This window comes from Agromyces selenitireducens (genome assembly GCF_052748465.2).
On sequence record NZ_CM188259.1, the window covers coordinates 3,388,013 to 3,498,085 of the forward strand.

General features: G+C 72.3%; 115 protein-coding genes (2 of these 115 only partly in view). 49 read left to right on the forward strand and 66 right to left on the reverse strand.

Annotated features, from left to right (window positions below):
• The 5 genes from ACULK4_RS15900 to ACULK4_RS15920 form a co-directional block, all read right to left on the reverse strand.
• Positions 1–201, reverse strand: partial view of a SixA phosphatase family protein gene (locus tag ACULK4_RS15900; RefSeq protein ID WP_445963361.1) — the start only. 282 nt of this gene lie to the left of the window's left edge; the window shows 201 of its 483 coding nt (coding positions 1–201); it begins with the start codon at positions 199–201; its stop codon lies off the left edge, out of view.
• Positions 202–249: 48 nt separating this feature from the next.
• Positions 250–1,266: an arginase family protein gene (locus ACULK4_RS15905; protein WP_445963362.1), complete on the reverse strand. Its 1,017-nt coding sequence runs from the start codon at positions 1,264–1,266 to the stop codon at positions 250–252.
• 79 nt (positions 1,267–1,345) lie between these two features.
• On the reverse strand, positions 1,346–1,606 hold the full coding sequence (locus ACULK4_RS15910) for an SHOCT domain-containing protein (RefSeq protein ID WP_445963363.1): 261 nt from the start codon (positions 1,604–1,606) through the stop codon (positions 1,346–1,348).
• A 96-nt stretch (positions 1,607–1,702) separates the two neighbouring features.
• Positions 1,703–2,695 (reverse strand): NAD-dependent epimerase/dehydratase family protein, encoded by a 993-nt coding sequence (locus ACULK4_RS15915; protein WP_445963364.1) that lies wholly within the window; start codon positions 2,693–2,695, stop codon positions 1,703–1,705.
• Between the two features lie 42 nt (positions 2,696–2,737).
• A complete protein-coding gene (locus ACULK4_RS15920) occupies positions 2,738–5,605 on the reverse strand; it encodes a cation-translocating P-type ATPase (RefSeq protein ID WP_445963365.1) in 2,868 nt (955 codons plus the stop codon).
• Positions 5,606–5,748: 143 nt separating this feature from the next.
• Here ACULK4_RS15920 and ACULK4_RS15925 point away from each other — a divergent pair, with 143 nt between their 5' ends.
• Both ACULK4_RS15925 and ACULK4_RS15930 read left to right on the forward strand, forming a co-directional pair.
• Entirely contained in the window at positions 5,749–7,935 is a 2,187-nt protein-coding gene (locus ACULK4_RS15925; RefSeq protein ID WP_445963366.1) for a heavy metal translocating P-type ATPase, read from the forward strand.
• Positions 7,936–7,973: 38 nt separating this feature from the next.
• Entirely contained in the window at positions 7,974–8,345 is a 372-nt protein-coding gene (locus ACULK4_RS15930; protein ID WP_445963367.1) for a nuclear transport factor 2 family protein, read from the forward strand.
• A 40-nt stretch (positions 8,346–8,385) separates the two neighbouring features.
• Here the strand turns inward: ACULK4_RS15930 and ACULK4_RS15935 are convergent, their stop codons facing one another.
• The 4 genes from ACULK4_RS15935 to ACULK4_RS15950 form a co-directional block, all read right to left on the reverse strand.
• Entirely contained in the window at positions 8,386–8,910 is a 525-nt protein-coding gene (locus tag ACULK4_RS15935; RefSeq protein WP_445963368.1) for an HAD family hydrolase, read from the reverse strand.
• Complete coding sequence (locus ACULK4_RS15940) at positions 8,907–9,674, reverse strand: GntR family transcriptional regulator (protein WP_445963369.1); 768 nt, start codon at positions 9,672–9,674, stop codon at positions 8,907–8,909. The genes ACULK4_RS15935 and ACULK4_RS15940 overlap by 4 nt, the downstream gene beginning before the upstream one ends.
• Before the next feature lie 129 nt (positions 9,675–9,803).
• The gene (locus tag ACULK4_RS15945) at positions 9,804–10,235 is read right to left on the reverse strand and encodes a hypothetical protein (protein ID WP_445963370.1); all 432 of its coding nucleotides are present in this window, start codon (positions 10,233–10,235) and stop codon (positions 9,804–9,806) included.
• A 22-nt stretch (positions 10,236–10,257) separates the two neighbouring features.
• Positions 10,258–13,716: an efflux RND transporter permease subunit gene (locus tag ACULK4_RS15950; RefSeq protein WP_445963371.1), complete on the reverse strand. Its 3,459-nt coding sequence runs from the start codon at positions 13,714–13,716 to the stop codon at positions 10,258–10,260.
• A 137-nt stretch (positions 13,717–13,853) separates the two neighbouring features.
• On the opposite strand from ACULK4_RS15950, the gene ACULK4_RS15955 reads away from it, so the two are divergent.
• Both ACULK4_RS15955 and ACULK4_RS15960 read left to right on the forward strand, forming a co-directional pair.
• Positions 13,854–14,891 carry a hypothetical protein gene (locus tag ACULK4_RS15955; protein WP_445963372.1) on the forward strand — a complete coding sequence of 346 codons (1,038 nt, stop codon included), beginning with the start codon at positions 13,854–13,856 and terminating at the stop codon, positions 14,889–14,891.
• Between the two features lie 89 nt (positions 14,892–14,980).
• Positions 14,981–16,165, forward strand: coding sequence for a chaplin family protein (locus ACULK4_RS15960; RefSeq protein WP_445963373.1), 1,185 nt, complete (start codon positions 14,981–14,983; stop codon positions 16,163–16,165).
• A gap of 69 nt (positions 16,166–16,234) precedes the next feature.
• Here ACULK4_RS15960 and ACULK4_RS15965 read toward each other — a convergent pair whose 3' ends face one another.
• Positions 16,235–17,953, reverse strand: a complete 1,719-nt coding sequence (locus ACULK4_RS15965; RefSeq protein ID WP_445963374.1) for a choice-of-anchor I family protein — start codon at positions 17,951–17,953, stop codon at positions 16,235–16,237.
• Positions 17,954–18,134: 181 nt separating this feature from the next.
• Positions 18,135–19,577: a MocR-like transcription factor YczR gene (yczR, locus tag ACULK4_RS15970; protein WP_445963375.1), complete on the reverse strand. Its 1,443-nt coding sequence runs from the start codon at positions 19,575–19,577 to the stop codon at positions 18,135–18,137.
• 65 nt (positions 19,578–19,642) lie between these two features.
• On the opposite strand from yczR, the gene yczE reads away from it, so the two are divergent.
• Positions 19,643–20,359, forward strand: coding sequence for a membrane protein YczE (gene yczE / locus ACULK4_RS15975; RefSeq protein ID WP_445963376.1), 717 nt, complete (start codon positions 19,643–19,645; stop codon positions 20,357–20,359).
• A gap of 138 nt (positions 20,360–20,497) precedes the next feature.
• Entirely contained in the window at positions 20,498–21,199 is a 702-nt protein-coding gene (locus ACULK4_RS15980; protein ID WP_445963377.1) for a DUF4386 family protein, read from the forward strand.
• Positions 21,200–21,366: 167 nt separating this feature from the next.
• Here the strand turns inward: ACULK4_RS15980 and ACULK4_RS15985 are convergent, their stop codons facing one another.
• Positions 21,367–22,125 carry a MerR family transcriptional regulator gene (locus ACULK4_RS15985; protein WP_445964132.1) on the reverse strand — a complete coding sequence of 253 codons (759 nt, stop codon included), beginning with the start codon at positions 22,123–22,125 and terminating at the stop codon, positions 21,367–21,369.
• Between the two features lie 232 nt (positions 22,126–22,357).
• Here ACULK4_RS15985 and ACULK4_RS15990 point away from each other — a divergent pair, with 232 nt between their 5' ends.
• The 3 genes from ACULK4_RS15990 to ACULK4_RS16000 all read left to right on the forward strand — a co-directional run bounded on the left by ACULK4_RS15990 (position 22,358) and on the right by ACULK4_RS16000 (position 24,580).
• Positions 22,358–23,287 (forward strand): DUF4097 family beta strand repeat-containing protein, encoded by a 930-nt coding sequence (locus ACULK4_RS15990; RefSeq protein WP_445963378.1) that lies wholly within the window; start codon positions 22,358–22,360, stop codon positions 23,285–23,287.
• Positions 23,284–23,895, forward strand: coding sequence for a PadR family transcriptional regulator (locus tag ACULK4_RS15995; RefSeq protein WP_445963379.1), 612 nt, complete (start codon positions 23,284–23,286; stop codon positions 23,893–23,895). The genes ACULK4_RS15990 and ACULK4_RS15995 overlap by 4 nt, the downstream gene beginning before the upstream one ends.
• A 172-nt stretch (positions 23,896–24,067) precedes the next feature.
• Entirely contained in the window at positions 24,068–24,580 is a 513-nt protein-coding gene (locus tag ACULK4_RS16000; RefSeq protein ID WP_445963380.1) for a GNAT family N-acetyltransferase, read from the forward strand.
• Here the strand turns inward: ACULK4_RS16000 and ACULK4_RS16005 are convergent.
• Positions 24,577–25,746: an NAD(P)-binding domain-containing protein gene (locus tag ACULK4_RS16005; RefSeq protein ID WP_445963381.1), complete on the reverse strand. Its 1,170-nt coding sequence runs from the start codon at positions 25,744–25,746 to the stop codon at positions 24,577–24,579. The genes ACULK4_RS16000 and ACULK4_RS16005 overlap by 4 nt on opposite strands.
• 177 nt (positions 25,747–25,923) lie before the next feature.
• Here ACULK4_RS16005 and ACULK4_RS16010 point away from each other — a divergent pair, with 177 nt between their 5' ends.
• Both ACULK4_RS16010 and ACULK4_RS16015 read left to right on the forward strand, forming a co-directional pair.
• Positions 25,924–26,130 (forward strand): DUF3073 domain-containing protein, encoded by a 207-nt coding sequence (locus ACULK4_RS16010; RefSeq protein ID WP_445963382.1) that lies wholly within the window; start codon positions 25,924–25,926, stop codon positions 26,128–26,130.
• Positions 26,131–26,280: 150 nt separating this feature from the next.
• On the forward strand, positions 26,281–26,610 hold the full coding sequence (locus ACULK4_RS16015; RefSeq protein ID WP_445963383.1) for a hypothetical protein: 330 nt from the start codon (positions 26,281–26,283) through the stop codon (positions 26,608–26,610).
• Here ACULK4_RS16015 and ACULK4_RS16020 read toward each other — a convergent pair.
• The 4 genes from ACULK4_RS16020 to purM all read right to left on the reverse strand — a co-directional run bounded on the left by ACULK4_RS16020 (position 26,562) and on the right by purM (position 30,016).
• The gene (locus ACULK4_RS16020) at positions 26,562–27,341 is read right to left on the reverse strand and encodes a hypothetical protein (RefSeq protein ID WP_445963384.1); all 780 of its coding nucleotides are present in this window, start codon (positions 27,339–27,341) and stop codon (positions 26,562–26,564) included. The two genes, ACULK4_RS16015 and ACULK4_RS16020, sit on opposite strands and share 49 nt — an antisense overlap.
• A gap of 79 nt (positions 27,342–27,420) precedes the next feature.
• Positions 27,421–28,080 carry a hypothetical protein gene (locus ACULK4_RS16025; protein WP_445963385.1) on the reverse strand — a complete coding sequence of 220 codons (660 nt, stop codon included), beginning with the start codon at positions 28,078–28,080 and terminating at the stop codon, positions 27,421–27,423.
• Positions 28,081–28,136: 56 nt separating this feature from the next.
• Positions 28,137–28,901 carry an LLM class flavin-dependent oxidoreductase gene (locus ACULK4_RS16030; RefSeq protein ID WP_445963386.1) on the reverse strand — a complete coding sequence of 255 codons (765 nt, stop codon included), beginning with the start codon at positions 28,899–28,901 and terminating at the stop codon, positions 28,137–28,139.
• Positions 28,902–28,903: 2 nt separating this feature from the next.
• Entirely contained in the window at positions 28,904–30,016 is a 1,113-nt protein-coding gene (purM, locus tag ACULK4_RS16035) for a phosphoribosylformylglycinamidine cyclo-ligase (RefSeq protein ID WP_445963387.1), read from the reverse strand.
• 69 nt (positions 30,017–30,085) lie between these two features.
• Here purM and ACULK4_RS16040 point away from each other — a divergent pair, with 69 nt between their 5' ends.
• Positions 30,086–30,703, forward strand: coding sequence for a zinc-binding alcohol dehydrogenase (locus tag ACULK4_RS16040; RefSeq protein ID WP_445963388.1), 618 nt, complete (start codon positions 30,086–30,088; stop codon positions 30,701–30,703).
• A gap of 42 nt (positions 30,704–30,745) precedes the next feature.
• The gene (locus tag ACULK4_RS16045) at positions 30,746–31,180 is read left to right on the forward strand and encodes a hotdog fold thioesterase (protein WP_445963389.1); all 435 of its coding nucleotides are present in this window, start codon (positions 30,746–30,748) and stop codon (positions 31,178–31,180) included.
• A gap of 20 nt (positions 31,181–31,200) precedes the next feature.
• Here ACULK4_RS16045 and ACULK4_RS16050 read toward each other — a convergent pair whose 3' ends face one another.
• Positions 31,201–31,794 (reverse strand): TetR/AcrR family transcriptional regulator, encoded by a 594-nt coding sequence (locus ACULK4_RS16050; protein ID WP_445963390.1) that lies wholly within the window; start codon positions 31,792–31,794, stop codon positions 31,201–31,203.
• A 71-nt stretch (positions 31,795–31,865) separates the two neighbouring features.
• On the opposite strand from ACULK4_RS16050, the gene ACULK4_RS16055 reads away from it, so the two are divergent.
• Positions 31,866–33,275 carry an MFS transporter gene (locus ACULK4_RS16055; RefSeq protein WP_445963391.1) on the forward strand — a complete coding sequence of 470 codons (1,410 nt, stop codon included), beginning with the start codon at positions 31,866–31,868 and terminating at the stop codon, positions 33,273–33,275.
• 39 nt (positions 33,276–33,314) lie between these two features.
• Positions 33,315–34,046: a glutamine amidotransferase gene (locus ACULK4_RS16060; RefSeq protein ID WP_445963392.1), complete on the forward strand. Its 732-nt coding sequence runs from the start codon at positions 33,315–33,317 to the stop codon at positions 34,044–34,046.
• Between the two features lie 16 nt (positions 34,047–34,062).
• Here ACULK4_RS16060 and ACULK4_RS16065 read toward each other — a convergent pair whose 3' ends face one another.
• The 8 genes from ACULK4_RS16065 to ACULK4_RS16100 form a co-directional block, all read right to left on the reverse strand.
• Positions 34,063–34,857, reverse strand: a complete 795-nt coding sequence (locus ACULK4_RS16065; RefSeq protein WP_445963393.1) for a hypothetical protein — start codon at positions 34,855–34,857, stop codon at positions 34,063–34,065.
• A complete protein-coding gene (locus ACULK4_RS16070; RefSeq protein ID WP_445963394.1) occupies positions 34,854–37,103 on the reverse strand; it encodes a glycoside hydrolase family 31 protein in 2,250 nt (749 codons plus the stop codon). Before ACULK4_RS16070 ends, ACULK4_RS16065 begins: the two co-directional genes overlap by 4 nt.
• Positions 37,100–38,236 carry a glycoside hydrolase family 15 protein gene (locus ACULK4_RS16075; RefSeq protein ID WP_445963395.1) on the reverse strand — a complete coding sequence of 379 codons (1,137 nt, stop codon included), beginning with the start codon at positions 38,234–38,236 and terminating at the stop codon, positions 37,100–37,102. Before ACULK4_RS16075 ends, ACULK4_RS16070 begins: the two co-directional genes overlap by 4 nt.
• A gap of 82 nt (positions 38,237–38,318) precedes the next feature.
• Positions 38,319–39,569, reverse strand: coding sequence for an ABC transporter substrate-binding protein (locus tag ACULK4_RS16080; protein ID WP_445963396.1), 1,251 nt, complete (start codon positions 39,567–39,569; stop codon positions 38,319–38,321).
• 75 nt (positions 39,570–39,644) lie between these two features.
• Positions 39,645–40,529, reverse strand: coding sequence for a carbohydrate ABC transporter permease (locus ACULK4_RS16085; RefSeq protein ID WP_445963397.1), 885 nt, complete (start codon positions 40,527–40,529; stop codon positions 39,645–39,647).
• Positions 40,522–41,490: a carbohydrate ABC transporter permease gene (locus tag ACULK4_RS16090; RefSeq protein ID WP_445963398.1), complete on the reverse strand. Its 969-nt coding sequence runs from the start codon at positions 41,488–41,490 to the stop codon at positions 40,522–40,524. Before ACULK4_RS16090 ends, ACULK4_RS16085 begins: the two co-directional genes overlap by 8 nt.
• Positions 41,487–42,692 carry an ROK family protein gene (locus ACULK4_RS16095; protein WP_445963399.1) on the reverse strand — a complete coding sequence of 402 codons (1,206 nt, stop codon included), beginning with the start codon at positions 42,690–42,692 and terminating at the stop codon, positions 41,487–41,489. The genes ACULK4_RS16090 and ACULK4_RS16095 overlap by 4 nt, the downstream gene beginning before the upstream one ends.
• Positions 42,693–42,834: 142 nt before the next feature.
• The gene (locus tag ACULK4_RS16100; protein ID WP_445963400.1) at positions 42,835–43,797 is read right to left on the reverse strand and encodes a trypsin-like serine peptidase; all 963 of its coding nucleotides are present in this window, start codon (positions 43,795–43,797) and stop codon (positions 42,835–42,837) included.
• 364 nt (positions 43,798–44,161) lie between these two features.
• On the opposite strand from ACULK4_RS16100, the gene purF reads away from it, so the two are divergent.
• Positions 44,162–45,619, forward strand: a complete 1,458-nt coding sequence (purF, locus tag ACULK4_RS16105) for an amidophosphoribosyltransferase (protein ID WP_445963401.1) — start codon at positions 44,162–44,164, stop codon at positions 45,617–45,619.
• A 65-nt stretch (positions 45,620–45,684) separates the two neighbouring features.
• Positions 45,685–46,113, forward strand: coding sequence for a hypothetical protein (locus ACULK4_RS16110; protein ID WP_445963402.1), 429 nt, complete (start codon positions 45,685–45,687; stop codon positions 46,111–46,113).
• On the opposite strand, the gene ACULK4_RS16115 is transcribed toward ACULK4_RS16110, so the two are convergent.
• Entirely contained in the window at positions 46,086–46,562 is a 477-nt protein-coding gene (locus ACULK4_RS16115; protein WP_445963403.1) for a hypothetical protein, read from the reverse strand. The genes ACULK4_RS16110 and ACULK4_RS16115 overlap by 28 nt on opposite strands.
• 43 nt (positions 46,563–46,605) lie before the next feature.
• Entirely contained in the window at positions 46,606–47,010 is a 405-nt protein-coding gene (locus tag ACULK4_RS16120; protein ID WP_445963404.1) for a sterol carrier family protein, read from the reverse strand.
• Positions 47,011–47,073: 63 nt separating this feature from the next.
• Between ACULK4_RS16120 and purD the strand changes: the two genes are divergently transcribed.
• Both purD and ACULK4_RS16130 read left to right on the forward strand, forming a co-directional pair.
• Positions 47,074–48,384, forward strand: coding sequence for a phosphoribosylamine--glycine ligase (gene purD, locus ACULK4_RS16125; RefSeq protein WP_445963405.1), 1,311 nt, complete (start codon positions 47,074–47,076; stop codon positions 48,382–48,384).
• A gap of 55 nt (positions 48,385–48,439) precedes the next feature.
• Positions 48,440–49,384 carry a phosphoribosylaminoimidazolesuccinocarboxamide synthase gene (locus tag ACULK4_RS16130; RefSeq protein ID WP_445963406.1) on the forward strand — a complete coding sequence of 315 codons (945 nt, stop codon included), beginning with the start codon at positions 48,440–48,442 and terminating at the stop codon, positions 49,382–49,384.
• Positions 49,385–49,410: 26 nt separating this feature from the next.
• On the opposite strand, the gene ACULK4_RS16135 is transcribed toward ACULK4_RS16130, so the two are convergent.
• Positions 49,411–49,935 (reverse strand): DUF1269 domain-containing protein, encoded by a 525-nt coding sequence (locus ACULK4_RS16135; RefSeq protein ID WP_445963407.1) that lies wholly within the window; start codon positions 49,933–49,935, stop codon positions 49,411–49,413.
• Positions 49,936–50,133: 198 nt separating this feature from the next.
• On the opposite strand from ACULK4_RS16135, the gene ACULK4_RS16140 reads away from it, so the two are divergent.
• Complete coding sequence (locus ACULK4_RS16140; protein WP_445964133.1) at positions 50,134–50,976, forward strand: VOC family protein; 843 nt, start codon at positions 50,134–50,136, stop codon at positions 50,974–50,976.
• Between the two features lie 35 nt (positions 50,977–51,011).
• Here ACULK4_RS16140 and ACULK4_RS16145 read toward each other — a convergent pair whose 3' ends face one another.
• Together ACULK4_RS16145 and ACULK4_RS16150 are read right to left on the reverse strand one after the other, a co-directional pair.
• Complete coding sequence (locus ACULK4_RS16145; RefSeq protein WP_445963408.1) at positions 51,012–51,650, reverse strand: TetR/AcrR family transcriptional regulator; 639 nt, start codon at positions 51,648–51,650, stop codon at positions 51,012–51,014.
• Between the two features lie 222 nt (positions 51,651–51,872).
• The gene (locus ACULK4_RS16150; RefSeq protein ID WP_445963409.1) at positions 51,873–52,169 is read right to left on the reverse strand and encodes a DUF1905 domain-containing protein; all 297 of its coding nucleotides are present in this window, start codon (positions 52,167–52,169) and stop codon (positions 51,873–51,875) included.
• Positions 52,170–52,272: 103 nt separating this feature from the next.
• Here ACULK4_RS16150 and kynA point away from each other — a divergent pair, with 103 nt between their 5' ends.
• Genes kynA through ACULK4_RS16165 form a run of 3 tightly spaced genes read left to right on the forward strand, consistent with a single transcriptional unit; the run spans position 52,273 to position 55,468 of the window.
• Positions 52,273–53,157 carry a tryptophan 2,3-dioxygenase gene (kynA, locus tag ACULK4_RS16155; RefSeq protein WP_445963410.1) on the forward strand — a complete coding sequence of 295 codons (885 nt, stop codon included), beginning with the start codon at positions 52,273–52,275 and terminating at the stop codon, positions 53,155–53,157.
• Positions 53,158–53,162: 5 nt separating this feature from the next.
• Positions 53,163–54,212 carry an amidohydrolase family protein gene (locus ACULK4_RS16160; RefSeq protein ID WP_445963411.1) on the forward strand — a complete coding sequence of 350 codons (1,050 nt, stop codon included), beginning with the start codon at positions 53,163–53,165 and terminating at the stop codon, positions 54,210–54,212.
• Between the two features lie 32 nt (positions 54,213–54,244).
• Positions 54,245–55,468 carry a kynureninase gene (locus tag ACULK4_RS16165; protein WP_445963412.1) on the forward strand — a complete coding sequence of 408 codons (1,224 nt, stop codon included), beginning with the start codon at positions 54,245–54,247 and terminating at the stop codon, positions 55,466–55,468.
• Here the strand turns inward: ACULK4_RS16165 and ACULK4_RS16170 are convergent.
• The gene (locus ACULK4_RS16170) at positions 55,465–55,884 is read right to left on the reverse strand and encodes a DUF1304 family protein (protein WP_445963413.1); all 420 of its coding nucleotides are present in this window, start codon (positions 55,882–55,884) and stop codon (positions 55,465–55,467) included. The two genes, ACULK4_RS16165 and ACULK4_RS16170, sit on opposite strands and share 4 nt — an antisense overlap.
• Before the next feature lie 176 nt (positions 55,885–56,060).
• Between ACULK4_RS16170 and ACULK4_RS16175 the strand changes: the two genes are divergently transcribed.
• The 3 genes from ACULK4_RS16175 (at position 56,061) to ACULK4_RS16185 (ending at position 57,170) form a co-directional block, all read left to right on the forward strand.
• Positions 56,061–56,522, forward strand: a complete 462-nt coding sequence (locus ACULK4_RS16175) for a hypothetical protein (RefSeq protein WP_445963414.1) — start codon at positions 56,061–56,063, stop codon at positions 56,520–56,522.
• A complete protein-coding gene (locus tag ACULK4_RS16180; protein WP_445963415.1) occupies positions 56,519–56,701 on the forward strand; it encodes a hypothetical protein in 183 nt (60 codons plus the stop codon). The genes ACULK4_RS16175 and ACULK4_RS16180 overlap by 4 nt, the downstream gene beginning before the upstream one ends.
• A 112-nt stretch (positions 56,702–56,813) precedes the next feature.
• A complete protein-coding gene (locus ACULK4_RS16185; RefSeq protein WP_445963416.1) occupies positions 56,814–57,170 on the forward strand; it encodes a hypothetical protein in 357 nt (118 codons plus the stop codon).
• Between the two features lie 70 nt (positions 57,171–57,240).
• Here ACULK4_RS16185 and ACULK4_RS16190 read toward each other — a convergent pair whose 3' ends face one another.
• Positions 57,241–58,521: a wax ester/triacylglycerol synthase domain-containing protein gene (locus tag ACULK4_RS16190; RefSeq protein WP_445963417.1), complete on the reverse strand. Its 1,281-nt coding sequence runs from the start codon at positions 58,519–58,521 to the stop codon at positions 57,241–57,243.
• A 90-nt stretch (positions 58,522–58,611) separates the two neighbouring features.
• On the opposite strand from ACULK4_RS16190, the gene purS reads away from it, so the two are divergent.
• The 3 genes from purS to ACULK4_RS16205 are packed head-to-tail and all read left to right on the forward strand — an operon-like array spanning position 58,612 to position 60,139.
• Positions 58,612–58,947 carry a phosphoribosylformylglycinamidine synthase subunit PurS gene (gene purS, locus ACULK4_RS16195; protein WP_445963418.1) on the forward strand — a complete coding sequence of 112 codons (336 nt, stop codon included), beginning with the start codon at positions 58,612–58,614 and terminating at the stop codon, positions 58,945–58,947.
• 38 nt (positions 58,948–58,985) lie between these two features.
• A complete protein-coding gene (gene purQ / locus ACULK4_RS16200) occupies positions 58,986–59,684 on the forward strand; it encodes a phosphoribosylformylglycinamidine synthase subunit PurQ (protein ID WP_445963419.1) in 699 nt (232 codons plus the stop codon).
• Positions 59,685–59,722: 38 nt separating this feature from the next.
• Positions 59,723–60,139, forward strand: a complete 417-nt coding sequence (locus ACULK4_RS16205; RefSeq protein ID WP_445963420.1) for an MmcQ/YjbR family DNA-binding protein — start codon at positions 59,723–59,725, stop codon at positions 60,137–60,139.
• A 74-nt stretch (positions 60,140–60,213) separates the two neighbouring features.
• On the opposite strand, the gene ACULK4_RS16210 is transcribed toward ACULK4_RS16205, so the two are convergent.
• The 4 genes from ACULK4_RS16210 to ACULK4_RS16225 form a co-directional block, all read right to left on the reverse strand.
• Positions 60,214–61,362 (reverse strand): M14 family zinc carboxypeptidase, encoded by a 1,149-nt coding sequence (locus ACULK4_RS16210; RefSeq protein ID WP_445963421.1) that lies wholly within the window; start codon positions 61,360–61,362, stop codon positions 60,214–60,216.
• Between the two features lie 229 nt (positions 61,363–61,591).
• Positions 61,592–63,109 (reverse strand): catalase, encoded by a 1,518-nt coding sequence (locus ACULK4_RS16215; RefSeq protein WP_445963422.1) that lies wholly within the window; start codon positions 63,107–63,109, stop codon positions 61,592–61,594.
• 124 nt (positions 63,110–63,233) lie between these two features.
• Positions 63,234–63,674, reverse strand: coding sequence for a Fur family transcriptional regulator (locus ACULK4_RS16220; RefSeq protein WP_445963423.1), 441 nt, complete (start codon positions 63,672–63,674; stop codon positions 63,234–63,236).
• A 78-nt stretch (positions 63,675–63,752) separates the two neighbouring features.
• Positions 63,753–64,985 carry a mechanosensitive ion channel family protein gene (locus ACULK4_RS16225; protein WP_445963424.1) on the reverse strand — a complete coding sequence of 411 codons (1,233 nt, stop codon included), beginning with the start codon at positions 64,983–64,985 and terminating at the stop codon, positions 63,753–63,755.
• Positions 64,986–65,038: 53 nt separating this feature from the next.
• On the opposite strand from ACULK4_RS16225, the gene ACULK4_RS16230 reads away from it, so the two are divergent.
• On the forward strand, positions 65,039–66,412 hold the full coding sequence (locus ACULK4_RS16230) for a DUF2254 domain-containing protein (RefSeq protein ID WP_445963425.1): 1,374 nt from the start codon (positions 65,039–65,041) through the stop codon (positions 66,410–66,412).
• A 60-nt stretch (positions 66,413–66,472) separates the two neighbouring features.
• Here the strand turns inward: ACULK4_RS16230 and ACULK4_RS16235 are convergent, their stop codons facing one another.
• The 3 genes from ACULK4_RS16235 to ACULK4_RS16245 all read right to left on the reverse strand — a co-directional run bounded on the left by ACULK4_RS16235 (position 66,473) and on the right by ACULK4_RS16245 (position 68,263).
• Complete coding sequence (locus ACULK4_RS16235; RefSeq protein ID WP_445963426.1) at positions 66,473–66,838, reverse strand: DUF1801 domain-containing protein; 366 nt, start codon at positions 66,836–66,838, stop codon at positions 66,473–66,475.
• A 59-nt stretch (positions 66,839–66,897) separates the two neighbouring features.
• On the reverse strand, positions 66,898–67,632 hold the full coding sequence (locus ACULK4_RS16240) for a flavodoxin family protein (RefSeq protein ID WP_445963427.1): 735 nt from the start codon (positions 67,630–67,632) through the stop codon (positions 66,898–66,900).
• Between the two features lie 97 nt (positions 67,633–67,729).
• Positions 67,730–68,263, reverse strand: coding sequence for an adenine phosphoribosyltransferase (locus tag ACULK4_RS16245; protein WP_445963428.1), 534 nt, complete (start codon positions 68,261–68,263; stop codon positions 67,730–67,732).
• Between the two features lie 88 nt (positions 68,264–68,351).
• Between ACULK4_RS16245 and ACULK4_RS16250 the strand changes: the two genes are divergently transcribed.
• The 4 genes from ACULK4_RS16250 (at position 68,352) to ACULK4_RS16265 (ending at position 71,130) form a co-directional block, all read left to right on the forward strand.
• Complete coding sequence (locus ACULK4_RS16250) at positions 68,352–68,879, forward strand: hypothetical protein (protein ID WP_445963429.1); 528 nt, start codon at positions 68,352–68,354, stop codon at positions 68,877–68,879.
• 111 nt (positions 68,880–68,990) lie between these two features.
• Positions 68,991–69,521 carry a DUF3817 domain-containing protein gene (locus ACULK4_RS16255; RefSeq protein ID WP_445963430.1) on the forward strand — a complete coding sequence of 177 codons (531 nt, stop codon included), beginning with the start codon at positions 68,991–68,993 and terminating at the stop codon, positions 69,519–69,521.
• Positions 69,522–69,686: 165 nt separating this feature from the next.
• Complete coding sequence (locus ACULK4_RS16260; protein ID WP_445963431.1) at positions 69,687–70,265, forward strand: RNA polymerase sigma factor; 579 nt, start codon at positions 69,687–69,689, stop codon at positions 70,263–70,265.
• A complete protein-coding gene (locus ACULK4_RS16265) occupies positions 70,255–71,130 on the forward strand; it encodes a hypothetical protein (protein WP_445963432.1) in 876 nt (291 codons plus the stop codon). The genes ACULK4_RS16260 and ACULK4_RS16265 overlap by 11 nt, the downstream gene beginning before the upstream one ends.
• An 83-nt stretch (positions 71,131–71,213) precedes the next feature.
• On the opposite strand, the gene ACULK4_RS16270 is transcribed toward ACULK4_RS16265, so the two are convergent.
• Positions 71,214–74,393 carry a carbohydrate binding domain-containing protein gene (locus ACULK4_RS16270; RefSeq protein ID WP_445963433.1) on the reverse strand — a complete coding sequence of 1,060 codons (3,180 nt, stop codon included), beginning with the start codon at positions 74,391–74,393 and terminating at the stop codon, positions 71,214–71,216.
• A 139-nt stretch (positions 74,394–74,532) separates the two neighbouring features.
• On the opposite strand from ACULK4_RS16270, the gene ACULK4_RS16275 reads away from it, so the two are divergent.
• Both ACULK4_RS16275 and purL read left to right on the forward strand, forming a co-directional pair.
• Complete coding sequence (locus tag ACULK4_RS16275; RefSeq protein WP_445963434.1) at positions 74,533–75,348, forward strand: shikimate 5-dehydrogenase; 816 nt, start codon at positions 74,533–74,535, stop codon at positions 75,346–75,348.
• Between the two features lie 391 nt (positions 75,349–75,739).
• Positions 75,740–77,998: a phosphoribosylformylglycinamidine synthase subunit PurL gene (gene purL / locus ACULK4_RS16280; protein WP_445964134.1), complete on the forward strand. Its 2,259-nt coding sequence runs from the start codon at positions 75,740–75,742 to the stop codon at positions 77,996–77,998.
• Between the two features lie 69 nt (positions 77,999–78,067).
• Here purL and erm read toward each other — a convergent pair whose 3' ends face one another.
• Positions 78,068–78,868: a 23S ribosomal RNA methyltransferase Erm gene (erm, locus tag ACULK4_RS16285; RefSeq protein WP_445963435.1), complete on the reverse strand. Its 801-nt coding sequence runs from the start codon at positions 78,866–78,868 to the stop codon at positions 78,068–78,070.
• 208 nt (positions 78,869–79,076) lie between these two features.
• Here erm and ACULK4_RS16290 point away from each other — a divergent pair, with 208 nt between their 5' ends.
• The 3 genes from ACULK4_RS16290 (at position 79,077) to ACULK4_RS16300 (ending at position 81,590) form a co-directional block, all read left to right on the forward strand.
• On the forward strand, positions 79,077–80,063 hold the full coding sequence (locus ACULK4_RS16290) for an NUDIX domain-containing protein (RefSeq protein ID WP_445963436.1): 987 nt from the start codon (positions 79,077–79,079) through the stop codon (positions 80,061–80,063).
• A gap of 95 nt (positions 80,064–80,158) precedes the next feature.
• Positions 80,159–81,004: a peroxiredoxin-like family protein gene (locus ACULK4_RS16295; protein ID WP_445963437.1), complete on the forward strand. Its 846-nt coding sequence runs from the start codon at positions 80,159–80,161 to the stop codon at positions 81,002–81,004.
• Positions 80,979–81,590: a TetR/AcrR family transcriptional regulator gene (locus ACULK4_RS16300; protein ID WP_445963438.1), complete on the forward strand. Its 612-nt coding sequence runs from the start codon at positions 80,979–80,981 to the stop codon at positions 81,588–81,590. The genes ACULK4_RS16295 and ACULK4_RS16300 overlap by 26 nt, the downstream gene beginning before the upstream one ends.
• Here the strand turns inward: ACULK4_RS16300 and ACULK4_RS16305 are convergent.
• Together ACULK4_RS16305 and ACULK4_RS16310 are read right to left on the reverse strand one after the other, a co-directional pair.
• Entirely contained in the window at positions 81,562–82,353 is a 792-nt protein-coding gene (locus tag ACULK4_RS16305) for an alpha/beta fold hydrolase (RefSeq protein ID WP_445963439.1), read from the reverse strand. The two genes, ACULK4_RS16300 and ACULK4_RS16305, sit on opposite strands and share 29 nt — an antisense overlap.
• Before the next feature lies 1 nt (position 82,354).
• A complete protein-coding gene (locus tag ACULK4_RS16310; protein ID WP_445963440.1) occupies positions 82,355–82,921 on the reverse strand; it encodes a hypothetical protein in 567 nt (188 codons plus the stop codon).
• A 124-nt stretch (positions 82,922–83,045) separates the two neighbouring features.
• On the opposite strand from ACULK4_RS16310, the gene ACULK4_RS16315 reads away from it, so the two are divergent.
• Positions 83,046–83,432, forward strand: a complete 387-nt coding sequence (locus tag ACULK4_RS16315) for an SHOCT domain-containing protein (RefSeq protein WP_445963441.1) — start codon at positions 83,046–83,048, stop codon at positions 83,430–83,432.
• Between the two features lie 115 nt (positions 83,433–83,547).
• Here ACULK4_RS16315 and ACULK4_RS16320 read toward each other — a convergent pair whose 3' ends face one another.
• The 13 genes from ACULK4_RS16320 to ACULK4_RS16380 form a co-directional block, all read right to left on the reverse strand.
• Positions 83,548–83,967, reverse strand: a complete 420-nt coding sequence (locus ACULK4_RS16320) for a pilus assembly protein CpaE (RefSeq protein ID WP_445963442.1) — start codon at positions 83,965–83,967, stop codon at positions 83,548–83,550.
• Entirely contained in the window at positions 83,964–84,197 is a 234-nt protein-coding gene (locus ACULK4_RS16325) for a hypothetical protein (RefSeq protein WP_445963443.1), read from the reverse strand. The genes ACULK4_RS16320 and ACULK4_RS16325 overlap by 4 nt, the downstream gene beginning before the upstream one ends.
• Positions 84,194–85,162 carry an SDR family NAD(P)-dependent oxidoreductase gene (locus ACULK4_RS16330; protein WP_445963444.1) on the reverse strand — a complete coding sequence of 323 codons (969 nt, stop codon included), beginning with the start codon at positions 85,160–85,162 and terminating at the stop codon, positions 84,194–84,196. The genes ACULK4_RS16325 and ACULK4_RS16330 overlap by 4 nt, the downstream gene beginning before the upstream one ends.
• Positions 85,159–85,539, reverse strand: a complete 381-nt coding sequence (locus tag ACULK4_RS16335; protein ID WP_445963445.1) for a chorismate mutase — start codon at positions 85,537–85,539, stop codon at positions 85,159–85,161. Before ACULK4_RS16335 ends, ACULK4_RS16330 begins: the two co-directional genes overlap by 4 nt.
• A gap of 9 nt (positions 85,540–85,548) precedes the next feature.
• Complete coding sequence (locus ACULK4_RS16340; RefSeq protein ID WP_445963446.1) at positions 85,549–87,834, reverse strand: heavy metal translocating P-type ATPase; 2,286 nt, start codon at positions 87,832–87,834, stop codon at positions 85,549–85,551.
• Positions 87,834–88,820 (reverse strand): DUF8832 domain-containing protein, encoded by a 987-nt coding sequence (locus tag ACULK4_RS16345; protein ID WP_445963447.1) that lies wholly within the window; start codon positions 88,818–88,820, stop codon positions 87,834–87,836. Before ACULK4_RS16345 ends, ACULK4_RS16340 begins: the two co-directional genes overlap by 1 nt.
• Positions 88,821–88,825: 5 nt before the next feature.
• Complete coding sequence (locus ACULK4_RS16350; RefSeq protein ID WP_445963448.1) at positions 88,826–89,035, reverse strand: heavy-metal-associated domain-containing protein; 210 nt, start codon at positions 89,033–89,035, stop codon at positions 88,826–88,828.
• A gap of 175 nt (positions 89,036–89,210) precedes the next feature.
• Positions 89,211–89,978, reverse strand: a complete 768-nt coding sequence (locus tag ACULK4_RS16355) for a hypothetical protein (RefSeq protein WP_445963449.1) — start codon at positions 89,976–89,978, stop codon at positions 89,211–89,213.
• Positions 89,975–90,880 carry an ABC transporter ATP-binding protein gene (locus ACULK4_RS16360; RefSeq protein WP_445963450.1) on the reverse strand — a complete coding sequence of 302 codons (906 nt, stop codon included), beginning with the start codon at positions 90,878–90,880 and terminating at the stop codon, positions 89,975–89,977. Before ACULK4_RS16360 ends, ACULK4_RS16355 begins: the two co-directional genes overlap by 4 nt.
• Positions 90,877–91,236, reverse strand: coding sequence for a GntR family transcriptional regulator (locus ACULK4_RS16365; protein WP_445963451.1), 360 nt, complete (start codon positions 91,234–91,236; stop codon positions 90,877–90,879). Before ACULK4_RS16365 ends, ACULK4_RS16360 begins: the two co-directional genes overlap by 4 nt.
• 107 nt (positions 91,237–91,343) lie before the next feature.
• Positions 91,344–92,363: a DMT family transporter gene (locus ACULK4_RS16370; protein ID WP_445963452.1), complete on the reverse strand. Its 1,020-nt coding sequence runs from the start codon at positions 92,361–92,363 to the stop codon at positions 91,344–91,346.
• Positions 92,364–92,615: 252 nt separating this feature from the next.
• The gene (locus ACULK4_RS16375) at positions 92,616–94,229 is read right to left on the reverse strand and encodes a monocarboxylic acid transporter (protein WP_445963453.1); all 1,614 of its coding nucleotides are present in this window, start codon (positions 94,227–94,229) and stop codon (positions 92,616–92,618) included.
• On the reverse strand, positions 94,229–94,606 hold the full coding sequence (locus tag ACULK4_RS16380) for a DUF485 domain-containing protein (RefSeq protein WP_445963454.1): 378 nt from the start codon (positions 94,604–94,606) through the stop codon (positions 94,229–94,231). The genes ACULK4_RS16375 and ACULK4_RS16380 overlap by 1 nt, the downstream gene beginning before the upstream one ends.
• Positions 94,607–94,787: 181 nt before the next feature.
• On the opposite strand from ACULK4_RS16380, the gene ACULK4_RS16385 reads away from it, so the two are divergent.
• From ACULK4_RS16385 to ACULK4_RS16400, 4 genes are read left to right on the forward strand one after another with little or no spacing between them, the layout of a single operon-like run.
• Positions 94,788–96,014: a sensor histidine kinase gene (locus ACULK4_RS16385; protein WP_445963455.1), complete on the forward strand. Its 1,227-nt coding sequence runs from the start codon at positions 94,788–94,790 to the stop codon at positions 96,012–96,014.
• On the forward strand, positions 96,011–96,754 hold the full coding sequence (locus tag ACULK4_RS16390) for a LytR/AlgR family response regulator transcription factor (RefSeq protein ID WP_445963456.1): 744 nt from the start codon (positions 96,011–96,013) through the stop codon (positions 96,752–96,754). Before ACULK4_RS16385 ends, ACULK4_RS16390 begins: the two co-directional genes overlap by 4 nt.
• Positions 96,751–97,140, forward strand: a complete 390-nt coding sequence (locus tag ACULK4_RS16395) for a hypothetical protein (RefSeq protein ID WP_445963457.1) — start codon at positions 96,751–96,753, stop codon at positions 97,138–97,140. The genes ACULK4_RS16390 and ACULK4_RS16395 overlap by 4 nt, the downstream gene beginning before the upstream one ends.
• Positions 97,137–98,603, forward strand: a complete 1,467-nt coding sequence (locus tag ACULK4_RS16400) for a sodium/solute symporter (protein ID WP_445963458.1) — start codon at positions 97,137–97,139, stop codon at positions 98,601–98,603. Before ACULK4_RS16395 ends, ACULK4_RS16400 begins: the two co-directional genes overlap by 4 nt.
• A 7-nt stretch (positions 98,604–98,610) precedes the next feature.
• Here ACULK4_RS16400 and ACULK4_RS16405 read toward each other — a convergent pair whose 3' ends face one another.
• Positions 98,611–99,165 carry a hypothetical protein gene (locus ACULK4_RS16405; RefSeq protein WP_445963459.1) on the reverse strand — a complete coding sequence of 185 codons (555 nt, stop codon included), beginning with the start codon at positions 99,163–99,165 and terminating at the stop codon, positions 98,611–98,613.
• A gap of 43 nt (positions 99,166–99,208) precedes the next feature.
• Positions 99,209–99,847 (reverse strand): GNAT family N-acetyltransferase, encoded by a 639-nt coding sequence (locus tag ACULK4_RS16410; RefSeq protein WP_445963460.1) that lies wholly within the window; start codon positions 99,845–99,847, stop codon positions 99,209–99,211.
• A 164-nt stretch (positions 99,848–100,011) separates the two neighbouring features.
• Here ACULK4_RS16410 and ACULK4_RS16415 point away from each other — a divergent pair, with 164 nt between their 5' ends.
• Positions 100,012–100,233, forward strand: coding sequence for a hypothetical protein (locus ACULK4_RS16415; protein ID WP_445963461.1), 222 nt, complete (start codon positions 100,012–100,014; stop codon positions 100,231–100,233).
• A gap of 153 nt (positions 100,234–100,386) precedes the next feature.
• Positions 100,387–101,190: a DUF8692 domain-containing protein gene (locus ACULK4_RS16420; protein WP_445963462.1), complete on the forward strand. Its 804-nt coding sequence runs from the start codon at positions 100,387–100,389 to the stop codon at positions 101,188–101,190.
• On the opposite strand, the gene ACULK4_RS16425 is transcribed toward ACULK4_RS16420, so the two are convergent.
• From ACULK4_RS16425 to ACULK4_RS16435, 3 genes are read right to left on the reverse strand one after another with little or no spacing between them, the layout of a single operon-like run.
• Positions 101,187–102,473, reverse strand: coding sequence for an adenylosuccinate synthase (locus tag ACULK4_RS16425; RefSeq protein WP_445963463.1), 1,287 nt, complete (start codon positions 102,471–102,473; stop codon positions 101,187–101,189). The two genes, ACULK4_RS16420 and ACULK4_RS16425, sit on opposite strands and share 4 nt — an antisense overlap.
• 1 nt (position 102,474) lies before the next feature.
• Complete coding sequence (locus ACULK4_RS16430; RefSeq protein ID WP_445963464.1) at positions 102,475–103,023, reverse strand: DUF3151 family protein; 549 nt, start codon at positions 103,021–103,023, stop codon at positions 102,475–102,477.
• A gap of 29 nt (positions 103,024–103,052) precedes the next feature.
• Positions 103,053–103,931 carry an NAD(P)H-hydrate epimerase gene (locus tag ACULK4_RS16435; RefSeq protein WP_445963465.1) on the reverse strand — a complete coding sequence of 293 codons (879 nt, stop codon included), beginning with the start codon at positions 103,929–103,931 and terminating at the stop codon, positions 103,053–103,055.
• 195 nt (positions 103,932–104,126) lie between these two features.
• Here ACULK4_RS16435 and argG point away from each other — a divergent pair, with 195 nt between their 5' ends.
• Positions 104,127–105,554: an argininosuccinate synthase gene (gene argG / locus ACULK4_RS16440; protein ID WP_445963466.1), complete on the forward strand. Its 1,428-nt coding sequence runs from the start codon at positions 104,127–104,129 to the stop codon at positions 105,552–105,554.
• Between the two features lie 117 nt (positions 105,555–105,671).
• Here the strand turns inward: argG and ACULK4_RS16445 are convergent, their stop codons facing one another.
• A complete protein-coding gene (locus ACULK4_RS16445) occupies positions 105,672–106,076 on the reverse strand; it encodes a VOC family protein (protein ID WP_445963467.1) in 405 nt (134 codons plus the stop codon).
• Between the two features lie 47 nt (positions 106,077–106,123).
• Here ACULK4_RS16445 and ACULK4_RS16450 point away from each other — a divergent pair, with 47 nt between their 5' ends.
• Both ACULK4_RS16450 and cls read left to right on the forward strand, forming a co-directional pair.
• On the forward strand, positions 106,124–106,864 hold the full coding sequence (locus ACULK4_RS16450) for a TetR/AcrR family transcriptional regulator (RefSeq protein WP_445963468.1): 741 nt from the start codon (positions 106,124–106,126) through the stop codon (positions 106,862–106,864).
• Between the two features lie 132 nt (positions 106,865–106,996).
• On the forward strand, positions 106,997–108,472 hold the full coding sequence (gene cls / locus ACULK4_RS16455; RefSeq protein ID WP_445963469.1) for a cardiolipin synthase: 1,476 nt from the start codon (positions 106,997–106,999) through the stop codon (positions 108,470–108,472).
• A gap of 46 nt (positions 108,473–108,518) precedes the next feature.
• Here cls and ACULK4_RS16460 read toward each other — a convergent pair whose 3' ends face one another.
• From ACULK4_RS16460 to ACULK4_RS16470, 3 genes are all read right to left on the reverse strand, one after another.
• Positions 108,519–108,887 (reverse strand): DUF4440 domain-containing protein, encoded by a 369-nt coding sequence (locus ACULK4_RS16460; protein WP_445963470.1) that lies wholly within the window; start codon positions 108,885–108,887, stop codon positions 108,519–108,521.
• A 32-nt stretch (positions 108,888–108,919) separates the two neighbouring features.
• Entirely contained in the window at positions 108,920–109,939 is a 1,020-nt protein-coding gene (locus ACULK4_RS16465; protein WP_445963471.1) for a magnesium and cobalt transport protein CorA, read from the reverse strand.
• Between the two features lie 69 nt (positions 109,940–110,008).
• Positions 110,009–110,073, reverse strand: partial view of a TetR/AcrR family transcriptional regulator gene (locus ACULK4_RS16470; RefSeq protein ID WP_445963472.1) — the end only. It continues 571 nt past the right edge of the window; the window shows 65 of its 636 coding nt (coding positions 572–636); its start codon lies off the right edge, out of view; it ends in the stop codon at positions 110,009–110,011.

Here is a 110,073-nt window from a genome sequence, read left to right on the forward strand (position 1 = left end):
CGCGATCGCCTCGGCCGTCGTGCGCGCCCGCACCGCGGTGCTCGACACGATGGCGTCGGGGACCATGCCGCGCTCCCGCAGGCGACGGCCCATCTCCGGGGCGTCGCGACGGCCGCGCGCGTTGAGCGGGCGGTCGTGGTCGGCGAGCGACGGATCGCCCCACGCCGACTTCGCGTGGCGGACGAGCACGAGCGTCTTCATGCGCCGAGTCTGCCATCGCGCGCCGCGCGCGTCACGGCGCAGGGCACGTCATCCTCGGCCGGGGTCGATCGGGTTGGGGTCGATCGGGGTGGGCTCGGCGGGGCCCGGCATCAGCCGGCACGCGACGCCCGCCGCGAACTCGAGCACGCAGAGCGCCGCGAGGCGCACGGTGCGGCCGTCCGGGGCATCCGTCGTCGCATCGATCTCGACGAGGTCGGCGCTGCGCACGCGCGCGTCGAGCGCTGCCGCCCGCACGAGCGCGCGCAACTCCCAGGCCGCGAGGCCGCCGGGCACCGAGGCCGGGCACGCGGGCGCGACCGAGCGGTCGCACGCGTCGACGTCGACGTCGAGGTGGACGGGCCCGCCGGCGGCCCCCGCGATCTCGAGCGCCTCGGCCATCGCGATCGACGGGTGGTACCGGTGATGCAGCTCGTCGCGGTGCATGACCGTGATGCCGAGGTCGGCGGCCCGCCGCGCGTACGCCGCCGAGTTCGCGAAGTCCTGGATCCCGATCTGGACGATCCGCGTCGGGTCGACGCCGGCCTCGATCAGCCGGCGAACGGGCGAGCCGTTCGAGATCCCGTCACGGAGGTCGTAGTGCGCGTCGATGGTCACGAGCCCGGCGGTGCCGAGATCGTCGCCCCACGCGCCGAGGGCGGTCGCGAACGTGATCGAGTTGTCGCCGCCGAGCGCGATGAGCGCCTCGGATCGCATGAGCGCGTCGCGGACCCGGGTGCGGGTCCGCTCCTCGCCATCGTCGCCGTCGGGCTCGTGGACGTCCCCCGCATCCACCACGGCCAGGTCGACGAGGTCGACCACGCCGGAGGGACGGTCGGCGCCGAGGTCCCGCGAGCGGTCGGGCGCGAGTGCCGGACTGTAGCGACGCAGTGCGCCGCGGATCGCCGCGGGCGTCGTGTGCGCGTTCGTCGGCGAGAGCGAGGTGCGGAACGCCGGCACGCCGAGAACGGCCAGGGCCGCGCGCGCGTCGGCCCGCATGGCGTCCAACGCGGGCCAGTCGCCCGCGCGCGGCCAGAGCGGATCGTGCGACAACGCCGTCTCGGTCATGCGACCGACGGTAGCAACGAAGGATGCCGCGCGCCGAGCGCTCGTCGGGACTCGTCGTCCGCGATCCCGGACGCCCGGATCAGCCGTCCTGCCGCCCCGAACCGTCTTCGAGTGCCCTCACGATCTCCCGGAACTGGTCGGGCGAGAGTTCGCCCCGGGCCAGGCGCTCCTCGGCGATCGCGCGGGCGTTGCTCGGCGGAGCGCCGGTGCCGTGCCCCTGCGCGGGCGGCGCCGACGACGGCCCGCTCGACGTCGCCTTCACGAGCAGCACGACGACCGCTGCGACGGCACCCAGTATGAGCAGCACGAGGAGGACGACCCAGATCCATCCCCATCCCATGCCATAGCCGTGGTCCCACCACATTCCGCATCACCCCCGGACGTCCGGCGGGACGCGTCCCGCCGGCTCGATGGTACGCCGACGTCCGCGTCGCCTTCAGGGTCGAAGGACCCGCACGAGCTCCCGTTCGCGGGCCGGGTCGAGCCCGGCGCGGCGTTCCCGATCGAGGCCGGCCTCCCGCTCCCACGCGAGCACGTCGGCGAGGAGGTCGCGCGTCGGCCGCACTCCGAGTCCTGCGCGCACGGCCGCCGCGTTCGAGCGGTCGAGGAAGGCGTTCCACGTCGGATCGGCGATCCACAGCGGCAGCGAGCCCGGCCCGGCCCACTCGACGACCCCGAGCTCGGCGAGTCGGTCGACGGACACCGCGACGACCTCGCCGACGTGCCCGCCGACTTGGCGCGACATGGTGAGCCAGTCCGCGAAGGCCACCCGCTCGCCGACCACGTCGAACGTGCCATCGAGCCCGCCCTCGAGAGCGTCGAGCACGAACCGCACGAGGTCTCGCACGTCGATCGCCTGCACCGCGGCATCCGGGATGTCGGGCACGAGCATGGGCTCGTCGCTGCGCGCGGCACGCGCGACCCAGTAGCCCACCCGGTCCGACGGATCGCCGGGGCCGGCGATGAGGCCGGGACGGACGACGAGGAGACGCTCCGGTGCTGCCTCACGCCACGCCGCCTCGCACGCGACCTTTCCCTCGCCGTAGGTCTCGGGAGTGGAGTCGTCCGCGGCGAGCGCCGGCAGCACCTCCGCCGACTCGTCGGCGCCCGGCTCATCGTGTCGGGCGTACACGCTGCACGACGAGACGAACACGACGTGCCGAGCGCGGGCGGCGAGGGCTGCGGCCGCACGGCGGGCGTGTCCGGGCTGCCGCGTGAGATCGATCACCGCGTCCCAGTCGCTTCCGGCGACGTCGGCGTAGGCGGCCGTGCCCGGTTCGTCCCGGTCGGCGACCACGAGGTCGGAGCCCGGTGTCACTGCACCCGCCTCGCCGCGGGCGAGGCAGGTCACCCGGTGGCCGCGCGCGAGCGCCTCTGCGGCGAGCGCCCGCCCCAGCCATTGGGTTCCTCCGAGGATGAGCACGTCCATGCCGTCATCCCAGCACGTCGGCGCCCGCACCTGCGTGCGTGTTCACGCAGCGCGAACCGGCGCGGACGCGGCATCCGCCCGGCGCCGCCGCCGCGCGACGACCCGGATGCCGAGCTTGCGCAGCTCTTCGACCCACAGCACGGTCGACGCCATCGCGACGCAGAGCGCCCAGTGCGCGGCATCCAGCGACTGGGTGCCGAAGGCCACCTGCAGGGGCGGCCACGACACGACCGCGACCTGCAGCAGCACGGCGACCGCGACCGCACCCCACAACCAGCGGTTGGCGAACAGGGACCGGAAGGCGCTCGAGGTCGCCGAGCGCGCGTTGAACGCGGTGAACAGGCCGCAGAGGACGAGGGTCGTGAACCCTGCGGTGCGCGCGACCTCGAACGTGTCGGTGCCGCCCGGAATCAGGCCGCCGGGGAGGAACGCGTCCATCGTGAGCAGCGTCGCGATCGCGATCACGAGTCCCGTCGTCGCGATGCCGATCCACATGCCGAGGTCGATGGCCCGGTCGTGGATGCCGCGCGGCGGTCGCGCCATGACGTCGTCGACCTCGGGGTCCACGCCCATCGCGAGGGCCGGGCCCGAGTCGGTGACGAGGTTGATCCAGAGGATCTGCGTCGCGAGCAGGGGCAGCACGACCGCCTCGTCCGACGCGCCCGCGAAGCCGAGCGCACCCGCGAACACCACGCCGAGGAACACCGTGAGGACCTCGCCCATGTTCGAGAAGAGGAGGTAGCGCAGGAACTTCCGGATGTTGTCGAAGATCACCCGGCCCTCGCGCACCGCGTGCACGATCGTCGCGAAGTCGTCGTCGGCGAGCACCATGTCCGACGCCTCCTTCGCGACCTCGGTGCCCGTGACGCCCATGGCGATGCCGATGTCGGCCGACTTCAGCGCGGGCGCGTCGTTGACGCCGTCGCCCGTCATCGCGACGATGCTCCCCTCGGCCTGCAGCGCGTCGACGATCCGGAGCTTGTGCTGCGGCGCCACGCGGGCGAACACCGACACCGTGCGCACGGCGGACCGGAGCTGGTGCTCGTCCATGCCCTCGATCCGGGCGCCCGGCAACGCGATGCCCTCCTCGTCGATGATCCCGAGGTCGCGGGCGATGCGGGCCGCGGTCGCCGGGTGGTCGCCCGTGATCATGACGACGCGGATGCCGGCGGCGTGCGCCTCCGCGATCGCCGGTCGCGCAGCGGCGCGAGGCGGGTCGATGATGCCGACGACGCCCGCGTAGACGAGGTCCTCCTCGGCGGACTCGTCGAAGTCCGCGGCATCCGCTGCCCCGTCGCCCCCGGCGAGCTCGGGTGCCGGGCGGTATGCGACGGCGAGCGTGCGGAACGCCTCCTCGGACAGCGCCTCGATCTCGGCGAGCGCGCGTGCCCGCCGCACCGGGTCGAGCGGGACGACGTCGCCGCCGACCTGCATGCGGGTGCAGTGCTGCAGCAGCACGTCCGGCGCGCCCTTGCTGAGCACGACGAGGTCGCCGCGCTCGTGCCGGTGCGCCGTCGACATCATCTTGCGCTCGGAGCTGAACGGCACCTCGCCCACGCGCCCGTACCGGGCCGCCTCCTCGGCGGTGCCGGCGATCTTGCGAGCGGCGACGAGGAACGCCGCCTCGGTCGGATCGCCCTCGATCTCCCAGACGCCCCGGCGTTCGGCGAGCTGGGCGTCGTTGACGAGCGATCCCGCGCCGAGCACGAGCTGCGCCTCGGTCCGCAGCGGCCCGTCGGCGAGCTCGCGCCCCTTCGACGTCGCGCCGCCGACGGGCGCGTAGCCGACGCCGCCGACGTCGACGACGCCCGACGCGGTCACGACGCGCTGGATCGTCATCTGGTTGGTCGTGAGCGTGCCCGTCTTGTCGGTGCAGATGACGGATGCCGAACCGAGCGTCTCGACGCTCGAGAGCTGCTTGACCACGGCGTTGCGCCGCGCCATCCGCTGCACCCCGAGCGCGAGCACGAGCGACATGATCGCCGGGAGCCCCTCGGGCACGGCCGCGACGGCGAGCGATACTCCGAGCAGCAGCACGGTCACAAAGTCCTCGGGCGTGTCGATGCCCTGGGCGATCGTCACGGTGAGCATCACGACGATCGCGATCGCGACCACGATGCGCCCCAGCATCCGCCCCAGGTGGCCGACCTCCAGCTGCAGCGGGGTCGGCTCCTCGGCGGTCTCGTCGAGCATGGTGGCGATGGCGCCCATCTCGGTGGACATGCCGGTCGCGGTGACGATCGCACGACCGGTCCCACGACTCACGGCGGTGCCGGCGAACACCATGTCGCGGCGGTCGCCGATCGGCACGTCCCGGTCGAGTGCGGCCGGGTCCTTGCCGACGGGCTCGCTCTCGCCCGTGAGCGACGCCTCGGCCACGCGCAGGGCGTTCGCGCGGACCACACGGGCGTCGGCGCCGACCCGGTCGCCCTCGGCGAGCACGAGCACGTCGCCCGGCACGAGCAGGTCGCTCGTGACGGTGCGGAGCTCGCCGTCGCGGAGTACCGTCGAGTGGGCGCGGGTCATCACCGCGAGCGCCGCCACGGCCTGTTCGGCGCGGAACTCCTGCACCAGGCCGAGCACGGCGTTCAGGGCGATGATCGCGAGGATCACGATCGCGTCGATCGGCCAGCCGTCAGCACCCTCCACGGCCCAGGCCACGACCGAGACGACGACCGCGGCGAGGAGGAGCGCGATGAGCGGATCGGCCAGCTGGGCGAGCACCCGTCGCCAGAGCGGCATGCGGCGTGCGGGGCGCAGCTCGTTGGGGCCGTGGAGCGCCAGTCGTGCCGCGGCCTCGGCGGAGGACAGCCCGCGCTCCGGGTCGACGTCGAGGCGCTCGGCGACCTCGGCGACCTCGATGCGTGCGGGGTCCGGTGCGTCGGTCGCCTTGCCCGGGGTCGTCGCCATGCGCCCATCCTGTTCGCGGGCTCGCGCGGGACGCAACGGGCCGAAGTCCCGCCGATGCGCCGGCCGGGAATGGAATCGGCGCGGAGGTGTTGTGCTGAATACCCCCTAGGGGTATAGTTTCCGGCAGAGCAGGGAAGGTCATCATGGACACGAACCCGGGTACACCGGCCCACGACCGGCACGGCGGCGTCGACGCCGCCGCCCTCGACGAGGGGCACGACGCCCACGCCGGCCACGACGCGCACACCGGCCACGAGATGCACGCTGCACAGGCCGAGCACGGTGCGCACGGCGGGCACGACACGCACGCCGGTCACGGCGGTCACGGCGACCACGTCGCCCAGTTCCGCCGCCTGTTCTGGATCATGCTCGTCATCGCGATCCCCACGATCGCGTTCAGCGGCATGTTCGCCGGGCTGATCGGATACGACCTGCCCGACAACCCGATCGTCATGTGGATCCCGCCGGTGCTCGGCTCGGTCATGTACTTCTGGGGCGGCTCGCCGTTCCTCACCGGCGCATGGTCGGAGCTCAAGGCCCGCAAGCCCGGGATGATGCTCCTCATCGGGCTCGCGATCACGGTCGCGTACGTCGCGTCGCTCGGTGCGAGCTTCGGGATCTTCCCGCACCACCTCGACTTCTGGTGGGAGCTCGCGCTCCTCATCGTGATCATGCTCCTCGGTCACTGGATCGAGATGCGCTCGATCGCGGCGACCTCCTCCGCGCTCGACGCCCTCGCGGCGTTGCTGCCCGATGAGGCCGAGCGGGTGGTCTCGACCGGCTCGACCGGCACTCCCGAGATCGAGACCGTCTCACCGTCCGACCTCGTCATCGGCGACATCGTGATCGTGCGCCCCGGCGGTCGTGTACCGGCCGACGGCGACGTGGTCGACGGCACCGCCGCGATGGACGAGTCGATGATCACCGGCGAGTCCCGCACGGTGAGCCGCGGCCCCGGCGACCGGGTCGTCGCGGGCACGGTCGCGACCGACACGGCGATCCGGGTGCGCGTCGCCGCCGTCGGCGACGACACCGCCCTCGCCGGCATCCAGCGGCTCGTCGCCGAGGCGCAGGCCTCGAGCTCGCGCGCGCAGCGCCTCGCCGACCGCGCCGCGGGCTGGCTGTTCTGGTTCGCGCTCGGCGCCGCGGCGATCACCGCGGTCGCCTGGTGGTACGTCGGCCTCCCCGACGACGGCGTCATCCACACCGTGACCGTGCTCGTGATCGCCTGCCCGCACGCCCTCGGCCTCGCGATCCCCCTCGTCGTGTCGATCGCGACCGAGCGCGCGGCCCGCGGCGGCGTGCTCGTGACCGACCGCCTCGCGCTCGAGACGATGCGCACGGTCGACGCGGTCCTCTTCGACAAGACCGGCACGCTGACCCGGGGCGAGCCCGCGGTGACGGATGCCGCGGCCGCACCCGGCCACGCCCTGGACGAGGTGCTCGCGTTCGCGGCATCCGCGGAACACGACTCGGAGCACCCGCTCGCGAAGGCCGTCGTCGCCGAGGCCGGCCGCCGCTCGCTCGCACCGCAGGCGGCATCGGGCTTCGAGGCGTCGGCCGCGGTCGGCGTCACCGCGCGCGTCGGCGGTCGCCTCGTGCACGTCGGCGGACCGGGCATGCTCGCCCGCGAGGGCCTCGAGCCGCTCCCCGAGTCGCACGCCTGGGCCGACCGCGGCGCGACCGTGCTCCACGTGGTCGTCGACGGCGAGGTCGCGGGAGCGCTCGCCCTGGCCGACGAGATCCGGCCCGAGTCGCGCGAGGCGGTCGACGCGCTGCACGCGCTCGGCATCCAGGTCGTGATGATCACTGGCGACGCCGAGACGGTCGCGCACACGGTGGCCGGGCAGCTCGGCATCGACCGCGTCTTCGCGGGCGTCCGCCCCGAGGACAAGGCCGCGAAGGTGCAGGAGCTCCAGCGCGAGGGCCTCTCGGTCGCGATGGTCGGCGACGGCGTGAACGACGCCCCGGCACTCGCGCAGTCCGACGTGGGCATCGCGATCGGCGCGGGCACGGATGTCGCGATCGCCTCGGCCGGCGTCATCCTCGCCTCGAGCGACCCGCGCTCCGTGCTCTCGGTGATCGAGCTGTCGCGTGCGTCGTACCGCAAGATGCAGCAGAACCTCTGGTGGGCGGCCGGCTACAACCTGATGGCGGTGCCGCTCGCGGCGGGCGTGCTCGCGCCCATCGGGTTCGTGCTGCCGATGTCGGTCGGCGCCCTCCTGATGTCGCTGTCGACGGTCATCGTCGCGGCGAACGCGCAGCTGCTGCGCCGCCTCGACCTCCGCCCGGAGGCGTCGGCGGAGGCCGTGCTCGAGCGGGCCCGTTGAGCATCGCGAGGCGGACGCGGCGGGCATAGGCTCGGGGCATGGAAGACGAGTCCATCGCCGTGCTCGTGACCGGAGCGGAGCGCCGACTGCTCGAGCCCGAGACCCGACGCGACCCCAGCGCCCTCGAAGACCTGCTCCACGAGTCGTTCCGAGAGATCGGCCGCAGCGGACGGCTGTGGACGCGCGACGAACTCATCGACGTGATGACCGGGCCCGACGCCGTCGACCTGCAGTCGGCCGTCGTCACCGGCGAGCACGTCGAGCTCGTGGCATCCGACCTCGCGCTGCTCACCTACACACTCGACGCGGACGGCATGCGGAGCCGGCGGAGCTCGCTCTGGCGGATCGCCGGCGACCGCCCGCGCATGCTGTTCCACCAGGGCACGCCGCTCGGGCCGCACGTCGGCTGACGACCGGCGGGCGAGGTACGCCGACGGGGGGCCGAGGGAGTTAGCGCGACGGCGCCGCCGGCACGGCGAGCGCCAGCAGGTCGTTGACCGTCGAGAGCACCGCGTCGTGGGGGCCCGACTCGAGCTCGGGGCGGCGGGCGGGTCCCGTGAGGACGCCCACCACCCAGCCCGCGCCGGCCGCGCGGCCCGCCTCGAGCAGCGCCAGCGTGTCGCCGGCGACGAGCACCTGCCGGACGTCGAGCGTCCCCGTGAGCTCCATGGCGTGGTGGACGGCGTACGGGGCTGGCGGGAGCGCCGCGATCTCGTCCGCGCACACGAGCGCATCGACGACGCCGATGCCGCCGGGCGTCGCCGCGACGGTCCAGCCGAGGGTGGCGAGCATCGGCTCGGCGGTCGAGCGAGGCGGATCGCACACCAGCGCGACCCGCACGCCGCGTCGGCGCAGCTCTGCGAGCGTCGCCTCCGCCCCGCGCAGCGGCTCCGGCGTGCGCGGGACCGCCGCGGCATCCGTCGACGCCCGCCGGATCGTCGTGCCCTCGAAGCCGAGGACGGCCAGCGTGATCATCGGCGCCTCCCCTCGGCGGTCGGGTGCGAGCGGCGGAGGGGCGTGCGCCGGTCGACCTCGTTCTCGATCGTGAACGTCGCGAGCTCGGGCCGATAGCGGTCGTCGGCGTACGACAGCGGGCGACGTGCCGCGTCGAACGTGATGCGGCGCTCGCGCAGCAGCGGGCTGCCCGCACCGACCTCGAGCGCCTCGGCGTCGAGCGGGTTCGCGGCGACCGCGTCGATGGTGTGCCGCGCGCGCCGCAGGTCGACGCCCTTCGCGACGAGGTGCGCGTGCAGCGATCCGCGGTCGCAGTCCATGTCGGCGAGGAGTGCACCGATGTCGGGAGCGAACGAGGTGCGCTCGACCATGGTCGGCACGTCGTCGAGCGTGCGCACGCGCACGACCTGCACGACCGCGGCTCCCTCGTCGAGTCCGAGGAACCCGGCGACCGCCGACGGGGCCGGCCGGCGCGCCGCTTCGAGGGTGCGCTGGCCCGGCGTCTTGCCGATCGAGCGCGCCCACTCCGTGAACGACGAGAACGTCGAGAACGGCTGCGACGGCACGACCCGCCCCACCACCGGCGCGCGGCCCCGACCACCGACGACGTAGCCCTCCTCGCGCAGCGCGAGCAGCGCCCGGCGCACGGTCCCGCGCGACGTGCCGAACTCGCGGCACAGCGCGGCCTCGCTCGGCAGACGCATGCCCGCGATCCACTCGCCCCGCCCGATGCGCTCCCGCAGGGCGTCGTGGACGCGCTCGTGCAGCGGTGCTTCAGTGGACATGCATCGAACGTACGGACTCGGCGCACCTCCGGGGGTGGGCGCGACGCGACCTTCCGGTGAAGGTTCGGTGAACCGCGGGCGACCCGGCTGTGCGGTGACGGATGCCGCGTGCGCGCGCCGCGCGTGTCGTCAGCGCGCTCCGGGCTCGAGCTCGCGCGCACGACGCAGGAGCGCGACGAAGCCGTCGCGGTCGAGCCGGTCGAGCGACGGGATCGTGATCGCCGCGGAGCCGACCTTCACCCGCCCGAGCTCGCCCGCGCGTCGCTTCACGAGGTACTCGCCGTCCTCCGCGGCGTTCACGTATACGCTGAGGTGCTTCGACTGGTCGGCGAGCCCGACGAGGAACCACTCGACGGACCCGCCGCGCGGCCGTGCCTGGCTGATCGCACCGTAGCCGATGATCGCCTGACGGGTGCCGCCCCAGAACTCGCCCTCCCACAGGGCGCGCTCGAGGCCCGCGAACTCGCCGGAGATCACCCGGTCGAGCTCCCGCATCGACTCGGCGCGCTCGCCGTCGAGCTCGGCGAGGAAGGCGTCGACGTCGCGACCGGTTCGCTCCATGCCTCGATCCTGCCCGGGACGATCAGCGTGCGCCAGCCCCGGTCGCCAGCTCGTCCCTGCCGGAGCCGTGGGCCTTCCGAGCCTCCTCCGCCTCGCGCGCCGCCCGCTTGGCCCGGCGCCGCTCGCGGCCGCCCTCGACGAGGTCGTACAGCGAGGGCAGCACGAGCAGCGTCAGCACCGTCGACGAGAGCAGGCCGCCGATCACGACGAGCGCGAGCGGCTGCGAGATGAACCCGCCGCTGCCCGTGATGCCCAGCGCCAGCGGCAGCAGCGCGAAGATCGTCGCCAGCGCCGTCATCAGGATCGGGCGGAGACGTCGCGATGCGCCGTGCAGCAGCGCGTCGCGCACGGTCATTCCGCGATCGCGGTACTGGTTCACGAGGTCGATGAGCACGATCGCGTTGGTCACGACGATGCCGACGAGCATGAGCACGCCGACGAGCGACGCGACGCCCAGCGGGATGCCCGTGATCACCTGCAGGAGGATCGCGCCCGTCGCGGCGAACGGCACCGAAACGAGCAGCAGCAGCGGCTGCAGCAGCGAGCGGAACGTGGCGACCATCACGATGTAGACGATGAGGATCGCGGCGAGGAGCGCGAGGCCGAGCTGCGAGAACGACTCCTGCTGGTCGGCGGTGACGCCGCCGATCGACGCCGACGTGCCGTCGGGCAGGTCGACCGCGTCGACCGCGGCCTGCACCTCGGCGCTCGCGGTGCCGAGGTCGTCGCCGGCGGGCGTGGCGGCCACGGTCCCGCTGCGCAGGCCCTTGACGGTCGTGACGGATGCCGGACCATCGGTCTGCTGCACGGTCGCGAGCGAGTCGAGCCGAACGGCGCCGGCGGGAGTCGGCACGGCCAGCGCCGACAGCGCCTCGATCGTGGCGGGCGGCTCCTCAGAGGCGATGTAGATCGTGAGCGTCTGCTCGTCGATGACGATCGAGCCGGCCGACTGCGGCTGCATCGACGCCGACACGATCCCGCCGAGCGCGACCTCGGAGTAGCCGGCCTCGGCGGCCGCCGCACGGTCGATGGCGACCTGGATGTACGGGCGCGACTCCTCGAGGTTCGAGGTGACCTGGGTGAGCGAGTCGAGCCCGGACAGCTCGTCGACCATGGCCTCGGTCGCCGCGCGCAGGTCCTCCTGGTTCGAGGCCGTGATGTCGACCTCGATGTCGCTCGACGCGCCGAAGCCGCTCTGCGCGGCGAGCGTGATCTCGCCGACCTCCTCGAGCTCGTTCAGCTCGGCGCGCACCTCCTCCTGCAGCGCCGCCTGGTCGGCGCCCTCGTCGGTGGTGACGTTGTAGGCGACGGTGTTGCCGCTGCCGCCGAACGCGGCGAGCGCGCCGCCGCCGGTCGCGGTGCCGATGGAGGCCTGCACGGTCTCGACGCCCTCGACGCCGCGGATGGCCTCCTCGACGGGAAGCGACGCCTCGGCCAGGTACGCCAGGCTCGACCCGACCGGGAGCTCCTGCGTGACGCGGAACGTGTTCTGGCCGCTGTCGCCGAGGAAGTTCGTCTTCATGAACGGTGCGAGCGCGACGGTGCCGGCGAGCACGAACACGGCGGCGATGATCGTGATGGCCGAATGCTTCAGCGTCCAGCCGAGCACCGGCAGGTAGCCCTTCTGCAGGCGCGACGGGTGCTCGAGCTCGTCGGTGAGGCCGGGCCCGGCCGGGCGAGCGGATGCCGCGGGGCTCGCCTGGCCCGGAACCGCATCGGCCGCCGCGGGCTTGGGCCGCAGCCCGGTGCCTCCGTCGGCGTCGCGGAGCTCGGGTGCCAGCCACACGTCGTCGACGAACGCGGCCGCGGCTGCGGCATCCGCTTCGGTCTGACCCTTCGTCGGCTTCGAGGGCCTCAGGAACCAGTAGGCGAGCACCGGGACGATGGTGAGCGACACGAGCAGCGACGCGAGCAGCGCGATCGTGACCGTGAGCGAGAACGGGCGGAACAGCTCGCCCGTGACGCCCTCGACGAGCGCGATCGGCAGGAACACCGCGACGGTCGTGATCGTCGACGCGGTGATCGCGCCGGCGACCTCGCGCACGGCATGGATGATCGTCGGCGCCTTGTCGGCACCCATGACGTAGTGGCGCTTGATGTTCTCGATGACGACGATCGAGTCGTCGACGACGCGGCCGATCGAGATCGTGAGCGCGCCGAGCGTGAGGATGTTCAGCGTGTAGTCGGCCGCCTGCAGCCCGATGAACGTGATGAGCACCGAGGTCGGGATCGAGATCGCGGTGACCAGGGTCGCGCGCACCGACATCAGGAACACGAGGATCACGAGCACCGCGAAGATGAGGCCGAGCGTGCCCTCGACCGCGAGCGTCTCGATGGAGCGCTCGATGTAGGGCGCCTGGTCGAACACGACCGTGAACTCGGCTCCCGGGTTGGTGGTGTCGAGCGAGGCCTGCAGGTCGGGCAGTGCGGCCGCGATGGCGTTCGACACCTCGACGGTGTTCGCCGACGGCAGCTTCGTGATCGAGATCGTGAGGGCGGGCTCGCCGTTCACGCGCGAGATGCTCGTCTGCGGGTTCCCGGTGAGGCCGACGGATGCCACGTCCCCGATCGTGAGTGCGACCGGTACGGTCACGGTTCCGGTGCCGTCGTCGACGCCGGGCACGCCCTCCGCGCCGGGGAACCCGCCCTCGTCGACCCCCGCGTCGGGGAGCCCGCCCTCGGGGGTCTCGCCCTCGGGGAACTCGCCCTCGGGGAACCCGGCCGCGGGCTGCTGCTCGGTCGCGCCGATGAGCGGCAGCGCGGCGACGTCCTCGACGCTGCCGAGGCGCGTGCCGGCCTGCACGGCGAACGTCGAGTCGCCCTCGGTGATCTCGCCCGCGGGCAGCAGCACGCCGTTCTGCGCGAGCGCGTCGCGGATCGCCTGCGCCGAGAGGCCGTACTGCGCGAGCGCCGCCGGGTCGGGCGTGATCACGACGCGGCGGCCCTGGTCGCCGACGAGGGTCGCCTCGCGAACGCCGTCGATGTCGCGCAGCTCGGGCAGCGTCGTCCGGGTGATCTCGTCCGACAGCGTCGTGGGGTCCTCGGCGCCGGTGACGGCCACCGCGGTCACGGGCAGGTCGTCGAAGCTGAACGCGATGACCTGCGGGTCGACGTCGTCGGGCAGCTGCGGCGCGATGCGGTTCACCGCCGAGAGCAGCTTCTGCTCGGCGAACGCGAGGTCGGTGCCGAACGTGAAGCTCGCGACGACGCGCGAGACGCCCGTCGAGCTCGTGGTCGACGTCGAGTCGAGGCCGCTGATGCCCTGGATGGCGGTCTCGATCGGTGTGGACACGTCGGCGTTGACGACATCCGGCGACGCACCCGGATACGCGGTGATGATGCTCAGCTGCGGAAGCTGGATCGACGGAGCGAGTTCCTGCTTGAGGTTCGTGAGCGCGATGCCCCCGAAGATCGCGACCACGATCGTGACGAGCGCGATGAGGGCGCGGTTTCGCATGCTGAGCTTCGCGAGCAGGGACATGGAGTCGATTCTCGCAGTGACCCATACCCCCCGGAGTCCGCCGAAAGTCTGAACACGGCGTCAAGGGGGCTGGAATCCGATCCGTTCGGAGGGTATGGTCCGAATCACATGTGGAGGACGCACGAAGGAGGTGGCGCATGCGAGCAGCGACGGCGGTGAGCCGGATGCCGCTCGCGCGTGCCGCCCTCCTGGGCTCGGGTCTCGCTGCCGCCTGGGTGGTCGTGAGCCTCGTCTCCGGCCCCTCGAGCGCCTCCGCCGAGGAGGACCCGAACGGCCTGCTCGGCACGGTCGGCACGGCCGTCGGCGTCCTCGACGCCGTGGCCGACGAGGTCGTCGAGCCCGTCGTGGCCGTCGTGACGCCGGTCGCCGACGCGGTCGAGTCCGTCGAAGCGGTCGCTCCCGCGCCCGTCCAGCCCGTCGTCGAGACCGCGCCGGTCGTCGTCGACACGGTGACGGATGCCGCGAACGGAACGCTCGACCTGGCCGACTCCGGCGCGACCGAGGTCGTGACGGAGCTCGCCGCCGCTGTGAGTGATCTCGCGGAGGGCTCGCCCGTGGACAGCATCTCCGACCCGATCATCGGCGTCGTCGACGAGGTCGCGGGAACGCTTCCGGTCGTCGGACCGGTGCTCGGCGACGACACGCTCGGCGGCCTGCTCGGGCCGGTCGTCGGCGCGGTGGACGGCACGCTCGGCATCGTCGTCGGCGACTTCGGACCCCTACCCGACGGTGGCATCCTGCCGTCGCTGCCCGACCTCGGCGTCGTGCCGAGCGGGCCGGGCACGGCGGGGCCCGACGATCCGGCAACCGGCCCGGGCGATGCGCTCCCGGCGGGGTCTGCGGTCGCACCCGGCATGGGCGCGACATCCGTCGACATCGATGCATCGCGCTTCGCCGACCGGATGTCCGATGCGCGCCCGCCCGGGACCGCCGCGCCGATCGGCGCGGTCGCGCCGACACCCGGAGCGTCCGGAGATGGTTCGGGAACGCCGCTGGGCACGAGTGCGCCCGCGGGCGGCTCGGCCTCCGCCGGCGCGGGCGCCGGTGGCGTCGCCGGCTCCGACACGGCGTTCGCCGCCCACGATCTCGACGCGCTCGCGTCCCTGGTGCTCCACGCGGTCGACGACGCACTGCCGTCGTCGCCGGTCTTCGACACCGACACCACCCCTGACTGACGGGTGCCGCTCCGCCTCACCGCAGGCGGAAGACGGTCGCCGCTGCCATCCGGCAGCGCGCACACCCAACCAGTTCAGGAGTAGGAATCATGAAGCGATTCGTTTCGAGGGCGCTCTACGCGACCCTCTTCACCGGGGGGCTCGTGCTCCTCGGCGCCGGCGCGGCGAACGCGTCGGAGACGACCGGCGAGGACGGGATCCTGTCGGGCACGCAGCTCGGGGTCTCGATCGAGCTGCCCGTCACGATCAGCGGCAACGCGGTCTCGGTGATCGGCGACTCGGAGTCGTCTGACGCCACGACCGAGGTGTCGACGGGCGACGCGGGCACCGCATGGTCGGAGCCCGTCGCGGTCACGTCCGGCGATGGCGGGATCGGCTCCGGGAGCCAGGCCGTCGTCGACGTGTCAGCGCCCGTGACCGTGAGCGGCAACGCCGTCTCGGTCGTGGGCGACTCGTCGTCGAGCGAGGCGACCACCGTGGTCGAGTCGGGCGACGACCAGTCCGGCACGGATGCCACCACCTCCGGTGAGGACTCGATCCTCGGCGGAACGCAGGGCATCGTCGACGTCGTCGCACCCGTCACGGTCGGCGGGAACGCCGTCTCGGTCATCGGCGACGCGGAGTCCTCGGACGCCACCACCGTGGTGAACGCGGGCTCCGGCTCGGGCGGTGACGCCCGGACGTCGGGCGAGGACTCGATCCTCGGCGGCACGCAGATCCTGCCGGACCTGTCGCTGCCGGTGACGGTCGGCGGGAACGCCGTCTCGGTCATCGGCGACGCGGAGTCCTCGGACGCCACCACCGTGGTGAACGCGGGCTCCGGCTCGGGCGGTGACGCCCGGACGTCGGGCGAGGACTCGATCCTCGGCGGCACGCAGATCCTGCCGGACCTGTCGCTGCCGGTGACGGTCGGCGGGAACGCCGTCTCGGTGGTCGGGGATTCGACCACCGGGGGCTCGACCACGGTCGTGACACCGACCGACCCGACCCAGCCGACCCAGCCGACCGAGCCGACCGACCCGACGAACCCGGTCGACCCGACCGACCCGACCAACCCGACGAACCCGACCGACCCGACGACGCCCGGTGACGGCGCCGACTCGGGCTCGCACTCGGGCGGGTCGGTCGCCGCGTCCGGTTCGTCGGCCGGCGTGCCGACGGGCGCGCTCGCGGCGACCGGGCTCGACGCCGGGTTCTGGGAGCGGCTCGCGCTGTTCCTGGCACTGACCGGCGCCCTGCTCCTCGGGGTGCGCCGGTTCGCCCTCCGTCGCTGACGGGGTGACACGCCCGCGGCCGGGCGGGCACGGGAGCTCCGTGTCCGCCCGGCCGCCGGGCCGCGCGACTCAGCCGTTCGCGACCAGGTCGTAGAGGGTCGTCGTGCCCGACACCTCGTTCGCAACCGCGAGCATGGGTGCGCCGGTCGGGCTCGTCTCCGCGGGGATGAACGTGAGCCCCTCCGGGCCGAGGTCCCCCGCGGACGGAAGCCGCTCGACGCCGTCGTCCTCGACCGACACCGAGAAGTCTCGGCGGTTGAGGTACGTGACGAACGCGGCATCCGTCGGCTCGGTGATGTCGTAGACGATGACGCCGCCGACGCGCTCGAAGCCGATGAACGCATAGGTGCGGCCGTCGACCTCGCCGATCGCGAGGCTTTCGGGCTCGGGGCCCTTGTCGTCGCTGCGGCCCTCGAGGTTCGACTCGGAGTGGTTCGAGTTGAAGAACCCGGACGCCGCCTCGTGCGTGATGCGCTCGAAGTCCTCGCCGGAGTCGAACACCAGGTCACCCTCGGTCGACCAGATCGAGAACGAGCGCGAGCCGAACGCGTAGAGCTCCTCGTAGCAGGACCCGTCGGCGCTGAGGCCCATCGCGGTCGACACGTTCAGGCGGCCGAGGTCGGCGTCGCCGGCGAGCGCGGCGGCCGGGCTCGCCGCGCAGATCGGCGGGAGGCCGTCGTCGCCGAGGTCCTTCACTCGGGCCGGCTCCTCGTAGTCGCCCCACTCGCGCGCGTCGCCCTCGTTCGCCGAGACCAGGAGCGTCTGAGCGCCCGACCGGTAGGCGGCGAGCCCGTCGGGCAGGTACATGCCCTTCAGGCCCTCGAACGTGCGGATGTCGAACATGGGCGCGCCCTGCGGGTCGCGGTCGGACGGATCGATCCCGTGCCCGGCAACCGAGTGGTCGACGAAGCCGAGCGGGAGGATCTCCTCGACGGTCGCCGTCGCGAGGTCGACCACGGCGATCGCGTTGGCCTCCTGGAGCGAGACGTAGGCGGCGTCGCCGTCGATCGCGACGTACTCCGGCTCGAGGTTGCGCGACACGGGCAGGTCGGCCTCGGGCGCCGGCCCGAAGACGCGGACGCCGGCGGGCAGCGTCTTCGAGCCGCCCTCCTCGAACTCGTGGAAGTCGGCGATGCGGACGTCGGCCTGCGCGGCCGCCGCCACGGTCGCGGGAAGGTCGACCACGGCCACCGAGCCCTCGGGGTCGGTGCCGAAGTCGTCGGCGGGCTCCCCCTCGTTCGCGACGACCGCGCGCGTGCCGTCGGGCGAGATCGCGACCATGTCGGGCAGCGCGCCGACCTCGACGCTGCCGAGCACGCGCGGCTTCTTCTTCGTCGCGTCGAAGAACACGAGGCGGCCCGGCGCAGTCCGGTCTCCGGCATCCTCGAGCGCGACGACCCCGAGCCCGTCGGCGCGCACGGCGACCGAGTTCGGGATGCCGTCGGCGGCGAGCTCGCCGACCTTCTTCGGCGTCGCGGGCTTCTTCACGTCGATCACCTCGACGAGGCCGGCCTGCGCGCTGACGACGTACATCCGCTCGTCGAAGTAGGCGACGATCTCGGCGGCGGACTCGTCGAAGACTCCGGTCTCGTACGTGCCGACCGGCGACAGGGAGAGGGCGGCGCCGTCGGCTGACACCTCGATCGGGTCGATCGTGGGAGCGGCGTTCGGGCCGCCGGGCGCGGCCACGGCGGGGGCGGTCGCGAGGAGTCCCGCGGCGAGCGCCGCGGTCACGAGCACCGGCGTGGCGGTGCGCCGGATTCGGGGGCGAAGTCGTGAGGAGAGCATCGGTCACCTTCGATCGGGGGTGTGGACCGCACCACTCTCGCGCCGCCGGACGACCGGGGCGTTGACGGAAGGTGAACGCCCGTCGACCCCCTCTCCCTCGACTCACGCGAAACGGCCCGTCCGCGGGCCGTTTCGCGTGAGTCGGCGACGGTGGTTCGACGGCGGTGGGCCGGCGGGGCCGTCAGACGACCGCGGCGAGCACGCTCTGGTCGGGCACCGGCGTGCGGGCGAGCGACCCCCAGGCCCGCGCGAGCGCCTGCACCGCGGCATCCGTCACCTCGGGCGGGTAGCAGATCGGCAGGCGGAGGAACCGCTCGAAGGCGCCGTCGATGCCGAACCGCGGTCCCGCGGCGACGATGAGCCCCTCGGTACGCGCGGCGAGCGCGAGTTGCGAGCTCACCGGCGCACCGAGGCCCACCCAGGTGACGATGCCGCCGTCGACGTGCGGCACGTGCCAGTCGGGGAACGCGCCGGCGAGCAGCGACTCGAGGTGCGTTCGCCCGGCGCGCAGCTGCTCGCGGCGCAGGTCGAGGATGTCGTCCATGCGCCCGAGCAGGCGCCCGACGATGAGCTGTTCGAGGATCGGCGTGCCCAGGTCGCCCGGCGACCGCACCGCGAGCAGCCTGCGGATGAGCGGCCGGTCGGCACGGATCCACCCGACGCGGATGCCGCCCCACACCGTCTTGCCGACCGATCCGACCATCACCGCCGGGCCGTAGGCCGCGAGCGGCAGCGGGTGCTCGGCGCGGTCGATGTCGAGCTCGGCGGTGGTCTCGTCGGCGATCACAACGGTGCCCTGCCGGCCGGCCGCGTCGAGCACGCGCTCGCGGGCGTCGGCACTGAGCGACCGCCCCGTGGGGTTCTGGAAGTCGGGCATGAGGTAGGCCGCGACGGGGTTCGAATGACGGATGGCGCGCACGAGGTCCTCCGCCTCGTCGGCCGCGCCGAAGCCCTCGGGACCGGCGTCGGCCGGCGACACCGAGACCGGCACGAGCCGGGCTCCCGACCCGCGGAGCGCCTCGTAGGCATGCGGGTACGTCGGCGCCTCGATCAGTGCGCGGTCGCCACGGTTGACGAGCGCGCGGGAGAGCAGCGCGATCGCATGCTGCGCGCCGATCGTGACCATGATCTGCTCTGGGTGGGTCGGGAGCCCGCGCGCGGTGTAGCGATCGGCGATCGCGGCGCGCAGCGCGGGCGTGCCGATCGGGTCGAAGCCGGATTCGCCGAGGTGCGCCGGCAGTTCGTCGACGGCCTCACGTGCGACATCCGCGAGCCAGGGCACCGCGGGCGGCGCGGCCTTGGAGAAGTCGACGTAGTCGGCGGCGGGCGGCGCGGGCAGCACCGCGGGCGCGCCGGGCAGGCGGGCGACGCTGCCCGAGCCGCGCACGCTGTGCAGGAGGTGCTGGTCGCGCAGCTCGCGATAGGCCGCGGTGACCGTGGTGCGGCTGAGCCCGAGGCGGTCGGCCAGGTCGCGCTCGGCCGGAAGGCGCGTGCCCACCGGGATCCGCCCGTCGAGCACGAGCAGGCGGATGCGGTCGGCGAGGGTCCGGTAGGCGCTGCCGCCGCCCGAGCGCCAGTCGCCGAGGAGGGTGTCGAGCGCGCGGGCGCTGAGTGCGGCATCCATGATGCAGGCCACTCTAGGCGAATTGGCTTCTTGCCGAAAGGCCAATTCGAGGATTGGATTGCATCATGTCGCTCCGCCCCATTCGCGGCCTCCGCAGGCTCCGCACCGCCGACACCGCGCCGGTCTTCACGCGCCGCCTCGTGCAGCTCTTCGTCGGCCTGTACCTGTACGGCCTCGGCATCGCGCTCATCGTGCGCGGCGAGCTCGGCGTCGCCCCGTGGGACGTGCTCACGCAGGGCATCGCGAAGCAGACCGGCCTCGGCTTCGGCCTGATCACCGTCATCACGAGCGGCATCGTGCTGCTGCTGTGGATCCCGATCCGCCAGAAGCCCGGCTTCGGCACGCTCATGAACGCCCTGCTCGTGGGGCCGTTCGCCGACCTCTCGCTCTGGATGATCCCGACCGGGCTCGACCTCTGGGTCCGCATCGTCATGCTCTTCGGCGGCATCGTCGTGCTCGCGGCCGCGACCGGCCTCTACATCGGGGCGCACTTCGGCCCCGGTCCGCGTGACGGCCTCATGACCGGCCTGCACCGCCGCACCGGTTGGCGCATCTGGATCGTCCGCACGGGCATCGAGGTCACGGTGCTCGTCACGGGATTCCTGCTCGGCGGCAACGTCGGCATCGGCACGCTCGCGTTCGCGCTGCTCATCGGCCCGCTGTGCGGCTACATGATCCCGCTGTTCGCGGTGCGCCGGCGAGCGGATGCCACGACGCCGGGCCGGGTGCCGGAACGCGACATCCCGCACCCCGCCACGGGCGTCACCCCGGCCCAGGCCTGAGTCGCCCTACGCACAAGCGGCCCGCGCTTCGCGAGTGTCCGGTGGATGCCGCTCGGGTCGCCGCGACCCGGCATCCGTCGGACACTCGCGGGCTCCCGTGCGGTGGGGCTAGCGTGAGGGTTCGCGAAGGGGGGCGGCGTGGAGGTCGGACGAGCGGGGCCGGACGGCAACGCATGGGCGCCGCTGTATCGGCTCACGGCATGGCTGCTCGCGGTCATGGTCGTCGTCATCGCGGTGCAGATCGCGATCTACGTCGCCTGGCCGCCCCCGACGACCGCCGCCGCCTACCTTGAGCTCCTCACCGCGAACCCCCTGCTCGGGCTCCTCAGCCTCGACCTGCTGTACCTGGTCCAGAACCTGATCCTCGCCGTGCTCTACGTCGCGCTGTTCGTGCGCCTGCGCACGGATGCGCCGACGCTCACCTCGCTCGGGCTGGTGTCCGGGTTGCTCGGCGTCGCGGCCTACATCCCGTCGAACCCCGCCTTCGAGCTCCTCGACCTCGCGGGCGCGCACGCGACGGCCGACGCCGAGGGCCGCGCGGCGATCCTCGGCGCGGGCGAGGCGCTGGTCGCCGGGTACACCGGCACGGCGTTCCTCGTGTACTACGTGCTGAGCGCGATCGCACTCCTGCTGTTCGCGGTCGCGATCCTGCGCACCGCGCACTTCTCCCGGGCGAGCGGATGGTGGGGGCTGGCTGCCGGCATCCTCATGGTCGTGCCGTCGCCCGCCGGCGTGGTCGGCACGGTGTTCGCGCTCGCCTCGCTCGTGCCGTGGACCGTGTTCGTCGTGCTGCTCGCGCTGCGGTTCCGCAGGCTCGCGGCCGGCATCGCCACCGTCTGACGTCGCTCACCCAGGACCTCCGCCACCGCCGAGCGTCCGGCGGATGTCGCCGCGACCGGCGCGACGTGGCATCCGCTGGACACTCGGCGCGTGCGCGGTGCCGCGGAAGCGAACCTGCAGACGGATGCCGCGGGAGCGGCCCCCGCGGCATCCGCTCGTCACACCGCCTACAGATTCGCTTCCGCGAACGTGCGCAGCGCGTCGCGCACGAAGGCGGCCCCCGCCTCGCCGCCGTAGTTGGCCGCGAAGCGCTCGTCGGCCACGTACATCTCGCCGAGGCCGATGACGTAGCCCTTCACGTCGCCGCCGGACGCGGCGGCCGGCGTGCCGGGCACGCCCGTGAGCCACTCGACGTGGCGCCGGGCGAGCTCCTGCGCCTCCGCGCTCTCGGGCGCGATGCCCGATTCGGCGGCGGCGGTCCAGTCGCGCCCGAGTGCGGCCGTGCGTTCCTTCCACGCCTGCCGCTCGTCGTCGCGCATGCCGCGCCACCAGCGGTCGCCCGCAGCGTACGCGTCGGCGCCCCAGCGCTGCTCGACCTCCTCGCGGTACTGCGTGTGGTCGAACCCGTCCAACATGTCCTTCGCCATGATCTGTTCACCTCCTTCGAGTGCCTCGATGGTCTTCTCGACCGACGCGACCTGTCGCGCCAGCCGTTCCTGCTCCTGCCGCAGCCACTCGAGGTGGCCGGCGAGCGCGCGCGACTCGTCGCGCTGCCCGTCGAGCACCCCGGCGATCGCCGGCAGGCCGAGCCCGAGCTCGCGCAGCAGCAGGATCCGCTGCAGCCGCACGAGCGCGGCCCGGTCGTAGTACCGGTAGCCGTTGGATCCGACGCGGGAGGGCTCGAGCAGCCCGATGTCGTCGTAGTGACGCAGCGTGCGACTCGTCGTGCCCGCGAGCTTCGCGACCTCCTGGATCGACCAGTCCATCGCCATCTCCCCTTCCTGCGGCATCCGGTTCGCTTCGATGCTAGAAGTTGACGTCGCGTCAAGGTCAAGCGGATGCCGCAGTCCGCCGACCCCATGCGATCTCGCGATATATCTTGACGCTCCCAGCAACGCGATATATCGTGTTGCCATCCAGAACGCGATATATCGCGACACGCGCCCCTCAGGCGCCGGCGGAGCGACATCCGCTCGCCGAAGAACGAAGGAGAACCGCATGGCCATCGAGAAGTGGGTCGTGAACCCCGGCGAGACCCGGGTCATCGACCTCGAACTCGTCCGCAAGCTGAAGGTCAGCCTCATCGGCGGCAAGGTCGACGTCATCGCGCACGACGAGCCCGGCGCCCGCGTCGAGGTGTCCAGCGTCAGCGGCAAGGACCTCATGATCCAGATCGACGGCGACTCGCTCGAGATCGACCACCCGCAGCTGCGCTGGGACAACTTCGTCGAGGTCTTCAAGGGCTTCACCGGCAGCGCCAAGGCCGAGGTCTCGATCCTCGCGCCGCGGCACGTCCTCATGAAGCTCGGCGTGGTCTCGGGCGACGCGCTCGTGTCGGGCTTCGACAACGACGGCCGGTTCAGCTCCGTGTCGGGCGACCTCGTCATCGACAACCACGCGGGCGACGTCGAGTGCACGAGCGTCTCCGGCGAGATCTCGGTCGGCGACCACACCGGCCGGGTCACGGCGCACACCGTGTCGGGCGACGTCACGGTCACCGGCGAGGTCGGCTCGTTCAAGGCCGACACCGTCTCGGGCGACATGATCCTCGACGTGAGGGGCACGCCCGGCCGCGTCGACACCAATACGGTCTCGGGCGACCTCACCGTGCGCTTCGACGCCGGCAGCGGCGCGCGCTACCGCGTCAACACGGTGGGCGGCTCGCTGCTCCTCGACGACACGCAGATCAAGGGCACGCTCGGCAAGGGCTTCGAGCGCGTCACCGGCGAGCTCGTGGGCACGTGGCTCGACCTCGTGGCGAACAGCGTCTCGGGCAAGATCGCGGTGATCCGCCGCCAGCGGACGGGCGCGTCCGCCGGCACTGCGGGTCCCCAGGGCTCCGCAGGGGCGAGCGGGGCGGATGCCGCGGGCCCGACCGGACACGACGCCGACGCGTCGCACGGCACCGGCGACGAGGCATCCGCATGACCCCGCCGGTCTTCGCCCACGGGAACCTGCGCCTCTATCTGCTCGCCCTGCTCGAGGAGCGGCCCCGCCACGGGTACGAACTCATCCAGGCCCTGTCCGAACGGTTCGGCGGCACGTACTCGCCGAGCGCCGGCACGATCTACCCCCGCCTCGCCAAGCTCGAGGAGGAGGGGCTCGTCACCAAGCGCACCGACGGCCGCAAGTCGGTGTACGAGATCACCGACGCCGGGCGCGCGGAGCTCGAGTCGCGCCGCCACGAGCTCGACGCCATCGAGGACGACGTGACCGACTCGGTCCGTCGACTCGCCGAGGGCGTCCGCGCCGAGGTGGACACCGCGATGCGGAGCCTCCGCGCCGAGCTCGCCAACGCCGCGCGCGAGGCGAGGAAGGCCGCCACCAGCGAGCCCGCGACGCCGCAGCCGAACGCGGAGTCGACGCGCGCGATGCACGAGGCCGACCTCGCCATCACCGAGTTCCGGCAGCAGATCCGGCTCGAGCTGCGCAGCCAGGCCAACCGCGGCCGGGTGAGCGCCGACACGGTGTCGCTGCTGCGCACGCGGCTCGCCGACGTGCGCTCGGAGGTGCTGCGCGAGCTCGCCCAGCGCTGAGCGAGCGGCGGGCGCCGCCGTCTCGTCTCGTCTCGTCTCGAATGAGGATCCGCATCATGACCGCTCCCCCGGGCGGCATGGTGCGGATCCCCTCGGGGTTCCGGCACGCGAATGCGCTGCCGGCGGCTGAGGCGGGCGAACGGATGTCGGCGGCATCCGCTTCACTGGGCGCATGACGGACGTCGCGCTGCGCGCCTGGTCGGAGGACGACCTCGATCTCCTCCGGCGGGCGAACACGCCCGAGCTCATGGACCAGTTGGGCGGTCCCGAGACCGACGACGAGGTGCGCGCCCGGCACCAGCGCTACCTTCGCCTCGGTCGCGAGGGCACGGCGCACCAGTTCCGGATCGTCATTCCCGGCCACCCCGAAGGAGTCGGCATCGTGGGCTATTGGCGGCGCGACTGGCACGACGAGCCGGTGCTCGAGGCGGGGTGGTCGGTCGAAGCGGCGTATCGCGGCCGCGGGATCGCCCCCGCCGCGGTGACCGCGATGCTCGACGCGGCGCGGGAGCGGGGCGAGCGACTGCCGGTCCACGCATTCCCGCGCGTCGACAACCCGGCGTCGAACGCGGTGTGCCGTAAGGCGGGGTTCCGGCTCCTCGGCGAGGCCGACTTCGAGGTGGCGAACGGCCGCGTGCTGCACACGAACGACTGGGTCGCCGACCTCGTCGACGCCACTCGCTAGATCATCGCCATGATCTGGCGGGCGATCATTCGACCCGCGCGGTTCGCGCCGATGGTCGAGGCCTGCGGGCCGTAGCCGGCGAGGAACACGCGCGGATCGTTCCACGAGGCGCCCTGGCCGACCGCGACCCCGCCGGCCTTCTCGCGCAGCTTCAGCGGTGCGAGGTGACGCAGCTCGGGTCGGAATCCGGTCGCCCAGATGATCGCGTCGGCGCGGGCGGAGGTTCCGTCGTTCCACACGACCCGGTCGGCCTCGATGCGGTCGAACATCGGCCTGGCCACGAGCAGGCCGCGCTCGATTCCGGCGGCGATGCGACGGTTCTTCGGAACCCCGGTGCCGCTCACGATCGACGGCAGCGCACGGCCGGCGCGCGCTGCCTCGTCCTGTGCGGCGACCGCCGCCGACGCGCCCTCGAGATCGAGCACCTGCCGGTCGAGCCAGTCGACGGGCCGACGCGACACCCAGGTCAGGCCCGCCGCGACGTCCTCGAGCTCGAGCATGAAGCCGATCGCCGACGTGCCGCCGCCGACCACGACGACATGCCGGTCGCGGAAGTCCTCGGCGTCGACGAAGTCGGAGGTGTGCACGTGACGGCCCCGGAAGTCGCCCATGCCCGGGTAGTACGGCACGAAGGGCGAACCCCACGTGCCGGTCGCGTTGACGAGGAACTGGGCGCGCAGTTCGCCCCGCGGCACCTCCGGAGCCTCGGGTTCGCGGAAGGTCCTCCGGCGACGCCCGAAGAAGCCGCGCGTCTTCTGCTCCTCGACCGGCTGGGGACTGAGGTCGTCGTACTCGATGCGGAGGTCGACGCCGTCGTTGGTGACGCGTCGCACGTCGATCGGGCGGTGGACCCGCAGGTCGTAGTGCTCCTCGAAGCGCCCGTAGTAGTCGGACACGACCTCCTTCGCCGGGAGCGCCCGGTCGGCGGTCTCGAAGCTGAGGCCCATGTCGGCCATCCCGGGCAGGTCGTTGACCTTGTGGGCGGTGCCGAGACGCAGCGACGACCAGCGGTGCTGCCACGCGCCGCCGGGCCCGGGCGCGCGGTCGAGCATGACGAAGTCGTCGTCGGCGACGAGCTCGAAACGGCGCAGGTAGAACGCGACGGAGAGGCCCGCCTGCCCTGCGCCGATCACCGCGACCGTCACTCGCTCGGGGATCGCATGCACCCGTCTATCTCAGCACGTCCGGGGGGCCGGTGCGGGCCAGCGGGGCAACTTCGCACCGCCGCGGGGGAAGCCGTTCGGCGTTCCGGGCGGTGCTAAACTATCGGCCGGGATTGATCATTATCAGAAGAGCCGGGTGACGTACATCCCACCCGGCCAGACGTCGTAAGGGGGTCACGCATGGGGCGCGGCCGTCAGAAAGCCAAGCACACCAAGGTCGCGCGGGAGCTCAAGTACTTCAGCCCCGCGACCGACTACAGCGCGCTCGAGCGCGAGCTCACGGCTTCCAACCACGACCACTACGACGACGAAGCGTCGAAGTGGGCCGAGTACACCGCCGACGACGATTCCGTCGTGGCCGACGACGGAACCCACCGGGCCTCCTGACCACCTGCGCACGCCCTCGCTGACGGGCTCCGCGATCGACCCAGCGGCGCCACCACTGCGAGGGCGTCCTCGCGTGCCGTCGTCGGCCAGAGCGCCTCGCCCTTGTGGAGCCGCAGGCTCACGATCCCATGCAGCGCCGCCCAGGCGCGCATGGCCGCGCGCGTGGCGTCCGGCTTCGTGAGGGCGGTGCTCGTGCCGGACGCACGGCGCTGGAGCGCGGCGACCGCGGCATCGACGACCACCCACCCGGTCTCGCTCGCCGTGGGAACGCCGGCGGATCCGGCATCCGTCGTCGACGCGCTGATGCGGGCGCTCGACCGCGACCGCACCCCCAGCGTGCTCGTCACCGGGCTCGTCAACAGGCTCGGCGCCGCAGTGGGCCGATACGCTCCGCGCCGGCTCGTGCTCGCGGTGGCGGCACGGGCGATCGACTACGAGCCCGCGCCCGGGTCCGCCTCCGCCCTGACCCGCACCTCGTAGGTCCGGACGTCGAGGCCCGGCACCGTCAGCGTGCGGTCGCCCGACGCCATGACGAAGCCGGCGCCCGTGTACGGGCCGCGGACCTCGCCCGGCTTGAGGACGACGCGCTCGCCGTCCGGCAGGCGCGCCTCGATCGTGTCGGTCCCGCCACGGCCCCGACGCGCGTCCAGGACCAGCGTGAACGGGCCCTCGCCGCATCCCGCGTCGGGGATCGTGTCGAGCGCCTGGCTGCGGCCGTCCCAGACGGCGAGCACGTAGGCGTTGCCGTCCGTGCCGCAGGCGACGCCCCACCCGGCGCCGTCGGCACCGAGGACGGTCACGCCGCCGACGTACAGCGCATCGACGGACGCGTCCTCCGGCCAGGCGAGGGCCGCGGTGACCGCCATCTCGTCGGTCGAAGGCGAGGCGGTCCAGAACGGGTGCATCGCGCCAGGATGGTCGGCCCGGAGCCGCATCGCCGACCCGGCCACCTCCGCCGTCCACCCCTCGCCCGCCGCGACGGGGCCGTCGGGGGCCGATCCGAAGTCCACCGATTCCAGCGTGACGAGGTCGGCGGCCGTGTCGGGCTGCAGCACGTGCGACCCGAGCAGGACGGCGCCGCCCGCGGCGAGCGCCAGCGCCACGACGCCGGCCGCGGTGCGCAGGCGCCCGTTCCCGCGGCCGCGCCCGACCGCGGACGCGGACCCGATGCGCGGCTCGGCCCGCGATGCCGATTCGAGCGATTCCCCCATCGCACTCCCCCAGGACACGACCACCGTAGCGGCGTCGCGCGCGACGACCCGAGGCCGAAGGTCCCGCGTGTCGCGATCCTCAGCGACGCGTCATCCGCCGCAGCCCCCAGCCGGTGACGAGCGCGACCGTCAGCGCCATGAGCACACCCGCGAACGCGAACTGCGCGAACGCCACGGCGGGCGGCGTGGACTCGTCGACGAACGGCGACGGCAGGAAGGTGAACACGAGGCCGGCGAGCCACGCCCCCATGTTGAGCGGGATCCACCGCCACGCGCGAGGCACGCCCGCGGCGCGCAGCACCGGCCACTGCGCGAGCGGGATCGTCGCGAGCAGCACGAGTCCGCCGATCGCGACGGCGAACCACGTGGCCGCGGCGCCGAAGTCGGGCGGGGCGCCGAGGTCGGCGAGCGTGGTCGGGAGCATCCCGATCGACCAGGCGACGGATGCCGCGACCGCCGTCGCCGCGACCCACCGGCCGACCGGCACCTCGGCGCGCGACCTGCGCAGCGCGAGCGACTGGCCGAGACCGAGCAGCGCCCCCTCGCCCGCCCCGGCGACGACGAGGACGACCCACGCCGCCCACGCCTCGAGGTCGAGCGTCGCCGCGAGGGCGAAGCCGGTCACGGGCACGAGGAAGCCGACGCCCTCGCCCGCGACCACGTACCCGACCCAACGGCCGAGCCGGACCTCCGGCCCGGTCGACCGGTGGGCGGATGCGCGCTCGGCGTCGGCCGTCATGTCCGCCACGCTAGTCCGGAGCGCGCTCGGGCCGCATGACCGATGGTCCCGTCGGGCTATCCCATCGCGGCACGCCAGCGCGCGGCCTCGTCGGCGAAACGCTCGAGCTCCGCGAGCGTGCCGCCCACGGTGATCGCACGCAGCACGACCTCGTCGACGACGTCGTAGGACGCGAGCGTCGCGCCGCGGTCGATGGTCGCGTCGATCGGCTGCACGCCGAGACGCGCGAAGTTGGCGGCGTACGACGCGAACGACCCGTACCGGTCTGCCTCTCGCTGCAACGCCGCTCGGGCGGCGCCGTCGGTGATGGTCCGGACGTACAGCACCCCGCGCACGGCATCGGCCCGATCGCCGGCATCGCGCCGCAGGTCGTCCATCGCACGTGCCGCGGCAGTGGGCGTGAGCCAGTTCAGCACGACCGCGTCGGCCTGTCGGGCGGCGAGACGACGCATCTTCGGACCGAGGGCGCCGACGGCGACCTCGGCATCCGTTCTCGACCGCAGTGCGGCGATGCCGTCGGCGACCACGTCGAGCGGATGCCGCGATCCGCCCGAGCCGATGCCGATCGTGGTCCGGTCGGTGGGGAGCCCGGTGGGGTCGAGGCGCTGGACCGGTCGGCGGTCGAGCGGGATCACGCCCGTCGCGAGGCGGAGCCGCTCGGTGACCTCGGCGGCCGAGCGCAGGCCCGCGAGCGAGTCGCCTCCGGGAACGTCGTTGAGCCAGAGCGCGTGGAAGCCGAGCCGCTCGAGGTGCGGCGCGAGCGCACGCAGCGTCGCGTGGTCGGTGGTGCCGGGCAGCCCGATCGAGACGGCGGCGCGCATGGTCAGCCTGCGTACGCTCCGACGAGCCGGACCGCGCCGCCGTCGACGCCCTTGGCGCCCTGCTCCCAGCCGGGTGCCGAATCGTCGTACGCGCCCGTGGCGACCGTGCCGACCTGCCACGCCGGCAGGCCGAGCGTGCCGAGTTCGGCGATGACGGGTGCCGTGGCATCCGCTGCCACGACCGCGAAGAAGCCGATGCCGAGGTTCCAGGTGCCCTCGGTCGATTCGAGGGTCGTGCCCGCGAGGTCGTTCAGCACGCGGAACACGGGCTGCGGCGACCACGTGGACCGGTCGACCTCGACCCACGAGCCGCGCGGCAGCACGCGCGCGAGGTTCGCCGCGATGCCGCCGCCGGTCACGTGCGAGAGCGAGTGCACGGCGGTGCCGAGCGTCTCGTGCGCGAGGAGCTTCACGAGCGGGCCGGAGTAGAGGCGGGTCGGCTCGAGGAGCGCCTCGCCCCAGGTCGTGCCGAGGTCCGCCGCGGCATCCGTGTACGCCAGGTTCGCGTTCGCGAGGATGTGCCGGACCAGCGAGTAGCCGTTGGAGTGCAGGCCGCTCGACTCGATGGCGATGACCGCATCGCCGTCGACGACGCGCTCGGCGCCGAGCGCGCGGTCGGCCTCGACGACGCCCACCGCGGCGCCGGCCACGTCGTAATCGTCGACGCCCATGAGACCCGGGTGCTCGGCGGTCTCGCCGCCGACGAGCGCGGTGCCCGTCTCGGCGCACGCCCGCGCGATGCCCGTGACGATCGCGGCGATGCGCTCGGGCACGACCCGGCCGCACGCGATGTAGTCGGTCATGAACAGCGGCGTCGCGCCGACCACGACGATGTCGTCGACGACCATGCCGACGAGGTCCTGCCCGATGGTGTCGTGCACGTCGAGCGCCTGCGCGATCGCGATCTTCGTGCCGACGCCGTCGGTGGAGGTCGCGAGCAGGGGGCGGCGGTAGTCCTTCGCGAACGAGAGGTCGTAGAGGCCGGCGAACCCGCCGACGCCGCCGAGCACGTTCGGCCCGTGCGTCTTCGCGACCGCCTCCTTCATCAACTCGACGGCGAGGTCACCGGCGGCGGTATCGACTCCGGCCGCGGCGTAGGACGAGTTCGCGCTCACCCGACAAGGGTACCCGTGCGGGCGCGCTCCTCCGGGCGGCCTGACAGCGGGCGGCGGTAGAATCCGAGCATGCACGCGGGTGCCACGCCGTCGTGGGTGATTCGCGAGAACGCGAGCACCGGGGTCCTGCTCGCCCTCTACCTGCGTGAGGTGCTCGGCATCGCCTCCCCGGCCGAGCTTCCGCGCCTGCGCGACGTGGGCCGCGTCGGCGCCGACGGCCCGCGCGACGTCGACGCGCACGACACCCTCGAGAAGCAGTGGCGCGAGTGGTGGGCCATGACCGTCGAGCCCGAGGAGCACCCGTCGCCGGTGCCGCTCGAGCTCATCGACGAGTACGGCACCGCGATCGCGCTGCCCGTCTCGGGCGCCGAGGCGATCGCCGCCGCCATCCGCCCCCACGCCGAGGCCGCGATCGCGTGGGCCGAGTGGGCGCACGAGCGCTACCGCACCGCGTCGGCCGCCCGCTCCGGTGACACGTACCGCGCGTACGCGGGCACCATCGCCGAGCACGAGCGCGAGGTCGGCCGGCGCGCGCACTCGTTCGAGCTGAACGTCGAGGTGCTGCCGCTCGCGGCATCCGGCGTCTGGTGGATCGGCCGCAAGACCGTGGCCGTCACCGACCACCTGCGAGCGGATGCCGCGGCCTTCGACGACGCGATCCATCCCATCATCGCCGAGCTCGCCTGAGCCCGGCCGGCGCGGCCGGGGCGCCGTGGCAGACTCGACCGCATGAGCATCTGGTTCGGCGAGCCCTCGCTGGAGTGGGCTAACTCCCGCGGTGAACACGCGATGATCCGCACCCTCGGCATCGAGATGACCGAACTCACCGAGGACTCGTTGAAGGGCCGGATGCCGGTCGACCACCGCACCCGCCAGCCGGCGGGCGTGCTGCACGGCGGCGCGTCGGTCGCGCTGGCGGAGACGCTCGCCAGCTGGGGCGCGTCGTTCACCGTCGACCCCGAGCGCTACTACTGCGTCGGCATGGAGATCAACGCCAACCACGTCCGACCCGTCACCGAGGGGTGGGTCCACGGCGAGGCCCGGCCGATCACGCGCGGCCGCACGACACAGGTCTGGGACATCCGCATCACCGACGAGCAGGGTCGCCTCGTGTGCGTGTCGCGCTGCACCATGGCGGTGCTCGCGACGCCGTCGCAGTACTGACCGGCGCACCGTCGTCGTGGTCAGCCGCCGGCCACGGACGGCGCGGCCAGGAGCGAGACGACCGTGGCGGCGACCACGCGATCGGCGGCGTCCTCGCTGAGCCGGCCCGCACGCAGCTCACCCGCCGCCGTGTGCAGCAGCGCCGTGAAGCAACTCGCGAGCCAGCCGGCGTCGAGGTCGCGGCGCATCGCGCCCACGCGCTGTCCTCGTTCGATCAGCGTGCGCACGCGGGCCATGGGCTCGGCGTGGTGCGCGAGGATCCGCTCGTTCGAAAGCGTCTCCTCGGCGACCCCGAGCAGCCGGTGGAACGTGTCGACGATGCGCCACGACCGGCGGACGAGCAGGTCGAGCGCGTCCAACGGGTCACCGCTCAGATCGAGTGACGCGAGTTCGGCCTCCGAGCGCTCGATGACTCGGAGCAGCGTCGCCTCGACGAGCGCCTCGCGCGACGGGAAATGGCCGTAGAGGGTGACGCGGCCCACGCCGGCCTCCCGTGCGATGTCGGTCATGCTCGCCCGAGGGTCGCGTGCGAGCGCGTCGGCGGCGGCTTCGAGGATGGCGTCGCGATTGCGGACGGCATCGCTGCGGGGTGGGCGCGTCGCGGGTTCGGTCATGCCTTGACTCTATCTCGAACAAGGGTGTATGAGTTAAAACCCGTACACCACTGTTCGAGATTGGACTCGAGATGTCGCATCCGTCCCCCGCCACCCCCTCCATCCGGCGCGGCGCACCGCACCGGCGAGGGCGAGGAGCGCGCTTCGCGCTCGTCATCATCGCCACGGCGCAGGCGATGCTCGTCCTCGACCTCACGGTCGTCAACCTCGCGCTGCCCGTCATGGGCGCCGAACTCGGGATCGACCCCGCGCTCGCGGGCTGGGCCATCGCGGCCTACGCGGTGCCGTTCGGCGGCCTGCTGATCCTCGGCGGCCGCCTCGCCGACGTCTTCGGCCCGCGTCGTCTCCTGCTCGTGGGTCTCGCGGTCTTCACCGCCGCCTCGCTCATCGCCGGACTCGCCACGGACGCCGCAGCGCTGCTCGCCGCCCGCGCGGCGCAGGGCGTCGGCGCGGCCATGCTGTCGCCCGCCGCGCTGGCGACCCTGCTCCACACGTTCACCGGCCCGAGCCGCGCTCGGGCACTCGCCGTGTGGGGCGCAGTGGGGGGCGCGGGCGCAGCGGTCGGCGTCCTGCTCGGCGGGCTGCTCGCCGGTGGGCCGGGATGGCGCTGGATCTTCCTCGTCAACCTGCCGGTCGGGCTCCTCGTCGCACTCGCCGTCCCGGCGGTGATCGGCGCGACCGCACGCGGCGGACGACGGCGGGGGCGCATCGATGTCATGGGCGCCCTGCTCGCGACCGCGGGGATCGCCGCGATCGTCGCGTCGTTCACCGTCGGCGAGCTCGTCGACGCAGGCGCCGGGATCGCCGTCGCACTCGGCGGGCTCGGCCTCCTTACGGCGTTCGTCGCGGTCGAGCGGCGTGCCGCCGAACCGCTCGTCCGCCTCGGGCTGCTCGCGTCCCGACCGGTCGCCGCGGGTTCGCTGCTCATGCTCGTCGCGACGGGCCTGCTCGTCGGGAGCTTCGTCATGCTCTCGTTCGAGCTCCAGACCGGCGCCGGCTGGGCGCCGGTACCGACCGGCATCGCGTTCCTGCCGATCGCGCTCGCGATCGTCGCCGGTGCCCACGTCGCGGGGCGAACCGTCGGAACGATCGGGGCGCGCCGGGTCGCGCCGTTCGCCCTCATCGTCGCCGCGGGCGGGCTCGCGCTCGCCGCGGCCGCCGTCGCGACGGGCCTGGCCGAAGCGGTCGCCATCACCGGGATGACCGCGGCGGCGGCGGGCCTCGGCGCCGGCTTCGTGTCCGCGAGCACGACGACGCTCTCACGCGTGGATCACGACGAGGCGGGCGCCGCATCCGGAGTCCTGAACTCCTCCCACGAGATCGGCGGCGCCATCGGAGTCTCGGCGTTCTCGGCGCTCCTGGCCACGGGCATCGCCGGCGGCTTCGCCGCGGCGGCGATCGCCGCCGCGATCGCGGCCGCCCTCGCGGCGCTCGCGATTCCGGCGGGCTCGACGGGCGGCGGCGGCCGATTCGTGCACTGACGCGCACTCGGCCCGTCGTGCCGCGCCTATCGTGGACCCATGAAACCGTTCGTCCTCCTCGCCACGCGTGCCGAGGACCTGCCCGCCGACGAGGAGTACGCGCTGTTCCTCCGCGAGACCGGGCTCGACGAACGGGACCTCATCCGGATCCGGCTCGAGGCGCAGCCGATGCCTCGGCTCGACCTCGATGCGCTGTCGGGGATCTTCGTCGGCGGCGGCCCGTTCAACGCCTCCGACCCGCCCGAGACCAAGTCACCGGTCCAGCAGCGCGTCGAGGCCGAGTTCGCCACCCTCCTCGACGAGGTGGTCGCCCGCGACTTCCCATTCCTCGGCGCGTGCTACGGCGTCGGCACCCTCGGCGCGCACCAGGGCGCCACCATCGACCGCACCTACGGCGAGAAGATCGGCGTCGTGCCGGTCACGCTGACCGACGCCGGCGCGTCCGATCCGCTGCTCGCCGGCATTCCGCGGACCTTCAACGCGTTCGTCGGGCACAAGGAGGCCATCCGGTCGCTGCCCGGCTCGGCGACCCTGCTCGGCTCGTCGCCGACGTGCCCGGTGCAGGTGTTCCGGGTCGGCGCGAACGTGTACGCGACGCAGTACCACCCCGAGCTCGACCTCGACGGCATCGTCCTGCGCATCCACGCGTACGCCGACCACGGCTACTTCGCCGCCGGCGAGCTCGAGCTCACGCTCGCCTCGGCGGGCCGGGCCCCGGTGTCCGAGCCGAGTCGAATGCTGCGCAACTTCGTGGAGCGGTACGCCCGGTAGCGGTGTCGCCGGGCGCTCACCCCTCCGACGACCACCGAGTCCACCCGAGGCGCCGTCGCACCGCAGCCAGCCCGCGCGGCGACACCCCCGACTCTCCGATCCCGAACAGCTCCACCGCGAGGTCGACCAGGCCGTGAGCGCACTCCTCGACGGGGCTCGCGAGCAGGTCGTCGATCCGCGCGGCGATCACCGGATGGGCGGACTCGAAGCGACGTGTGGGATCGAGCGCGTCGGGGCGGGCATCGCGCTCGGGACGAACGCCCTCCGCGATCGCCCGGGTGAGCGCGTCGACCGCCGCACCTCGGACGAGCGCGTTGGCGCTGAGCCGCTCGCCGCGCCGAGCGCGGCCGACGCCGATCAACGCGAGCGCGAGGACCAGCCCGAGATCGCGCTGGACGTCCGGCTCGACCGGAGCGGGCTTCGAGGCGATCGCCGCCATCGTCGCGGCCACGCCACCGTGGTCCACGCGCACGTCGTACGCATCGGCCGCCCAGTCGGAGAGTTCGTCGAGACTCGCGACGCCGTACTCGATCACGTGGCCATCGTCGTAGACGACCTTGACCCCGCCATGGTGCTCGTGCACCTCGAGGGCGATCCGGTCGGGATCGGGCAGCCAGGATGCCGCGGATCGATGCGCGTCCTGGCCACCCTCGTGCGTGATCAGGGCGAGGTCGTGGTCCGACCACTCGTCGACGCGGTCGCGCTCCGCGGTGGAGCCCATGCCGACCAGGCCGACGACCTCGTCCCTGCCGTCGAGGCCCGCCTCGACCCGTGCGAGGAAGGCCTCGAAGACCGCTCGGTGCGCGGTCACTGCCGCGCCTCGAAGACTTCCCGGAGCCCCGGCCACGCATCGGCCCGCGCGTACACCGGGATCCGATCGATCGGGACCTCAGCGCGCACCACCGCATCGCCGGCGATCGGCTCGCCCGTCCACGCGTCGATCCAGTCGCCGGGCGGCAACGCGACCTCGTGCTCGGCCTCGCCCTCGGTCACCACGGGGGCGACGAACAGGTCGCGCCCGAGGAACCACTGCAGCGGATGCGTCCATGCGGCACTCCACTCTGGGTGGTCGAAGAACGCCGGGCGCATGAGCGGCGACGAGGTCCGCACGCTCTCGGCCGCCTCGGCGGCGAGATAGGGCACGAGCCGCTCGCGCAGGTGCGCGAAGGAACGGAACACGGGGAGCACGCGGTCGTCGCCGGTCTGCTCGGCGATGTTCCACGGCGTGCGGTCGCGCACCGGTCGGCGGTGATGGTTGAACTCCGAGTGGTACTGCATGATCGGCACGAACGTCGACGCGGCCGTGGCGCGCAGGTACAGCTCGCCGCTCGGCAGCGGACCCGAGAAGCCCGCGAGATCCCATCCCCAGTAGAGGACGCCGCTCGCGGCCGCCGAGAGCCCCGCGAACATCGACCAGCGGAAGGCGTCCCACGTCGAGTTCTCGTCGCCGGCCCAGAACGCGCCGTGCGCCTGCGACCCCGTGAACCCGGCACGGCTGAACGTCACGGGCGCCTTGCCCGCAGAGCGCAGCAGGTCGCCGTACGCCTTCGCGTACGCGACCGGGAACCGGTTGTTCCCCTCCTCGCCGCGCGTGCCGTCGAGGTAGACGAGTTCACGCCCCCAGGCGTGCTCGCCGCCGTCGGTCTTGAACCCATCGATGCCGACCTCCTCGACGAGGTAGCGGCGCTTCTCGGTCCACCAGCGCGCGGCGCGCTCGTCGGTGAGGTCGGGCATCGTCGACAGCGGGAACCACCAGCCGCGGTTGCGGTACGGGCGAAGCCCGCCGCGCGCGTCGGGCTCGCGGATCAGCACTCCCTCGCGCTCCGCGGCGAGCGCATCGGCACGCGCCTGCCCGGTCGGGTGCGGGCGCGCCTTCAGCAGCGGGATCTGCCAGAGGTGCACGCGGATGTCGCGGTCGTGCAACTCGTCGACCATGCCCTTCGGGTCCGGCCACGCGCCATCCGTGGGGAACTCGAAGTCGGCCAGCCGGTGCGGTGCGCCGTCCTCGGTCACCTCGTACCTCGCGTCGCGGAACGCCGTGAAGGTGCGCTCATCGCTCCACGCCTCGATCACGACCGAGCCGACGGGCACGTCGTGCTCGCGGTGCAGGTCCATCTGGCGCATGACCTCGGCCTGGGTGTTCCACTCGTTGCCGCTCGCCCACAGCCGGAACACCCAGTCGGGCAGCACCTCGGGGCGGCCGACCTCGGCGAGGAACGCGTCGAGCACCGCGGTGGGCGTGCCGTCGTGGAACGCGACGGTCGCGGCAGGCTCGCCCACGGCGGCAGCCGCCTCGACCTCGACGACGAGCCGCTCGGGATCGCTCGCGCCGACGTCGAACCACGCCCGCCGAGAGGTGCGCACGTGGAAGCCCCAGCCGTCGCCGCCGACCACGTGGGCGAACGGCATCGGCAGGTACGTCTTCCGTTCTGCGCCCTGTGACTTGTACTGCTCGAAGACGACCGAGTCGAGCTCGGTGCCGCGGTGGTCGAGCCGGTCGAAGCGCTCGCCGAAGCCGGTCACGTGCTCGCCGTCCGCGAGCGGGAGGGCGAAGCGCACCCGGCGGACACGGGCACCGTCGGTGAGCACCTGCACGCTGCCCGGCACGACGCGGTTGCGCCCGGATGCCGCGACCGCGGCGTCGGCGGCCGCCTCCCATGCCGCGATCGTCGTCTCGAAGGCGCGTGTGCGCTGCGCAGCGCCGTCCCCGGTGCGACCGACGAAGCGGTAGCGGATGGCACTGCCCGCCTCGGGCGCCGGGAATTCCACCGCCCAGCCACCCGCCCTTCGCGCGAGCCGCGCCTGCGCGGACGCGAGGTGACCGCCGTCGATCGTCTGGCCGCGGGAGGTGCTCGCCACCGGTTCGAGGGGGTGACGTTCGGTACGGCGCGCGCCCGAGGCATCCGTGACCTCGAGCTCGACCTCGACGACCTCGACGTCGGGCGTCGCGCGCACGCCGAGTCGCAGCGGCTCGCCCGCGACGGGATCGAGCGGCCATCGCTGCTCGGTGTCGACCGAGTACGGGTGGCCGGAGCCGAGGGGGCGGTGACGGATCATGCGGCGGTCTCCCGAGTGGATTCGAGGCCGTCGAGCTCGACGGCGAGGCGGATGAACATCGCGTGGGTCCACAGCAGCGGGTCGGCCGACGGGCCCCATCGCTCGACCCACTCGTCGACGCGGGTCGGGTCGAGGAGACGGCGCTCGACCTGCTCGGGCATCGACCCGTCGGCTCCTGCCGTCGTTGCGGCCCAGTCGAGGAGCTCCCGGGCCCGGTCGTGGTCGCCCGCCCGGGCGTGGGCGAGGCCGAGGAGGCACGAGAGCAGCGGCCACTGGCCGCCGCCGAAGTACGTGTCGCCGAGATAGCGGTGCACGCCGCCGTCGACGGTGAGGTCGCGTTCGATGGTCGCGATGGTCGCGCGACCGAGATCGGATGCCGCGGGCACGACGTCCATGACGCCGACGATCGCGGCGAGGCTCGCATCGACGGCAGACGAGCCGAGCCACTTGGCGAGGTGCCCGTCGGCGGTGCCGCGCGTGCGCACGACGGCTTCGACCTCGGCGGCCGCGGCCGCGGCCAGTGCCTCGCGCTCCGCGTCGAGCACGCCGAGGCGCACCGCGGCGCGCAGCCCGGCCGCGATGCAGCCGAGTGTCGACACGTGCACGTGATCGGCGTGCTCCTCCCACCAGTCGAAGCAGGGGCGCCGCCACGAGCTCGTGAGGTAGTCGACGGTCAGCGCGATCGCGGACGCCCATCCGGCGGCATCCGTGCCGTGGCGTCGCACGTGCTCGTCGAGCGCCCACACCCACGTGCCGTAGCCGTCGAGCTGGAAGTCCCACCACTCGTCGTCGCCCGCGAGGCCGTCGAACGTGAAACGCGTCGGCAGCATCGCGGCGTCGGGCGCGGGCTCGCCCGCGCGAGCGGCGGCGACGATCGCAGCGATCTCGTCGCCCCGCGACTCGAGCGTGCGGGCGCACCAGTCGAAGAACCGCTCCGCGGACTCGGCGCGCCCCGCGCTCGACATGCCGTCGGCGATGAACGCGCCGTCGCGGAACCAGCTGTAGCCGGAGTACGCCGAGAAGGTCGGGCTGGCCGGGTAGGCCCCGCCGGCGTCCTGGAGGGACTCGATGAGATCGGCGCTGGATCGGACGAGGGCCGCGATGTCGGGCCGGGCGGTGAGGGGAACGGTCATCGTCGTGCTGCCTTCGTGCGTGGTGGAGTCGGAGGGGCCGGGCGCGAGGGCGCCCGGCCCCGTGTTGCGGGAGGGCCCGCACTCAGCCGCCGATGGCGGCGTTGATGCGCTCCTCGGCGGAGTCGAGCGCCTCCTGCACGGTCTTGCGACCGGCCTGCGCCTCGACGAGCTCCTCGGTCATGATGTCCTGCATCTCCTGCTGGCCCTCGGCGACGACCGGCGGGAGGGCGACCTGCTCGAGCGAGTCGAACACCGCCTGCCGGTTCTCCGGGTCGCCGAGGGTGAGGTAGCTCTCGAGCGCGGCCTCGTCCGAGGTGGCCGGGAGCTCCCAGCCGGCGTCGAGGCGGGTCTCGACCATCACGTCGCTCGAGGTGAGGAACTCGGCGAACGTCGCCGCGGCCTCCTGATGCTCCGATCCCGCGGAGACGCCGACCGCATTCGAGAACAGCGCGCTGGCCTGCTGGGTGTTGCCCGGCTCGACCGCGATGTCCCAGCCGAACGGCGCGTCGGCGAAGGCGCCGAACATCCAGATGCCGGTGTGGAGCATCGCGAGCTTGCCGTCGAGGAACAGGTTGGTGTCGAAGTCGGGCGTGCCCTGCCCGTCCTCGATCGTCGGCATCACGGTGCCGCTCTTCCCGACGAGCCACTCGGCGGCTTCGACGCCCTCGGGCGTGTTGAACGCCACGGCGGTGCCGTCATCGTTCAGGAACGTGCCGCCGTTCTGCTCGAGCACCTTGTAGTACTCGTAGAAGCTCACGGGCTGGTGGGAGCCCCACTGCCCGGCGGCTGCGTCCGTGAGCTGCTCGGCCGCGTCCTGCTCGTCCGCCCAGGTCCACCCGTCGGCCGGGTACTCGAGGCCCGCGGCGTCGAACAGGTCGCGGTTGTAGAAGAGGACGACGGTCGAGAACGAGCTCGGCAGGGCGTACTGCGTGCCGTCGGTCTGATAGGCCTCGAGCACGCTCTCGCGATACGCGCCCGGGTCCTCCACGGCGAGCTCGGCGAGCACGCCGTTCGCCTGGTACTGCGCGTAGTTGGCGTACTCGATGTCGAAGACGTCCGACACCGTGCCGGCAGCGAGGTCGGTCTGCAACGCGGTGCCGTAGTCGGCGTAGGGCAGCGTGGTGACCTCGACCGTGATGTCGGGGTTCTCCTCCTCGAACGCGTCGACGATCGCCTGGAGGTTCTCCTCGTTGCCGTCGTTCGAGATGAAGTTCGTGTACGTGATGGTGACGGGGCCGTCGGCCTCGCCCCCGGTGTCACCCGCGGCGCAGCCGCTCAGGGCGAGGGCGGCCACGGCGGCGATGCCGAGGCCGGTCAGTGCTGTGGTCCTCATGATGCGTATCTCCTTCGATCGGATGAGGCGTGGGTGGTGGGTTGGGGGTGTTCGGGTTCGATCGGAGTCGCCGGCTCACTTGAGGCCGGTGTTCGCGACTCCCTGGATGACGTACTTCTGGGCGAAGAGGTAGAGGGCGAGCATGGGCAGGATGCTGACGACCGAGCCGGCCATGACGATGTCCCACTGGGTGGTGTACTGGCCCTGCAGGCCGGCGAGGGCGACGGGCAGGGTCTGCAGCTCGGGCGAGCGGAGCACGACGAGCGGCCAGAGGAAGCTGTTCCAGCTGCCCATGAACGCGAAGACCGCCAGGGTCGCCAGCGCGGGCCGGATGTTCGGCAGCACCACCGTCCAGAAGATCCGGAAGTGTCCGGCTCCGTCGATCGCGGCCGCCTCGTCGAGTTCGTAGGGGACCTGGTTCATCGCCTGGCGCAGGAGGAACACGCCGAACGCCGCCGCGAACGTCGGCAGCAGCGCGCCGAGATAGGTGTCGACGAGTCCCAGCGCGCGGAGCTCGGCGAACAGCGGCACGACGAGCACCTGCAGCGGGATCATCATCGTCGCGAGGTAGATCGCGAAGACGACCGATCGCCCGCGGAACGGCAGCCTGCTGAACGCGTAGGCGGCCGTGGCGCTCGTGAACAGCTGGGCGATGGTGGTGATGGTCGCGAGCAGCAGGCTGTTGCCGATGACGCGGGCGAACGGAAGTTCGGCGAACAGCCGTCGGTACGCGTCGAGGCCCGGGTCGGCGGGGACGAGCTCCGGCGTGGTGCCGAGGCCGGCGCCGGGGCTCAGCGAGGTCACGAGCGTCCAGTAGAACGGGAAGAACATCGCCAGTGCGCCGAGCACGATCACGACGTGCAGCACGACGCTCCGGGCCCGCGCGGCGCGCGCGGCGTCGGTGCGACGACGGATGCCGCGCGCCTGCGCCGTCGACGGTGCGAGGGTCGTCTCAGCCATAGTTGACCCACTTCCGCTGACCGCGGATCTGGACGACCGTCACGGCGAGGATCACGACGAAGAGCAGCCACGACAGCGCGGACGCCTCGCCGGCCTGCCCGTACCGGAACGTCAGGTCGTAGATCTGCTGCACGACGACCTGCGTCGCGCCGCCCGGTCCGCCGCCGGTCATCGCGTACACCTGGTCGAAGACCTGGAAACCGTTGATGAGCGAGATGACGATCACGAAGAAGGTCGCGGGTGAGAGCAGCGGCAGCGTGATCGAGACCAGGCGGCGCCACCATCCGGCTCCGTCGACGCGCGCGGCGTCGAGCAGCTCGGGGTCGATCGCCTGGAGCCCCGCGAGCAGGATCACCATGACGAAGCCGAGGTCCTTCCACGCCGAGGCGAGGATGATCGAGGGCATCGCCCACGCCGGGTCGGTCCACCAGCCGGGCCCGTCGATGCCGAAGAACGCGAGCACCGTGTTCACGACGCCGTTCGACGGGTTCAGGAGCCAGCGCCAGACGAGCGCGACGACGATCCAGCTGGTGACGACCGGGAGGAAGTAGATGCCGCGGAGCACGGTCCGGCCCCTGAGCGCGGTGTTCAGCGCGAGGGCGATCGCGAGCCCGCCGACGTAGACGATGGGCAGGTAGCCGACGATGTAGTACGCCGTGTGGAGGAACACGTCGGCCGTCTCGGGGTCGGTGAGCAGGGTCGCGTAGTTCTCGAACCCGACCCACTGCGCGGGTGCGAGCAGGTTCCACTCGGTCAGGCTGATCCATGCCGCGGCCACCATCGGCCCGAGCACGAACAGCGCCAGCGGAATGGCACTGGGCAACAGGAAGGCGAGCACGGTGAGGGCGTAGCGGATGCCGCGCGAGCGCCGGCCGCGAGCGCGCGGCGCGCGCGTCGACGGGGCCGGCTCGGGGCCGCCCGCGGCGACCTCGGCTGCCGCGTCTCCGATCAGCGCGGTCACGGTCGCACCACCTGGCCGACGAGCCTCGCCCGGATGAGCCGCCCCTGGTCGCCTGCCCCGGCCGCGTCGAACGGCGTGGCGAGCACGAGGGCGGCGGCGCCCTGCGCCCAGCTCGCGTCCTGCCAGGTCTCGACCTCGACGGGCAGGCTGCGGCGGTGTCGCAGCAGGTGGGAGCGGAAGGCCGGCTCGAAGCCGACCGACCAGAATCGCCACGCGGTCGTCCCCTCGCCGAGCACGACGACGAACGCGGGGTCGATCGTGTGCACGACGCCGGCGAGCGTGCGCCCGAGCAGCCGGCCGGCCTCGCGGTACACGGCAACGGCGCGCTCGTCGCCGGACTGGGCGGCGCGCAGCAACGCGTCGATCCCGTCGTCCGCGCCGATCACGCCTCCGGCGCGCGCCCGCTCCACGAGCGCTGCCTCGCCGATGTACGCCTCGAGGCATCCGTCGTTGCCGCAGCTGCAGCGCGGCCCGTCGTCGTCGACTGGGATGTGGCCGATCTCGCCGGCGCCGCCGGATGCCGCGCGGAGGACGCTGCCGTCGACGATGATGCCGGCGCCGACGCCCGTGCCGATGGTGACCACGAGGAAGTTGCGGTGCGATCGCCCCAGCCCGAAGAGCCGCTCGGCGACGGCGAGCGCGTTGACGTTGTTCTCGACGATGACGGGCAGGCCGATCGCGCGGCGGAGCGCATCGCCGAGTTCGACGCCGCTCCAGCCGAGCTGGGCCGACTCGACGACGCCGTTGCCGGGCTCGTCGACGCTGCCGGGCACGCCGACGCCCAGGCCGAGGAGTGTGACGTCCTCGCCGGAGGCGATGAACGTGCGGATGTGCTCGACGAGGTCGGCGATGAACGTGCTCGTGGTCGCGTCGAACGGTTCGCTCGCCTCCCGGAGCACCCGGCCATCGATGCCGACCTCGACGAACGCGACGTGGTCGGCGACGACCTTCACGCCGATCGCACGGCCGGCCGAGGCCGCAAGCCCGAGCATGCGCGCGGGGCGGCCGCCGTTGGAGGGCGCCTGCTCGAGCTCGACGAGGAGCCCGTCGGCGATGAGGTCCTTCACGAGCTGCGTGATGAGCGCCGGTGAGACGGCGAGCACCCGGGCGAGGTCGGCGCGCGATGCGGGGCCGTCGGCACCGAGTCGCGCCAGGATCGCGGAACGGTTGACGTCGGTGCGGTTGGTGGAGTGGATCGCCATCGATGCCTCTGTGTCGGAGCGGGGTCCCCGTGGTGGGTGTCCCTAAATTTACGACTAAACAAAGTACGAAAGCAAGACTCGATCTCGAACACGACGGAGCGCCCCGCACCGACGAGTGTGCGGGGCGCTCCGGGTCAGCGGGTCAGGACGCCGCGGCCGTCGCGTACGTGGTCTGCGCGACCGAGCCGTAGTACGGCCCGAACATCACGTTCGGGATGTTGTTGTAGCCGAAGCTGTTCACCGAGTTCTGTGCGCCCGACGACAGGAACCACGGACCGCCCGACGAGCCGCCGGTCATGTCGCAGGGGATGCCCTGCGACTGCGTCTGGCCGTAGGGGTCCGGGCTCGCGGTCCCCGCGCACGACTTGAGCGTCTGCCCGTCGAACGGCGCCGCCGCCGGATAGCCGAACGCCTCGTACGACAGGCCGCGCACCTGGTTGAAGGCGATGGGCGAGGCCCCGACGGTCGAGGCGAGCGTCTTGCCGCCGAGCAGTCCGACCTTGGCGAACGCCGTGTCGTACGTGATGTCGCCCCGCTTGGTCCACTGCGTCGGCGCGGTGAGCTTCGTGGCGGTCCACTGCCCGTAGGGCGCGCTGCCGTTCTCGTAGGCGGGCACGAAGACCCAGTTCGTCGCGTACTTGCCCTTGCCGCCGTGCACGCAGTGCGCCGCGGTCGCGACGAGGCTGCCGTTGGTCGCGCTCACCGAGTTGCCGGAGCAGACGTAGTTGCGGCCGTTCAGCGTGAAGAAGACCTTGCCGATGTTGGACACCGCCGCCTCGCTCGCCGCCATCGGCTCGACGGCCTCGCCCCCGCGCGACGGCTTGCCGTAGGTCACGGGCGCGCCCGCGGCGACGTCGGCCGCCGGGGTCGACGCCGACCTGCCGGCGAGGAGCACGTCGGCGGGCGTCGCCGACCGCATCCGTTCCGGCGTCCAGTACGTCGCCGCGGCGGCCGCCTCGGCGGCGGGCACCGCGCGCTGGTCGACGCCGGGCGGCGGGGCGGGCGGGGCGGGCGGGGCGGCCGATGCCGCGGTCGGCACGGCCAGCAGGCCGCACGCGACGAGTGCCGCGCCGGTGAGGGCGGCGCGGAGCGAGGTGAGCTTCATGGACGATGGGTCCTCTCTTCAGGCCGGCGGCCGGTATCCCCCGAAGTCGATGCCGGAGCCCGCGGTGATCGAATGCCGGGAAGCCTGACATATGCCCCCCGTTCGGGGGAGTCCACCGGATCACGTTCGTGGAGAACGACGAACATCCGCACGGAACCGAAGTTTCCGTTCGCCGGGCCGCCTCGGCGGGTTACGCTCAGCGGTTGGGGCAACGGATGCCGCGGCGGGCCCGCCGCGCGCCGACCGACCGTGCCGCTCAGGTGAGCGGCGGCATCCACCCAGCCGGCTCACGTGCGCGCGTGTGGGAGGATTGATCGTCCAACTCGGACGCACCCACCCACCCCTTCGAGGAGCCATCGCTCGCATGTGCGGCATCGTCGGCATCGTCTCCACCGAGCCCGTCAACCAGCAGATCTACGACAGCCTCCTCCTGCTGCAGCACCGCGGACAGGACTCCACGGGCATCGCGACGGCCGACGGGCCGGTGTTCCACATGACGAAGCAGCGGGGGCAGGTGCGCGAGGCGTTCCGCACGCGCGACATGCGGTCGCTGATCGGCAACATGGGACTCGGTCACGTGCGCTACACGACCAAGGGCGCGGCCGAGCGCGAGGAGGAGGCGCAGCCGTTCTACGTGAACGCGCCCTACGGCATCATCCTCGTCCACAACGGCAACCTCACGAACACGCGCGAGCTCTCCGGCGACCTGTTCCGCATCGACCGCCGCCACGTGAACTCCACGAGCGACACCGAGATGCTGCTCAACGTGCTCGCCACCGAGCTGCAGGGTCAGATCACGGGCCTCGAGCTCGACCCCGACCAGGTCTTCACGGCCGTCTCGCACGTGCACGAACGCGTCGAGGGCTCCTACGCGGTCATCGCCATGATCGCCGGCTACGGGCTCCTCGCGTTCCGCGACCCGTTCGGCATCCGCCCGCTCATCCTCGGTCGCCGGACCACCGAGGCGGGGAAGGACGAGTGGATCGTGGCATCCGAGTCGCTCGTGCTCGAGAACGGCGACTACGAGATCGTCCGCGACGTCGAGCCCGGGGAGGCGATCTTCATCACGCTCGACGGTGAGATGATCTCGCGCCAGTGCGCCGTGAACCCGCGTCTCGTGCCGTGCTCGTTCGAGTACGTCTACCTGGCCCGTCCCGACTCGATCATGAACGGCATCTCGGTCTACGAGGCGCGCCTGCGCATGGGCGACCGCCTCGCCGACACGATCGCCACGCACATGGACCAGGGCGACATCGACGTCGTCATGCCCATCCCCGACTCGTCGCGTCCCGCAGCGATGCAGGTCGCGCAGAAGCTCGGCATCGAGTACCGCGAGGGCTTCTACAAGAACCGCTACGTCGGCCGAACGTTCATCATGCCGGGGCAGGCGCAGCGCAAGCGGTCGGTTCGCCAGAAGCTCAATGCCATGGGCACCGAGTTCCGCGGCAAGAACGTCCTCATCGTCGACGACTCGATCGTGCGCGGCACGACCTCGAAGGAGATCGTCGAGATGGCCCGCGCGGCCGGCGCGAACAAGGTCACCTTCACCTCGGCGGCGCCCCCCGTGCGGTACCCGCACGTCTACGGCATCAACATGCCGAGTCGCGCCGAGCTCATCGCGCACGACAAGAAGATCCCCGAGATCGCCCGCGAGCTCGACGCCGACCACATGATCTACCAGGAGGTGGCGGACCTGCAGGCCGCGATCACCGAGGGCACCGGCATCGGCGAGCTCGACCTGTCGTGCTTCACCGGTGAGTACGTCACGGGCACGGTCACGCCCGAGTACCTCGACTGGGTCGAGCGCACGCAGCTCAGCTGACGGCTCGCAGCCGCGCCACGGCGTCCCCACAGCCCGCGCACGGCGTGTGCTGCGACGATGCGGGCATGAGCGAGCCGACGGACGCCGCGTCATCCGCTGCAGCACCCACGGGGTACCTCGGCGTCTACGACGCCGACGGCGGACTGGTCGGCGAGCTCACGTACGTCGTCGGGCACCTGCTCGGCCGCGCCGAGTGCGCGCTGTGCGACATCACCCACTCGTGGCGCCGCAAGCCCGAGTGGGACGACCTGGTCGCCCGCCTCGACCTGCCGTTCGAGCTCGCGCACCGGAACGAGGTGACGGATGCCGCCGCGCTCGCGGTCATCGCCGAGGCGGGCCTGCCGGTCGTGCTGGGGCGCGACGCGGCCGGATCATGGCACCCGGTGCTCCGTCGAGCCGACCTCGAGCGCGCCGGAGGCAGCGTGGCCGAGTTCGAGCGGCTGCTGGGCGCCACCCGGGGCCCGGCTCAGCGCGCGGGGTCGTCGTCGACGTAGTGCGTGGCCTCGTGCTCGGCCATCGCCTCGCGGCGCCGCTTGGCCAGCATGCGGTCGACGACGAGTGCGACGACGCCGCCGAGCGTCGCGCCGATGGCGCCCGCCCACAGCAGGAGGAACCCGAACACCTGGCCGCGGTCGAACTCGGCGTTCTCGGGGAACGCGAACGTCAGCACGAGGGCGACGAGCACGCCCAGCGCGACCCCGGCGAGGATGAACGCCGGGTATCGCGGCGCGCGCCGCACCGTCACGGCGTCGCTCGTCACCTCGGTCTCGAGGCGATCGCCCGGCTGGTCGGGGTCGAGGTCCATTCGCTCGACCTTCGGGTGGGCGTCGGCGTGCGCCTCGTCCTGATCGACGCGGTCGACGGATGCCTCCGGCTCGGCCGGCTCCCCCGGTGCGGACGGCTCGGGGTCGGTCGGCTCGGGACGGTTCGGCGCATCGGTCACCGTCCCATTCTCCCCCACGCGCCTGCTCGGGGGACGGGCGGGCTCAGCGGATGCGGTCGCCGTCGATCACGGGCACCGCGCCCGTGAGGTCGGCCCGCTGGCCGGACGCGTGCACGCGTCCGGTCTCACGGGCGCCGGCCCAGTCGAGGCGGCCGGTCGCGAGCGCGAGCCACGTCGCGGCATCCGTCTCGACGACGTTCGGCGGGGTGCCGCGCGTGTGACGCGGGCCCTCGACGCACTGCACGGCGCCGTGGGGCGGCACGCGGACCTCGACCGACCCGCCGGGCGCCTGCTCCGCCAGCAACTGCAACGTGTACCGGACCGCGAGCGCCAGCGTCGTGCGATCCACGCCGGGCGCCTCGCCCGCAGCGAGCCCGTCGCCGCCGACCCTCACGACCACCCCGACGGCGGCTCTCCCGACATCGTCCCCGATCCTCGCGCGTGCCATGTCCCCATCCTCCCCCACGTCACGGCCCGTGCCGCCTCCGGGGCGCTCCGGTAGCCTGACGGGGTGAGAATCCTCGTCCTCGGTTCGGGCGCGCGCGAGCACGCCATCATCCTGGCCCTGCTCGACGAGGAGGCGGGGCACGAGATCGTGGCCGCCCCCGGGAACGCGGGCATCGCGGCATCCCCCACGTCGTCGGCGCGCGGCAGCGTCGAGACCATCGCACTCGACCCGACCGACCCGGTCGTCGTCGCCGACTACGCCATGGACAACGACATCGAGCTCGTCGTCATCGGGCCCGAGGCCCCGCTCGTCGCAGGTGTCGCCGACGCCCTCCGCACCCGCGGGATCGCTGCGTTCGGCCCCGGTCGGGCGGCCGCGCAGCTCGAGGGCTCGAAGACCTTCGCGAAGCGCGTCATGGAGGCCGCGGGCGTCCCGACCGGGCGCGCCGAGCTCGTGGACTCGCTGCCGAAGGTCGTCGCCGCGCTCGACGCGATCGGCTCCCCGTACGTGGTCAAGGCCGACGGGCTCGCTGCCGGCAAGGGCGTGCTCGTCACCGACGACCGCGATGCCGCGCTCGCGCACGCCGCGCACTACCTCCAGCAGGGGCCGGTGCTCATCGAGGAGTTCCTCGACGGGCAGGAGGTCTCGCTGTTCCTGCTCTCAGACGGTTCGAACGTGCTGCCGCTCTCGCCCGCGCAGGACTACAAGCGGCTCCGCGACGGCGACGAGGGCCCGAACACGGGCGGCATGGGCGCCTACTCGCCGCTGCCCTGGCTCGACGAGCGGTTCGGCAGCGAGCAGGCGTTCGTCGACGAGGTGATCGAGACCGTCGCCCTGCCCACCATCCGCCGACTCGACGAGGAGCAGACGCCGTTCATCGGCCTGCTCTACGCGGGGCTCATCATCACGAGTCGCGGCATCCGCGTCATCGAGTTCAACGCGCGCTTCGGCGACCCCGAGACCCAGGTCGTGCTGCCGCGCCTGGCCACCCCGCTCTCCGGGTTGCTCTACGCGGCCGCGACCGGGCGACTGGCCGAGCATCCGCGTCCGCAGTTCCGGCCGGACGCCGCCGTCACCGTGGTCCTCGCGAGCGAGGGCTACCCCGAGTCGCCCGAGACGGGCCGGCGCATCGACGGGCTCGAGGCCGCGGCATCCGTGTCCGGCGTGCACATCGCCCACGCCGCGACCGCCGTCGGCTCGACCGCCGACGACGCCGAGCCGCACCTGATCGCCACCGGCGGTCGCGTGCTCAACGTGGTCGCCGTCGGTGGCGGGTTCGCCGAGGCGCGCCGCCGAGCGTACGAGGCGCTCGGGCACCTGCGCCTCGAGGGCGGCCAGTACCGCACCGACATCGCCGCGCGGGTCGCGGACTGAGCTGTCGCGCCGCGTCCGGGAGGGCCGCGGCATCCGTGACGAGAAGGAGACGGGCATGACCCACGTGATCGACCTCGCCGGCTGGACCCTCGTGTACTCGGGCAAGGTGCGCGACCTGTACGTGCCCACCGACCTGATGACCGACGACGACACGTGGACCGGCGACCCGCTCTCGCTCTCCCCCGTCGTGCTCGTCGTCGCGAGCGACCGCGTGAGCGCGTTCGACGAGGTCCTCGAACCCGAGATCCCCGGCAAGGGAGCGCTGCTCACCTCCCTCACGCGCTGGTGGTTCGACCGGCTGCCCGAGGTGCCGAACCACCTCGCGTACGCGGAGGACGACCGCTACCGCGAGCTGCCGCCGATCCCGGCCGCGGTCGCCGACCGCGCCATGCTGTGCCGCACGCTCGACATGTTCCCGGTGGAGTGCGTCGTGCGCGGGTACCTCACGGGCAGCGGGTACCGGGAGTACGTCGAGACCGGCGGCATCGGCGGCATCCGCCTGCCCGAGGGGCTCGCCGACGGCGATCGCCTGCCCGAGCCGATCTACACGCCGGCGTGGAAGGCACCACTCGGCCAGCACGACGAGAACATCACGTACGAGCGCACGGTCGAACTCGTCGGCCAGACGGTCGCCGAGCAGCTCCGGGCGATCTCGCTCGAGGTGTTCGCGCACGCGTCGGAGGTGGCGGAGGAGCGCGGGCTGATCCTCGCCGACACGAAGTTCGAGTTCGGCGCCGACCGCGAGCTCGGCATCGTGACGCTCGCCGACGAGGTGCTGACGAGCGACTCCAGCCGGTACTGGGACCTCGAGGCGTACCTGACGGGTCCCACGCCCGAGGTGCGCATGGCGAGCTTCGACAAGCAGATCGTGCGCGACTGGCTGGCCGCGAACTGGGACCGGACCGACCAGGTGCGCCCGCCCACGCTGCCGGCGGAGATCGTCGAGCAGACGGCCGAGCGCTACCGCGCGCTGGTCGAGCGACTCACGCAGGGGCTGTAGCGGCGGCCGGCGCCCGTGCAGGGCGGCTAGGACGCGATCGCCTTGGCGATCCGGTCGCCGCCCTCGTCGATCGCCTTCTGCAGCGCCTCGTAGTCGTCCTTGTCGATCGCCTTCTCCACCTTCCGGAGCGACTTGTCGAGTGCGGCGTCGATGCGGTCGAGGTACCTGTCGTCGATGATCGCGACGATCGCCGATGAGTCCGGCGGCAGCGCCTCCTCGAGATCGACGCCGATCTTCTTCTCCTCGCGTCGCTCGGCGATCTTGCCCGCGACGGCCCCGATGCCGGCGCCGACCGCGGTCGCGGCCAGCAGCGGCGGGGCGAAGAGCCCGACCACGAGCCCCGCAGCACCGCCGATCAGCGCCCCGCTGGACACCTGGCCGGTGCCGTGCTCGTCAACGGCGACCTTCCCGTCGGCGTCGCGATGCATGACGACCGACGACACGACCTCCAGGTCGGCCTCCCCCGCCGCCTGCAGGCTCCTGTAGTCCTCGGCCGCCGATGCGGCATCGTCGTACGTCGCGATGTACAGCATCAGGTTGTCCATTCCCATGACCGCTCCCTCGTCGTGTGCGCCCGCGGGTTCCGCCCGGCGACGCCCTCACGTTACGGAGCGGCGCGCGCGAGCCGCCGGGCCTTTCGTCCCGGGTCGGCATCGGCCGGGAATGGATGCTCTCGACGAACGTTACAATTAGTTGTGACTACAACTGATTCGGATGCCGCCCGCGAGCGCCTCGCCGCCGACACCGCCATGGGGCCCGTCACGCTGCGAGTGGCCGACCTCGATGCGATGATCCGCTACTACCGCGACGGCGTCACGCTCGAGCTGCTCAGCCACGACGGGCCCGTCGCCGTGCTCGGCCGTGGCGCCGTGCCCGCGGTGATCCTCGAGCACGCGCCCGAGCTGACGCACGCGTCGCCCCGCAGCGCGGGCCTCTTCCACACCGCGATCCTCTTCGACTCGCGCGAGGCGCTCGCCACGGCGCTGTTCTCGGTCGCCTCGAAGTACCCCGGCACGTTCACCGGCAGCGCCGACCATCTCGTGAGCGAGGCGTTCTACTTCGACGACCCCGAGGGCAACGGCGTCGAGCTGTACTTCGACCGCGACCGCTCCACGTGGTCGTGGACGCACGGCACCGTCGAGATGGCGACCGTCTTCCTCGACCCGAACGGGTACCTGCGCGAGCACCTCACCGAGCGTGCCGCCGAGGCCGCGGCATCCGGCACCGGACTCGGCACCGCGGGCGTCGGCCATGTCCACCTGTCGGTCGGCGACGTGGCGAGCGCCCGCGAGTTCTACGTGAACCGGCTCGGCTTCGACCAGACCGCGACCTACGGCGACCAGGCGCTGTTCGTCTCGGCGGGCGGCTACCACCACCACATGGCGATGAACACCTGGAAGAGCCGCGGCGCGGGCCGCCGGCAGCTCGCACTCGGCCTCGGCAAGGTCGAGATCGTGGTGCCGACCGCCGACGACCTCGGCGAACTGGGCGAGCGGATGGCGCACCACCGCGTCGCCGCCCGCGACGACGGTCGCACGATCGCCTTCGACGACCCGTGGGCGAACCTCGTCGAGGTGCGCGCGGCGCACTGACGCCCAGTCGGCCCGGCGCTCAGTCGGCCCGGCGCTCAGTCGGCCGGGCGCTTGCGGTGCGACATGTCGTGGAACGCCGCGAAGTCCTGCGCCGCACCCGGCAGCGGCGTGGCGTCCGGGCGCGCGCGGAGGCCGTCGAGCACGATCGTGAGCTGCCGCCGCCAGTAGGGCAGGTAGGCCCCGCCGTACTGGCCGAGCGAACCGAGCATGTCGACGAGGACGGCGAGGTCGACCGCCGTGACCTCCGGCCGGAGCGACCCCTCGGCCTGGGCCCGCTCGACGATGCCGTCGAGCAGGGACTGGAACTCCATCCCGGGGCTGTGCCCCGGCTCGAGCTCGCCCACCCGACGCAGGACGCCCGGCACGTATGGCCGTTCGGCGAGCCAGCCGGAGAGGGTCTCGAGCCAGCGCTCGACGCCCGCCCAGCCGGTCTCCGCGCCGAGGATGTCGGCGGCGTGCGTCTGGAGCTCGGCGACCCCGTCGTCGTACAGGGCGCGGATGAGCGCGTCGCGCGAGGGGAAGTGGCGGTACAGGGTGCCTGCGCCGACCTCGGCGCGACTGGCGAGCTCGTCGAGCGGTGCGTCGATGCCGCGTTCGGCGAAGAGCCGCTTCGCCTCGGCGATCAGGCGTTCGCGGTTGCGTCGTGCGTCCCTACGCATCGTGGTCGGTTCCACGGACCCAATCTACGCGCGTGCCGAACCGGCGCTCGGGTCCTTGTGCCCGCAGATCCCGGTTTGGTACCGCACCTCGCGGCCCGCTATCATTCGGATGACATCCTCCGCTTCATTCGAACGGCGGATGCCTCGCCCCCTGCGGCGAGCCGCGGTGCGGCGGGTGGCGAGCAGCCCACTGCTCGGGGGACCACCCGCTGCGCCGCCCCTCGGCGCCTCGCGTGCTCACTCCAGCGTGCGGATGACCACCTCGACTGGCTCCCCGGGCTCGACGTCCTCGGCGTCGCGCACGGCCCTCTTCAGCGGCAGCGCATATCGCTCCCTGCCCGGGAAGATCGAGGTGCGCCAGGTCGTGCCGCCGATCGTCGCCTCGACGCGGACCGAGCCGAAGCCGCGCGGCATGCGCGGACGGTCGCGGATCTCGTCGGACTCCTCCTGCGGCACGTCGACGAAGTACCACGAGTCGCTCGCGCGCTCGCTCCACCGGTACACCTCGCTCGTGAAGCGGTACGTCTCGCCCATGCGTGCGACCATACCCCCGACCGCCGCCCGCGTCCGGGGTCCCGGACGCGGGCGCGGCCACGGGCCCTGACGAAGCGCCCCGGCCGCTGGCTAGGCTGGCCGCGTGGCACCACACGACGAGCAGTCCGCCGACGACGAGGTCGAGGCGAACACGCGGCGGATCGAGGCATCCGTCGTCACCGACTTCAGCGACCGCATGAGCTACGGCGGGTACCTCGACCTCGACACCCTGCTGGCGGCGCAGCGGCCGATCTCGCGACCCGAGCACCACGACGAACTGCTGTTCATCATCCAGCACCAGACCACCGAGCTCTGGCTGAAGCTGGTGCTGCACGAGCTCGAGACCGCGCGCGACCTGATGCGCGCCAACGAGCTCGCACCGGCCCTGAAGTGCATCGCGCGCGTGAAGCACATCCAGAAGACGCTGACCGAGCAGTGGTCGGTGCTCGCGACGCTCACCCCCACCGAGTACGCGCAGTTCCGGGGCGTGCTCGGCAACGCGAGCGGCTTCCAGTCGTACCAGTACCGCGCGGTCGAGTTCGTGCTCGGCAACAAGAACGCGAAGATGATGCAGGTCTTCGAGGCGGATGCCGCGGCGACCGCCATCCTGCGCCATGCGCTCGAGTCGCCGAGCGTGTACGACGAGTTCCTGCGGCTGCTCGCCCGCGCCGGCTACGACGTCCCGGCCGACGTGCTCGAGCGCGACGTGACCGAGGCCTGGACCTTCCGGCCCGAGCTCGTTCCCGTGTTCGCGCAGATCTACGCCGACCCCGAACACAACTGGTCGGCGTACGAGACCTGCGAGGAGCTCGTCGACCTGGAGGACAACTTCCAGCTCTGGCGGTTCCGGCACCTCAAGACCGTCGAGCGCATCATCGGCTCGAAGACGGGCACGGGCGGGTCCAGCGGCGCGCCGTTCCTCAGGCGCGCACTCGAGCTCACGTTCTTCCCCGAGCTCTACGCCGTGCGCACCGAGATCCCCGGGTGACGCGCATGACGGATGCCCCGGACGCCTCTGCCCTCGGCCCGCTCGCCCGCCGCGTACGCCGCTCGCTGAACGGCGACCACCCCGGCGAGACCGGGACGATGCTGCCGCCGCTCGTCGACCACCACGTGCACCTGCAGCTGGTCCGTCCGGACGACGCGGTCGCGGGCGGGATCGCGGCCGTCGTCGACCTCGGCGCCGACCCGGGCGCCATCGCGACCATCGCCCGCACCGAGGGGCTGCCGCACGTCCGGTACGCGGGCGCGTTCCTCACCGCGCCGGGCGGGTACCCCTCCGACCGGCCGTGGGCCCCCGCGGGGAGCGTGCGCGAACTGCGGTCCGTCGACGGCGACGCCGATGCGTCCGCGGAGCGCACGCGCGAGCGCGAGCACCAGGCGCTGGCCGGCCCCGTCGAGGCGGTCGTCGACGAGCAGTGGCGGTTCGGGGCATCCGTCGTCAAGATCGCGCTCAACGCCGACGCGGGGCCGGTGTTCGACCGGCCCACGCTCGACGCGGTCGTCGCCGCGGCGCGCACGCGCGGGCTGCCGGTCGCCGCGCACGCCGAGGGCCCCGGCATGGCCGAGCTCGCGATCGAGGCGGACGTCGACGTGCTCGTGCACGCCCCGTTCACCGACCGGCTCGACGACGAGCTCATCGCCCGCGCCGCGGCGGCCGGGCAGTCGTGGATCTCGACGCTCGCGATCCACGTCCGCGACGGCGGACCCGCCGCCGGGATCGCGATCGACAACGTGCGACGATTCCGTGACGCGGGCGGGCGCGTGCTCTACGGCACCGACCTCGGCAACGGCGACCTCCGGGCCGGCGTGAACCCCGACGAGGTCGCGGCGCTCGTGCGGGCCGGGCTCGCGGCATCCGCCGTCATCGCCGCGCTCGCCGACCCCTGGCCCGAGCGCACCGCCGGCTGGACCGACGCGGGCGTCGCGACGTTCGTGCCCGACCCGGCGCCGTCGGGCGCCGACCTCGCCGACCCCGAGGCGGTGGCCGCGTGGCTCGCCGCCGCGCAGATCGTGCCCACCGAGGAACTGGAGCCCCGCTGATCATGGACCCCCGGCTCGCCTACGCCCGGCGCATGGACCGCTCCGACGGCCTCGCGCACCACCGCAAGCGCTTCGTCGGCGCCGACACCGACCTCGTCTACTTCGACGGCAACTCGCTGGGCCGGCCGCCGGCCACGGCGATCGACCGCGTCACGGCGTTCATGCGCGATGAATGGGGCGGGCGCCTCATCCGCGGCTGGGACGAGTCGTGGCTGCAGCTTCCGTACGAGATCGGCGACCAGATCGGCCGCGCCGTCATCGAGGCGAAGGCGGGCCAGACCGTCATCGGCGACTCGACCACGGTGCTCATCTACAAGCTGGCGCGAGCCGCCGTCGACGCCCAGCTCGCGCGCGACTCCGAGCGGCGCGAGATCGTCGTCGATCGTGACAACTTCCCCACCGACCGCTACGTGCTCGAGGGCATCGCGAACGAGACCGGATGCCGCCTCCGGTGGATCGACGTCGACCTCACCCGCGGCGTCACCTCCGAGCAGCTCGCCCGGGCCGTCGGCCCGCAGACCGCGCTCGTGGTGCTGAACCACGTGTCGTACCGCTCGGCCTACCTCGCCGACGCGCAGGAGCTCACCCGCATCGCGCACGACGCGGGCGCACTCGTGCTCTGGGACCTGTGCCACTCGGCCGGCTCGGTGCCCGTGCACGCCGACCGCTGGGACTTCGACCTCGCCGTCGGCTGCACGTACAAGTACCTCAACGGCGGACCCGGCTCCCCCGCGTTCGCGTACGTGCGCGACGACCTGCACCGCGTGCTGCGGCAGCCGATCCAGGGGTGGTTCGGCACCGCCGACCTGTTCACGATGGGGCCCGAGTACGTGCCCGCGGACGGCATCCGTCGCTTCGTCAGCGGCACGTCGCCGATCTCGGCGATGATCGCCATGCGCGAGACGCTGAGCATGATCGAGGACGCGGGCATGCCCGCGATCCGCGCCAAGTCGATCGCGCTCACCTCGTACGCGATCGACCTCGCCGACGAGTGGCTCGCGCCCCTCGGCGTGACCGTCGGTTCCCCGCGCGACGCCGAGGAGCGCGGAGGGCACGTGATCCTGCAGCACGACGCGATGCGCGAGGTCACCGCGCGGCTCTGGCAGCGCGACGTCATCCCGGACTACCGCGACGTCGGCGGGTTGCGCATCGGCCTCGCGCCGCTCTCGACGAGCTTCGAGGAGGTGCACCGCGGCCTCGAGGCGACGCGCGAGGTGCTCCGCGGGGTGCTCGCGGAGCGCGCCGGGCTCGGCTAGGTCCGCGACGGCGCGGCGGCCGTGTGCGCGGGGCGCCGGTCCCCGACGACGATCGCGATGACCACGGCGAGCGCGAGACCGGCCTCGGACAGCCCCGACAGCCAGAGCTCGGGCGCGGTGATCACGAGGGTGATCCCGAGCACGACGTGCATCGCACTGAAGGCGAGCACCAGCGCGCGCCCTGCGGCGACCTGCCCGCGCCGGACGAGGACGATGCCGACCACGATCGCGATGCCCATGAGGATGTTGTAGACGCCGACGTTCCGGGTCCACAGTGCCACCGCGTCGTACTCGCCCGGCTCGATGAGGAAGATCGGATACAGCTCCGGGCTGCGGAAGAAGAAGGTCTCGAGCACGCCCACCACGATGAGCGTCAGCGCCATCAGGGCGGCGAGCACCTGCGCGACGGTGTTCATGTGGCGCATCATCCTCCGATTCGGCGCCGGCGACCACCCCCGGGCGTGGGGTTTCGCCTGCCGTAGGCGCTGCCTCGCGGCCTGTCAACGCCCTCGACCCCGCGCCGCTCCGGGGTCAGACTGCTTGCGTGGCGTCCCGTGACCCGTGGGGCGCCCGGACCGAAGGAGCGACGAGCATGAGCGACGAGAAGACGACACGCACCGACGCCGGAGAGGCCACCGGGGCCGCGACCTCGACCACCATGCCGCCCACCCCGCCGGTCGGCGCCGAGTCGGCCGGCACGACCTCGGCGAGCACGTCGACGGCCGCCCCGGCCGCCCCGGCCGGCCCCGGCGAGGACCGCGACAGCGGCGACCGCGAGGCCGTCGACTCGGTCGGCGGCACCTCGGGCACGCCGATCGCAAAGGCAGCGGATGCCGCAGCGGAAGCCGCCCGGAACGCGACGTCGCGACTCAAGGAGGCCGCCGAGAACGCTGACCTCGACCGCCTCACCGAGGATGCGAAGCGCGTGACCGGCGAGTGGACCGAGAAGGTCAAGGAGGAGTACCGCCGCCGACCGGGCGTCGTCATCGCGGCGGCCGTGGGCGGCGTGGTGCTGCTGGCCACGATCGCGCGAGCGATCGGCGGGCGGCGATGAGCGATACGGCGGGCGCCGCGGGAATGGGCGGCTCCGACGGCACCGAGGTGGCCGGGGCCTCGCCGGGCGCGACCGGTTCGTACGGCGAGCCCGGCCACGCCGTGCCCGACCCGAAGCAGCCCGTGACGTCGATGGACACCGCGGCCTCCGACGAGGACGACGAGACGTCGCCGGAGTGAGGGACCGGGCCCACGGCATCCGTCGACGCCGCGGGCCCTTCGCCTCACGTGCCCGAAACATGCCGCGCGTACGATGGCCCGACCACGTACTCGACCGAAGGGGACCGAACCCATGACGGATGCGACGAACGAACCGCTCGACGACCGGGTCGAGGCCGCCATCGACGACGCGAAGGCGGCTGCGGACCGCGCTGCGGACGAGGCCGCCGACACGGTCGAGGAATTGACCGCCGCCGCGACGGAAGCCGCCGAGAAGGTCGCCACGGTCGTCTCCGACGCGGCCAGCCAGGCGAAGGCCGTCGCCGTCGAGGCGCTCGACGACGCAGAGGACCTCTTCGAGGACGCCTCCGACTGGATCGAGGAGAAGTACCGCGAGAACCCGGCCCTGGTGCTCGGCCTCGCCGCGGCGGCCGGTATCGCGCTGCTCGTCGGAATCGGCGCGATCGCGCGCGCGATCTTCCGTCGCTGAGCAGGCCGCCTGGACCCCCGTAGGGGCGGGAAGGGACCCGGTCGGACGCCCGGTGCGGCCGGCCGGGTCGTCAGGCGAGTGCGGCGATCCGGGCCAGCTCGGATCGCAGGGTCCGCGCGACGACCTCCACCGGCACCGCGTCCGCGTCGCAGTGCACGGCGATCCGCAGCGCACCGTCGTACGAGAGCGCCGCGACGCCGAGCCGCACGTTGCCCTGGATCGCGGCGACCGGCCAGACCCGTTCGAGCGGCGCACCGGCGATGGCGAGCGGATGCCGCGGGCCGGGCACGTTCGTCACGAACATCGCGATCAGCCGTTGGTGCCGTGCGAGGCTGGCGAACACGCGGGCGCCGAGACGGGTGCGGATGAGCTCGAGGGTGCCGCGGGACCGCGCGTCGTCCTTGCCCGCGCGGGTGAGCTCGGCGATGCGCCGCAGCCGCGTTGCCGCATCCGCTTCACCCGTCGGCAGCCGTGCGAGCATGACGCCGACGGCATTGCCCGACCGGCCGCGGTCGCCGAGCGCGACCGGAACGCTCGCCGGCAGCGCGGGCGGCACGACGGCGCCGCGTTCCCGCAGTGCCGCCTCGGCCCCTGCGGCCACTGCGGCGAGCAGCGCGTCGTTCAGGGTGCCGCCCTGACTTCGGGCACCGGACGCGAGCGGACCGATCGGCGCCTCGACGAAGGCGATGCCGCGATGCGGCCCGATTCGACCGAGGAGGGGCGTGGCCGGTATCGCACGGCGCAGCATCGACGCCGTGCGGCTGACGCCGGAGGCGATGCTCCGCACGCGCGCGGGGAAGCCTCGCCGGGCGCGCGGTCCGGGCGGTCGTCCGGCAGGCGTTCCGGACGCCGCGCGGCCGGCGCCGTCGGCATCCAGGAGGGTCTCGACGAGCCGCACGGCCGCGATCCCGTCCGCCATGGCGTGGTGGATCCGCAGCACGATCCCCACGCGGTCCGGTGCGACGCCGGGGACGACGAGGAGCTCCCACAGCGGGCGATCGGTCGACATCGGCGTGACCATGAGCCGGGCGCAGAGCGACTCGAGCCCCGCGACCCCGTCGACCGGCTCGACCACCCGGACGTGGCGGTCGAGGTCGACCCTCACGTCCTCCCAGGCGAGCACGCGCCCTCGACGGACCACGCGCTGGGACAGCCGCGGTTCGCGCGGCAGTCGCTCCGCGAATCCCGTCCGGAGCGCCGCGAGGTCGAGGGCTCCGTCGGCGGCGACCACGCCCCCCGGCGCGAGCACGCCCGCCATCAGGAACGCGTTCACCTGATCGCGCGCGTCGATCTCGATGTTCGACGCGTCGGCCGGTGAGAGCCTCTCGCGCGGCATCCGCTGCCCGCCCACTGCCGCAGTCTACGTCCGACGACGAGCCGACGCCCGGGCGGCGCATAGAATCGAGGCATCCACATTCTCGCCACCGAACGGAGCACCGCAGTGCCCACCATCGTCGTCGACGTGATGCCCAAGGCCGAACTGCTCGACCCCCAGGGGAAGGCCGTCGCCGGCGCCCTCGCCCGCACCGGGCACGGGTCCATCTCCGGCGTCCGCGTGGGCAAGCGGTTCGAGCTCACCGTCGACGGCCACATCGACGAGGCCGTCAAGGCCGAGGTCGCGGCGCTGGCCGAGAACGTGCTGTCGAACTCCGTCATCGAAGACGTCGTGGGCATCCACTACGAGCAGTCGAACGCCGAGCTCGCCGAGGAGCGCGCCGACTCGCCCGAGGCATCCGACGGCATCGGCTACGACGCGCCCGCCGGCGAGACCCACTGACCCCACCCACCGACCCCGAGACCACCGGAGGCACCCGCATGCGCATCGGCGTCATCACCTTCCCCGGCTCGCTCGACGACCGCGACGCGCAGCGTGCGGTGCGGCTCGCGGGCGGCGAGCCCGTCGCACTCTGGCACGGCTCGCACGACCTCGAGGGCGTCGACGCGCTCATCCTCCCGGGCGGCTTCAGCTACGGCGACTACCTGCGGTGCGGCGCGATCGCCTCGCTCAGCCCGATCATGACCGAGGTCGTCGACGCGGCGAACGCAGGACTGCCCGTGCTCGGCATCTGCAACGGGTTCCAGATGCTCACCGAGGCGCACCTGCTCGAGGGCGGGCTCATCCGCAACGACCACGGCACGTTCATCTGCCGCGACCAGGTGCTCCGCGTCGAGAACACGTCGACCGACTGGACCGGCGACTTCTCGGCCGGCCAGGAGATCACCATCCCGCTGAAGAACGGCGAGGGCGGGTTCATCGCGTCGGAGGACACGCTCGACCGGCTCGAGGGCGAGGGTCGCGTGGTCTTCCGCTACGTCGGCGTGAACCCGAACGGGTCCCTCCGCGACATCGCGGGCATCGCCAACGAACGCGGCAACGTCGTCGGCCTCATGCCGCACCCCGAGCACGCCGTCGAGCCGGGCTTCGGCCCCGACACCCCCGCCGCGATGCGCTCGGGTGTCGACGGGCTCGGGTTCTTCACGAGCGTCGTGCGCCGCACCCTCGTCGAGGCCTGACCCTCGTCGATGCGGGTGGCTGGGCCTAGCGTGGGCGTGTGGCGCATCCGATCATGTTCGACGAGGGCGATCCGATCCTCGCCCGGCTCCGCGAGATCTGCCTCGGCATGCCCGGCGCCGACGAGAAGACCTCGCACGGCCGACCGAACTTCTTCACGACGAAGGTCTTCGCCGTCTACGGCGGCGTGGTGAAGGGCGACCACGATCCCGAGCCGCATCGTCGCGCCGTGCTCGTGCTGACCGACCCGCACAGCCGGGCGGCGCTGCTCGAACGCGAACGGTTCTTCCTTCCCGGCTACTACGGCCCCAGCGGATGGGTCGGGCTCGACCTCGCGCGCCCCGGCGAGCCGCTGCTCCCCGACATCGACTGGATCGAGGTCGCCGAGCTCGTCGACGCGTCGTACCGGATGACCGCCCCGGCGCGGCTCGTCCGGGAGCTCGATGCCCGGGGGTGAACTCCGCTCGGGGCGGAGACGCCGAACGGGGCGGGTGCGGCAGATCGCCGCCCCGCCCCGTCTGTCGCGGTGGGTCAGAAGCCGATCGGGATGACCCCGTCGTCGGTCTGGTAGCCGGTGACCGGCGCGTGCGGGATCTCGTCCCAGCGCTCCGGGTCCTCCTGCTGCACCTCGCCGGTGGCCATGCCGGTCAGCAGCTCGGTCAGCGCGAGCACGTTCTGCTGGATCGACTTGCCGCGCGCCTTCTGGCCGAGGCTGCCGTCGCTCGTGTTGCCGCTGGTCTCGAAGAAGATCGCCGGGTTGCTGTGGCCCTCGGGGTTCAGCCCGTCGTGGTCGAGCCCGAGCATCATCGCGGAGATGACGCCGCCCTTGATGTCGATCTCGAGGCTGCCGCCGACCTGGTAGCGGTCCATGTTGACGTAGCCGGCGCGCTGCAGCTCGTCGTACACGTGCACGTGCATCTGACGGGTCAGCACGTCGTACGCGCCGCCCTCGATGCCCGGCAGCGTCGGTCCGCCGGGCGCGAGCGAGATGCCGAGCGACAGCGTCACGTCGTCGCCCGTGCCGTACTCGCGCTTGAGGCCCTGGTGGTGGACGTCGACCGCGAACGCGGGGTCGACCATGGTCCAGTACTCGTAGAACGCCTCGGACTCGGCGGCGGCGAACTTGCCGACGCCCCAGTCGCGGTTCAGGTCGATGCGCTGCCCGGAGCCGTCCTGCAGGATCGTCTGCCGGATGTTGAGCTCCGACCCGTCCGGGTTGTACATGGGGATCACGTGGAGCGTGTACGTCTCGCGCAGCAGCTCCCAGTCGGACGACCCGTTGGTACCCATGTCCTTGAGGATCGCGAGCAGCGACTCGGTGCCGTACGGCTCGTTGCCGTGGATGCGCCCCTGGAGCCACACGTGCTCGGGGCCGTCGCCGACGGTCGCGACGTAGAGGTCGCGGCCCTGCTCGGAGACCGAGACCTCGGTGCCCGCCTCGGCGAGCGTGAAGACGTCGACGCCGAAGCGCGACGTCTTCTCGATCCGCTCGAGCTCGGCGATGAGGTCGTCGTAGGTGACGATGCTCGCGATGTTCGTCTCACCCTCGGTGGAGGGGAAGTTCGCGTCGGCGAGGGCCGGCGCGCCCGCGGTGAACGGGACGGCGACGGCGAACGCCGCGGCGGCGGCGATGGCGGTGGTGCGACGGCGGCGGTGCGGTGACTTCGGGCCGATGGTCATTGAGGCTCTCCCCCTTGAGACGGATGTGCCGGTGAAGGCGGCACGAGTCCCCGGGAAACCACCCGGAAGGGGCTTTCCCGAGGACTTGGGGCGAGCCTACGGACGCCCGTCTCCACTTCTCAAGGGACGGGCGTCCGTGACTTGCCGCAGGTCCCAGCCGAACGTCCGCGGCCGTCGGCGGGCGGCATCCGAGCCGCGCGGTCACGCGACCCGGACGCCGTCGACCGGGCTATGCCGCGGCGTCCTCCTCGTCGGCCTCCGGCTGCTGCGGTGCCTCGGCGTTCACGCCCGCCGCGTACGCCTCGCGGAGCGCCGCGCCGAGGCAGGCGTCGACGTTCGTCCAGTACTGGAGGAACCGTTCGCGGATGTCGCCGATCGTGATCGCGTGCGCCTGCCCCGAGAGTGTCTCGAGGAAGCGCCCCTTCGCCTCGGCGGTGAACACGTCGCGGTAGAGCGTGCCGGCCTGGCCGAAGTCGGAGTCCTCCGACCGCAGCGTGTACGCCGAGCGCACGAGCTCGCCGTCGGCCTCCCAACCGCCCTCGGCCGCAGCCTCGGGCGAGGCGACCGGCCCGCCGAACGAGTTCGGCGCGTACACCGGCACGTCCGGCGCGTTGTACCGGTGACGCTGCGCGCCGTCCTGCGAGTAGTTGTGCACGGGCGCCGCGTGCGGCGCGTTCACCGGCAGCTGGTTATAGTTCGTGCCCACGCGGTAGCGCTGCGCGTCGGGGTAGCTGAACACGCGCGCCATGAGCATCTTGTCGGGGCTGATGGCGATGCCCGGCACGGTGTTCGCCGGCGAGAACGCGGCCTGCTCGATCTCGGCGAAGAAGTTCTGCGGGTTCCGGTCGAGCGTGAGCGTGCCGACGGGGATCAGGGGGTAGTCGGCGTGCGGCCACACCTTGGTGAGGTCGAACGGGTTGAACCGGTAGGTCTTCGCGTCCGCGTAGGGCATGACCTGCACGTGCAGGTCCCACTTCGGGAAGTCGCCGCGCTGGATCGCCTCGTACAGGTCGCGGCGGTAGAAGTCGGCGTCGGCGCCCGCGATGGCCTCGGCGGTCGCGGCATCCAGGTGCAGGTCGCCCTGCCGGGAGCGGAAGTGGTACTTGACCCAGAACTTCTCGCCTGCGGCGTTGATCCACTGGTAGGTGTGCGAGCCGTAGCCCTGCATCTCGCGCCACGACTTCGGCAGCCCGCGGTCGCCCATGAGGTAGGTGACCTGGTGGGCCGACTCGGGCGAGAGGGTCCAGAAGTCCCACTGCATGTCGGCGTCGCGCAGGCCGGAGCCGGGCAGGCGCTTCTGCGAGTGGATGAAGTCGGGGAACTTCGCGCCGTCGCGGATGAAGAACACCGGGGTGTTGTTGCCGACGATGTCGTAGTTGCCCTCGGTCGTGTAGAACTTCAGCGAGAAGCCGCGGACGTCGCGCCAGGTGTCGGGCGAGCCCTGCTCGCCGGCGACCGACGAGAACCGCAGCAGGGTCTCGGACTCCGTGCCGGGCTGGAACACGGCGGCACGCGTGTACGCCGAAACGTCGTGGGTCGCCTCGAACCGGCCGAACGCGCCGCCGCCCTTGGCGTGGACGATGCGCTCCGGGATGCGCTCCCGGTTGAACTGCGCGAGCTTCTCGACGAGGTACCGGTCGTGCAGCACCGTGGCGCCGTCGGCGCCGACGGTGAGCGAGTGCGCGTCGCTCGCGACCGGCGTCCCGGTCTGCGTGGTGGTGGGCGGCGGGGTCGTGGGATGAGACATTCGTCCTTCTTCTTCTCGGGGGTGGATGCCGCGACCAGGGCGGCGCACGACGTGCGGGCACGACGAGCACCGCCCGGCCGGGCGGTCGGCGCGCGGGGCGCCGGGGCGAGCGGATGGCGCCGGACTAGCCGACGGCCTCCCGCCGGCAGTCGGCGCAGAGGCCCCAGAAGGTGACCTCGGCGGTGTGGATGGCGAACCCGCCCGCATCGGACGGCACGAGGCACGGTGCGTGGCCGACGACGCAGTCGATGTCGGCGACGGCGTGGCAGCGCGTGCAGACGACGTGGTGGTGGTTGTCGCCGATGCGGCTCTCGTAGAGCGCGGCGGAGCCGGCGGGCTCGATGCGCCGGAGCAGGCCGGCCTCGTTCAACGCGCCCAGCACGTTGTAGACCGACTGCAGCGGCGTGCCCGGCAGCGCCTCGAGCACGCGCGCGTGCACGGCGTCGGCGTCGAGGTGACCGTTGCCGGTCACGGCCTCGAGCACGGCGAGCCGGGGCGCGGTCACCTTGAGGCCGGCGGCACGCAGATGCGCCTCGGCCTCGTCTCGTTGGATCGCGGTCGCCATGTCCTCGACGGTAGCAGTTGTTTTGAATCACTCAAAACAACTGAGGGTTGCGCAGTTCCGCGCCCGCGACCACCGTGCTCAACGGCGGGATCCCACGTCGTCCGGCTCGTCCGCCTCGACCACGGGGATCGCCGCCGTGAACTCCGAGGCGCGCTGCTCGCCCTCATCGCTGCCCGAGAACAGTCCGGCCCGCTCGCGCGGTGCGGATCCGGACGGCGGCCGGGGCTCGGCCGCGGCATCCGCTCGCCCCTCGACCGCCGCCTCATCGGCGGGATCGCCGATGAGCACGCGCTGGCGGGGCAACGCGTCGCGGCCGAGCTCGCGCACCCATTCGACGAGTTCCTCGCGGACGAGGCAGCGCAGGTCCCACAGGGCCGCGGAGTCCTCCGCGCTCACGAGCACGCGCACCCGCACGAGGCCGCCGGTCGCGTCCGTGACCTGCAGCACCTTCGTGCGCCCGTCCCACAGGTCGGTTCCTGCGAGCAACCGGTCGAGCTCCTCGCGCATCGCGTCGGTCGACACGCGCCAGTCGACGTCGAGCTCGACCGCGCCGATCACCGCACTGCCGTACTTCGTCCAGTTCTGGAACGGCTTGGTCGTGAAGTACGTGCACGGCAGCACGACGGTGCGCTCGTCCCACGTCATGACGACCACGTACGTGAGCGTGATCTCGCGGATGCGACCCCACTCCCCCTCGACGACCACCACGTCGTCGACGCGGATCGCCTCGGAGAACGCCAGCTGCACGCCCGCGAACACGTTCGCGAGCACCGACTGCGCGGCGAGGCCCGCGACGATCGACGCGATGCCGGCCGATGCGAGCAGGCTCGCGCCGACCGCCCGCACGCCGTCGAAGGTCAGCAGGATCGCACCGATGGCGACGAGCACGACCACCACCACGACGAGTCGTCGTACGACCTGCAGCTGGGTGTGCACGCGGCGCGCCACCCGGTTGTCGGCGACGCCCACGTCATACCGGCGCTCGCCGACGTCGGCGAGGAACAGGATCACCTGTGCCGCCAGCCACGCGCCGGCCGCGATCAGTGCGATGAGCATCGCATGGTCGACGGCGGGGCGCCACGGTTCGTCGGGGAACGCGACCGCGATCGCGATCGCGAGGCCGACCACGAGCAGCACCGTACGGAACGGCCACCGCGCCCGGCGGATCAGGATGGTGGCCCAGTCGCGTCGCCTCGCGACGGCGCGCACGATCAGCGACGCGATCGCCGAGACCACGAAGACGGATGCCGCGACCGCGACGAGCACGACGGCGAACACCGCGGCAGGCTCCCAAGTGGAGATGTCGGGCATGGGCGGACTCCCTCCGGTCGCCCCCCAGCGTAGGCTGCCGAATGGGAGGTGGCATGTCCGAACAATCCAACGGCGCCCGGCGGAAGCTCTCATCGCTCTCCGAGGCCGTCGCATCCCGGCTGTGGCCGATCCCGGCCGCGGCGCTCGTCGTCGGCGTCGTGCTCGGCGTCCTCCTGCCCCAACTCGACCAGGCGCTCGACGAGCAGCTGTCCCCGACTGTGGCCGCCTGGGTCTTCAGCGGCGGAGTCGACGCGGCACGCGCGGTGCTCACGACGATCAGCGGGTCGCTGATCACCGCGACCTCGCTCATCTTCTCGCTCACGGTCGTCGCGCTGCAGCTCGCGAGCAGCCAGGCGTCGCCCCGGCTGCTGCGGATGTTCGCCGCCGACGCCTTCGTGCACTGGACGCTCGCGACCTTCCTCGGCACCTTCGCCTTCGCGCTCGTCGTGCTCCGCACGGTGTCCGACGCCGGCGGGACCGTCGCCGTGCCGCGGATCTCGGTCACCTTCGCCGTGCTGCTGACCATCGTCAGCATGTTCGTGCTCACGCTCTTCCTCGGGCACCTCGCGCGCATCCTGCGCGTGGAGACGATGCTTCGCGACGTGCACGATGAGGTGTCGCAGACCATCGACCTGCTGGCCGCCGACCGCCACGAGGGCCGGGACGAGCCCGCGGTGGCGCCCGCCGACCGCGTCGAGCGCGACGTGGTGGCCCACCGCTCAGGGTTCATCACCTCGATCGAACGGGGCAGGCTCATCGACCTCGCGGAGGAGCGCGACCTCGTCGTGCGCGAGCACCGCGCGGTCGGCTCGAGCGTGATCGCCGGAACTCCGATCGCATCGTGGTGGGCTGCCGAGGCGTCCTCCCAAGTCGGCACCCGCGCCGAGGTCGACGCCGTCGACGCCCGCATCCGCGGCGCGATCTCGATCTCCTACGAGCGGACGCCCCGGCAGGACATCGGCTACGGCGTGCGCCAGATGGCCGACATCGCCACGAAGGCCCTCTCCCCCGGCGTCAACGACCCCACCACCGCCGTCCACGCGCTCAGCCACCTCGCCGCCGTGCTCGCCGACCTCGCAGAGCTGCCGCCCGAACCGGCGACCATCGTCGGATCGGGCGGACGCGACCGCCTGGTGCCGTGCCGCACGGACTTCGCCGACCTGGTCGAGACCGCCCTGGAGCAGCCGCGGCGCTACGGCGCCGGCGACCCGGACGTGGTCGCGCGGCTCTACGGAGTCATCGGGGATGTCGCCTGGCGCACCGCTGACCGCGAACGCGTCTCGCTGCTGCGCAGCCAGCTCGAGCGGCTCACGGCGACGGTGCTGCGCGAAGACTACGACGACGTCGAGCGCGCACGGTTCGCCGAGCTCGAGGCGGAGGTGCGGAGCACGCTCGACCGGGCGGTCCGGCGCGACTCCCCCGCCTGAGCCCCCGGCCGCCTCGCGGCCTCGTCATGGAGAAGGCGCCGGCCGCTGAGGGGCGGCGCCTCAGCCGGCGTCGCGGGCCGCGACCCACGCCCTGACGACGTCCTGCAGCGCGTGGCGCTTGCGTTCCAGGTCGTCGGCGTCGGCGAACTTCGCCACGCGCGAGACGTCGCCCTCGCCCTCCAGCAGCCCGGCCGGGTCCGGGAGCTCGGCGCCGCGGTGGAACATGAGGCTCACGTGCTTGGTGGCCTTGGGATAGAACGACGCGATGTTGCCGCGGTACATGAACGTCGGCGCCTGCCACTTGATCGCCTCGGTCACGCGGTCGTCGGCGTCGAGCACGGCGTCGCGAACCGCCATCACGAGGTCGCGCTGCGGATTGTCGTAGCGGTCGAACCACGCGTCGACCGCTGGATCGTGCCGCGTCATGTCCGCAGTATGGCACCGTGTCCGGCGTGCGGCCAGCGGCCCCGATCGATGCGACGACCTCAGCGGTACTCGGGGTTCGGGTGGTCCGGCGTCGGCACGAATCCGTAGTGCTGTCCCGATTCCCACTCGTCGCGCAGGTTGCCGATCGCGGGGATGCCGTCGGCGTCCTTCAGGATCCTTGCCAGGTGCATGAGGTTGTACGTCATGAACGTGGTGTTGCGGTTCGTGAAGTCGTTCTCGGGCCCGCCGGAGCCCTCGTCGAGGTAGCTCGGACCGGGGCCGGCCTCGCCGATCCACCCCGCGTCGGCGTTCGGCGGGATCGTGTAGCCGATGTGCTGCAGGCTGTAGAGGATGTCCATGGCGCAGTGCTTGATGCCGTCCTCGTTGCCCGTGATGATCGCGCCGCCGACCTTGCCGTAGAAGACGTACTGCCCCTTGGCGTTCCTCTCGCCGCTCATCGCGTAGAGCCGCTCGATGAGGCGCTTCGTGACCGACGAGTTGTCGCCGAGCCAGATCGGACCACCCATCACGAGGATGTCGGCGGCCTTCACCTTCGGCCAGATCTCCTCGGGCCACGCGTCGTACTGCCAGCCGTACTCGCGCATGTCGGGGTGGACGCCGGTCGCGACGTCGTGGTCGACGAACCGGATCGCCTCGACCGAGACGCCGTGGTCGCGCATGAGCCTGATGCTCGCATCCATGAGCCCCTGCGTGTTGCTGGTCTCGGGCGAGCGCTTGAGCGTGCAGTTGATGAAGATCGCGCGGAGGTCGCTGAAGTCCGGTTCGGCTGCCATAGGGCGACGCTACCCCCGTGACGAACGGATGCCACGGGGTTGTCAGCCAACGCACACCTCGCGTACGGGCCCGCGGCGCGGCATCCGTCGGCGGTGCTCAGTACTGCAGCACGCTGTGGATCTCGTATCGGTCGCCGAGCGCCGTGCGGGCGCCGAGCGCGTTGAGCTCGATCGCCACCGAGATGCCCGCGACCCGCCAGCCCGCGCGCTCGATGAGGCGCGCCGTGGCCCCCACGGTGCCGCCGGTCGCGAGGACGTCGTCGACGATGAGCACGCGGGAGCCGGGCGCCAACTCGCGCTCGTGCACCTCGAGCGCGGCCGTGCCGTACTCGAGCGCGTACTCCTCGCGGATGACGGCGCGGGGCAGCTTGCCGGCCTTGCGAACCGGCAGGACACCCGCACCGCACAGCGCCGACGCGGCGCCGGCGAGCAGGAACCCACGCGCCTCGACCCCGGCGAGGTCGTCGAACCGGCCCGCGAACGGCGCGGTCAGCGCCTCGGCGAGCGCGTGGAACGCGGGGCCGTCGGCGAAGACGGGCGAGAGGTCGCGGAACAGCACGCCGGGCTCGGGGAAGTCGGGTATGGTCGCGAGCTTCGACTCGACGAGCTCGCGCACCTGGTCATCGTCCACCGGCCACACCCTACCCGGCGCGCGGCGCTTCAGCGGGATGCCGTCAACCCGGTGGACGTCTGCGCCTCGTCGGGTAGCGTTTCGGGCGATGCGACCCCGACGATCCCGCTCGGCCCCGATCGCGTTGGCGACCGCGCTCATCTCCCTGCTCACCCTGTCCTCCTGCGCGGCCGAACCGACGTACGACGCCACGACGGCCGCGGGCCTGCGCGAGCACGTCGTGACCGTGAGCACGGCCAGCGCCGCGGGCGACTGGGCCGGCGCGCTCGCGGCGCTCGACGCCATGACTGCCGAGGTCGACGAGGCGCAGGCCGACGGCCGGATCGACGGTGAGCGGCTCGACTCGATCCTGCTCGCGATGGAGCTCGTCCGGCAGGACCTGCAGATGGCGATCGACGAGGCGGAGGACGCCGCCGAGCGTCAGCGCCTCGAGGAGGAGCAGGCGGCGCTGCAGGAGCAGCTCGACGAGCTCGTGGCCGAGCGCGCGGAGCAGGAGCGTCGCGAGCAGGAGGAGCAGCAGAAGCAGCAGGAGGACGCGAAGAAGGATGACGAGAAGAAGGATGACGAGAAGAAGGACGACGAGAAGGACGACGAGAAGGACGACGGCGACGACTAGGACGGCGACGACGAGGACGGCGCCGACGAGTCGTCCGATGTCGGGGGCCGCGGCATCCGTTCAGCCGTTCGTTCGATGCGAGCGCCCGGCCGGGCATAGCAGGATGGAGCGGTGAGCTCACCCGACTCCCCCATCCTTCCCGCGCCCGCCACGACCACGACCGTCACCTCCGTCGCACCAGGCCTCACGCCGAAGCGGCTGTTCCGCCTCCTCGCATTCGCCGAGGCGATCACCTGGACCATCCTCATCACCGCGCTCATCATGCGCGCGACGCTCGGCCTCGACTGGGCCGTGCTCGTCGGCGGATCGATCCACGGGTTCGTGTTCCTCGCCTACGCGTTCACCGCCGTGCTCGTCGGCGTGAACCAGCGCTGGTCGCTGGGGCTCATGGCGCTCGGCGTCATCACCGCGATCGTGCCGTACGCGACGATCCCCTTCGAGATGTGGCTGCTGCGCCACGACCGGCTCGAGGGCGGATGGCGCCGCGAGGCGACCGACCACCCCGCCGACGGCAACGTCATCAACCGGATGCTGCGCTGGTTCCTCGCGCGCCCGCTGCTGCTCACGATCCTCTCGGTGCTCGGCATCGCCGCGGTCTTCACGATCCTCCTCATCATCGGCCCGCCCGGCGGCCGCGACTGACCCTCTCCCCTTTCCTCTTTCAGGAGCCGCGGCGTCATCCGGCGCGGTGCTCAGGACGACACGCTGCGCGCCGGCGCGACCCGCCGGATAACTCCTGAGAAACGTCCTGCCGGAAGGATTTCTCCGTCTGCGTGTCACCTTCTCGGGGCTGCCGACATTGCTTGGATGAGGGAGGTGCACGTGGAGCACATCGGAACCACCGACGCGGAGCTGCTCGCGCGGCTCGCCGACGGCGATCAGCAGGCGCTGGCGATGATCTTCGACCGCCACGCCGCCGCGGTGACCAGGTACGCGTGGGCGCTCGCCCCGACCCGGATGGATGTCGAGGAGGTCGTGCAGGACACCTTCCTCACCGCGTGGCGGAAGGCGTCGACGATCACTATCGCCGAGACCTCGATGCTGCCGTGGCTTCTGGTCACCTGCCGCTACCTGGCGTTCAACGCCAACCGCAAGCAGGCCAGGAACCGCGCCGACAGCCTCGCCGAGTCCGACCGGGCGCACCGCGCCGGCCTCGGCGGCGGCTCCGAACGCGCCGACCAGGCCCGCGAGGAGCTGCGCTGGGTCATGGACGAGATCGAACGGCTCGACCCCGTCGACCGGCAGATCTGCGAGCTGTGCCTCGTCGAGGGCCGGCCCTACCAGGAGGTCGCCGAAACGCTCGGGCTGAGCGTCGGCGCGGTCAAGCAACGCGTGTCCAGGAACCGTGCACGACTGAGGAAGGCGGTGACCGTCGATGAGAACTGAACCCCCCACCGGAGACGACCTGACCCGCATGCTCGTCACCATGAAGCAGAACGTCCTCGAGGAGGCGTCCCGCGACCCCGCCCCGGCCCGCAGACGGGCTCGCAACCGGGCGATCATCACGAGCACTGCGATCCTGCTTACCCTCGGCCTCGGAGCCGGAGCGGCGATCGCCGCGGGCATGATCGGCGACGACGAGGAGCCGGCAGCGCAGTCGCAGCCCGACCCGACCGCCGCGGCGGCGCCGTCTCCGACCGCCACGCCCACACCCTTCGGGATCGAGACGGCCCCGCCGGTCGACCCGCTGACCACGGTCACGGAGATCGTGGTCCGACCCGAGCAACTCGACCTGCGCGACGCCGATGGTGCGCTCGTCACGAGCCTTTCGTACGACGCCGAGGTGAGCGAGTTCATCGGCACCCTCGAGACCGTGCTCGGCGTCGCGCCGGAACAGACCGGGATCGACGCGAGCGGGCACACCCCTCCATCCACGCAGTACCTCTGGGACGGGCTCGAGGTCAGGGACGATCATGAGGACCAGTGGCATCCGGACGTCCCCACCGTGATCCTCATCGACATGAACGTCATGGTCTGGGCCACGGCACCCGTCATCGGAGACGGGGTCACCGTCCGCACCGTCGGCGGGTTCCGCCCGGGCGACGACAGCGAGGCGCTCGCTGCGGAACTCGGCCAGCCGTCCGGAGGGGACTTCGCCGGTCTCCGCGTGGAGACCGGCGACCCGATCGGTGAACGCAACCCCGGGTTCGACGTCGACAACGCCTATTCCGTCGCCGTCCGCGATTGGTGGAGGAACCCGGACCAGACGATCATCCTTGCTCCCTGGAACTTCGGGGTCGGGCACGCCTGAAACCGGCGACCGGCACGACGAAGGGCGGGGCGGATGCTGCGGCATCCGCCCCGCCCTCGTTCGTCGGGCTAGGGGGCCGACGGTCAGTCGACCGTGACCCGGTCGATCGACACGCTGCCCTTGCCGGCGAACGTCAGGGAGTACCCCTGCACGTCGGTCAGCGTGAGGCCGTCGTCGGGCGCACCCTCGGGCTGCTCGTCGGCCCGTTCGAACTCGTCGAACGGGATGGTGACCTGCTGCCAGCCGGTGCCGCGGACCACGGTGCTCGCGGTGAACCGCTCGGCCGTGTCCGGCGCCTGGTAGACGCGGACGTAGTCGACCGTGAGCGACTGCGGGAACTCGAGGTCGTCGCCGAGGGCGCCGCCGAAGTTGCCGCCGATCGCGACGTTGGTCAGCAGCGAGAACGGGTGGTCGAACACCCACTCGTTCGGCGCGACATCCGCCGGGTCGGCTTGGTGGTAGACGATGCCGTCGACCGACCAGACGATCTCCTCCGGGGTCCACTCGACCGCGAACTCGTGCCAGTCGCCGGGCACGGGAGCCCCGAAGTCGTAGATGCCGCCGTACGACTGCCCGCCCGAGTAGCCGGGGCCGTGGATGGTGCCGAAGATCTCGTTCGGCAGACGGCCGACGAACTCCATGACGTCGATCTCACCGGTCTGCGGCCAGCCGACCTCGCGGAAGTCGGTGCCGAGCGACCACACCGCCGGCCAGATGCCCGAGCCCTCGGGCACCTGCACGCGCGACTCGATGCGGCCGTACTCGAACTCCTGCTTCTGCTCGGTGATCAGGCGCGCCGACGTGTACTCGCACGGGCCGTACCAGCACTCGAGGTCGGTCGTGGCCGGGTCGATCTCGCGGGCCGTGATGACGAGGTTGCCCTCGCCGTCGAGCGCCGCGTTGTCGGTGCTGTCGGTGTAGTACTGCAGCTCGTCGTTGCCCCAGCCCCAGCCGCCGGTCTCGTACGTCCAGTTCTCCGGGTTCGCCGGCGCGCCGGCGGGTCCGTCGAACTCGTCGCTCCACGCGAGCTCCCAGGTGTCGGGGCCGGCGTCGGGCGCCGGGTCGTCCTGGATCTCGACGGTGACGGGCGTGGCCTTCCCGGTGCCGTTCACCCAGAAGCTCAGCCCCTCGGCGCCGGACCAGTCCTGCCCGCCCGCGAATCCGCGGCCGAGCGTCGACCGACCCGTGAAGGCGAAGTCGGCGACGTTCTCGTACGCGTCCTGCCCCTCGTAGCCGTCGCCGGAGTCGGCGGCGATCTCGCGGGTCGTGAGCGCCGACTTGCCGGTCGTCCCGAACAGCCACGGCGTCGACTCGAAGTCGTCGACCAGCGTCGGGTCGGCGACGTCGTCGTCCTGGATGCTGACCGTCGCGGTGCGCACGAAGCCGAACTCGGCGCCGACCGGGTCGGACAGGCGCACGACGAAGGTCTCGTCGACCTCGTACTTGCCGTCCTGCAGCGTCGGCAGCTCGATGGTCGCCTCGCGCTCGCCTGCCGGGATCGTGACAGTTCCGCTGACCGGCGTGAAGTCGCGGTCGGCGGTGGCCGAGAGGTCCTCGGTCGCGGTGCGCGCCTCGATCGCGAGCGACTCGTAGTCGACCGTCACGTCCTCGTCGGCGATGCGGTTCAGGCGGATGACACCCGTGAGCGTGTCGCCCTCCGTGACCTCGTAGCCGGCGCGGTCGAACCCGACCGACAGTGCGGGCGGCTCGGCCTCGCCGTAGAGCAGCACGTCGTCGTAGAGGAACGTCTGCGGCGTCGTCGTGCGGAGCGACCCGAACGCGTAGCCGTGCATCTCGGTGAGGGTGAGCCCGTCGTTCGGGGCGTTGTTGCCGATGTTCTTGCGCGAGAAGTCGGCGAAGTCGAACGTCAGGAACTTCCAGCCGCGCCAGTCGTCGGTGTACGAGACCACGAAGCGCTCGGCGTCGTCGACGGTCGAGCCGGGGTTGCGGTTGTCGAGCAGGTCGAGGAACAGGTCGGTGCCGGAGCCGTTGCCGTACATCCAGAAGCCGATGCCCTCGTACGTCGACCAGTCCTGCGTCGTCCACGCGTCGGCGGTCTCGTTCGTGAAGTTGCGCACGACGACGCCGAAGCTCGTCACGCTGAAGTCGGCCTGCAGCACGTCGTTGCCGTCCGGCGCGCCGGGAACCGGTGCGGGCGGGGCATCCGTGCGCTCGAAGGCGACCGAGCTGTTCGGGTCCTGCGCACCGAACCACCCGACGGGGATGCCGCCGGCGTCGCCCTGCACGAGCGGGGCCTCGTGGTCGTCGACGATCAGCGTGCGGCCGTCGGGCGGACCCACGACCTCGCCGTCGTCGTCGAGGATCGTGACCGTCAGGCTCGACGGCGAGCCGAGGTCGGCGCCGGACGCGTCGGACAGCGTGAGCACGAACGTCTCGGTCGGTTCCTCGACCTCGTCGGCGACGGTCGCGAGCTCGACGGTGCGACTGGTCTCGCCCGCGGCGAACTCGACGGTCGTGCTCGGGTCGACGTAGTCGTCGCCCGCCACTGCCGTGTCATCCGTCGCCTGGAGCGAGACCGTGACGGGCGTCTCGAGCGCGCGGTCGAGCCGCACCTCGATCGAGCCGGTGTCGCCCTCGATGAGGCTCGCGGTCGAGTTCGCGAACGAGACCGCCGGGGGGACCTCGATGCCCGAGTAGACGGCGATGTCGTCGACGAGGACGGTGTTCGCACCGTTGACGGCCGGGAGCGCGTAGCCCCAGATCGCGGCCTTCCCGAACCCGTCGTTCGGGGCGCCGTCGGGCTGGAAGTCGGTGGCGCGGCTGAACGACGACCAGGGCAGCGTCACCTGGCGCCAACCATCGACGTCGTCGACGATCGTCGTGTCGAAGCGCTCGGAGACGTCGGGGTTGGCCCCGCCGTCGAAGAGCTCGAACTGCAGCGTGCTGCCGTTGCCGGAGCCGTTCATCCAGAAGCTCACGCCGTCGTAGGCGCTCACGTCGCGCGTCGCCGCGAAGGTCTCGCCGACGCCGCCGAAGGAGCCGGCGGCGGTGACGTCCCAGCCGTAGGAGAGGACCTTCGTCGCGCCGACCTGGTCGGGCTTGGCGTCGGCGCTGCCCTCGGCCACGTCGACGATGCCGAAGCCGGCGGCCCCGTAGCTGAAGAATCCCGAGGGCGCGCCGCCCTCGAAGTCGGTGATCACGGTCGTGGTGCCCTCGGCCGCGGCCGAGGCGGTCGCGCCGAGGGGCACCAACAGCGCCGCGGCGACGACGGCGGCGCCGCCTCCGCGTGAGAGCGCTCTCATTCTTGCCTGCATGTCTGCTCCGTCACAGTACGGGCGACCCCCGTTGGCCGCTCCCGGCCATGATGACACGTGTCACCTGCATTCTCAACGGCGTGGTGGACACCCGTCCGCGCCGCCCCGGCCACGGGAGAATAGGCGCATGCCCATCCTGAACAAGGACATGCAGGTCTGCATCTCGCTCTCCGGCCGCCCGTCCAACCTCGGCACGAGGTTCCACAACTTCCTCTACGACGAGCTCGGTCTGAACTTCATGTACAAGGCGCTCACGACGAACGACCTCGAGGGCGCGATCCGTGGCATGCGCGCGCTCGGCTTCCGCGGCTGCTCGGTGTCGATGCCGTTCAAGGAGGACGTGATCCTCCTCGTCGACGCCCTCGAGGAGTCGGCGGCGGCCATCGAGTCCGTCAACACGATCGTGAACGACGGCGGGCGGCTCTCGGCATCCAACACCGACTACGAGGCGGTCGCGCAGCTCATCGCCGAGCACCGGCTCGACCCGGCGGCGCGCGTCGTGGTGCGCGGCTCCGGCGGCATGGCGAAGGCGGTCGTCGCGGCGTTCCGCGGCGCGGGCTTCGACGACCTCACCGTGCTGGCGCGCAACGCGGAGTCCGGGCCGGCGCTCGCCGCGAAGTACGGCTACGTGTGGCAGGACGACGAGCCCGAGGCATCCTTCGACGTCATCGTCAACGTCACGCCGCTCGGCATGCAGGGGGCGGATGCCGCTGCGCTCGCGTTCGACGAGCCGTTCATCGAGCACGCCTCGACGGTCTTCGACGTGGTGGCGTTCCCCGCCGAGACCCCGCTCATCCGGGCCGCGCGCGCCTCCGGCACGCCCGTCATCACCGGAGCCGAGGTGGTCGCGCTGCAGGCCGCGCGCCAGTTCGAGCGCTACACGGGCGTCGCCCTGACTCGCGACCAGGTCGAGCGCGCGGCCGCCTTCTCCCGCGCCGAGTAGCGGCCCGCGCAGAATTCAGGAGCGTTCGGCGCGACCCGCCCGAAAGCCGCGTGCAGAATTCAAGAGCGCACGGCGAGATGCGCTGGATCGCGCGCGGAAATCGCCGTGTGCTCGAAGCATGTCGGCGCGCAGCTCCTGAATTCTGCACCGGGGGCGGCGTGAGACAGCCGCGATGCTCACGTGAGCACGGCCGGTAGACTTGCCGGGTCCGGCATCCGCCCCGCGGCATCCGCTCGCCGCCACCTTCTGGAGCTCGCCACCCGTGACCACTGAGACCTCGCCCAACGCTGCCAGCACGACCGCGGAGCCGGGCGACCCGGCCGCGGCCGAGATCATCGAGGCGCCGCGCACCGCGCAGCTCGACACCGTCGAGGTCGCCGCCGCGACCCCCATGAAGGAGCAGCCGTACGCCGCGCTGGGCGTGAAGCCCGACGAGTACGAGCGCATCCGCAACATCCTCGGCCGGCGCCCGACGAGCGCCGAGCTCGCGATGTACTCGGTCATGTGGAGCGAGCACGCCTCGTACAAGTCGAGCAAGGTGCACCTGCGACAGTTCGGCCAGAAGGTCACGCCCGAGATGAAGCAGCACCTCATGGTGGGCATCGGCGAGAACGCGGGCGTGCTCGACATCGGCGAGGGCTGGGCGGTCACCTTCAAGATCGAGTCGCACAACCACCCGAGCTTCATCGAGCCGTTCCAGGGCGCCGCGACCGGAGTCGGCGGCATCGTGCGCGACATCATCTCGATGGGCGCGCGCCCGGTCGCGGTCATGGATGCGTTGCGGTTCGGCGCGATCGACGACCCGGACACGGCGCGCGTCGTGCACGGCGTCGTGTCGGGCATCAGCTTCTACGGCAACTGCCTCGGCCTGCCGAACATCGGGGGCGAGACCTGGTTCGACCCGGTGTACCAGAAGAACCCGCTCGTGAACGCGCTGGCCGTGGGCGTGCTGCGCCATGAAGACCTGCACCTCGCGAACGCGAAGGGCGTGGGCAACAAGGTCGTGCTGTTCGGCGCGCGCACGGGCGGCGACGGCATCGGCGGCACGTCGATCCTCGCGTCCGACACGTTCGCCGAGGGCGGCCCCACCAAGCGCCCCGCGGTGCAGGTCGGCGACCCGTTCGCCGAGAAGGTGCTCATCGAGTGCTGCCTCGAGCTCTTCAAGGGCGACCTCGTCGAGGGCATCCAGGACCTCGGCGCGGCCGGCATCTCGTGCGCGACGAGCGAGCTCGCGGCGAACGGCGACGGCGGCATGTCGATCGTGCTCGACGACGTGCTGCTGCGCGATCCGTCGCTCACTCCGGAGGAGATCCTGATGTCGGAGAGCCAGGAGCGCATGATGGCGATCGTGCGCCCCGAGAAACTCGCCGGCTTCATGGAGGTCGTCCAGAAGTGGGACGTCGAGACGAGCGTGCTCGGCGAGGTCACCGACACCGGGCGCCTCAGCATCACGTGGCGCGGCCAGGAGATCGTCAACGTCGACCCGCGCACGGTCGCCGTCGACGGGCCGGTGTACGAGCGCCCGATGCGGTACCCGTCGTACCTCGAGGCGCTCCAGGCCGACACCGCCGCCTCGCTCCCACGGCCCGCCGACGACGCCGGCGACGAGCTCCGCGCGCAGTTCCTGCAGCTGGTGGGTTCGGCGAACCAGGCGGATGCCGCGTGGATCACGAACCAGTACGACCACTACGTGCTCGGCAACACCGCGCTCGCGGCGCCGGATGACGCGGGCATGATCCGCGTCGACGAGGAGTCGGGCCTCGGCGTGGCCGTCGCGACCGACGCGAACGGCCGCTACTGCCAGCTCGACCCGCGCCGCGGCGCGCAGCTCGCGCTCGCCGAGGCGTACCGCAACGTCGCCGTGACCGGCGCGAGGCCCATGGGCATCTCCGACTGCCTGAACTTCGGCTCCCCCGAGAACCCGGAGGTCATGTGGCAGTTCGCGCAGGCCGTCGAGGGCCTCGCCGACGGATGCCTCGAACTGGGCATCCCCGTCACCGGCGGCAACGTCAGCTTCTACAACCAGACCGGCGACGTGCCGATCCACCCGACCCCGGTCGTCGCGGTGCTCGGCGTGATCGACGACGTCGCCCGCCGCATCCCGTCGGGCTGGCAGGACGACGGCCACAACATCTACCTGCTCGGCGACACGTACGCCGAGCTCGACGGCTCCGCGTGGGCGGGCGTCGTGCACGACCACCTCGGCGGCCTCCCGCCGACGGTCGACCTGGGCCGCGAGAAGCAGCTCGCCGACCTGCTCGCCGCGGCGGCGCTCGAGGGCTTGATCGACTCGGCGCACGACCTCTCGGACGGCGGCCTCGCGGTCGCGCTCGCCGAGGCCGTGTCGCGCTTCGGCGTGGGCGCCCGGGTGTTCCTCGGCGAGGTGACCGAGGACGCCGGCATCGACCTCGCGACCGCGCTCTTCTCCGAGTCGGCGTCGCGCGTGATCGTGACGGTGCCCCGCGAGGACGACGTGCGCTTCCGCGGCCTGTGCGACGGCCGCGGCGTGCCGGTCCGCCGCATCGGGGTGACGGATGCCGCGTCGGGTTCGCTCGAGGTGCAGGACGCCTTCACGGTGCCGATCGACGAGCTCCGCGGCGTGAACCGCGCGCCGCTCGCCGACGCGTTCGGTCCTGTCGTCGGATACTGACCGCCGGGTCCCGACCGAACTTCGCGCCGGCCGCACCCTCGCTCGGGGGGTCGCGGCCGGCGTCGTCGTTCATGCCCGGTCGCGGGCGAGCCGCCACAGCTCGACCCAGTCCTCGGTCGTGAGCCGGCTCGGCGGGGTTCCCGGGTCGATGCCGCGGTCGCGGAGGACCCGACGGGCCTGGCCGCCCGCGATCGGCCGGCCCGTGCGCGCGAGCACCTGCACGAGCCCGCGCCCGCGCCCCTGGAAGACGTCGCCGACCCATCGCCGGTACGCACGACGCTCGGCCGTCGGCACGAGCGGGTCGGGCCGCCGCTCGATGCGGAACACTCCGCCGTCGACGGACGGCACCGGCCGGAAGGCCCGCGCCGGGACGCGGCGGTCGAGCGTGAACCGGTACCACGGTGCGGACTGGACGGTCAGCATGCTCGCGCCGCCGACCCCGCAGCGGCGGCGGGCGACCTCCCACTGGGTGAGCAGGACGGCGCTCCCCCACCAGTGGGCGTCCAGCACCCTCCGGAGGATCGCCGTGGTCAGGTGGAACGGCACGTTGCCCACGATCGCGTGCGGTTCGCGCGGCAGCGGCCAGCGCAGTACGTCGGCCTGCACGACGCTCGCCGCGCCCCGGAGCTCGCGCCGCAGCGCCGCAGCGCGGCGGGCGTCGAGCTCGACCGCGGTGAGCGGTCTGCCGAGGCGTGCGAGCTCACGGGTGAGCGCGCCGCCGCCGGCGCCGAGTTCCACGATCGGGCCGCGGGTCGCGGCGGTGAGCGAGGTCATCCGGTCGATGACGTCGCGGTCGACGAGGAAGTTCTGCCCGAGCTCGTGCCGGCCGCCGTGGCGCGGGGAGGATCGGTGGGGTCGTGATGGTCGCATGGAGTGCTCCGCTGGCTGGGATCGTCAGCCGGGTGCGGCGAACCGCACCGCGGCCCTGGGTGCGGGCCGAGGCGGAGCAGTGGTCAGATGGTCCGGTCGCTCCGCCTCAGGCGGTGCGGGGCCGGATGATCATCGCGAACGTCATGCATGACACGGTCGATGAGGGTAGCAGACCGGCCGACCGGCGGCACCCGATAGGGTCGCGGTCATGAGCAGGACGGACCTGGCGAGCCTGTTGATCCACGCCGATCGGGAGGCCGTGTTCGCGGCGCTCACCGATCGCGACGCGCTGGTGGACTGGCTGCCGCCGCAGGGGATGCACGCTCGGTTCGAGCGGTTCGACCTCCGCGACGGCGGTTCGTATCGCCTGGTGCTGACCTACGACGACGCGTCGGACTCGCCGGGCAAGACCGACGCCGGTTCGGATGTCTCCGAGGTCCGGGTCGCACGCGTCGTCCGCGGCGAGCTGGTCGAACAGCTGGTCGACTTCGAGTCCGACGACCCCGCGTTCCGTGGCACGATGCGGATGACCTGGAGGCTGCGCGGCACCGAGGACGGCACGATCGTGGAGTTCGAGGCGCGCGACGTGCCGAGCGGCATCCGTGCCCGCGACCACGCCGAGGGGCTGACGTCGTCGCTCGTGAACCTCGCCGCCTACCTGGAGCCCGGGCACGGCGACGGCGAGCCGCATCAGGACGACGATCACGAACGACAGACGTATCCCGCCGAGTACGCCGCAGCGCACGGCACGTTCGCGCTCATCCCGGCCGCGTACGTCTTCCTCGTCGACGGCGACCGCGTGCTCCTGCAGATGCGCGAGGGCACGGGGTACTACGACGGCTGGTGGGCGGCATCCGCTGCCGGGCATGTCGACCCGGGTGAGACGCTCATGGCGGGCGCAGTGCGCGAGACGCTCGAGGAGATCGGCGTCGAGGTCGACGAGCGCGACCTCGGGGCGATCACCGCGATGCACCGCACGGCGCCGACCGGGCTGCCGATCGACCAGCGGCTCGACGTGTTCTTCGTGACGCGATCGTGGCGGGGCGTCCCGTCGCTGCAGGAGGCGGACAGGGCGAGCGCGCTCGAGTGGTTCGCGCTCGACGCACTGCCCGAACGGATGGTGCACCACGAGCGCTTCGCGCTCGAGGGCTGGCGCGACGGCGGGCTGCCGGCGGTCACCGCGTTCGGCTTCTGATCACCGCGACGCATCGGGATGGACCGATGGGAATATCGGCGGGCGGTGGCCGTTAAAAGTGTACGTTCACGTACACTTCGAGATCGGACCCCACCATGACCGCTCATCTCCGCCGCGTCTACATCGAGTCGACGGGCGTGCTCGCCCTCGCCTCGGTCGTGGTCGCCGTCGCCCTCGCCTCGAGTGATCCGGGATGGTTCCTCGCCGCCGTGCCGGGCATCATCCACCTCGCCTACTTCGCCCTGCTCATGGCCCGCGGCGCGACCGGCGGGCACGTCGAGCGCGTGGCCGTCCCGGCCGCCGGCGCCCTCGCGCTGATCGGCGCCGTCGTCCTCACGGCCGACGTCCTCGCCGGCGTCGTCGCCGCCGTGCCGCTCGCCGCCTGGCTCGGGTACGACCTCTGGTTCACGCGCCAGCACCGCCCCGCCGAGACCATCGCGGTCGGCGAGCCGCTGCCGGAGTTCCCGCTCACCACGCCCGACGGCGAGGAGGTCTCGAGCGAGGTGTTCACGCACCGCCCCCACGTCATCCTGTTCATCCGCGGCAACTGGTGCCCGTTCTGCATGGCCCAGGTGCGCAGCATCGCCGAGCAGTACCGCGAGCTCGAGCGCCGTGGGGTCTCGATCGTGTTCGTCAGCCCGCAGTCCGCGGAGGACACCGCCGAACTCGCCGACCGATTCGACGTGCCGATGGCGTTCTACGTCGATCGCGACGGGCGCGCGGCCGAACTGCTCGACCTGACCCAGCGCGGCGGGCGCGCCCTGGCGGTCGCCGACCGCGCCCTGGACGACGACGGGGATACGGTGGTACCCACCGCCGTCATCACCGACGCCGACGGCCGCGTCGTCTGGGTCCACCACAGCGAGGACCACCGCGTGCGGCCGGAGCCGAGCACGTTCCTGGAGGTCATCGATCGTGAAGGGATCGCCGTCGCGCGGTGAGGCCCGGAAGCAGGCCATCGCCGAAGCCGCGCTCGAGGTGTTCCTCCGGCACGGCTTCGGCGAGGCCTCGATCGACGACGTCGCCCGCGAGGCGGGCGCGTCGAAGCAGACGATCTACCGCTTCTTCGGGGGTCGCGAGGGCCTCGTCGAGGCGGCGTTCGGCATCGAGCTCGCCCGCGTGATCGCCCCGTTCGACGCGGCCCTCGCGGCCGACGGCCCGGCGATCGAGCGACTCGACCGCGCCGCCGGTGCGTTCCAGCACGTGCTGTTCGACGATCGCTGCCTGCGCATCCAGCGCTACGTGATCGGCGACGCGACCGCGAACCCCGGTCTCGGCGCCCGCTTCACGGGGCAGCTCACCGACCGGCTCGCGGCGGCGGTCGTGCCGCTCGTCTCGGCGGCGACGGGCACGGATGCCGCGGACGCCGCCCTCCGCGCCGAGCTCTTCCTCGGCGCCCTGCAGGGCAGCGAGCTCAGCCGTGCGCTCGCGGGTGAACCGGTCGACCACGACCGGCTCGACGCGCTGCGGCGCGCGGCGATCGCGACGCTCGGCGATCTCAGGCGAGGAACTCCAGGACGTCCCTGAAGAACGATCCGCGCATGACCATGTGGCCGCGGTCCGGATACAGGATGAGGCGCGAGTCCGGGATCCGCTCGGCGGTCTCGCGGAAGAGGTCGGCACCGTAGAACCGGTCCCGCGCGCCGCCGATGACGAGCGTGGGAGCGGTGATCCGGCCGAGGCGCTCGCCGACGTCGAACGCGTCCTCGGCGTCGATCACCGCGAGCAGGTCGGATCGGTCCCCTCCGTACACCGTGCGCCCGGTAAGCCACCCCATCGCCGACATCAGGCCGCCCGAGACCGACCCGGAGGCCACAGCCGCGAACTCCGCGGCGGCCGCGCGCCGCGGCCGTCCAGCCCGCAGCTCCCGCGCCATGACCTGCTGGGTCCGGCGTCCGCCGTCCCCGAGCCGGTGGGCGCCGTTCACGACGAGCCTGCGAATCAGCTCGGGCTGGTCGACGGCGAGTGCGAGCGCGACGCTCGCACCGGTCGACGTGCCGAACACGTCGATGGGCGCGGTGAGCCGCGAACGGATGACCTCGGCGTAGTCGGCTGCGATCCCGGCCATCGAGACCGCGGCGGGCAGCCCGGCCCGCCGATTCACCCACCACACCTCGCGGGATCGCGTGAGCGGGAGGATCGGCCGCGTCTGGAAGGTCAGGTCGGCCCCCTCGGGCACGCGGTGGTCGGCGGTGAGTCCCGGGATGAACAGCAGCGGTCGACCCGACCCCATCCGCAGGTACGGCAGTCCCGGCGGCCAGGTGCCGCGCTCCGTGACGACCGCGGCCACCTCAGGCACCCTGCGGCGGACGGGCGAGCAACTCGACGCGCTCGGCGAGGTACGACTCGAACGGAATGACCGCGTCGACGTGCGCGGGGTCCCACCGCACGGCGACCTGCGGCGCACCGTCGGCGCCGGTCGCGAGCACGACGGGTGCGGTGGCGGATGCCGCGGCCTCCGCGAGCGCGGCGGCGTCGAGCTCGATCGGCCGGGCGTCGAAGACGACAGTGGCGCCCTCCGGGATGCCGCCCTTGACCGCGGCCGCCCGGAAGGCGCGGTGCTCGGCGACCGACTCGGCGATGATGCTCTTCCGCGCCGGACGTTCGGCCCGCACCACGCGTCCCGTCGCGTACAGCCGTCCCACAGGGTCGAGCAGCAGCACGCCCAGCCGCCACACGTCGCCGATGACGATCATGCGCGGCGCGCGCGGCGCGCGCGGCACTCCGAGCACCCGGCGCTCGGGAACGTACTCGGCGAGGGTTTCGGTGCGGGCGGATGCCGCGGCGAGCTCGCGCACGGCCCGGTCGATGGCGTCGCGCGCCCGTGCGACCGCCTCCGTGGCATCCGTTGCAGCCATGACCCGAGCCTACGCAGCCCGAAGGAGGCCACGTGCCTTAAGGCCCATGCCCGGTGTCGACGCGTGGTTAGCGTCGAACCGATGCGGGCGTGATGGTCATCCCCGCAGGGGAAAGGTTGCCCTCGTGAACATCTGGGACTTCTTCGTCTGGCTCTTCTGGTTCTACGTCATCGTCTCCTGCATCTGGATCTTCATCACGGTGTTCGTCGACATCTTCCGCGACCCGAGCCTCAGCGGCTGGGCCAAGGCCCTGTGGGTGCTCTTCCTCGTGTTCCTGCCGTTCCTCGCGGCCTTCATCTACCTCATCGCCCGGGGCAAGAGCATGGCCCAGCGCAACATGGAGCGCGCGCAGTCGATGAACGCGCAGCAGGCGGAGTACATCCGGACGGTCGCGGGCGGGCAGCAGTCGGCGGCCGCCGAGATCGAGTCGGCCAAGCGCCTCCTCGACAGCGGCGCGATCAACGCCGCCGAGTACGAGGCGCTCAAGTCGAAGGCGCTGCAGTCGGCCTGATCCGACGCGGTCGGCGAGTGTCCACGAAATGCCGCCCGGATGCGTCCGCACCGGCATCGGATGGACACTCGCCGCCGGTCTCGGCGCACCTCAGCGGGGCGTCGAAGGCATGCGCTCAGCGGGTGCGCTCGATGAGCGCGAGCAGCGCCAGGCCGTACGCCTCGGCCGGGTCGGGGTGCTCGAAGCGGCGCGACCGGCCGCCGAGTTCGATCTCGACCTCGTAGGCGTCCGGCAGGCGGTGCAGGCCGCGGAAGGTGGCGCGGAGCAGCTCGCGCAGCTGGTCCTCGCGCGGCAGCCACACCGCGTCGGCGAGCGCGACCGAGTCGAGCGCCCACTCGGTGGTGCCGTTGAAGGCGAGGATGGTGCCCGTGGGGTAGCGGCGGGTCTCGATCGTCATCTCGGACACCGTGAACGTGTCGGCTTCGACATCGGCCTCCACGTTGCTCGGCAGGTCGAGCTGGAAGCGGTCGCCCGACTCGGGATGCCAGGCGAGCCCGGCGTCGCGCAGCTGCAGGGCGAGGTCTCGGCTGATCATCGCGGCGGCCCCGCGCCGTCCGTGCCCCCACGCTGGCGCTCGCGACGGATTCGCGCCGGACCCGCCGCCGCCCCGAAGCCGATGAGCAGGATCCCGACGAACACCAACCCCCACCGGGTGGTCGCGAACGCCACGAGGACGAACAGGATGCCCGCGACGACGAGCACGCGCGCGACCCGCAGCCGGGTGCGCGGCGTCGACCACCAGCGGCCGAGCGCGCCGCGCATCATCGCCCCGCCCGATCGACGTCGAGCCGTGCCCCCACGGTGTCCTCGGCGAAGTCCCACACCCGCGCGCCGATCCCGGGATCGCGCGTGGTGCGGGTCGGGGTGCCGAGCGACGGCGGCCCCTTGACCTCGTAGCGCGGGCCCCAGAACTGACCGCCCTCGACGTCGTCGGAGGCGGCCGCGTGCACGATCACATCGGCGCCGCGGTGCTTGCCCTGTGCGATCGGCGCCTGCAGCGCGTCGGCGAACCGGTCGAGGCGCGTGGGCTCGTTCACGCCCGGCACCCGAGGCGTCCGTCCCGAGATCGAGTAGCCGGGGTGCGCGAGCAGGCTGTGCACGCGCGGCGTCACGGATGCGGCACCGACCGCCTCCGCGGCATCCGTCGCCGCACGCCGAAGACGACGGTCGAGCTCGAACGCGATGGACGCTGCCGCGATCTTCGACTGCGCGTAGGCGCGCCACGGGTCGTAGGAGCGTCGCAGCTGGAGGTCGTCGGTGCGGAACGTCGACAGCCGCGTCGACAGGGAGCCGATGGTGATCACGCGCGCGCCCGGTGCGAGGTGGGGCACGGTGCCGGCCAGGAGCGCGAAGTGCCCGAGCACGTTGGTCGCGAGCACGAGCTCGTGGCCGTCGACGCTCTCGAGGCGGGTGGCGGGCGTGTGCACGATCCCCGCGTTCAGCACGATCGTGTCGAGGGGCGCCCGGTCGAGGAGGCGGTCGACGCCCGCGCGCACCGAGTCGAGCGACGACGTGTCGATGACGAGCGTGTCGACGGATGCCGCGGGGATCCGTCCGCGGATCGCGGCGACGGCCGCGGCGAGTCGCTCGGGGCTGCGACCCGAGAGGATCACGTGCGCGCCCGCCGCGGCGAGCCGCGCCGACGTGAAGAACCCGAGCCCCGCGTTCGCGCCCGTGACCAGCACGGCACGGCCCGCCTGCGGCGGGACGGGGGTCGGGTACCAGCTCACAGTTCGCTCGACCCGCCGTTGCCCGCGAGTTCCTCGTGGTGCTGGATGACCTCGGCGACGACGAAGTTGAACCACTTCTCGGCGAACGCCGGGTCGAGGTGCGCGTCCTCCGCGAGCGCCCGGAGCCTGGCGATCTGCCGCTTCTCGCGGTCGGGATCGCTGGGCGGCAGCCCGTGCCGGGCCTTCAGGCGCCCGACCTGCTGCGTGAACTTGAAGCGCTCCGCGAGCAGGTGGATGAGGGCCGCGTCGATGTTGTCGATGCTCGAGCGGATGCCGAGCAGTTCGCTCATCGCCGCGTCGCGTGCATCGACGGCGCCGCCGACCCCCGGCACGGTGGGTGCGGGGTCGGCGGCGCGGTCGGGGGTCTCGGCGGTCATGCTTCGACCCTAGGCGTTCCCGACCTCCGATCGGAACGCGCGGAGCCGCAGGCTGTTGCCGACGACGAAGACGCTCGAGAACGCCATCGCCGCGCCGGCGAGCATCGGGTTCAGCATGCCCAGCGCCGCGAGCGGGATCGCCGCGACGTTGTACGCGAACGCCCAGAACAGGTTGCCCTTGATGACGCGCAGCGTGCGCCGCGAGAGCCGGATCGCGTCGACCGCGGCGAGGAGGTCGCCTCGGACCAGCGTGAGGTCGGCCGCCTCGATGGCGACGTCGCTGCCGGTGCCCATCGCGATGCCGAGGTCGGCCTGAGCGAGTGCGGCGGCGTCGTTCACGCCGTCGCCGACCATCGCGACCGTGCGACCCTCGCCCTGGAGGCGGGAGACCACGGCGGCCTTGTCGGCGGGCAGCACCTCGGCGATGACGCGGTCGATGCCGACCTCGGCGGCGACCTGCCTCGCGACGGTCTCGTTGTCGCCCGTGAGCAGGATCGGCTCGAGGCCGAGACCGCGCAGGCGCGCGACCGCGTCGGCGCTCGTGGGCTTCACGGCGTCGGCGACGGCGAGCGCGCCGCGCACGGCGCCGTCCCAGGCGACCACGACGGCCGTGCGTCCCTCGGCCTCGGCCGCGGCGACGGATGCCACGACGCGGGCGTCGGGCTCGATCGACCACTCGGCGAGCATCGCCGGGCGACCGACGAGCACGAGGTGCCCGTCGACGACGCCGTGCACGCCGAGGCCGGCGCGGTTCTCGAACGACTCCGGCGTCGGCAGCGGTCCGACCCGTTCGGCGGCACCGGTCGCGAGCGCCTTCGCGATGGGGTGCTCCGAGGCGTGCTCGAGGGCTCCCGCGAGGCGCAGCAGCTCGGCCTCGTCGACGCCGGCGGCCGGGTGGACGCTCGCGAGCGACATCCGCCCGCTCGTCACCGTGCCGGTCTTGTCGAGCACGATCGTGTCGACGCGGCGCGTGGACTCGAGCACCTCGGGTCCCTTGATGAGGACGCCGAGCTGCGCCCCGCGCCCGGTGCCCACGAGGAGCGCCGTGGGCGTCGCGAGTCCGAGCGCGCACGGGCACGCGATGATGAGCACCGCGACCGCGGCGGTGAACGCGGCCGCAACGGGGAAGCCGCCGCCGAGCCACGCGCCGAGCGTGCCCACGGCGATGAGGATGACGATCGGCACGAACACGCCGGCGACCCGGTCAGCCAGTCGCTGCACCTCGGCCTTGCCCGTCTGGGCGGCCTCGACGAGCCGTGCCATCTGGGCGAGCTGGGTGTCGGCGCCCACGCGGGTGGCGCGCACGACGAGCCGGCCGCCGGCGTTCACGGTCGCGCCGATGACGGCATCGCCGGCCTCGACCTCGACCGGCACGGACTCGCCCGTGACGAGCGATGCGTCGACCGCGCTGCGGCCCTCGACCACGACGCCGTCGGTCGCGATCTTCTCGCCCGGGCGCACGACGAACTCGTCGCCGACCGCGAGCTGCTCGACCGGGATGCGGGTCTCGACGCCGTCGCGGAGCACCCCGACGTCCTTCGCGCCAAGCTCGAGCAGCGCCCGCAGCGCCGCGCCCGCGGCGCGCTTGGAGCGCTTCTCGAGGTAGCGGCCGAGGAGGATGAACATCGTCACGCCCGCGGCGACCTCGAGGTAGAGGTTCGCCGCGCCGTCGCTCGGGGCGACGGTGAGCTCAAACGCGTGCACCATGCCGGGCTCGCCGGCGGTGCCGAGGAACAGCGCGTACAGCGACCACAGGAACGCCGACGTCACGCCGAGCGAGACGAGCGTGTCCATCGTCGCGGCGCCGTGCCGCAGGTTCACGAGCGCCGCGCGATGGAACGGCCAGGCCGCCCACGTCACGACGGGCGCGGCGAGCGCGAGCGCCGCCCACTGCCAGTAGGTGAACTGCAGCGCCGGGATCATCGAGATGAGGATCACCGGCACCGAGAGCAGCACGGAGGCGATGAGGCGGGTGCGCAGCGAGCGCAGCTCGGCGTCGGCGCGGGACTCGGCGGGCGTGCCGGCGTCACCGGCACCCGTGGCGCGGTCCGGGCTCGCCGGCGGCGCGGGCACGATCGCGCGGTACCCGGCGGCCTCGACGGCCGCGATGAGCTCGGCCTGGCCGACGCCCGCCGGGGCGGCCACGCGCGCCTTCTCGGTCGCGTAGTTCACGGTGGCGGCGACGCCGTCGAGCCTGTTCAGCTTCTTCTCGATGCGCATGGCGCACGACGCGCAGGTCATGCCGCCGATCTCGAGCTCGACGACGCGGTCGCCGGAGGTGGTGACGTCGGTCATCAGTCGCCCTCCCCGTGGGTGCCGGCGTCGTCGTGCGAGCCGGCGTCGTCGTGCGGCGCGCCGCCCGCGGCATCCGTCGCCCCTTCGGTCGCGGTGAGCACGAACGGCACGGATCGCACGACCCCGTCGAGTTGCAGGTCGAGGTAGAGCAGGTAGCGGCCCGCCGTGGGCGCGGTCGCCATGAACGAGATCTCGGGGCCGGGCTCGGTGACGCCGTCGCCGGGCTCGCCCATGGGGTGCACGTGCAGGTAGGCGAGGTCGCCCTGGCGCAGGGCCACGAGGTGGCCGTACGCGCCGAGGTACGGCTCGAGCGTGGTGACGGGTTCGCCGTCGCGGGTCACCGTGAAGGTGAGCTCGCTCTCGCCGCCCGCGACGAGCGCACCGTCGAGCTCGACCGTGAGGCCGTCGACGGTCGTCGACGTGACGTCCTCGACGCGCGGCTCCGGCGCGAACGCCCCGGCGACGTCGATCGTGCTCGTGAGCGTCACGGTCTCGCCGTGCCCGGTCGGCACGAAGTCGGCGAACACGCGGTACGTACCCGCGGCGTCGAAGGCGAACGGGATCGTCCAGCGTCCGTCGCCGTCGGTCTCGGGGTGCACGTGGCGGAAGTTCGCGCCGTCGCTGCGCACCACGATGAGGTGGAGGGCCTTGTCGTGCGCGATCTCGTAGTCGGTCACTGGCTCGCCCGCGGCATCCGCGAGACGGAACTCGATCGCGCCGCGCTCACCCGCCGAGACCGGGGCGCTGAGATCGGTGAGGGTGTAGCCGGCGTGCGAGACCGCGAGGCCGCGCACGTCGTCGGCGGATGCCGCGGCGTCGGCGTGGTCGCCGTGCGCGGTGTCGATGGTGTCCATGTGATCGTCCTCGTTCGAGGTCCATGCGGCCGATGCGTCGGCCGGGATGACGAGTGGGGCGGCGACGAGCGCGACGGTGAAGACCGCCGCCGCGCCCGCCGCGAAGAGCCCCAGCCTGGCTGCCGTGTGCATCGTCGTCAGACGCGCACGGCGGAGTAGCCGGCCTCCTCGACCGCGGCGATCACGCCGGCGTCGTCGAGGTCGGCCGGTGCGGCGATCGAGAGGGTGCCGGAGGCGGCGGACACGGTGATGTCCGTCACGCCGGCGATCTGCTCGACCTCTTCGCGCACCGACAGCTCGCAGTGGCCACAGGTCATTCCGGTCACCTGGTACTCGCGCTGCGTCATCTCGTTCTCCTCATGGTCGGATCGGGTTCGATGGTACCCGGAAGGGGTACCTGTATCGAACAACAGAGTACCCCCTAGGGGTATTCCCGACAACCCGAGGGACGGCGCAGGCGCGGGACGGCGCGGCATCCGCTCGACGAACGGATGCCGCGCCGCCTCGGACGCCGACGACCCCCTAGCGCGGCGTCGCCCGCCGGATCACGAGGAACCCGGCGACCGCCCACGCCAGCGCCTTCGCCAGCACGAGGGTGAACACGCCGATGATGCCGATCGACGAGAGCCACTGCCCCAGCGACTCCCACGACTCGGTGAACGTCAGCATCGCGATGATCGCGAGGATCACGACGACACCGCCGAAGAGCACGATCATCATGCCCTTCATGCGCCACCGCATGAAGACGGTCGTCACGCCGGCACCGATGAACAGCACGAGCAGCTGCAGCGCGAAGGTCGTGTAGAACGCGGTGAACCAGTCCGCACCGACGTACCAGAGCGCATCGAACATGCCCGCGCCGATGCCCCAGCCGCCGGTCGCGCGCTCGATGAGCAGGAGCGTGGCGATGACGACCGCGAACAGCAGTGAGGCGAGCACGAACATGATGCCGGTGCCGACCCAGTAGTCGCGGCGCGTGGCGCCGAAGCCCAGCGCGAACGGGAACGTGTACGACACCGCCTGGACCCCGACCACGATGAGGTACCACTGCGGCGACAGCACCGCCCAGCTGTACTGGAAGCCGGTGTTCTCCATGGGCACGCCGGCGCCCACGAGGATGAGCGCGATCACCATCGTGACCGCCCACGCTCCGCCCAGGATCATCGCCGGCACGAGGAAGAAGATCGACGGGTTGACCGTGTGCAGGCGCACGATGCGCCAGATCTCGTTCGGCCGGACCCGCGAGGACGACTCGGCGACGACGGCGGGAGCGGTTGCGGTGGCGGTCATGCCGCGACCTCCTTCTCGGGCGTGCCGGCGAGCTCCGCGCCGGTCAGGTGGACGATGAGCTGCTGCAGCGACACGGGGGCGAGCTCGAGGCCGAGCTCGGCGGCCCGCACGCGCTCGGCGCGGTCGAGCCGGCCGTCGACGGTGACGGATGCCAGTCCGCCGATCGCGTCGCGGCCGATCACGGGCCGGTCCGCGACGAACTCCTCGACCACCGCCCGGGGTCCGGCGATCGAGGTCGCCGAGCCGCGCACGTCGTCGGCGTCGCGATCGAGCAGGATCCGGCCCTGGTCGATGAGGATGACGTGCTCGAGGAGGTTCGCGACCTCGTCGATCAGGTGCGTCGAGAGGACGACCGTCCGCGGGTGCTCCGCGTAGTCCTCGAGCAGGCGGTCGTAGAAGATGTGCCGTGCGACGGCGTCGAGGCCGAGGTACGGCTCGTCGAAGAACGTCAGCGGGGCGCGGCTCGCGAGGCCGACGATGACCCCGACGGCGCTCAACTGCCCGCGCGACAGCTTCTTGATGCGCCGCTTCACCGGGAGGCGGAAGTCGGCGACGAGCCGTTCGGCGAACCCCGCATCCCAGTTCTCGAAGAACCAGGGGGCTGCGGTGAACACGTGCGCGGGGGTGAAGTCCTCGGGGTAGCGCTGCGCCTCGGCGATGAAGCACATGCGCCGCAGCACGTCGGCATGCTCCGCCGGGGCGCGGCCGAAGACCTCGAGCTCACCGCCGTTGGCGAAGATCTGCCCCGTGAGCAGCTGCATGATGGTGGTCTTGCCGGCGCCGTTGCGGCCGAGCAGGCCGTAGATGCGACCCTCCTCGAGCGCGAGGTCGACGCCGTCGATGGCCGTGAACGACCCATAGCGCTTGGTGAGGCCTCGGGCGCGGACGACGGTGCTGGTCATGACAGGATCCTTTCCTCGCGGAGCATTCCCGCGAGTTCGTCGACGCCGATGCCGAGCTTGGCGGCCTCGACGATGAGCGGTCGGAGGTAGTCGGCGGCGAACTCCGCCCGTCGCCGTTCGATCAGGCGGTCGCGCGCACCGGGGACGACGAACATCCCCACGCCGCGGCGTTTCGCGACGATGCCCTGGTCGACGAGCCGGTTCACGCCCTTGAGCGCGGTGGCCGGGTTGATGCGATGGAACGCGGCCAGTTCGTTGATCGACGGGATCGCGGCATCCTCGACGACCGTGCCGTCGATGATGTCGTTCTCGATCTGCTCCGCGATCTGCAGGAAGATCGGCCGCGATTCGTCCATCCGTCCCCGATTCGTGAGTTGGTTAGTTACTTCACCAACTAACCAACCATGCTGACGGGCGCGCTGTCAAGGGATGAACGGATGACGCGTCGACCCCGCGCCCCGGGTCAGGCGCGCGCGGCCTCGCGCCGCGGCATCCGCACCCGACCCTGCGCCAGCAGGATGCCCGCCATGACGACGAGCGCTCCGACGGGCTCGTTCCAGGTGAGCGGCTCGCTCAGGATCACGACGCCCAGCACGACGCCCACGACCGGGGTCACGTACGTGACCGTCGACGCGTTCGTCGGGCCCCAGCCTCGGATGACGCCGATGTTCCACACGTACGCGAGCCCGGTGCCGGCGATGCCGAGGACCGCGAGCGACAGCACGATCGCGACATCCAGTCGAACCGGGCCGACCGCGAGCACCGGCGTGAGCAGCAGCATGACCGCACCGCCCATGCCGACCTGCAGGAACGCGAACGTGGTCGCCGCGATCGGCCGGCCGCTCAGGAACCGGCGCGTGTAGCCGAACATCACGCCGTAGCAGGCGGTCGCCCCCAGGATCGCGAGCTGCCCGGCGAGGCTGCCCGCGAGCTCGCTCCGCCACGGCGCGATGATCACGACGACGCCCGCGATGCCGACGAGCACGCCGAGCCACCGCGACGCGTCGAGTCGCTCGACCCGGAATGCGAGGGTTGCGATGATCGCCGTCATGATCGGCGTGGTCGCGTTGAGGATGCTGGCGAGGCTCGACGTCACCGTCTGCTGCGCCCACGAGAACAGCAGGAACGGCACGACGCACCCGACCACGCCGATCACGAGGAAGTGCAGCCACACGATCGGCTCACGCGGCAGCACGGGCCCGCCCGCAACGCGCGGGCGCGCGACGAGCACCACGATGCCGAGCGTCAGCGCGCCGAGCACCGTGCGCGTCCAGGCGACCTGCGTGAACGACAGGCCCGTGAGGGCCACCGCGATGAACAGGAAGCTCGCGCCCCACACGAGTCCGGCGCCGAGGAACTGCGCCCAGGTGCGCAGGCCGCCGCCGGGTCGCGCTTCGGCCGACGTCTGGTTCGAGGTACGGCCGACGGATGCCGCGGCTGCGGCCTGCGGCCCCGGATTCACGGAGGCGGTGCGGGTGTTCACGGCATCACGGTACGTCCGCGCACGGGCGCCGCACGAGCGTTCCCGAGCGCGATGTCCGGAACCCGCCGAAGGTTGGCAGGCGGGTGCCGTGATCGGCATCGAGCGCGCAGTGCAACGGGGGCGGATACCGGACCCGAAGTCCGTGGCATCCGCCCCCGTCGTGCCGGCGACGAGGCCAGGGCAGGCGTTCCCACCCCGTCGCAGCTGTTCCCGCCGGCCGCCCGCTCCCCTGAGCCGGGCGGCCGCCGGAGCCTAGTGGCTCACCGCCTTCTCGGCGCCGAGGCCCGTGAGCGAGCGCACCTCCATCTCGGACTGCTTGAGCGGGTCCTCGCGGCGCTTGTCGAGCACGCTCACGATCCAACCGAGGAAGAAGGCGAGCGGGATCGAGATGATGCCCGGGTTCGACAGCGGGAAGATCGCGAAGTCGATCGCCTCGGTCTTCAGCATCGACGTCTCCGAGCCCGAGACGACCGGCGAGAGCGCGATGAGCACGATCGCGGAGATGAGGCCGCCGTACATGCTCCACAGGGCGCCGCGCGTGGTGAAGCGCTTCCAGAAGAGCGAGTACACGATGGTCGGCAGGTTCGCCGAGGCGGCGACCGCGAACGCGAGGGCCACGAGGAACGCGATGTTCTGGCCGTTGGCGCCGATGCCGCCGATGATCGCGACGATGCCGATGATGACCACGGTGCGACGGGCGACCTTCACCTCGGCGCCCGGCTCGGGCTTGCCCTTCTTCACGACCGACGCGTAGATGTCGTGCGCGAACGAGGCGGCCGCGGTGATCGTGAGCCCGGCGACGACCGCGAGGATCGTCGCGAACGCGACCGCCGAGATGAGGCCGAGCAGGAGCGGGCCGCCGAGCGAGAACGCCAGCAGCGGGGCCGCCGAGTTCGGGCCGCCCGGTGCCGCGGCGATGACCTCGGGGCCGACGAGTGCCGCCGCGCCGTAGCCGAGCACGAGCGTGAACACGTAGAAGATGCCGATGAGCCAGATCGCCCAGACGACCGACTTGCGGGCCTCCTTCGCGGTCGGGACCGTGTAGAACCGCATGAGCACGTGCGGCAGCGCCGCGGTGCCGAGCACGAGCGCCAGGCCGAGCGAGACGAAGTCGACCTTCGCGATCTCGGAGACGCCGTACTTCAGGCCCGGGTCGAGGATCGCCGGGTTCTCGGTGACCTCGACCGCGCGGTCGAGCAGCGCCGAGAAGTCGAAGCCGTTCAGCGCGAGCACCCACACCGTCATCACGCCGGCGCCCGCGATGAGCAGCACGGCCTTGATGATCTGCACCCACGTGGTGCCCTTCATGCCGCCGACGAGCACGTAGAGGATCATGACCCCGCCGACGACGGTGATGACGACGGCCTGGCCGATCTGGTCGCCGATGCCGAGCAGCAGCGAGACGAGTCCGCCCGCGCCCGCCATCTGCGCGAGCAGGTAGAAGAAGCAGACGACGAGGGTCGTGGTGGCCGCCGCGATGCGCACCGGGCGCTGCTTCAGTCGGAACGACAGCACGTCGGCCATCGTGAACTTGCCCGTGTTGCGGAGCAGTTCGGCGACGAGCAGCAGCGCCACGAGCCACGCCACGAGGAAGCCGATCGAATAGAGGAAGCCGTCGTAGCCGTTCATCGCGATCGCGCCGACGATGCCGAGGAACGACGCCGCCGACAGGTAGTCGCCCGCGATGGCCGAGCCGTTCTGGCCGCCGGTGAACGAACGCCCGGCGGCGTAGTAGTCGGCCGCGGTCTTGTTGTTCCGGCTGGCACGGAACACGATCACCATCGTGACGGCGACGAACGCGCCGAAGATGGCCATGTTGAGCCAGGGCTCGCCGGGCGAGGCGGATGCCGCCTGGAACTGGAACATCAGCGCGCCACCCCCTCGTCGGCCCGGTCGAGGAACACGCCGGTCTCGATCTCGTCGCGCATCCGCTCGGCCTTGGGGTCGAGGTGCTTGTTGGCGAAGTGGACGTACCACATCGTCACCGCGAAGGTCGTGACGACCTGCGCGAGGCCGAGGAGCATGGCCACGTTGATGCTGCCGAACACTCGCGTCGACATGAAGTCGACCGCGTAGACGGCCAGCAGCACGTAGGCGAGGTACCAGGCCAGGCATGCGCCGAGGACTGGGAAGACGAAGTTGCGGTGGGTCGTGCGGAGCTCCTGGAACTCCGGCGATTGCTGCACTGCGGGATAGTCGACGTGACTCAGGTCGACATCCGCGCTCAGGGCCTCGTTGCCCATGGCGTCTCTCCTTCGAGGGGGTGCGGCGAGGGCCGGGGCCCGCGTCGCTGCGGTCGCGATTCGACCATGCTGACGAAGCGGATGCCGCGCCGGGGGCCTCGACCGCTCGTCGTCGGTGAGCGGCGCCGACCGTGCGACGAACGGCCGGGCGCGACGACGAACGACCTCTAGAGTGACGTGCATGCCCGAGTCGATGCTGCTCGCCGCCGCTGCCGGCGTCGTCGCGGGTGCGCTCGCCGTGGGCGTCGTCGTGCTGCTGCGCCGGTTCGCGGTGCAGTCCGAGGAGCTCGGCACGGACGCCGAGCGGGCGACGTACCAGACGCTGCACCTGGCCTCGAGCGCCGCGAAGCACCTGCGCGGCGACATGACCGAAGCGGATGCGGCGCGCGCCGCCAAGCACCTGCGCGCGATGCTGGGCGCCGACACGCTCGCGCTCGTGATGACCGGCGGGCCGGTGGCGGTCGACGGCGACGAGACGCTCATCCCGTCGGCCGAACGCCTGGCGGGCGAGGCGGCCGACACGGGGCGGACGCAGGTCGAGCGCCGGGTCGACGTGCCCTCGGGCGAGACGGATGCCGCGGCCGCGCCGATCCGTGCGGGCGGGGAGGTCGTCGGCGCCGTGGTCGCGTTCGCGCCGCGCGTGCGTGCCGGCCTGGTGCGGGCGACGGGCGAGGTCGCCGAGTGGGTCGCGGCGCAGGTGGAGCTCGGCGAGCTCGACACGTCGCGCGCGGCGCTCGCCGAGCTGGAGGTGCGCGCGCTGCGGGCGCAGATCAGTCCGCACTTCATCTACAACTCGCTCAACGCGATCGCGTCGTTCATCAACACGGACCCGGCGAAGGCGCGCGAGCTCGTGCTCGAGTTCGCGGACTTCACGCGCTACTCGTTCCGGCGTGCCGGCGACTTCACGACCGTCGCCGAGGAACTGCGCTCGATCGACTCGTACCTGAAGCTCGAGCGGGCGCGCTTCGGCGAGCGGCTGCGGGTGACGCTGCAGGTCGCGCCCGAGGTGCTCTCGACGGTGATCCCCTTCCTGTCGATGCAGCCGCTCGTCGAGAACGCGGTCCGGCACGGCCTCGAGGCGAAGGAGGGCGGTGGGCGCATCACGATCACCGCGCGCGACGCGGGCGCGTTCGCCGAGATCACCGTCGAGGACGACGGCGTGGGCATCGACCCCGAGCGGCTGGCAGAGGTCCTCGCGGGCGGCCCGCCGGGCGAGCACGTCGGGCTCCGCAACGTGGACGCCCGGCTCCGGCAGGTGTACGGCGACGAGCACGGCCTCGTCGTGGAGACGAACGTGGGCGCGGGCACGCTCGTGCGGATGCGCGTGCCGAAGTCGCAGCCCGGCCGGGCCGCGGCATCCGTCGACCCCGGCGCCCGCGGCGAGCCGGATGGGAGACTGGTGCCGTGATCTCGGTCCTCATCGCCGACGACGAGCAGCCCGCCGTGGACGAGTTGGCGTTCCTGCTCGGCCAGGACCCGCGGATCGGCACGATCCACCGCGCGACCTCGGGCTCCGAGGCGATCCGCATCCTCACGCGCGAGCCCGTCGACGCGGCATTCCTCGACATCCACATGCCCGGGCTCTCGGGCTTCGACCTGGCACGTGCGCTGCAGCGCTTCGAGCGCAAGCCGGCGTTCGTGTTCGTCACCGCCGACGAGGAGGGGGCGCTCGAGGCGTTCGACCTCGCCGCGGTGGACTACCTGCTGAAGCCCGTGCGCGCCGAGCGGCTGCAACGGTCGGTCACGCGCGTCGTCGAGGCGATGCGGCAGGCCCAGCCGGGATCGACGGATGCCGCGGCGAACCGCCCCGAGATGATCGCCGTGACGCTCGGGGGCACGACCCGCATGATCCGCCGCGACGACGTGCGGTACGTGCAGGCGCAGGGCGACTACGCGCGCCTGCACACGGACGAGGCGAGCTACCTCGTGCGCGTGCCGATGTCCGACCTCGAGCGGCAGTGGGCGGAGGCGGGCTTCGTGCGCGTGCACCGCTCGTACCTCGTCGCGCTCCCCCACGTCACACGCGTGCGGCTGGGCGGCGACCGGCCGACCGTGCTCGTCGGCCAGGCGGAGCTGCCCGTGAGCCGGCGCCTGCTGCCCGGGCTCCGCGAACGACTCGACCAGGCGACCCCGCGGGCGCGGCCGTGAGCGAGCCGCCGCCGCGACCGCCCCAGCGCGTGAGGGTCACGGCGCCGCGGACGGGCGTGCCCGCGGCATCCGCTCGCCCGTCGATCGCGCGCGGCCGCCCCGGTGCGGGAAGCGACGTCGATGCGATGTACGTGCGATCGCTGATCCGGTCGCAGCTGCGGCTCGCGCTCGTGTGCGCGGGCGGGTTCGTCGTCGCGACCGTCGTGTTCGTCGTGGCGGTCGCGCTGCTCCCCGCACTCGACGAGACGTTCGTCGCGGGAGTGCCCGTGTCGTGGCTGCTGCTCGGACTCGGCGTGTACCCGCTCGCGATCACCGTGGCCGCGCTGTACGTGCGCGCCGCCCAGCGCAACGAGGCCCGGTACCGGTCGCTCGCGGAGCAGGCGTGAACCCCGCCGTCGGCTACGCCGCGATCGTCGCCGTGGCCGCCGTGTCGGTGCTCATCGGCGTGTACGGTCTGCGCATCTCGCGGACGACGAGCGACTTCTACGTCGCGAGCCGCACCGTGCGACCGTGGTGGAACGCCTCGGCGATCGGCGGCGAGTACCTCTCGGCGGCGTCGTTCCTCGGCATCGCCGGGCTCATCCTGCTCACCGGCGCGTCGGCGCTGTGGTTCCCGATCGGCTACACCGCGGGATACCTCATGCTGCTGCTGTTCGTCGCGGCGCCGCTGCGGCGCTCGGGCGCGTACACGATCCCCGACTTCACCGAGGCGCGGCTCGAGTCGCCCGGGGTTCGGCGCGTGACGAGCGTGCTGGTGGTCGTCATCGGGTGGCTGTACATCGTGCCGCAGCTGCAGGGCGCGGCGCTCACGGTGCGGATCACGACCGGGCTGCCGAGCTGGGTCGGGTCGGTCGCGGTCGCCGTGCTCATCGCGGTCGTCGTCGCCGCGGGCGGCATGCGATCGATCACGTTCGTGCAGGCGTTCCAGTTCTGGTTGAAGCTCGCCGCGCTCGCGATCCCGGTCGTGGCGCTGCTCATGGCGACCGGAACGGTCGAGCCCGAGCTCGCGCCGACGGGGGCGTTTCCGGTGGCGGACGGGCCCGGATCGCTCGACGTCTATCGCACCGTGTCGCTCATGGTCGCGCTGCTGCTCGGCACGCTCGGGCTCCCGCACGTGCTCGTGCGGTTCTACACCAACCCCGACGGGCCCGCGGCGCGCCGCACGACGCTCATCGTGCTCGTGCTGCTGTCGGCGTTCTACCTGTTCCCGACCGCGTTCGGCCTGCTCGGCCGCACGTTCGCCCCCGACCTCGCGACGCCGGGCGACGCCGACGCCCTCGTGCTCGTGCTGCCCGACCGGCTGGTGCCCGGCCTCGCCGGCGAGCTGCTCACCGCCCTCGTGATCGGCGGCGCGTTCGCGGCGTTCCTCTCGACGTCGTCGGGCCTCGTCGTGTCGGTCGCGGGCGTCATCTCGCAGGACCTCATGGGCGGCAGCGTCCGCGGCTTCCGCATCGCGGCGTTCGCGTCGACCGCGGTGCCGCTCGTCGTCGCGCTCGCGACCGAGCCCGCGGGGCTGGCCGGCAGTGTCGGGCTGGTGTTCGCGTTCACCGCGTCGACCCTGTGCCCCGTGCTGCTCCTGGGCATCTGGTGGCGCGGGCTGACGGCGCGCGGCGCGATCGCGGGCATGGCGACGGGCGCCGTGCTGTCGGCGGCGGCGATCCTCGGCAGCACGTTCCTGGCGGCGGCGGCCCCTGGCATCCGCCCGTTCGTGGAGCTGCCCGCGGCCTGGACGGTGCCGCTCGCGGTGCTCGTCACCGTGCTCGTCTCGCGCACCGACCGGCGGCGCGTGCCGCGCGGCGTCGACGCGTTCCTCGCGCGCCTGCACCTGCCGGAGCGGGGCGGCGCCTGAACGCGCATCACTCGTGCGCGGTGCGCTCCGGGGCCGCCTCCGCCTCGACACGGAGGCCGGCGTGCAGGGGCGGGCGGAGCCCGCGCCGAGCGCGCTCGGCCGCGATCCACGCCGCTGCGCGGCGGTGCGCGAGCCGCCGGAGCACCGCCGCCGCGGCCAGGAGCGCGAGGCCCACGGAGTAGTAGACCCAGAAGAACCAGTCGCTCACACGCCCGTATCCGAGCCCGACGTACAGGCCCACCAGGATCGCACCGAACAGCGCCACGCCGCCGAGCGCCGCGAGGACGGCGGCGATCCGCCCGAGCCGCCGGTCGACCGGCGCCGCCTGCCGCAGCGCCCACGCGACCGCGAGGTCATCGCGCACGGCGGCCACGACCTCGCGTTCGGGGGTGGGCGCCATGTGCGCCAACACCTGACCGAGCCGCTCGGCGCGCTTGAGGTCATCGGCACGAACGTTCGCGAGCGCGATGGTGACGCTCGCGGCGGCGGTGATCAGGGCGACCACGAGCGGCGTCCAGAGGCCGGTCAACAGCGCGGTGCCGGCCTGCTCGAGTTGAACCATCCTCGACTCCTGCGAGCACAGTAGCAGCGACGGGGCAGCCGCGTCAGCGCGGCAGCTCGACGGGCCGGTCGCCCCACGCCGCGAGCCGCGTCTCGAGTCCGGCGCGCACCCGGGGCCACTCGTCGGCGAGGATCGAGTACACCGCGGTGTCGCGCCAGCTGCCGTCCGGCCGACGCTTGTGACGACGGAGCACGCCCTCGAACCGTGCGCCGAGCTTCTCGATGGCGCCGCGCGACCGTGCGTTCACGGCATCCGCCTGGAGCTTCACCCGCCCGAAGCCGTGGTCGAACGCGAGGCCGAGGACGAGCAGCTTCGTCTCGGCGTTCACGGCGGTCGCCCAGACGCGCGGATCGTACGCGGTCCACCCGAGGTGGGCCGTCTCGTTCGACAGGTCGAGGTCGCCGAGCTTGGTCGCGCCGACGACCACGCCGGCGTCCCGTCCGTGTCGAAGACGCACCGCGAACGGCAGCGCGTCCTCCTCGGGGGTGTACGACGCACGGATGAACGCGGCGAACGCCTCCGCGTCGACCGGGAGACCGCCCGGTCCGCCGCCGTAGCCGCCCGAGAACACCTCGGGGCGGCGGATCGCTCGCTCGAGCGCGGGCACGTCAGCGTCGGTCATCGGCGTGAGCTCGACCACCCGACCGACGAGCGGCACGGGAGTCGGACGGGTCGCGGGCATGCTCGAGTCTCGCATGCGATCAGCGCCGGTGAGCGACCTCTCGACGACGCGCGGGCGACGGATGCCGCAGCGCCCGAGCGTTCGCTGTGGATCAGCCGCGCGCGGCATCCGTTCGCCCTACGATGACCCCGGAACCACCCATCGCACAGAAGGGACCCGGGGGAATGGGAGCACTGGACGACCTCGCGAAGAACGCGCAGGAGTTCGTCGAGGAGAACAAGGACAAGATCAACGAGGCGCTCAACAGCGAGCAGGCCGAGGAGATCAGCGACAAGGTCCTCGGCGCGGTCGCCGACACGGCCAAGAAGGTCGTGCCCGAGGAGCACCACGACAAGGTCGACGAGGTGCACTCGCACCTCGACAAGTCGATCGGCACCGAGCCGTAAACCGACTGCGAGACCCGATGCGAGGGGCGGATGCCGCGTGGCATCCGCCCCTCGGCGTTCCCACCGCGCCCCGGTGAACCGGCGATGGCGATCGGATGAACGAATCGTGACATGCATGTGCGAGCATGGACCGAGCGCGCGAGAGGACGGTCGATGGAGACGCACGGACACGGCTCGAGAGTCGCGCGCTGGCGCACCGTCCTCGGACTCGACGAGCCGCTGCTCCGTGGCGTCCTGCTGCTGCTCTGGCTCACCACCGCCGCCTACGTCGCGATGCACCTGTCGCACAAGCTGGTCGGCGCGCCGTGGCATCCGTTCTTCAATCTCGGAGCCGAGCGCGGGTACGCCGAGGTCTTCTTCCAGACACTCACCGGGTGGGCCGGCATCATGCTCGTGATCGCCGCGGTCCGCCGGCGCGCACCGATCCTCATCGTCTTCGCGGTCTTCTCCGGATACCTGCTCGCCGACGACTACTTCCAGTTCCACGAGCGCATGGGCACGGCGTTCGGCGTGTGGTTCGACCGCAACGTCGTCTACCTCCAGGGGCTCTCCACGCATCTCGGCGAGGCGCTCTACCTCGCCGCGGTCGGCGCCGTCGTCGTGGCGGCCTTCGCCGTCGCCTACCGGTTCGCGCGGCGCGAGGCCCGACGCATGGCCCTCACCGTCGCCGTGCTGTACGGGGCGCTCGCCTTCTTCGGCGTCGCCGTCGACATCGTGCACGCGCCCTTCATCGATGCTCCGGTCATCGACCCGATCTTCATCGCGCTCGAGGACGGCGGCGAGATCGCCGCCATGTCGCTCATCGTGGTGTGCGCGCTCGGACTCGCCTACGGGTCGCGCGACCGGGCACCCGGCGGCACCCCGGTCGAGGCGGACGCGCCGGTTGCGAGCTCCGGCGACGCGCCGGCCGCGCCGCCGAGCGAGCGGTCGGCGCGCGAGGTCGGCTCCCCCGTCTAGTCGAGAAGGTCGTGCAGCTGCACGATCTCGTCGCGGCCGGGGCCGACGCCGATCGCCGAGAAGCGCGCGCCCGACATCGCCTCGAGCTCCCGGACGTAGCTCTGCGCGTTGGCCGGCAGGTCGGAGAACTCGCGCGCGCCCGAGATGTCCTCGGTCCAGCCGGGGAACTCCTCGTACACGGGCTTGGCGTGGTGGAAGTCGGACTGCGAGACCGGGACCTCCTCCTTGATGACGCCGTCGACGTCGTACGCGACGGCGACCGGGATGCGGTCGACGCCCGTGAGCACGTCGAGCTTGGTGAGCACGAAGTCGGTGACGCCGTTGATCCGCGCGGTGTAGCGGGCGATGGGCGCGTCGTACCATCCGGTGCGGCGGCGCCGGCCGGTGGTCGTGCCGAACTCGTGGCCCTTCTCGGCGAGGAACTCGCCCCATTCGTCGAACAACTCGGTCGGGAACGGCCCCGAGCCGACGCGGGTCGTGTACGCCTTGACGATGCCGATCACGCGGTCGATGCGGTTCGGCGCGATGCCGGAGCCCGTGACCGCCCCGCCCGAGGTCGCGTTCGACGACGTGACGAACGGGTACGTACCGTGGTCGACGTCGAGCATGGTCGCCTGGCCGCCCTCGAACAGCACGATCTCGCCCGCTTCGAGCGCGCGATGCAGCAGCAGCGACGTGTCGGTGACCATGGGGCGCAGGCGCTCGGTGTACGCGAGCAGCTCGTCGACGACCTCGTCGACGCCGATCGCGCGACGGTTGTAGACCTTGACCAGCAGGTGGTTCTTCTGGTCGAGGGCGCCCTCGACCTTCTGGCGCAGGATGTTCTCGTCGAACAGGTCCTGCATGCGGATGCCGACGCGGTTGATCTTGTCGGCGTAGGTCGGGCCGATGCCGCGGCCGGTCGTGCCGATCTGGCGCTTGCCGAGGAAGCGCTCGGTGACCTTGTCGAGCGTGCGGTGGTACTGGGTGATGACGTGCGCATTCGCCGAGATGCGCAGCTTCGACGTGTCGACGCCGCGGGTCTCGAGGCCCTCGATCTCCTCGAACAGCACCTCGATGTCGACGACGACGCCGTTCGAGATGACGGGCGTGACGCCCGGCGTGAGGATGCCCGAGGGAAGCAGGTGCAGGGCGTACTTCTCGTCGCCGACGACGACGGTGTGCCCGGCGTTGTTGCCGCCGTTGAACTTGACGACGTAGTCGAGGCGCGAGGCGAGCAGGTCGGTCGCCTTGCCCTTGCCCTCGTCGCCCCACTGTGCGCCGATCAGTACGACTGCGGGCATGTCAGTCCTCTCCTGCCGCGTCCGCGGCGTTCGGTTCGGCGATGGGCTCGCCGGTGCGGGCCTCGGTGTCGGCCGCCGGCGCGAACACGGCGGCCGCCGGGCCCACGACCGTGATGACCTGGGTGGGCGTGAACTCCGACGCGATGCGCGCGGGCGCCTCCGCGTCGGCGGCCTCGAGGTCGGATGCCGCGCGGCCGGCGCGGCCGTCGAGCCCGAGCCGGGCGGCGGCTCGTCGCTCGGCGTCGAGCGCGCGAAGGTAGGCGCGGTTCGGCTCCTCCGACCAGGGGACGGGGTCTCCGGCGCGCCATCCGCTCGCCTGCAGCTGCTCGCGGGCCAGGTCGACGGCGACGACGGCGTACGCGAAGGCGTCGAGCGCGCGGCCCTCCGAGTCGGCGAGGTCGGCCAGTTCGGCCCACGCGAGCGGCGAGGCGGGGTGGTCGCCGACGACCCCGGCGACGTCCGCGCGTTCGGCTCCGGTCAGCGCCTGCCTGACCTCGGGTTCGTCGGCGAGCACCGCCTCGGCCTCCGGTGGGGTCTGTTCCTGAGTCACACTCAACCGTAACGCATGGGGTTTCGGCGCTACGGGAGCTCGTGTCGCCGACCCGGGCGGACGACCGGCTGCACCTCGGCGAGCGCCGGCCTGAGTCCCAGGTCGACGAGCACGACGCGCCCCGCATACCCGGCCCCCGGATGCCGGAGCAGTCCGGCCTTCACCGCACCCATGGTCACGGTGACGTCGGCCGGCAGCACGGTCGGGTCGGGCACGGCGCCGTCGTCGGGCGAGATCCCGCTCGGCAGGTCGACGGCGACGGCGAGCGGATGCCGCGGCCCGCCTTCCGCGTCCGCCCCGGCCGCGGCCCACTCCGGCCCCAGGACCTCGAGCACGCGCGCCACCAGCTCGCGGCTCCGCCCCCGCAGCGCGGGACTGGCCGCCGCTCCGATCCCGAGGATGCCGTCGACGATCACGTCGGCGCCGCGCACCGCACGGTCGAACCCGTCCGGGTCGGCGTCCGGGTCGAGGTCGGTCGCACCGGCCCCGTGCGCCGCGGCGGCGCCCTCCTCGTGGACCCGCGACCCGGTCGCCGCGATCCGCACGTCGGCGCCGCGTTCGGCGAGGTGCGCACCGGCGAAGAGCGCGTCGCCGCCGTTGTCGCCCGACCCGGCGAGCACGACGATGAGGGGTCGCGGCGCGGCATCCGTCGACTGGTCGCCCGCTCGAGTGATGCCGTTCGCGCCCACTGTGGCCGCTGCATCGGTATCACTCGAGGCCGGCGGTATCACTCGACGAGCGGATGCCGCGTCGAGGAGCCGCGCGATCTCGTCGGCGAGGGCGGCGGCGGCCCGCTGCATGAGCGGCTCGCCCGCGGCGAGCAGCGGATGCTCGGCCGCGCGGACCTGCGCGGCCGAGTACCCGTCGCGTGGCGACGGCACGGCGGGTCGCGATGGGTCGGCGCTCACGCCTCCGACCCTACGCCGCGGCATCCGTCACGGCACCCCGACCGTTTCCCAGGAGCGCCCCGCGCGAATCGCCCCGTTCTCAGGAGGACACGCCGCCGACCACGCGACCCGCCGGATGACTCCTGAGCAACGCATCAGACCCGGGCAGGCGTCACGCGAACGCGAGGGATCCGCGGCTCCCGTAGGCTTGAGCGCATGTCGAAAGTCCTGACGAGCCTGCCCGCCGGCGAACGTGTCGGCATCGCGTTCTCCGGGGGTCTCGACACCTCCGTGGCGGTCGCGTGGATGCGCGAGAAGGGCGCCGTCCCCTGCACCTACACGGCCGACCTCGGCCAGCCCGACGAGCCCGACGTCGAGGCCGTCCCCGGTCGCGCGCTCGAGTACGGCGCCGAGCTCAGCCGACTCGTCGACGTGAAGACCGCGCTCGTCGAAGAAGGGCTCGTCGCGCTGCAGTGCGGCGCGTTCCACATCCGCAGCGGCGGCAAGACGTACTTCAACACGACCCCCCTCGGTCGCGCGGTCACGGGCACGCTGCTCGTGCGCGCCATGATGGAGGACGGCGTCGACATCTGGGGCGACGGCTCCACCTACAAGGGCAACGACATCGAGCGGTTCTACCGCTACGGCCTCCTCGCCAACCCGCGCCTGCGCATCTACAAGCCGTGGCTCGACAGCGCGTTCGTCACCGAGCTCGGCGGGCGCAAGGAGATGAGCGAGTGGATGCAGGCGCGCGACCTGCCCTATCGCGCGTCGGTCGAGAAGGCGTACTCCACGGATGCCAACATCTGGGGCGCCACGCACGAGGCGAAGAAGCTCGAAGACCTCGACGCGGGCATCACGATCGTCGAGCCGATCATGGGCGTCCGCTTCTGGGACGACTCGGTCGCGATCGAGGCGGAGGACGTCACGGTCCGCTTCGTCGAGGGTCGCCCGGTCGCCCTCAACGGCGTCGAGTTCGACGACCCCGTCGAACTCGTGCTCGAGGCGAACCGCATCGGCGGCCGCCACGGCCTCGGCATGAGCGACCAGATCGAGAACCGCATCATCGAGGCGAAGTCCCGCGGCATCTACGAGGCGCCGGGCATGGCCCTCCTGCACATCACGTACGAGCGGCTGCTCAACGCGATCCACAACGAGGACACGGTCGCGAGCTACCACAACGAGGGACGGCGCCTCGGACGCCTCATGTACGAGGGCCGCTGGCTCGACCCGCAGTCGCTCATGCTGCGCGAGTCGATCGTGAAGTGGGTCGCCTCGGCCGTCACGGGCGAGGTCGCGCTGCGCCTGCGCCGGGGCGACGACTACACGATCCTGAACACCGAGGGCCCGGCGCTCAGCTACCACCCCGACAAGCTGTCGATGGAGCGCGTCGGCGACCAGGCGTTCGGCCCGGAGGACCGCATCGGCCAGCTCACCATGCGCAACCTCGACATCGCCGACTCGCGCGCCCGGCTCGAGCAGTACGCCGCGCTCGGCATCGTGGGTGGAGCGACCGCGCAGCTCGTGGGCGAGATCGCCGCGGGCCGGGCATCCGAGATCCTCGCGGGCGAGGCCGAGACCGACCTCGACGCCGCGACGGATGCCGCGAACGAGGCCGCCGCGTTCGACCTCGGCACCGACTGAACCAGGGTCTCGAGACGCGACTCCGCCGCTCCTCGACCCGCACCACCCGTCCGACGACCCCCGCACCGCCTCGGCGATGCGGGGGTCGCGGTCGTCCGGGTGGGCCAGGGCATCGGTTCAGCCCGCCGACGGCCCGCCGTCGGCGGCATCCACCCACTGCACGAGCTGGATGACGATGCCGTTGGGGTCGAGCACCTGGAAGTAGCGCTCGCCCCACGGCTCGGTCTCGATCGGCGTGGCGACGGGAACCCGGTCGCGCAGGCGCTCCCATTCGGCGTCGATGTCGTCGACGACGAAGGCGATGAGCAGGCCCTGACCGGCCGCGTCGCGGTGCGTGGCGGGATTGAACGTCGGCAGCCCAGTGCGGAGGAAGATGACGTTCACACCCGCGTCGGACCGCGTCAGGGACGCGAAGCCCTCGTCGGACATGGCGACCTCGAACCCGAAGTGCCGCTGGAGGAAGTCGCTCGAGGCCTCGACGTCAGGGACGTTGAGCGAGAGCGCGGTGGCGGTGATGTTCATGCGTGCTCCTTTCGCGTACATCGTACGTAAATTCGTACAATGAGGGAATGGCCCGGAATATTCCCGCCCTCGTCCGCCTCCTCTGGCGCGCGGACGTCGCGACCGCGCCGTCGCGCGGGCGTCCGGCCAGGATCTCCGTCGACGACCTCGTCGCCGCGGGCATCGCCGTCGCCGGCGAGCAGGGCCTCCCAGCGGTGACCATGCGGGCCGTGGCCGCCCGGCTCGACGCCTCGCCCATGGCGCTCTACGCGCACGTCCCCGACAAGACGACGCTGCTCGCACTCATGACCGACCAAGTGCTCACTCGGATGCCGCACGCGGACTACGACGGGATCGCGGACTGGCGCGAGCGTCTGGCGGCGATCGCCGTCGACAACCGCGCCGTCCACCTCGCCCACCCCTGGCTCGCGTCCCTCGGCCCGGACCTCACCCCGGTCGGACCGGGTGCGATCGGCAAGTACGAGCGCGAACTCCGCGCGCTCGACCCGCTCGGGCTCCCACCCGTCGACACCGACGCGTGCCTGACCCTCCTCGTCGACTTCGCCCGGTCCTCGGCGGAGGCGGTGAACGTCGCGTCGGCGCCCGAGCCCGGCTGGTGGGAGGCTGCGGCCCCCGCCCTCGCCCAGCACGTCACGGCCGACCGCTTCCCGTTCGCCACGCGCATCGGCGCCGCCGCCGGCGAGCAGCTCGGGGCCGCCCGCGACGACGATCACGCGTTCCGCTTCGGCCTCGAACGCATCCTCGACGGGATCGCCGAGCTCGCTCGACGACCTGACGCCACCGGCTGAGTCCAAGGTCCCTCGCGGACGTCGCGGCCGGTGCCATACTCGGACATCGGCCGTGCCCCGCCGGGCGTCGGCATGCGACCCACGGGAGGCTGCGATGACCCCGGAACTGGCAGTGCGCCGCGGCGGCACGGCGTGAGCGGCGGCGAATGGGCCGCCGTCATCGGCGGCGTCGCCATCCTCGTCGACTGGACCATCCGCATCATCGCGCTCATCGTCATCCCGCGCGACCGCAAGCCCACGGCCGCCATGGCGTGGCTGCTCGCGATCTTCCTCATCCCGTTCGTCGGGATCCTGCTGTACCTGCTCATCGGCAGCATCCGCCTCCCGAAGCAGCGCATGGCACGTCAGGAGGAGGCCGACCGGATGATCGCCGAGCGGGCGGACGGCGTCGACCTGGTCGCCGACCGGCGCGACTGGCCGGCGTGGTTCGCCTCCGCCGTCGCCCAGAACACGCGGCTCACCGGGCTCCCCGTGACCTCCGGCAACCGTGCGAGCCTGATCGACGACTACCAGGCCTCGATCGACGCGATGGCTGCGGATGTCGCGGCCGCGACGCGCTTCGTGCACGTCGAGTTCTTCATCGTGGCGTTCGACGACACGACGCGCGGGTTCTTCGCGGCCATGGAGGCCGCGGTGCGGCGCGGGGTGCGGGTGCGGCTGCTCATGGACCACATCGCGTCCCGGAAGGTCCCGCTGCACGCGGCGACGGTCGCCGAACTCGACCGCATCGGCGTCGAATGGCACTACATGCTGCCCGTGCGGCCGCTGAAGGGCGAGTGGCAGCGGCCCGACCTGCGCAACCACCGCAAGATCGTGGTGGTCGACGGCGTGGTCGGCCACATGGGGTCGCAGAACCTCATCGACCGCAGCTACGACTCGCCGAAGAACCTGAAGCGGGGGCTGATGTGGCAGGAACTCGTCGCGCGCATCACCGGCCCCGCCGTCGCCGAGCTGAACGCCGTGTTCCGCTCCGACTGGTATGCCGAAACGGGCGAGGTCCTCGGGGAGGAGGCGAACACGCCTGCGACCGAGATCCCGGTCGACACGTCGCCCGACGCGCTCGACTGCCAGGTCGTTCCAAGCGGTCCGGCGTTCGAGAGCGAGAACAACCTCCGGCAGTTCCTCACACTCGTGAACTCCGCCCAGGAGCGGGTGATCATCACCAGCCCGTACTTCGTGCCCGACGAGGCGATGGTGTACGCCATCACGTCAGCCAAGCTGCGCGGGCTCGACGTGCAGCTGTTCGTTTCGGAGGTCGGCGACCAGGGCGGTGTCTGGCACGCCCAGCGCTCCTACTATCGCGCTCTCCTCGAGGCCGGCGTGCGGATCTGGCTCTACCCGGGCCCGTACATCCTGCACGCGAAGCATCTGTCGATCGACGACGACGTCGCCGTCATCGGGTCGAGCAACATGGACATCCGCTCGTTCGCCCTGAACTTCGAGGTCACGCTGCTCGTGCGCGGCGCGTCGTTCGTGGCCGACATGCGCGAGGTCGAGGCGAAGTACCGCGAGCTCGGCCGCGAGCTCACGCTCGAGGAGTGGGAGCGGGAGCCCGCGTCGGCGACGTTCCTCGACGGCATCGCGCGGCTCACGTCGGCGCTGCAGTGAGGATCGCGAGACGCGGCCGGGCCGCTCCTCGAGCCGCAGGAGCGCCCTACGCCGGGGTCTGCTGGTGCGCGGCGACGTGCCAGGCTCCGTCGTCGTAGAGGTACGTGGTCGACATCCGCAGGTTCGCGACCTCGTCGCCGCGGCGCGCGACGGCGCGGTAGGCGAGGATGCCGGCATGGTCGCCGAGCCGGACGACCGCGGGCTCGTGGATCTCGTACGCATCCCACGGCGGCGTGCTCGCGAAGGCCCGCATCATGTCGTCGCGGCCGAGCACGGCGCCCTCGACGATCATCACGCCGTCGCGGGTCATCGAGCGCGCGTAGTGCGCTCCCCCGTGTCCGGCGAGGATGGCGCGCCATCCGGCGTGCTCCTCGTGCAGCAGGCGGGCGGGCAGATCGTCGGTGATCTCGGTCATGCGGCCACGCTACCCGCCGGGACCTGACCGGCCTAGAGCCAGTTGCGGCGCTTGAAGACGACGTAGAGGCCGACGCCGAGGGCGACCATCGACAACAGCGCGAACGGGTAGCCGAGCGGATGGTCCAGCTCGGGCATGTACCGGAAGTTCATGCCGTACAGCGTGCCGATCAGGGTCGGAGCGAAGATGATCGCCGCCCAGCTGGAGATCTTCTTCACCTCCTCGCTCTGCTTCAGGCTCGTCTCGGTGAGGTGCTGCATCTCCTCGTTCTGCCGCTGCGTGACGAGCGTCGCGTGCACGGCGAGCGCGTTCTGCAGCAGCTGCCGCGACGTCTCGCCGCGGTCGACGACCCGCAGCACGTGGTCGTGCACGTCGCGCAGGTAGCGCTGCAGCTCGACGTCGACGTGGTACTTCTCGAAGCCGTGCTCCAGCGCCTCGTACAGGTCGATCAGCGGCCTCGTGGCGCGCTGGAAGTCCATGACCTCGGATGCGAGGTCGTAGATGCGGCGAGTGACGGCCGGGTCGCCGTCGAAGAGCTGCTGCTCGATCTCGTCGATGTCGTTCTCGAGGCCGGCGAGCACCGGCGCGTACTCGTCGACGACCTGGTCGAGCACCGCGTACAGCACGGCCTCGGTGCCCCGGGAGAGGAGCATCGGGTCGGCCTCGAGACGGCGGCGCACCGTGGCGAGGTCCGGCGATTCGGCGTGCCGGATGGTGATGGCGAACTCGCGCCCGAGGAACAGGTGGAGCTCGCCGAACTCGACCTCCTCCGTCTCGTCGAGGTACCGTGCGGGTCGCAGCACCACGAACAGGACATCGCCGTACCGCTCGAGCTTCGGACGCTGGCGGCCCTTCTGGGCGTCCTCGGCCGCGAGCTCGTGCAGCCCGAACTCGCCGGCGACGGTGGCGAGCTCGTCGGCGGTGGGGCGGTACAGCCCGATCCACGCGAACCCGCCGGGGTGCTCGGCGAGGGTCTCGAAGGTCTCGTCGAGGGTCGGTGGCGTCGCGACGCGGAGTCCGTCGCGGTAGACGGCGTTGTCGATGAGCGGCACGCGTCCAGTGTGGTCCCGGGATGCCGCGGCGACGGCCCGACACGCACGAGCCCGGGCGAGCGCGCCCGCTCAGTCCGTCGGCGTCGCCCAGAGCCCCCGGGTGGGCGTGGGTCGAGTGCGGGAGAGCGCGCCGG

Coding starts and splice junctions, on each gene's coding strand:
- ACULK4_RS15905 (WP_445963362.1), bottom strand. CDS start 1,266: ATGACCGAGACGGCGTTGTCGCACGATCCGCTCTGGCCGCGCGCGGGC.
- ACULK4_RS15910 (WP_445963363.1), bottom strand. CDS start 1,606: ATGGGATGGGGATGGATCTGGGTCGTCCTCCTCGTGCTGCTCATACTG.
- ACULK4_RS15915 (WP_445963364.1), bottom strand. CDS start 2,695: ATGGACGTGCTCATCCTCGGAGGAACCCAATGGCTGGGGCGGGCGCTC.
- ACULK4_RS15920 (WP_445963365.1), bottom strand. CDS start 5,605: ATGGCGACGACCCCGGGCAAGGCGACCGACGCACCGGACCCCGCACGC.
- ACULK4_RS15925 (WP_445963366.1), top strand. CDS start 5,749: ATGGACACGAACCCGGGTACACCGGCCCACGACCGGCACGGCGGCGTC.
- ACULK4_RS15930 (WP_445963367.1), top strand. CDS start 7,974: ATGGAAGACGAGTCCATCGCCGTGCTCGTGACCGGAGCGGAGCGCCGA.
- ACULK4_RS15935 (WP_445963368.1), bottom strand. CDS start 8,910: ATGATCACGCTGGCCGTCCTCGGCTTCGAGGGCACGACGATCCGGCGG.
- ACULK4_RS15940 (WP_445963369.1), bottom strand. CDS start 9,674: ATGTCCACTGAAGCACCGCTGCACGAGCGCGTCCACGACGCCCTGCGG.
- ACULK4_RS15945 (WP_445963370.1), bottom strand. CDS start 10,235: ATGGAGCGAACCGGTCGCGACGTCGACGCCTTCCTCGCCGAGCTCGAC.
- ACULK4_RS15950 (WP_445963371.1), bottom strand. CDS start 13,716: ATGTCCCTGCTCGCGAAGCTCAGCATGCGAAACCGCGCCCTCATCGCG.
- ACULK4_RS15955 (WP_445963372.1), top strand. CDS start 13,854: ATGCGAGCAGCGACGGCGGTGAGCCGGATGCCGCTCGCGCGTGCCGCC.
- ACULK4_RS15960 (WP_445963373.1), top strand. CDS start 14,981: ATGAAGCGATTCGTTTCGAGGGCGCTCTACGCGACCCTCTTCACCGGG.
- ACULK4_RS15965 (WP_445963374.1), bottom strand. CDS start 17,953: ATGCTCTCCTCACGACTTCGCCCCCGAATCCGGCGCACCGCCACGCCG.
- yczR (WP_445963375.1), bottom strand. CDS start 19,577: ATGGATGCCGCACTCAGCGCCCGCGCGCTCGACACCCTCCTCGGCGAC.
- yczE (WP_445963376.1), top strand. CDS start 19,643: ATGTCGCTCCGCCCCATTCGCGGCCTCCGCAGGCTCCGCACCGCCGAC.
- ACULK4_RS15985 (WP_445964132.1), bottom strand. CDS start 22,125: ATGGACTGGTCGATCCAGGAGGTCGCGAAGCTCGCGGGCACGACGAGT.
- ACULK4_RS15990 (WP_445963378.1), top strand. CDS start 22,358: ATGGCCATCGAGAAGTGGGTCGTGAACCCCGGCGAGACCCGGGTCATC.
- ACULK4_RS15995 (WP_445963379.1), top strand. CDS start 23,284: ATGACCCCGCCGGTCTTCGCCCACGGGAACCTGCGCCTCTATCTGCTC.
- ACULK4_RS16000 (WP_445963380.1), top strand. CDS start 24,068: ATGACGGACGTCGCGCTGCGCGCCTGGTCGGAGGACGACCTCGATCTC.
- ACULK4_RS16010 (WP_445963382.1), top strand. CDS start 25,924: ATGGGGCGCGGCCGTCAGAAAGCCAAGCACACCAAGGTCGCGCGGGAG.
- ACULK4_RS16015 (WP_445963383.1), top strand. CDS start 26,281: ATGGCCGCGCGCGTGGCGTCCGGCTTCGTGAGGGCGGTGCTCGTGCCG.
- ACULK4_RS16020 (WP_445963384.1), bottom strand. CDS start 27,341: ATGGGGGAATCGCTCGAATCGGCATCGCGGGCCGAGCCGCGCATCGGG.
- ACULK4_RS16025 (WP_445963385.1), bottom strand. CDS start 28,080: ATGACGGCCGACGCCGAGCGCGCATCCGCCCACCGGTCGACCGGGCCG.
- ACULK4_RS16030 (WP_445963386.1), bottom strand. CDS start 28,901: ATGCGCGCCGCCGTCTCGATCGGGCTGCCCGGCACCACCGACCACGCG.
- ACULK4_RS16040 (WP_445963388.1), top strand. CDS start 30,086: ATGCACGCGGGTGCCACGCCGTCGTGGGTGATTCGCGAGAACGCGAGC.
- ACULK4_RS16045 (WP_445963389.1), top strand. CDS start 30,746: ATGAGCATCTGGTTCGGCGAGCCCTCGCTGGAGTGGGCTAACTCCCGC.
- ACULK4_RS16050 (WP_445963390.1), bottom strand. CDS start 31,794: ATGACCGAACCCGCGACGCGCCCACCCCGCAGCGATGCCGTCCGCAAT.
- ACULK4_RS16055 (WP_445963391.1), top strand. CDS start 31,866: ATGTCGCATCCGTCCCCCGCCACCCCCTCCATCCGGCGCGGCGCACCG.
- ACULK4_RS16060 (WP_445963392.1), top strand. CDS start 33,315: ATGAAACCGTTCGTCCTCCTCGCCACGCGTGCCGAGGACCTGCCCGCC.
- ACULK4_RS16070 (WP_445963394.1), bottom strand. CDS start 37,103: ATGATCCGTCACCGCCCCCTCGGCTCCGGCCACCCGTACTCGGTCGAC.
- ACULK4_RS16075 (WP_445963395.1), bottom strand. CDS start 38,236: ATGACCGTTCCCCTCACCGCCCGGCCCGACATCGCGGCCCTCGTCCGA.
- ACULK4_RS16080 (WP_445963396.1), bottom strand. CDS start 39,569: ATGAGGACCACAGCACTGACCGGCCTCGGCATCGCCGCCGTGGCCGCC.
- ACULK4_RS16085 (WP_445963397.1), bottom strand. CDS start 40,529: ATGGCTGAGACGACCCTCGCACCGTCGACGGCGCAGGCGCGCGGCATC.
- ACULK4_RS16095 (WP_445963399.1), bottom strand. CDS start 42,692: ATGGCGATCCACTCCACCAACCGCACCGACGTCAACCGTTCCGCGATC.
- ACULK4_RS16100 (WP_445963400.1), bottom strand. CDS start 43,797: ATGAAGCTCACCTCGCTCCGCGCCGCCCTCACCGGCGCGGCACTCGTC.
- purF (WP_445963401.1), top strand. CDS start 44,162: ATGTGCGGCATCGTCGGCATCGTCTCCACCGAGCCCGTCAACCAGCAG.
- ACULK4_RS16110 (WP_445963402.1), top strand. CDS start 45,685: ATGAGCGAGCCGACGGACGCCGCGTCATCCGCTGCAGCACCCACGGGG.
- ACULK4_RS16120 (WP_445963404.1), bottom strand. CDS start 47,010: ATGGCACGCGCGAGGATCGGGGACGATGTCGGGAGAGCCGCCGTCGGG.
- ACULK4_RS16130 (WP_445963406.1), top strand. CDS start 48,440: ATGACCCACGTGATCGACCTCGCCGGCTGGACCCTCGTGTACTCGGGC.
- ACULK4_RS16135 (WP_445963407.1), bottom strand. CDS start 49,935: ATGGGAATGGACAACCTGATGCTGTACATCGCGACGTACGACGATGCC.
- ACULK4_RS16140 (WP_445964133.1), top strand. CDS start 50,134: ATGGGGCCCGTCACGCTGCGAGTGGCCGACCTCGATGCGATGATCCGC.
- ACULK4_RS16150 (WP_445963409.1), bottom strand. CDS start 52,169: ATGGGCGAGACGTACCGCTTCACGAGCGAGGTGTACCGGTGGAGCGAG.
- ACULK4_RS16160 (WP_445963411.1), top strand. CDS start 53,163: ATGACGGATGCCCCGGACGCCTCTGCCCTCGGCCCGCTCGCCCGCCGC.
- ACULK4_RS16165 (WP_445963412.1), top strand. CDS start 54,245: ATGGACCGCTCCGACGGCCTCGCGCACCACCGCAAGCGCTTCGTCGGC.
- ACULK4_RS16170 (WP_445963413.1), bottom strand. CDS start 55,884: ATGAACACCGTCGCGCAGGTGCTCGCCGCCCTGATGGCGCTGACGCTC.
- ACULK4_RS16175 (WP_445963414.1), top strand. CDS start 56,061: ATGAGCGACGAGAAGACGACACGCACCGACGCCGGAGAGGCCACCGGG.
- ACULK4_RS16180 (WP_445963415.1), top strand. CDS start 56,519: ATGAGCGATACGGCGGGCGCCGCGGGAATGGGCGGCTCCGACGGCACC.
- ACULK4_RS16185 (WP_445963416.1), top strand. CDS start 56,814: ATGACGGATGCGACGAACGAACCGCTCGACGACCGGGTCGAGGCCGCC.
- purQ (WP_445963419.1), top strand. CDS start 58,986: ATGCGCATCGGCGTCATCACCTTCCCCGGCTCGCTCGACGACCGCGAC.
- ACULK4_RS16210 (WP_445963421.1), bottom strand. CDS start 61,362: ATGACCATCGGCCCGAAGTCACCGCACCGCCGCCGTCGCACCACCGCC.
- ACULK4_RS16215 (WP_445963422.1), bottom strand. CDS start 63,109: ATGTCTCATCCCACGACCCCGCCGCCCACCACCACGCAGACCGGGACG.
- ACULK4_RS16220 (WP_445963423.1), bottom strand. CDS start 63,674: ATGGCGACCGCGATCCAACGAGACGAGGCCGAGGCGCATCTGCGTGCC.
- ACULK4_RS16225 (WP_445963424.1), bottom strand. CDS start 64,985: ATGCCCGACATCTCCACTTGGGAGCCTGCCGCGGTGTTCGCCGTCGTG.
- ACULK4_RS16230 (WP_445963425.1), top strand. CDS start 65,039: ATGTCCGAACAATCCAACGGCGCCCGGCGGAAGCTCTCATCGCTCTCC.
- ACULK4_RS16235 (WP_445963426.1), bottom strand. CDS start 66,838: ATGACGCGGCACGATCCAGCGGTCGACGCGTGGTTCGACCGCTACGAC.
- ACULK4_RS16240 (WP_445963427.1), bottom strand. CDS start 67,632: ATGGCAGCCGAACCGGACTTCAGCGACCTCCGCGCGATCTTCATCAAC.
- ACULK4_RS16250 (WP_445963429.1), top strand. CDS start 68,352: ATGCGACCCCGACGATCCCGCTCGGCCCCGATCGCGTTGGCGACCGCG.
- ACULK4_RS16260 (WP_445963431.1), top strand. CDS start 69,687: ATGAGGGAGGTGCACGTGGAGCACATCGGAACCACCGACGCGGAGCTG.
- ACULK4_RS16265 (WP_445963432.1), top strand. CDS start 70,255: ATGAGAACTGAACCCCCCACCGGAGACGACCTGACCCGCATGCTCGTC.
- ACULK4_RS16270 (WP_445963433.1), bottom strand. CDS start 74,393: ATGAGAGCGCTCTCACGCGGAGGCGGCGCCGCCGTCGTCGCCGCGGCG.
- ACULK4_RS16275 (WP_445963434.1), top strand. CDS start 74,533: ATGCCCATCCTGAACAAGGACATGCAGGTCTGCATCTCGCTCTCCGGC.
- purL (WP_445964134.1), top strand. CDS start 75,740: ATGAAGGAGCAGCCGTACGCCGCGCTGGGCGTGAAGCCCGACGAGTAC.
- erm (WP_445963435.1), bottom strand. CDS start 78,868: ATGCGACCATCACGACCCCACCGATCCTCCCCGCGCCACGGCGGCCGG.
- ACULK4_RS16290 (WP_445963436.1), top strand. CDS start 79,077: ATGAGCAGGACGGACCTGGCGAGCCTGTTGATCCACGCCGATCGGGAG.
- ACULK4_RS16295 (WP_445963437.1), top strand. CDS start 80,159: ATGACCGCTCATCTCCGCCGCGTCTACATCGAGTCGACGGGCGTGCTC.
- ACULK4_RS16310 (WP_445963440.1), bottom strand. CDS start 82,921: ATGGCTGCAACGGATGCCACGGAGGCGGTCGCACGGGCGCGCGACGCC.
- ACULK4_RS16320 (WP_445963442.1), bottom strand. CDS start 83,967: ATGATCAGCCGAGACCTCGCCCTGCAGCTGCGCGACGCCGGGCTCGCC.
- ACULK4_RS16325 (WP_445963443.1), bottom strand. CDS start 84,197: ATGATGCGCGGCGCGCTCGGCCGCTGGTGGTCGACGCCGCGCACCCGG.
- ACULK4_RS16335 (WP_445963445.1), bottom strand. CDS start 85,539: ATGACCGCCGAGACCCCCGACCGCGCCGCCGACCCCGCACCCACCGTG.
- ACULK4_RS16340 (WP_445963446.1), bottom strand. CDS start 87,834: ATGACCGACGTCACCACCTCCGGCGACCGCGTCGTCGAGCTCGAGATC.
- ACULK4_RS16345 (WP_445963447.1), bottom strand. CDS start 88,820: ATGCACACGGCAGCCAGGCTGGGGCTCTTCGCGGCGGGCGCGGCGGCG.
- ACULK4_RS16350 (WP_445963448.1), bottom strand. CDS start 89,035: ATGACGCAGCGCGAGTACCAGGTGACCGGAATGACCTGTGGCCACTGC.
- ACULK4_RS16355 (WP_445963449.1), bottom strand. CDS start 89,978: ATGACCGCCACCGCAACCGCTCCCGCCGTCGTCGCCGAGTCGTCCTCG.
- ACULK4_RS16360 (WP_445963450.1), bottom strand. CDS start 90,880: ATGACCAGCACCGTCGTCCGCGCCCGAGGCCTCACCAAGCGCTATGGG.
- ACULK4_RS16365 (WP_445963451.1), bottom strand. CDS start 91,236: ATGGACGAATCGCGGCCGATCTTCCTGCAGATCGCGGAGCAGATCGAG.
- ACULK4_RS16375 (WP_445963453.1), bottom strand. CDS start 94,229: ATGTTCCAGTTCCAGGCGGCATCCGCCTCGCCCGGCGAGCCCTGGCTC.
- ACULK4_RS16380 (WP_445963454.1), bottom strand. CDS start 94,606: ATGGGCAACGAGGCCCTGAGCGCGGATGTCGACCTGAGTCACGTCGAC.
- ACULK4_RS16385 (WP_445963455.1), top strand. CDS start 94,788: ATGCCCGAGTCGATGCTGCTCGCCGCCGCTGCCGGCGTCGTCGCGGGT.
- ACULK4_RS16405 (WP_445963459.1), bottom strand. CDS start 99,165: ATGGTTCAACTCGAGCAGGCCGGCACCGCGCTGTTGACCGGCCTCTGG.
- ACULK4_RS16410 (WP_445963460.1), bottom strand. CDS start 99,847: ATGCCCGCGACCCGTCCGACTCCCGTGCCGCTCGTCGGTCGGGTGGTC.
- ACULK4_RS16415 (WP_445963461.1), top strand. CDS start 100,012: ATGGGAGCACTGGACGACCTCGCGAAGAACGCGCAGGAGTTCGTCGAG.
- ACULK4_RS16420 (WP_445963462.1), top strand. CDS start 100,387: ATGGAGACGCACGGACACGGCTCGAGAGTCGCGCGCTGGCGCACCGTC.
- ACULK4_RS16425 (WP_445963463.1), bottom strand. CDS start 102,473: ATGCCCGCAGTCGTACTGATCGGCGCACAGTGGGGCGACGAGGGCAAG.
- argG (WP_445963466.1), top strand. CDS start 104,127: ATGTCGAAAGTCCTGACGAGCCTGCCCGCCGGCGAACGTGTCGGCATC.
- ACULK4_RS16445 (WP_445963467.1), bottom strand. CDS start 106,076: ATGAACATCACCGCCACCGCGCTCTCGCTCAACGTCCCTGACGTCGAG.
- ACULK4_RS16450 (WP_445963468.1), top strand. CDS start 106,124: ATGGCCCGGAATATTCCCGCCCTCGTCCGCCTCCTCTGGCGCGCGGAC.
- ACULK4_RS16460 (WP_445963470.1), bottom strand. CDS start 108,887: ATGACCGAGATCACCGACGATCTGCCCGCCCGCCTGCTGCACGAGGAG.